The sequence below is a fragment of the Kribbella jejuensis genome (assembly GCF_006715085.1).
Lineage (GTDB): Bacteria > Actinomycetota > Actinomycetes > Propionibacteriales > Kribbellaceae > Kribbella > Kribbella jejuensis.
In genome coordinates, this window is sequence record NZ_VFMM01000002.1 from 1,237,700 (window position 1) to 1,348,040 (window position 110,341).

Consider the following 110,341-nt stretch of genomic DNA (forward strand, 5'->3'; position numbering starts at 1 on the left):
TGAACTGCGAGTCGCTGCCGCCGAGGCCGACCTTTGCGGAGACCGCGTGGTTGTAGAGCACGGCTTCGGCGATGAAGCGGATCATCCGCTGCTGGATCTCGCCGGCGAGCTCTTCTCGGGAACTGGTCATGGCTACCTCAGCATAGGGCTTGCATTTCTCTCGGATTTCCAAGATACTCGAATCACCGAGATACTTGAAGGGACGAGAGATCATGAAGGTGCTGGTAATCGGCGGCGGAACGGGTGGGCTGGCATTGGCGCACGGCCTGAAGCGCGCCGGAATCGAGGTGACGGTGTTCGAACGCGACGCACTGCGGACCGAGGGTCTGCACGGCTACCGCGTCGGCATCGACCCGGACGGCAGCCGCGCCCTGAGCGCGTTACTGCCGAAGGAGCTGTACGACACGTTCGTCGCGACCAAGGCCCGCGACCCGAAGTACTTCAACATGCTCACCGAGGACCTGAAGGAGGTCCTCTCGATGGAGATCCCGCAGTCCACGGATCCGGTCGAGAGCGAGAAGTCGATCAGCCGGATGACGCTGCGGCAGGTCCTGCTGACCGGGCTCGAGGACGTGGTCGAGTTCGGCAAGGTGTTCACCCGCTTCGAGCAGTACGACGACCACGTGACGGCGTACTTCGCCGACGGGACCGAGGCCACCGGGGACCTGCTGGTCGCCGCGGACGGCTCGGGCTCCCGGGTACGGCGTCAGTACCTGCCGCAGGCGAAGACCGAGGAGACCGGGATCGTGGCGATCGCCGGCAAGCTGCCGATCACCGACGAGAGCGCGAAGCTGGTGTCGCCGAAGGTGTTCGAGGGCATCTCGATGATCAACGCGCCGCGCGGGCTGTTCTGCATCATCCACGTGATGGAGTTCCAGTGGGACCGCGACGGCCGGGTGAAGAACGGCATCGGCGGCAACACCGAGGAGCTGATCCGGCGCTGGCCGGGGTTGCAGTTCGACAACACCCGCGACTACATCAACTGGGGCCTGTCGGCGACCCGCGACAAGCTGCCGCCGAACATCATGGACCTGCGCGGCGAGGAGCTCGTCCGTACGGCCCTCGAGCTCACGCCGGACTGGCATCCGAATCTGCGCCGGCTGTTCGAGCTGACCGATCCGGGCACGTGCTTCCCGGTGAACATCTGGACGTCGGTCCCGCTCGAGCCCTGGCCGAGTACGAACGTCACGCTGATCGGCGACGCGATCCACACCATGACGCCGGGCCGGGGCGTCGGCGCGAACACCGCGCTCCGGGACGCCGTGAACCTGTGCCGTGAGCTCATCGAAGTCCGGGACGGCCGCAAGGATCTGGTCGCGGGAGTGCATGCGTACGAAGCGAAGATGATCGAGTACGGCTTCGACGCGGTGATCAAGTCGCGGGCCCAGATGACCTCAGACGACCCGATGCACAAGCCGGTGGTCGGCCGGATGATCCTGGCCGGGATGCGGACGGGGATGCGCGCGGTCAACCACCTGCCACCGGTCAAGCGGCGGATGCGCGACAAGATGATGGCCTACCGCGGCGCCGACCGGGACGAGCTCGCGCTGGAGATCACCCCGGCCCGCGCCACCAGCTGACTCAGCGCTGGCCGATGTGCTCCGAGACGGCGTCGAAGACGCGGCCGACGGCGGCGAAGTCCTCCGGGCTGGACAGATCGACCAGGTTCTCCCGGACGCCCTCCACGTGGTATGGCGCGGCCTGCTCGAGCAGGGCGAAGCCGGCGTCGGTCAGCTCGGCCCAGACACCGCGCTTGTCGCTCGTGCACGACGTACGGCGGACCAGGTCGGCGGCCTCCAGGCGGCCGACGGTGTGCGTCAGCCGTGACCGGCTCTGGTGCAAGCGGTCGGCCAGGTCGGCCATCCGGAGCCGCCGGTCGGGCGCCTCGGACAGCCGGACGAGGATCTCGTAGTCGTTGATCCCCAGGCCGAACTGGCGAAGGTCGTCGTCGAGCTTCGCCATCAGGCGTGCGGTCCCCAGCAGGTACGCACGCCACGCCACCTGCTGCTCGGCGTTCAGCCACCGAGTCCCCGTGTCCATCTCAGTCTCCATCGTCACGTGAACAGTGTACCGGGAATGTAGTTGACTTTTAAACCGTTACTGCCTACTGTCGTAGTCATCGGTTGAAGTTTTAACTATAGACCAGGCTGCGTCGCCCCCGACCAGTTCGAACACTTTTCCCGAGAGGACCCCATGAGCGACACCACCACCGGCACCCCGACCAGCAGCATCCCCGGCCTGGTCGCCGGCACGTACGCCCTCGACACCGCGCACAGCGAGGTCGGCTTCACCGTCCGGCACCTGATGACCAAGGTCCGCGGGACCTTCCAGGAGTTCAGCGGCGAGATCGTCGTGAAGGACACCATCGAGGACTCCGCCACCTCCGTCGAGATCGAGCTCGCCTCGGTGCACACCCGCAGCGAGCAGCGCGACGGGCACCTGCGATCCGGCGACTTCTTCGACGCCGAGAACAGCCCGAAGATGACGTTCGTCAGCACCGCCATCAAGCCCGAGGGCGACGACTACGTGCTGGCCGGCGAGCTGACCATCAAGAACGTCACCAAGCCGATCGAGCTCGCGGTCGAGTTCCTCGGTGTCGACCAGAACGCGTACGGCCAGACCATCATCGGTTTCGAGGCCTCCGCGTCGATCAGCCGCAAGGAGTGGGGCATCGACTTCAACGTTCCGCTCGAGGGTGGCAAGCTGCTGATCGGTGACAAGGTGGACATTCACCTGGACATCCAGGCAGCTCTTCAGGCCTGATCTCCGCAGTATCCGAGCAGCATCCGAAAGGCCCCGCACCAGCTGGTGCGGGGCCTTCGCTATGCCTGGACCATGCGCTCGGCGAGGTCGGCGTACAGCTTGCCGAGGGCGGCGGGGTCGCCGCGGTGTGGTGTGTACCAGCGGGCCACGTCGATCGAGAGGGACAGTACGGCGAGCGTCGTACCGGGAAGGTCTGTGACGGCGAAGGATCCGTCGGCGACACCGTCGGCGAGGACCTGCTCGATCTGTGCCGAGATGGCCCGGCGGATCGTCGCGACCTCGGCCATGTGTTCGGGGGACAGCGCGGCCAGTTCGTACTGCACCACGCGGGCGATCGTGTGGTGCTCGGCGTGCCAGGCGGTGAACGCGGCGACGAGCGAGCGCAGACGATCGGCAGGAGTGGAACCGGTGTCGGCGGAGCGCAGGACCTCGAGGGCGGCGTTGTGGCCGTACAGGCTGATCTCGAAGAGCAGGCGCTCCTTGGACGGGTAGTGCACGTACAGGGCGGCGGGGCTCATGCCGGCGCGGGAGGCGATGTCGCGGGTCGTCGTGGCCTGGTACCCGCGCTCGGCGAACGCGTCGACGGCGCCCGTCAGCAGCCGGCGGGCGGCGGCCGGTTGGACGTGCTCCCAGACCATCGGGTCGGTGACTGCGGACACGTTGACACCTTGCACCAAACGCGTGAAGCTAAGCAAGCGCTTAGCCACTCGTCTCACACCTTGGGGAGGCCTAGATGGAGCGCGTCATCTTCAACGAGGACCACCAGGCATTCCGTGCCAGCGCGAAGGAGTACTGCGACCGCTCGCTGGTGCCGCGGATGGAGCAGTTCCTCGAAGAGAAGACGATCGACCGTGCCGTCTGGCTGGAGGCCGGAAAGCAGGGCTTCCTCGGGCTCGACGTGCCGGAGGAGTACGGCGGCTCGAGCGTCGGCGACTACCGGTTCAACGCGGTCTTCGCCGAGGAGGTCTCGAAGGTCTCCGCGTCGCTGTCGAGTTGCTTCGGCATCCACTACGACTGCGCCGCGCCCTACTTCGTGGACCTCGGCACCGAGGAGCAGAAGCAGCGTTGGCTGCCGAAGTTTTGCTCCGGCGAGTACGTCGCCGCGATCGGGATGACCGAGCCGTCCGGCGGGTCGGACCTGGCCGCGCTGAAGACGAGCGCGAAGCGGGCCGACGGCGGCTGGGTGCTGAACGGGTCGAAGACCTTCATCACCAACGGCGACATGGCCGACCTGGTGATCGTCGCGGCCCGGACCGATCCGTCCAAGGGTGCGAAGGGCATCACGCTGTTCGTGGTCGAGGAGGGGATGGACGGCTTCGCCCGCGGCCGCAAGCTGGACAAGGTCGGCCAGACCGAGTCCGGTACGTCCGAACTCTTTTTCGAGGACGTTTTCGTTGCCGATGACAACGTCCTGGGCGAGGTGGATCGCGGCTTCATCCACATGATGGAGCGGTTGGCGCAGGAGCGGATCGGGGCCGCGGTGTCGAACATCGCGCACGCCAGCCAGATCCTGGCCGAGACGATCGACTACGTGAAGCAGCGGAAGGCGTTCGGCCAGCCGGTCGGTTCGTTCCAGTACAACAAGTTCCTGGTCGCCGAGCTGGTCACCAAGGCCGAGGTGACCCAGGCGTACGTCGACAACGCGATCGTCGCGCACGACGAGGACCGGCTGTCCGCGGTCGACGCCGCGAAGACCAAGTGGTGGAGCGCGCACGTGCAGAACGAGATCCTGGACGCGTGTGTCCAGCTGCACGGCGGCTACGGCTACATGAACGAGTACCGGGTGGCCCGCGCCTGGCGCGACGCCCGGGTGACGAAGATCTGGGCCGGTTCGAACGAGATCATGAAGGAACTCATCGGCCGCGATCTGGGGCTGTAGAAAGGGAAAACGAGATGCCTGAAGCAGTCATCGTGTCGACGGCCCGTTCGCCGATCGGCCGCGCGTACAAGGGATCGCTGACCTCGATCCGGCCGGACGATCTCGCCGTCCAGATGATCAAGGCGGCCGTCGACAAGGCCGGGCTGACCGGGGACCAGATCGAGGACCTGGCGCTCGGCTGCGCGGAGCCGCACGACGAGCACGGCGGGAACATGGCCCGCCGGGTAGCGGTGCAGCTCGGCTGGGACAACACGCCGGCGACCACCGTGAACCGGTTCTGCGCGTCGTCGACGCAGACCGCGCGGATGGCGTACCACGCGATCAAGTCCGGTGAGGGCGACATCTTCGTCAGCGCCGGCGTCGAGTGCGTCTCGCGGTACAAGAACTTCGGGTCCGCGGGCGTCGGTGACCCGAGCTCGTTCAACCCGGTCTTCACCGACGCGGTCGCGCGGACCGAGAAGTACGCCGAGACCAACGACACCTGGCACGACCCGCGCGAGGACGGGCTGATCCCGGACATCTACATCGCGATGGGCCAGACCGCCGAGAACGTCGCGACGCTGCGCGGCATCAGCCGCGAGGAGCAGGACGTGTTCGGAGTCCGCTCGCAGAACCTGGCCGAGAAGGCGATCGGCAACGGGTTCTTCGAGCGCGAGATCGTGCCGGTGACGCTGCCGGACGGGACCGTCGTGAGCAAGGACGACGGCCCGCGCCCGGGCACGACACTGGAGGGCGTCAGCGGCCTGAAGCCGGTGTTCCGCCCGGACGGGACCGTGACGGCCGGCAACTGCTGCCCGTTGAACGACGGTGCCGCGGCGGTCGTGATCATGAGCGACACGAAGGCGCGGGAGCTCGGCCTGACTCCGCTGGCGCGGATCGTGTCGACGGGTGTCAGCGGACTCTCGCCGGAGATCATGGGCCTCGGTCCGGTCGAGGCGTCGAAGCAGGCGCTGGCCCGGGCCGGGATGAGCATCAACGACATCGACCTGGTCGAGATCAACGAGGCGTTCGCGGTCCAGGTGATCGGTTCGGCGCGCGAACTCGGCATCGACGAGGACAAGCTGAACGTGCACGGCGGCGCGATCGCACTTGGGCACCCGTTCGGGTCCACCGGTGCGCGGATCATGACCACGCTGGTCAACGGCCTGCAGTTCGAGGACAAGCAGTTCGGGCTCGAGACGATGTGTGTCGGCGGCGGGCAGGGGATGGCCATCGTGCTCGAGCGCCTCAGCTGATGACGCTGGAGAACCGGACGGCGATCGTCACCGGAGCCTCTCGTGGGATCGGGCTGGCGGTCGCCCAGCGCCTGGTCGCCGACGGCGCGCGCGTCGTCATCACCGGGCGGACGCAGGAGACCCTCGACGAGGCCGTGAAGACCTTGGGCGGTCGTGAGCACGCGCTGGCGATCGCGGGCAACGCTGCGGACGCGTCGCATCGTGGGGCGGCCGTCGCGGCTGCGGTAGCGACGTACGGGTCGGTGGACCTGTTGGTGAACAACACCGGCATCAACCCGATCTACGGGAAGTTGCTGGACGTCGACGCCGGAGTGGCGAGCAAGATGGTCGACACCAATGTGCTCGCAGCGATCGCCTGGGTGAAGGCCTGCCGGGATGCGTGGATGCGGGAGCACGGCGGTGCCGTGGTGAACCTGTCGTCGGTGGCCGGTCTGGCGCCGTCGCCCGGCATCGGGTGGTACGGCGCGACCAAGGCCATGCTCTCGCGGGTCACCCAGGAGCTGGCGGTCGAGCTGGCTCCGGAGATCCGGGTGAACGCCGTGGCTCCGGCTGTGGTCAAGACCAAGTTCGCCGGAGCCCTCTACGAAGGGCGTGAGGACAAGGTCGCCGCGACGTACCCCTTGGGTCGTCTGGGCCGGCCGGAGGACGTCGCTTCGCTGGTGTGGTTCCTGTTGTCCGACGAAGCGTCGTGGATCACCGGCCAGACCATCACGATCGACGGCGGCCTCACGCTGAACGGCGGCATCGCCTAAGGCATCGGCCGAGGCCGGCTGACGTCGCCGACCTCCTCTCACGGAGTCGGTTCAGAGATATATAAGACATCTTCTGTCTCATATTGTTGCCGTCATGCGAGCGGACCGGTTGTTGCAGATCATCCTGTTGCTGCAGCGGCACGAGCGGCTGTCGGCGCGGGAGTTGGCGGAGCGGCTGGAGGTGTCGACGCGGACGGTCATGCGCGACATGGAGGCGCTGTCCGCGGCCGGCGTACCGGTGTACTCCGAGCGCGGGCGCAACGGGGGCTGTGTGCTGCTCCCTGGTTACCGTGCCGACGTCAGTGAACTCACGCCGCGCGAGGCGCAGGCCCTGTTCGCGTGGTCGGGGCGGGCCGCGCTGTCGGACGAGCTTGGGCTGCAGGACGCACTGCACTCCGCCATGGGCAAGCTGTCCGCCACACTGCCCGTGGAGCTCCAGGGGGAGGCCGACGCGTTGTCCGGCTCCATCGTGGTCGACAGACGGCGCTGGTTCGCGGAGACCGAAGACACCGGTGCTCTGCCGGTACTACGCCAAGCGGTCGTCACCCGCCGCCGGGTGCGGCTGCGGTACGCCTCAGCACGTGAGGGCGTGCAGCAGCGCACGGTCGATCCATGGGGTCTCGTGGAGCAGGCCGGGCGCTGGTACCTCGTCGCGGCGCATCGTGGTGCGGCGCGGATGTACCGGGTGTCCCGCGTCCAGGAGGTCGACCTGCTCGAGGAGACCGCGGACCGGCCGGAAGGACTGGACGTGCGTGCGGAGTGGGAGCGGTTGCGGTCCGGGCTGGAGCAGCACGCGCCGGTCGGCGTCGACGTACTGGTGCGAGTCCGGCCGGACAAGACTGAGCTGATCCGGCGGATCGCGTCGCCGATGCTGGCGAAGGGCGAGGTGGCCCGGGAGGTGCCGTCCGACGACGAGTGGCCGCACCTGCGGTTGCACTTCCGGGTCCGGGAGGCCGCGTGCGGCGTACTGCTCGGGTTCGCCGGTGATCTGGAGGTGCTGGATCCGCCGGACCTGCGGCTCCGGATGCTGGAGCTCGCGCAGGCCGCGCTGGCGACCTACGGCTGACGGGTCGCGACGAACGTCTGCCGGAGGATGACGTTGCCGTCGGCATCGATGTCCTCGTTGCGCCAGTTGAACCCGTCGACCGTGATCCCGGTGAATTCCCAGCGGGTGCTCGCGGTCTGCGACTCCAGCGTGATCGTGTCCCCGCTCGCCCGCGCGACGAACGGCATCACGAACGCCGCCTTCGGCCCCATCCAGGTCGAGCGGAACGCCTGCAGTTCGGGATCGTAGATCCGGATCGACAGTCCCCACTCGCCGTCGCCGTCGGTGGCGCGCGCGACCCGGCTCGGCGTGATCCAGACGTCGGCGACCGCCCGGCCGTCGAGTGCCCAGGCGAAGTGCCACTCCCCCTGGGTACGGCGGGTGACGGCGCCGGTCTCGTCGTACCAGGCGACGTCGAGGTCCCAGCTGCCGATCAGCGGGGCGAACGGGCGGAAGGCGTCGGCGTACTCCGCGCGCGGACGGGTGGACACCATCAGGTCGGCGAGAACTCGAGCGGCCGACGCGCCGTCGTTGAGCTGCATGGTCCCCAGGCTAGGACAGCGCAGGTGCGGACGCCCCGCCGCCGGTGACCCCGTCGCGTGCAACCACGATGGCACTTCCGGCGGTCGGGGCATTCAGTCCGACAGCACCGCGTCACTCTAATACGAGTTCGGCGCACAGCCGAATCACGAGACCGGCAAGATCCTGTCTCTTAATGCGTGGCGGCTTCCGGGCCCGCTGGTTAGGGTCCGGGACATGACGACGAGGGCGGTGGTACGGCTGGCCGTCGCGGCCGATGCCGGGGCGGTGGCGGCGGTACGGCGGGCGGTCTACCCGTACAAGGCGATGTCGGCGGCCGCGGTGGCGCACATGATCACCGTGCAGTCGCCGGGGGAGCGGTTCCTTCCGCTGGTCGCGCTCCGCGACGGCGAGGTCGTCGCCTGGGGATCGGCCGGCCTGAACGTCTGGACCAGTGAACCCGGGCAGGCCGAGGCCATCGTGTACGTGCATCCGGAGCATCGCCGCCAGGGCATCGGCGGCGCGCTCGCCGAGCGGCTGCACCAGCACTTGAGTGAGGTCGGCGCGGTTCGGGTGCGGACGTTCGTACACCCCGACGGTCTGAAGTTCGCCCACAAGCTCGGGTACGACGGGACGCGGCAGATGCACTTCTCCGGCCTCGACCTGACCAAGGAACTGCCCGAGCAGCCGCCGACGCCCGATGGGATCAAGCTGGTCAGCTTCGCCGACCTCGACCCGCGGACGGCGTACACCGCGGACACGGTCGCGTCGCTGGACGAGCCGAGTGACTCGCCGCTGGACGCCGTTGAGTACGACATGTGGCTCGAGGAGATCTGGAACGGCCCGTCGATGGACAAGTCGCTCAGCGTCGGCGCGATGGCCGGCGACGAACTGGTCGCTTTCACCGTGGTCGAGACCGCCACCGACCGGATGTGGTCGGGCATGACCGGCACGATCCCGGGCTACCGGGGCCGAGGCCTCGCCAAGCTGGTGAAGTCGGTCGCACTCCGCCGAGCGGCGGCGGCCGGGATCACCGCGGCGTACACCTCGAACGACGACGAGAACGGCCCGATGCTTGCCGTCAACAACTGGCTCGGCTACCAACGCGTCCAAACCGAACTCGGCCTACTCCGAACGCTGGACAGCGACGCGTGACGACTTCGAGGGGTTCGGACGACAGTCGATGTGACGGGTTCGCGGTTGGTGCTTGGGCGGTCTGAGACGGAGCTGTAATCGGGTTACTTCTGGTATGCACCTGAAAGCGCGTTAGATTCCGGGGTACTTGATTGGAGTGCCCAAGGAGTTTCGGATGGAGATCAGGGCGGCGGGTCCGGGAGATGTCGAGCAGGCGTTGGCGCTGCACGACGAACTCGTTCCGTACCTGGTGATCACCCGGGGCGGGCTGGTCCGCAGGCTGGACAAGCCGTCCGAGCCCGGGCGAGCCACCTTTGCCGCGCTGGTCGACGGGGAACTGGTGGGCTGGGCAACGACCGGGCTGATCGGCGGGTCGGATCCGCTGGACGGCGAGCTGCGCGTGCTCGTCCGGCCGGAGTACCGGCGGCGCGGCATCGGGACGCAGTTGCTGGAGGCAACGCACGCGAACCTGTGCGACGCGGGCGCGAAGAGCGCACGGGTGTTCGCGGACCCGGCCGCGGTCGGGTGGGCGTCGCGGTTCGGGTACCGGCAGACACGGCAGGTGCACTACGCGGGCATCGACCCGCGGAAGGCACCGGAGCAGCCCGAGCCGCCGAGCGCCGTACGGCTTGTACCGCTCACCGACGTCGAGCCGGAGGCGCTGTACGCCGCCGATGTGGTTGCCCAGCGCACCAAACCGGGCGACGCGAAGATCTCGGCCCGGCCGTACGGCGAATGGCGCACCGCGGTCTGGGAGTCGGCCGACACGGTCCTCGACCTGAGCATGGCCGCGCTCTACCGGGACCAGATCGTGTCGTTCACGATGGGGCTCGGCGACCACACGATGATCTGGTCGAAGATGACCTCGACGCTTCCGGAGTACCGCGGCCGCGGTCTGGCGAAACTGGTGAAGTCCGCGGCCCTGCACCGCGCCGCGGACGCCGGCGTGCAAGGCGCGTACACCGCGAACTACGACGGCAACCTACCGATGCTCGCGGTCAACGAGTGGCTCGGCTATCACCGGATCGCCACGCACGCCGTCCTGATCTGCCCCCTCTAGGGGACGAGCAGTACGACGGTCTCGGCGACGCAGGCGGGCTTCGTCGAGTTCTCCAGTTCGATCACCCAGTTGAGCGACACCTGGACACCGGCCGGGGTCTCGACCGCGTTGGCGATCGAGGCGCCCGCGCGCACCCGGCTGCCGACCGGGACCGGCGCCGGGAAGCGGACCTTGTTCACGCCGTAGTTGAGCTTCGCGGTCACCCCGTCGACCTGGAACAGCTCGTCACCGAACCGCGCGATCAGGCTCAGCGTCAGGTAGCCGTGCGCGATCGTCCCGCCGTACGGGCCCTTGGCCGCGCGCTCGACGTCGACGTGGATCCACTGGTGGTCACCGGTCGCATCGGCGAACTGGTTCACCTGCTCCTGGGTGATCTCCAGCCACTCGGTCTCACCGAGCGTGCTGCCGACCGCATGCGCCACCTCGTCGACACCGTTGAAGCTTCGCGGCATGCCCGACTCCCTAGTTCCGCGGTCCGCCGGCGACGTACAGAACCTGGCCGGAGACGAACCCGGCCTCCTCGCTGCAGAAGAACGACGCGGCGGCGGCGATGTCCTCCGGCTTGCCGGTCCGCTGTACCGGGATGCTCGCGGCGGTGGCCTTCTTGAACTCCTCGAAGTCGACGCCGACCCGGGCCGCGGTGGCCGCCGTCATGTCGGTCTCGATGAAGCCCGGGGCGATCGCGTTCGCAGTGACGCCGAACTTGCCCAGCTCGATCGCCAGCGTCTTCGCCAGCCCCTGCAGGCCGGCCTTCGCGGAGGCGTAGTTCGCCTGGCCGCGGTTGCCGAGCGCCGAGGTCGACGAGAGGAAGACCATCCGGCCGTACCCGGCCTCGACCATGTGCGCCTGGCACGCCTTGGACATCAGGAAGCTGCCCTTGAGGTGCACCGACATGACGGTGTCCCAGTCGTCCTCGGACATCTTGAACAACAGGTTGTCGCGCAGCACACCGGCGTTGTTGACCAGGATCGTCGGCGCGCCGAGCTCGGCCACCACCCGCTCGACCGCGGCGCTGACCTGGTCGGACTTGCTGACGTCGGCACCGACGCCGATCGCCTTGCCGCCGGCCTCGGTGATCGCGTTCACGGTCGCCGCGCAGGCGCCCTCGTCGAGGTCGATGACGGCGACGGCGTTCCCGTCCGCGGCGAGCCGCTGCGCGACGGCCGCGCCGATTCCCCGGGCCGCACCCGTCACGATCGCCACCCGCTGCTGCGTCATTCACCGCTCCAATCGGTCAACTGGTCTGCAGAAGATGACATTACCCACGGTCTGTCACGCGGGAAGCACCCCGGATGACATGATCGCCGTGTGGATCATCACAACCGGTACGTCTACCACTGCCCGCTGCGCTGGGGTGACATGGACGCGCTCGGGCACGTGAACAACGGCCGGTACGTCGACTACCTGCAGGACGCGCGCGTCGACTTCCTGTTCCGGACCGCGAAGGAACTCGGCGCCGACACGCTGGAGACCGGGCTGCTCGTGGCCCGGCACGAGGTCCGGTACCGCGCGCCGCTGCACTTCCGCCCGGAACCGGTCCGGATCGAGCTGTGGATCTCCGAGATCCGGGCCGCGTCGTTCACCGTCGACTACGAGATCCTCGACGCCGAGCCGGAACGCCGTACCTATGTCGAGGCGAAGACCAAGCTGGTCCCGTTCGACTTCACGGCCAACCGCCTGCGCCGGATCACTCCGGAGGAGAAGGTCGCCCTCGAGAAGTTGGTAGGTCGCTGATGTTCACACACCCGGTGCTCGTCCGCTGGTCGGACATCGACTCCTACGACCACGTCAACAACGTGCGGTACTTCGACTACCTGCAGGAGGCGCGGATCGCGTTCCTCGCCCAGGTGATGGGCACGACCGGGGACTACTTCGCGCAGTACCCGTGTGTCCTGGTCAGCCAGACTGTGGACTACCTGCGGCCGATCCTGCTCCGGCACCCGCCGTACGACGTGGATGTGTGGATCGTCTCGGTCGGTACGTCGTCGTACACGCTCGGCTCCCGGATCGTCGACCGCAGCGGCGCGTCCGACGACGTCTACGCCAAGGCCGAGTCGGTCCTCGTCGCGGTGGACGGTACGACACACGAGAAGCGACCCCTCGGAGACACCGAAAAGGCAGCCCTCCTCAAGCACGTTGTCACGACTTGAGAGACTGGATCCGAGATGACCGAGCAGCAGAGTTTCTACGACGCCGTCGGTGGGGCGGACACCTTCCACCGGTTGGTGGCCGCGTTCTACCGCGGTGTCGCCGCCGACCCGGACCTTCGCCCGATGTACCCGGAGGAGGACCTCGGCCCGGCCGAGGTGCGTTTCCGGATGTTCCTGGAGCAGTACTGGGGCGGCCCGAAGACGTACTCCGAACAGCGCGGGCACCCGCGGCTGCGGATGCGGCACGCCCCGTTCGCGGTCACCCCGAGCCAACGGGACAGGTGGCTCGGCCACATGCGGGCCGCGCTCGACGAACTCGGCCTGACGCCCGAGCAGGACGAGCAGATCTGGACCTACATGGTGATGGCCGCGCACAGCATGGTGAACACCGACGAACCGAACTACCCCGGCATGATCGACATGTCCGGGCGCTGAACCACCGCTTAATCTTCCAGAAGGAGACAACACGAGCATGGCTACCATCCGTACGGCGAAGGCTCACTGGGAAGGCTCGCTGATGGAGGGCGCCGGCCAGGTCGCCCTGGAGTCCTCCGGTGTCGGTACGTACGACGTCACCTGGGCCTCCCGCGCGAACGACGCCAACGGCAAGACCAGCCCGGAAGAGCTGATCGCGGCCGCGCACTCCACCTGCTTCTCGATGGCGCTGTCGCACGCGCTGGCCCAGGGCGGTCACGCCCCGACGTCGATCGACACCCAGGCCGACGTCACCTTCCAGCCGGGTGAGGGCATCACCGGGATCAAGCTGTCCGTGAACGGCAACGTCCCGGGCCTGACCGCCGACGAGTTCGCCGAGTTCGCCGAGGGCGCGAAGAAGAACTGCCCGGTCTCGCAGGCGCTGTCCGCCGTCCCGATCACGCTGGACGTCACCTTCACCGCCTGAGATTCCAGAAGACAGTGCCCCGGCGAGGTCTCGCCGGGGCACTGGTCTGTCTCAGCCGTGGAACTGGGCGATCACCTTGGTGAAGTCGTACGGGTTCTGGGAGATCCCGCTGCACGAGTCGCCGTCACCGCCGCCGGAGCACGGGCGGTCCCGGTTCACCGACCAGAAGGTGAAGCGCGCCAGGTGGTGTTCCTGCGCGTACGTGAGCAGCGTCTTGAAGTCGGACAGCCGGACGGTCTCGCCGGCGTCGTCGGTCTTGCCGTTCATCGACGAGATGCCCATGTGCCGGTACGCCTCGTCGTCGGTGTAGCCGTACGCGCTCTTCAGCCGGGCCTTCAGGCCTTCCTCGGCCTTCTCGGTCAGCGTCGCCATATTCGTCGAACCGCCGCCGAAGTCGAACGGCATCAGCACCCAGCCGTCGTTGGCCAGCCCCGCGGCTGCGCCCTTGTTGATCAGGTCGACGCCCGACGCGTCCGGGCCGGTCTGGTCGGTGCCCATCGTGATGTACGCCTTGAGGCCGGGGTTCTTGCTCTTGACGGTCTTCAGCGCGCTGATCACCCGCTGCCGGGCGGTCGCGCTGTGGAACTCGGTGTCCTCGATGTCGATGTCGATCGCCTTCAGCTGATAGGCGTCGATCACCTTCTGGTACGCCGCGGCCAGTGCGGAGGCGGAGCTGCACTTCTCGCCGAGCTTGTTCCCGGACCAGCCGCCGAACGACGGGATCACGTCGCCGCCGGCGGCCCGGATGCTGTTGATCGCGGACTGGTCCGAACCACCGGTCAGCGCCCGGTCGCCGTCCCACTTCGGGTTGCAGCCGCCGTCGGACAGCACGAACGCCAGCGTGAACCACTTGTTCCCGGCGGCGTTCATCACGTCGGTCGGCTTCTGCGGATCACCCCAGCCGAGATACAGGTACGGCGCTGCGCCGATACTGGCCGTGTCCGCCTGCACCTGCGGACTGTGCGTCGTGCTGGCGTGTGCGACGGACGCGAAGCCGGTCGCCAGACACGCGGCGGTCACCGCGCTCACGAGGATCTTCATGACTCTCCTTGGATCGGGGGCGGTCAGAGTCTGCGAAATCAATAGGAAGGTTTCCTAATGATTCCGCTCGATCATGAACCCACCGATCGCGAGGCGTCAACAGCTGACTACTCGTCGGCCTTCGCTTCCTCTTCCTTCTCCGTCGCCGAGCCGACGCCGGAGGAGGAGTTGCTGTTCGGATCGCGGGTGGTCAGGTTGCCGACCCGGAGGACCTCGCCGTTGCGGACGTACCAGGTGGTGCCGTCCTCGCCGCGGAGCGTGGTGATCCGGAGGCCGACAGCGACCACGACGCCGGTCGCCTTCTCCATGTCGATCAGGTCGCCGACCCCGTACTGGTCCTCGAAGATCATGAACACGCCGGCCAGGAAGTCCTTCACCAGCGTCTGGGCGCCGAAGCCGAGCGCGACGCCGATGATGCTCGCGGACGCGATCACCGGGAGGATGTTGAACCCGAGCTCGGCGAGCACCATCACCACCAGGACGGCCGTCAGCACGATCGTGACCGCGCTGGTCAGCAGGCCGGCGATCGTCTCCGCGCGCTGCGTCCGGCGCTCGTTCGCGAGGGTGTTCTCGACGAACTCCTGCCCGCGCTTGGACTTGGCCAGTACGCCGGCTACCGCGCCGCTCCCGGTCCGGCGGGCGAACCGGCGGATGACCTTGTGCAGCAGCCAGCGGAGGACGAAGAAACCGATGATCAGACCGGCGATCCGGGCCGGGACGACCACGATCTGGTCGGTCACCTCCAGCTTGCCGTCGTTGCCCATCCGGAAGAAGGTGGGGAAGGCCTGTGGCAGCGAAAACAGGGGGTGACTGACTAGGGACACAAGGTAGCTGGTCAGAATAGGCATCTCGCCGCCTGATGTTAGTAGGGCTGACAAGGAGACGGAAAACATGTCGAGCCGGCTGGACGACGAGCTTTCGAGGCTCGTGAGCGCTGGTGTGCTGCGCCAGTACCAGGCCGACTCGATCCGGGATGCGGCCGATGCGGAGCTCGACGCGGCCCTCGCGGACCCCGGGCGGCGGTGGCAGCCTGCGGAGCCGTCCGGCGAGCCACGGGATGCCGGGCAGGCGCAACCGAAGGGTCCGCCCGCCGCGACGCACCCGAACGCGCTGGTCGAGGTGCTCGGGTACATCGGCGGGGCGCTGCTGCTCGGCGCGGTCGCGCTCCTGACCTTGGCGAACTGGGGCGAGATGGGCCGGGCCGCCCGGGTCAGCACCGGTACGACGGCCGCGGTCGTCCTGCTCGGCGTGGCCGTCCTGCTGGCGCTCGTCGGGCGTCGCCGGCAGCTGAGCGCCGCGCTCGCGTCGCTGGGCTGCTGCGTTGCCGGGTTCGCGACGTTCGTGGCGGTCGAGGGGGAGGCCGGCCGGGTCGCCGGGGTGATGGTCGCGCTCGCGCTCGCGGCCGGTGGACTGTGGTGGCTGAAGGAATCCTCGTTGCTGGTGGCAACTTTTGGGATCCTGGCTGTCGGTGTGTTGGTGATCACCTCCGACGTCCTCACTCCGGACAGCGGATCGGCCGCGAACAGCGCAGGGATCGCCGGGACCGGGTTCATCATCGTCGCGTTCGTCTTCGCGATGCTCGGCATGGTGCGCGATCAGGTGACGTCGTGGTCACTCGCCGGAGCCGCGATGTTCAGCTCGTCGATCTGCTGGCTGGTCCAGGAACGCGGCGAGATCATGGCACTCGCCGTCGGTACGGCGGGCCCGGCCGCGCTGCTCGTCGCCTACGGGCGCATCAAGCACTCGGCGTACGCCGTGGTCGGCTGCGCGATCCTCCTGGTGATCTGGCCGATCTCCCTGTACCAACTGACCGACAACCTGGGCGGCGTAGCGATCGGCCTGGTCGTAGCAAGCGGTGTCCTGCTCCTGGCCGTCCTCATGCTCAGCCGGCGGCGTTCGAACGAGTAACGCAACGCGCGCCGTTTGGCCGTACCTGCGGTTGATACGGCAGACTCGCTGGGGTGACAGCTCCTACTCCGGCCCTTGTCGAGCTTGCAGTCGCCCATGGCGTGGCCACGGAGTACTGGGACTGGCAAGGCGAGCATGTGATCGTCTCCAGTGAGGTTGTCTCCGATGTGCTCGCCGCTCTGGGCGTGGACGCCTCCACGCCCGAGAAGGCGGCTCTCGCTCTGGCGGAGCACCGGCAGACGCGCTGGCGTCGTACGTTGCCTCCTACCGTCGTGATGCGACAGGGGTGGACCCCGTGGTTCGCCGTGCACCTGCCACACGGGTCGACGGCCGAGGTGTGGGTCGACCTGGAGGACGGCGGGCAGCGGCGCGACCTCCCGCAGCAGGACCACTGGGTCGAGCCCGAGTGGGTCGACGGCGTCCAGGTGGGCGAGGCGACGTTCCAGCTGCCGGGGGACCTGCCGATCGGCTACCACCGGCTGTGCGCGCGGATCGGGAGCAGCCCGGAGATCTCGGTCAGCACGCTGATCGTCACGCCGAAGAAGCTCCACCCCGAGAAGCTGCACCGCACGTGGGGCTGGGTCCTGCAGCTGTACTCCGTACGCTCCCGTCGCTCCTGGGGTATCGGCGACCTGCACGACCTGGGCGACCTTGCCGCGTGGTCGGCACACGACCTGGGCGCCGGCTTCGTCCTGGTGAACCCCTTGCACGCGGCGGAGCTGGCCGGCCGGATGGAGCCCTCGCCGTACCTGCCGGCGTCGCGCCGCTTCGGGAACCCGATCTACCTGCGGATCGAGGACATCGACGAGTACGGCGACCTCGCGCCGATGGAGCGGGACCAGGTCCGGGCGTTGGCGCTGCAGGCGCGGGCGCTGAGCGAGGACGTGACCGCGATCGACCGGGACACGGTCTGGGCCGCGAAGCGGGAGGCGCTGCAGATCCTGTTCCGTGTCCATCCGTCGGTGGGGCGGATCGCGGAGTACGGCGCGTACTGCGACCGGGAGGGTCAGGGGCTGATCGACTTCGCCACCTGGGCCGCGATCGCCGACGTCCACGGGCCGGAGTGGAGCAAGTGGCCGGAGGAGCTGCAGGAGCCGGCGGCACCCGCGGTTGTTGCTTTCCGCAACGAGAATCCGGACGCGGTGGAGTTCCACTGCTGGCTGCAGTGGCAGCTGGACGAGCAGCTGGGCCGCACGCAGGCGCGGGCGAAAGCAGCCGGGATGTCGCTGGGCGTCGTCCACGATCTGGCGGTCGGGGTGCATCCCGATGGCGCCGACGCGTGGGCGCTGCAGGACGTGCTCGCGCGCAACATCCACGTGGGCGCTCCGCCGGACGCGTTCAACCAGCAGGGACAGGACTGGTCACAGCCGCCCTGGCGCCCGAACGCCCTGGCCGAGACCGGGTACGCGGCCTGGCGGGAGCTGGTGCGGGCCGTGATGCGGCACGGTGGCGGGCTGCGGATCGACCACATCCTCGGCATGTTCCGGCTGTGGTGGGTGACGTCTCCGGAGCGGCCTACTGAGGGCACGTACGTGCGGTACGACCATGAGGCGCTGGTCGGGATCCTCGTCCTGGAGGCGCAGCGCTCCGGGGTCACCGTGATCGGCGAGGACCTCGGGACTGTTGAGCCGTGGGTACGGGACTACCTCACCGAGCGGGGCGTTCTTGGTACGTCGGTGCTGTGGTTCGAGCGTGACGCCAACGGAAAGCCGCTGGCACCGGAGCGCTGGCGCGAGCTGTGCCTGGCGACCGTGACGACGCACGACCTCCCACCGACAGCTGGGTACCTCGCCGGCGACCATGTAGAGCTCCGGAACCGCCTGGGGCTGCTCACACGACCTGTGGCCGAGGAGCTCGCCGTCGACGAGGCAGACCGCGACGCGTGGCTGAACGCGCTCCGCGAGCGCCACCTGCTCAGCAACACCGACGGCGACGTCGAGCGCATCGTCGAGGCGTTGCACCGGTACGTCGCGCACACGCCCGCGAAGCTCGTCGGCGTCGCGCTGACGGACGCGGTCGGCGAGCGCCGTACGCAGAACCAGCCAGGGACCACCGACGAGTACCCGAACTGGCGCGTCCCGCTCGGTGGTCCGCACGGCGATCCCGTCCTCGTGGAGGACCTCCCGAACAACCTTCGCCTGCGCCGGCTGATCGGTGCGCTGAACATTTAGCGACCGACGTTTCGGCAATATCTTTCGTGGGAAGTTCATTCCTTGAAAAACCGCCCCGTTTTCGAGGAGTGTCCCCATGAAATCTTTGCTCCGTCGGATCCTTGTTCCGCTGGTCGCCGTCGCCGTCGGGCTGCTGCCCGGCGTGGTGGTGATCGAGCAGGCGTCCGCCCTGACCAAGCTGACGCAATCGCAGGCCGCCTCGATCTTCCGGGCCGCCGGCATCACCTGGTCGTCCAGTGGCAACTGCACCAACCGCAATGTGGCGACCTGCACGTCCTTCGAGCAGATCAACGACAGCACCGTCTACGGCGTACGCACGCTGAAGACCGCCAGCGGGTGCGCGATCAACATCACCGGTGGCACCGAGACCGGGCACGCCAGTGGGACGTACAGCCACTGGAACGGGTACAAGGTCGACATCTCCAAGTACACCTGTGTCGGGAACTACATCCACAACAACTTCGCCCGGATCGCCGACCGGGCCGACGGCTACCCGCAGTGGAGGTCCGGAGCCGGCAACATCTACGCCGACGAGGGTTCCCACTGGGACATCACTTACTACAACTGCGGCGGTTGCTGACAAGAGAAGAGCTGCCGCGCTTCGCGCGGGTTGTGGTGAGGGACTGCGGCGGTTGCTGATCCCGCTGTCTGCTGCTGGAGGGGCGGTGGCTCCTCCGGCAGCAGCGGGGTACTAGGCTTCGAGACGTGATTGCTGAATTGTCCGGGCACTCGTTGCTGGTGTTCGTCGGGATTCCGGTGCTGGTGATCGCGGTGGTGGCGTTGCTGACGTTCGCCTCCTCGATCGCGAACGGCCCGCGGTACCGTCCGGGACTGTCCTGGTGGGCACCGCCGGTCTGGATCAACGGGCCGACCGCCACCAAGCCCGACCCCGCGAACCTGCCCGAGCTCGAGCCCGCTCCGGCTGCCCCCGCGACCGCCGCCGGCGTCGCCCGCACGATCGGAGGCGCAAGTGCCAGCTGGTGACGCATTCACCCCCGACCAGCTCCACGACATCGAGCGCGCGGTCCGCAACGCCGAGGAGGCGTCCGGCCTGCACTTCTCGGTCTACGTCGGTGGCGCCGACTCCGAGACCCGCCCGTTCGCGATCGAGCTGCTGAACGAGCTCGACGACCCGGACAGCTCCGTCCTGGTGTACGTCGACCCGGCCGGCCGCCGGCTCGAGATCGTGACCGGCTCGCTGGCTCGCCGGCAGCTGTCGGACTCTTCCGCCGGGCTGGCCGCGCTGACCATGCAGACGTCGTTCGCGACCGGTGACCTGGCCGGTGGCCTGGTGACCGGCGTACAGCAGCTTGGTGCGCACGCGCACCAGCCACCGCTGCTGCACGCGAACAACGAGCCGCACAAGCTCTAACTGTGGCCGCACTGCAGCCGCGTCGCATCGACCTCGGCGACGTGGTACTCCGCCCGTTCGTCGCGTCCGACGAGGCTGCAGTGGCTGAGGCCCTGCAAGACCCCGGCATCCTGCGGTGGACGGCCGGGACCGCCGTACTCAGCTCACCTGCGGACCTGCGGGCCCGCAGGTGGCTGGAGCCACGGATCGACAGCTGGTCGCGTGGCAACGCTGTCTTCGCGGTAGCGGACAGCGACACCGACAACGTGATCGCCAGCGTCACGCTGCGGGACGTGCACCGCGTACCCGACCAGGCCGTCGCGGCCTATTGGGTGAGCCCAGCGGTGCGTGGCCGCCGGCTCGGTGCGCGGGTCCTGGATGCAGCTGCCCGCTGGGGCTTCGCGGCAGACGGTCTGCGCCTGCATCGCATCTCACTGGACCACTCGCTCGTCAACGAGGGCTCCTGCCACGTCGCCGTACGCGCCGGCTTCCAACTCGAAGGTGTGATGCGCGACTACTACGTCGAGCCGACAGGGCATCGGCACGACTCGCACCTGCACGCGCGGCTCGCGACTGACGCCGTACCTCAGCCGGCCGGTTCGTAGGTCGGGCAGGCACTCGAGTACGCCGCCTGCGTCCGCGGGTCCTGGCAAAGGTTGAGCATCTGCGCCGAGGACGTGCCAGGGCCGAGGTAGACCACCCACGTGCCGGTGACCGGGGTCAGTGAGCTGTCCGTGAGTCCCGGGTACTGCCCGTTGACGAACATCGCCTTCGCGGGGATGCCGGCTCGCGTGACCCTGCTCGCGGTGTCCCGGGCGCTCTGCTCGGCGTCGGCCGGGTACTTGTCCAGTACGGCGATCCACTGGCCGTGCTTGAACTTCGGCGAGGTCGGGCCGGTGTCCACCGGCGGCGGCGTGACCGGCTGAGCCTTGGTCGACGGCTGGGTCACGGTCGGCTTCGTCGTCGCCGCGACGGGTGGCTTGCGATCGCCCTTCGTGACGGTGCCGGTCGCGCTCTGCGCCGGCGCGGCGGCTCCGTTGTCGGTCCCGGAACCCATCCGCAGCCCGTCGGCCGCCGGCCCCTGGGGCGAACCCCGGGTCAGGATGTATCCGAAGACAGCAGCCAGCGCGAGCCCGGCCACGATGCCGGCGCTGACGGCACTGCGCGAACGCTGTTTCTTCCGCTTCCGGTGATCGGCGCGTGTCACAGCAGGGCCCCTCCCCAGATCGCCCCAGTCTGATACATCCGGTGCAGCTTAATCCGAACGGGCGTATAAGTGAGCCTCTTTCAGGTGGCAAGAATCTCTTTCCGGACAGGGAAATCGCGCACCGCACCTGTCTCCTCACGGTCCGCTGACCAGCGGTCGTTTGACTCTCACGCACCGAGTTCGTGTGCTTGCGGATCCGCAATGTCTTGACCTAGACAGCGCTCTAGTTGGTTGGCTGCGGTCATGCGTTATCTGACGATGGGATCCGACCCCGCGCGACAGCGCCGGGTGAGCACGATCGCCCTCGGGGCGATGCTGATGGGAACGGTGACGGACGAGCAGACCTCGTTCGCGGTCCTGGACCGGTACGTCGAGGCCGGCGGCACGTTCATTGACACGGCCAACAACTACGCGTTCTGGGTCAACGGCACACAAGGCGGCGAGTCCGAGCAGCTGCTCGGACGCTGGCTCAAGAGTCGCGGCGTGGGGGACGACCTCACGATCGCGACCAAGGTCGGTGGGCGACCGCCGCGACCGGCCAAGCAGCTGAGCGAGCACCTGGAGGGCCTGTCGCCGAAAGTGGTCAAGGATTCGTTGGCGCGGAGCCTCGACAACCTCGGCCGCGACCACGTCGACCTGTACTACGCCCACATCGACGACTACGCCACGCCGCTGGAGCAGCAGGTCGAGACGTTCGGGACGCTGGCGAACGACGGCACGGTCGGTCTGATCGGGCTGAGCAACTACTGGACCTGGCGGCTCGAGCGGTACCGGGCGCTGGCGGCCGAGGCAGGACTGCCGTCGTACGACGTCCTGCAGTACCACCACACGTACTTCCGGGCCCGGACCGATCTCGGTGGGCTCCGCTCGAAGGACGGCAGCATCGGTGTGGCCGACGGCAACCTGCTCAGCTACTTGCGGGCCGAGCCGGGCCTCACGCTGGTGGCGTACTCACCACTGATCAGTGGCGGGTACGTGCGCGCCGACAGGCTTGGCGACGAGTCCTACGATCACGCCGGTACGAGAGTTCGCAAGCTCGCGCTGGACGAGGTCGTGAAGGAGACGGGCGCCACGGCGAACCAGGTGGTGCTGTCGTGGCTGACGGGCGGCGACATCCCGACCGTGGCGCTCGTCGGTGCGTCCTCGGTCGCGCAGATCGAGGAAAACCTTGCTGCGGCCGATCTGGAACTCACAGCGGATCAGCGGCAACGCCTCGACGCAGCAGGTCACAACTAGGTCCCGGAGGGGATCCCGTCGTACCGGACCTTGGGACGCGTGTCGAGGGCGTCGTCGAGCCACGCGTCCACGTCGACGTCCGCCGACAGGATGTGGTTCACGTACGACGCCCGCTCGTGGCTGAGGACCTCCAGCTCCCAGACGCACGGTGCGGCGCCGATGGGGGCCGGGCGTAGGTCGCCGACCTCGATACCGCTGAAGATGCTCAGCCGGGACTGGAAGTCGCGGGCCCAGCTCTGCACGACCAGGTAGATACCGTCGTCACCCAGGTGCAGTACGACGACACCGAGACCGACCGAGCCCATCGCGTCGTCGAAGTCGAGCTGCCGGGTGGCAGTGCCGCGCGCGATGTCGACCATCTCGTCGTCCCACTGCCGCCCGCGCGCCGTGATGATGTACGGCTTCACCAAGCGGTGTGGGTATCGCCAGGGCATCAGGGGAGTGACGGGCCGGGGTCGGTACGCCTCTGCGAGTCCGGTCAGCGCAACAGCTGCCGCACCAGCCAAGGCGGGATCTGAGGCGGGCACCGGTCCAGTCTTACCCCACGTCGAGGTTCAAAAGCGAGAGGGCCGGTCTCACGGTGAGACCGGCCCTGTCAGGGAACGTCAGCTGGCGATATCCGTCGCCTGCGCAGCGATAGCACGCGTGAGATCGGCCTGCGCCTCGGTGACGTAGCGGAGCGTCGGGGCGTCCACGGACCCGGACTCCGCAGCCAGCCAGCCGGTCAGCGCGTCCAGCGCCGCCTGGTCGGCCAGGTGCCGCGGCGAGAGGTAGACGAGCACGTTCTCGCCCATGGACGAGCCCAGCCGCGTGTACACGTCCTTGGCCGCGTTCAGGTACTTGTCGACGTACGGCCGCAGCAGGTCCTCCTGACCCGGCTGCTGGAAGCCGAGGATGGTCCGGAACTGGGTCTCGTTCGGGGTGTCCTCGGACTCCACCGCGATCCGCCAGGCCTCTTCCTTGGCCTCGGCGGTCGGCCGCGCGGCCCGGGCCTGGGCGGCCCGCTCCTGGCCGGTGATCGTGGTGTCGCGGGTGAGCTCGTCGTCGATCTCGTCCGCGCCGATCCGGCCGAGCCGTGCCAGCGCCACGATCAGCGTCCAGCGCAGGTCGGTGTCGACGACCAGACCCTCGGGAAGGTCGCGTCCTTCCAGCCAGCCGGCGAGCCGCTCGGCACCGGCGTCGGAGAACACCGCCGAGCTGTAGGCCCGGACGAACGCGAGCTGGTGGTCGCTGCCCGCCTCGGAGTCCGCGACCAGAGCGGCCAGCGCCTCCTCGAACTGCGCGCGCAGGGCGGGCCGGTTCTGCGGGGCGGCGTACTGGTTGATCGCGCTGCTCGCCTGGTTGAGCAGCGAGCGGACGCCGGTCAGGTCGGTCTCGGCCCGGATGCCGCGCAGCACGATGCCGACGTACTGGCTGGCCGGCATCTCCGCGTCCCGGGTCATGTCCCAGGCCGAACCCCAGGCAAGGGCCCTGGGCAACGATTCGGTGAGCTGGTCGATCGACTCCACCAGCGTCGCCCGGGACCGCTCGTCCAGCCGGATCTTCGCGTAGGTGAGGTCGTCGTCGTTCAGCAGCACCAGGTCCGGCTGGGTCGCGCCGGTCAGCTCCGGGAGTTCGGTGCGCGGGCCGTCGATGTCCACCTCGAAGCGCTCGGTGCGGACCAGGCCGGCGTCGGTCCGGCGGTAGAGCCCGACGGCGAGGCGGTGCGGACGCAGTACCGGGAACTTCTCCGCCGCGGTCTGCTCGATCGCGAACGAGGTGAACGCACCCTCGTCGTCGACCGCGAAGTCGGCGCGCAGCGTGTTCACGCCGGCGGTCCGCAGCCAGCGCTCGGTCCAGTCGTCGAGGTCGCGGCCGGACGCCTTCTCCAGCGGCTTCAGCAGGTCGGCGAGCTCGGTGTTGGAGAACGCGTGGTCCTTGAAGTACTCCTTCAGCGCGGTGACGAAGGTTTCCTCACCGACGAACGCGACGAGCTGACGCAGGGTCGAGGCGCCCTTGGCGTAGGTGATGCCGTCGAAGTTCACCTCGACCGCGTGGAAGTCGATCATGTCCGCGGCGATCGGGTGCGTCGACGGCAGCTGGTCCTGGCGGTACGCCCAGTTCTTCCGGGCGTTGCAGAACGTCGTCCATGCGTCGCTGTACTTCGTCGTGGCAACCACCTGCGCCCAGTGACTGGCCCACTCGGCGAAGGACTCGTTCAGCCACAGGTCGTCCCACCAGGTCATCGTGACCAGGTCGCCGAACCACATGTGCGCGAGCTCGTGCAGCACGGTGTTCGCACGGGCTTCCAGCTCCGCGTGGGTGGTCCGGCTGCGGAACAGGTACTCGTCGCGGAGCGTCACGCAGCCCGCGTTCTCCATCGCGCCCATGTTGTACTCCGGCACGAAGGCCTGGTCGTACTTGTGGAACGGGTACGGCGTACCGAACGCTTCCTCGAACAGCGCGAAGCCCTGCTTGGTGACCTCGAACAGGTCGTCCACGTCGAGCGCGTCCTTCAGCGACGGACGGCACAGCAGCGACAGCGGGTAAGTCCCGTGCGGGCCCTCGTACACGTCGGTCACCACGTGGTACGGACCGGCGACCACCGCGGTGATGTACGTCGAGATGCGCTCGGTCGGCGGGAACTCCCACCGGGCCAGCTCCTCGCCGTTCTCGCCCTGGTACGGCGTCGGCTCCGGAGTCGGTGCGTTCGAGATCACGACCCAGCGGGCCGGTGCCGAGACGGTGAACGTGAAGGGGGCCTTCAGATCAGGCTGCTCGAACGTCGCGAACACCCGGCGGGCGTCCGGCACCTCGAACTGGGTGTAGAGGTAGGTCTCCTTGTCGGCCGGGTCGACCGAGCGGTGCAGCCCTTCACCGGTCCGCGAGTACAGGCAGTCCGCGACCACCCGCAGCTCGTTGCGCTCGGCCAACCCGTCGAGCTGGATCCGGGCGCCGTCGTAGACCACGTCCGGGTCCAGGGCGGCACCGTTCAGCGTCACCTCGCGGACCTTGTCCGCGATCAGGTCGGCGAAGGTGCTCGCGCCGGCCTCGGCGGCGAACGTGATGGTGGTCACCGACGGGTAGGTCGGGGCACCGGTCGGGGCGTTGGCCAGGTCGAGCTCGATCGCGTAGCTGACGTCGCTGACCACGCCCGCACGGGAACGCGCCTCGTCGCGCGTCAGGTTGGTTCCAGGCATGTCCGCATCCTATGCACCTGGCTCTCAGGTTCGCCGAGGGTTTCCCCCCGACATTGGGTATTGGATACCAAGACGGTATCTGGGTTGTTTCAACTTTGTATGATGAGGAATATGACCGCTTCCGCTGATTTCTGGTTCGACCCGGCCTGCCCCTGGGCCTGGATGACGTCTCGCTGGATGCTCGAGGTCGAGCAGGTCCGCGACGTGAAGACCACATGGCACGTGATGAGCCTTGCTGTGCTGAACGACGGCCGCGACGAGCTCCCTGAGAAGTACCGCAGCTTCCTGAGCAATGCGTGGGGCCCGGTGCGGGTGCTGATCGCGGCCGAGCAGGAGCACGGCAACGAGGTGCTGCTGCCGCTGTACACCGCGCTCGGCAAGCGGATCCACGTCGAGGGCCGGGGGATCGGCGACGGCAAGGGCGACGTGATCACCGAGGCGCTGGCCGAGGTCGGCCTGCCCGCGTCGCTGATCGAGGCGGCCGACACCGACCGGTACGACGATGCGCTGAAGAAGTCGCACCACGCCGGCATGGACCAGGTCGGCATGGAGGTCGGTACTCCGGTGATCTCGGTCGAGGGCACCGCGTTCTTCGGCCCAGTAGTCACGCCGGCGCCGAAGGGTGAGGCGGCCGGCAAGCTGTGGGACGGCGTTCGCCTGGTCGCCGGCACCGAGGGCTTCTTCGAGATCAAGCGCACCCGGGACCGCGGCCCGATCTTCGACTGACCCTCCAGGACTTGATCTGGGGCCGTCGGCCGGTGAAAGTTACTCACTCAGAAGTTCGTCCAGTAGTGAGTAGGTTCCAGATGAGTGTGACCGCCGGCATCGCAGTGTTCGATCGCGAGACGGGCCAGTTCGTTCATCAGCAGGACGCGGACCACAGGTTCCGGTCCGCGTCGGTGGTGAAGCTGCTGATCGCATTGGACTTCCTCTGGGACCGCGGTCCGGAGTACGACGTACCGGACGAGGACCGGGCGCGGCTCGAGGTGATGCTGCGCAGCAGTGACGACGACGCGGCCAGCTACTACTGGGACCAACGTGACGGTGCGGCGCTGGTGGAGCGCATGGTTGGGCGGCTCGGGCTGACGCATACATCCGGGCCGCCTGCCACCCACCCCGGCTTCTGGGGGTACGTCGCCATCACCGCCGCCGACACGGTCCGCATCTACCGCTACCTGCTGGAGGAGGCTCCACCGCCGATCCGTGAGTTCGTGATGGGCCACCTGCACCAGGCGACCCGGTACGGCACCGACGGCTTCGACCAGTACTTCGGGATCCCGTCGGTGTTCGCCCCGGACTTCAGCATCAAGCAGGGGTGGTCCGGCTTCCACGGCTCCAGCGGCTACGGGTCCGACAAGGCCAAGCCCGAGTCGGTGGTGGACCTGGTAAGCGAGGCTCTCCACACCACAGGCACCGTCGGCGCGGGCGATCGGACGATCGTTGCCGTTTACACGCTGCACTCGTGCGGAACGCCGTACGAGCAGGCGTATGCCGCTGTGACGCAGCTGACCGCGGGGCTGACTGTGCCGGGCGGCGTGCGCGCAGCGGTGAGCTGACAAGTAGATTGCCTGCCATGCGAGTGCATATCGGCTCCGACCATGCCGGCTTCGAACTGAAGAACCACCTGGTGCAGCACCTGACGGCTGCCGGGCACGACGTCACGGACCACGGTCCGGCGGTGTACGACGCCGTGGACGACTACCCGCCGTACTGTCTGCGGACCGGGCAGGCCGTCGTCGACGACCCGGGCAGTCTGGGCGTCGTCATCGGCGGCTCGGGCAACGGCGAGCAGATCGCCGCGAACAAGGTGAAGGGGGTCCGGGCGGCACTCGCCTGGAACACCGACACCGCACGGCTCAGCCGCGAGCACAACAACGCCAACGTGATCAGCATCGGTGCGCGCATGCACAGCGAGGAGGAGGCCAGTGGATTCGTCGACACGTTCCTGGCGACCGACTACTCCGGTGAGGAGCGGCACAGCCGGCGGATCGACATGCTGACCGCCTACGAGTCCACCGGCGAACTGCCGCCGCTCTCCTGATCGCCCTCTTCGTCCGGTGTTGGCGGGGGCAGGACGGGCCGGCGGTTGACCGGCTGTCTGGGGCGGGAGACGTCCCGGGCGCGCATGCTCCGGCCGGTGCCGACCACGGCCGGCGTGGGCGTCGGCGCCTTGCCCCCTCTGGTACCACCTGTCGTCCCCATATGAGGAATCATGCCTGAAGGTCACACCCTGCACCGGCTGGCGAACGACGTCTGGGACGCGTTCGGCGGCCGTTCCGTCCGGGCGTCGAGCCCGCAGGGCCGGTTCGTCGACGGCGCCGCCCTGCTCGACGGTCACGTCCTGCGGCAGACCGAGGCCCACGGCAAGCACTTCCTCGCCGACTTCGAGGGCGCCGGCTGGCTGCACATCCACCTCGGCCTGATCGGCAAGATGGACATCAAGCCGGCGCCGGTCCCCGAGCCGGTCGGCGCGGTCCGGGTCCGCCTGCAGAACGACACGGCGTACGCCGATCTGCGGGGCGCCACGGTCTGCGAGGTGATCACCGACGAGGAGCGTGCGACGTTGCTCGGCCGGCTCGGCCCGGACCCGTTGCGCGACGACGCCGACCCGGAGCTCGCCTGGAAGCGGATCCACCGCAGCAAGCTGCCGATCGGGCAGTTGCTGATGAACCAGGACGTACTGAGCGGGGTCGGCAACGTGTACCGCGCGGAGGTGCTGTTCCGGGCGAAACTCAACCCGATGACGCCCGGCAACGTGGTGAAGAAGCGCGAGTGGCAGGGGATGTGGGACGACCTGCTCGAGCTGATGAAGTACGGCGTCGAGACCGGCCGGATCGACACCGTCGCCGACGACCACACGCCCGAGGCGATGGGCCGCGACCCGCGCCAGGACGACCATGGGGGCGAGGTGTACGTGTACAGGCGCCACGGGCAACGGTGTTACGTCTGCCAGTCGGTGATCCGCACGAAGATCCTCGCAGGCCGTAACTTGTTCTGGTGCCCCAAATGCCAGCGGACCGGTCTCACCCGCAAGAGCTGACAGTTCTCGATTGTGTTTCGGATTGATGCGCGGACCGATCGGTACCGTTATCTTCTTCACACCATGACGAAGAGCGGCGGTCTTGCACCGGTACGACGCATCGGCCGCCGGGTCGAGGCGCTGGCTCGTCGTGCCCGTCGTTCGCACCGGGTCGCGTTCGTAGCGCTGATGCTTGTGCAGCTGGTGATCTCGATCGCCGGCCTGATCTGGCCGACGTTCGTACCGGCGTCGTTCCTGGTCGTGCCGCTGGTCGTCGGGGGCATGCTGCTGCGGTTCGGCGAGCTGGTCGCGCTGACCGCGATCACCACGACGTTCGGCGCGTACGTCGTACTGTCCCGCGGGTTCACGATGCAACGGATCGGGTTCGTGCTGGTGATCCTGGTGGTCGGCTGGATCATGATCACCAGCGCCAAGGTGCGCAGCCGGCTCGGCGTACCGGGCACCCGGGGCGAGTCGATGCTGATGGAGTTGCGCGACACCCTGACCGCGCAGGGAGCGGTGCCGAAGCTCCCGCCGGGCTGGCTGGTGGAGTCCTGGATCCAGTCCGCCGGAGCGTCCACGTTCTCCGGGGACTTCGTCGTCTCGACGGTGTACGACGACGTGCTCGAGGTCGCGCTGGTCGATGTCTCCGGCAAGGGTATCGACGCCGGGACCCGCGCGTTGCTGCTGTCCGGTGCGTTCGGCGGCCTGCTCGGCGTCGTGCCGGTGGACGAGTTCCTGCCGTCCGCGAACCGCTACATCCGGCGACAGGAGTGGGACGACGACTTCGCGACGGTCGTGCACGTCGTCCTCGACCTCACGACCGGCGAGTTCGACGTACGCACGGCCGGGCATCCGCCGGCGATCCAGTTCGACGCCTGGTCGGGGCGCTGGCAGACCAGGGATGCCGACGGGCCGTTGCTCGGGCTGGTCGAGTCGCCCGAGTTCGCGGTGAACCACGGGCAGCTGAAGCTCGGCGATGCGCTGTTCCTGTACAGCGACGGGATGGTGGAGACGCCGCGGCAGGACATCGGCCGTGGTACGGACCGGCTCGCCGGGCACGCCGAGCGGCTGGTGGGGCACGGGTTCCAGGGCGCGGCGCGGGAGCTGGTCGAGACCGCGGGCGGCGCCGGGGACGACGCGGCGATCGTCATCATCCACCGCAAAGCGCATGCCTGAGGCAAGCAAGTCTCTCGTTGTCATCCTCGCCGTTTGTTGACTTGGGCAACGACAGGGTCATACTGCAGAAGAGATGCCCGCCCGCACTCTGACCTGTGGTTGACCACGGCGAGACAGGGGAACGGGGATGGTTCGCAAGGGGGTACGTGCTCAGGCCGCCGGAATCGCGGCGGCTGCTGGAGCGCTCACAGTTCTGGTCGGTGCCGGTGTACTGCTCCTGCAGTCCGGCCCAGCCGGGGGTACGGCGGTCGCACCGCTCGCGGCGATGGCCGCGCCGCCCGGGAACAACGGCACGATCAAGATCGACGGGGTCGAGCTCGGTGACCATCCGCCGAACAACGAGCCGCACCAGGGGTGCACGTTCAAGGTCCAGTTCTACAACTACGAACAAGGGCCGTACTTCGCGACCGTGCAATTCGCCGACCAGCCGCCGACCGGGAACGCCGGGGTGCAGGTGGTCTCGGGTGACCAGAATCCCTTCATCGGTGGGGATCCGGCCGGTGGTGGTACCGACCTGGACGCGGAGGTGATCTACACGCTGAAGTTCAGCGGACCGCCGCAGCCGCAGCAGGGTTACCACGTGAAGGTGACGATCCACGCCGACGGCTCGATCGGCAACGACACCAAGTCGAAGGTCTTCTGGGTCGAGGGCTGCGACGCCACCCCACCGCCGACCACACCTCCCACCACCCCTCCCACGACGCCTCCCACGACGCCTCCCACGACGCCTCCCACGACGCCGCCAACGACGCCTCCCACGACGCCGCCGACCACGCCGCCAACGACGCCGCCAACGACGCCTCCCACGACGCCGCCGACCACGCCTCCCACGACGCCGCCGACCACACCTCCCACGACGCCGCCAACGACGCCACCGACGACGCCGCCGACCACGCCGCCTACGACGCCACCTACTACTCCGGCGACGACACCGGCGACGACTCCGCCGACTACTCCGTCGACGACGCCGGTGGTGCCGCCGACGAGTGTGCCGTCGTCCACGCATCCGACGAGCGCGCCGACGCACCACCGGACCACGACGACCGGGGTACCGACGGCCGTCGAGGCCGGTCTGTCCGGCCCGCCGACGCGAGCGGTCGCTGCCACGACGGACAACGGGCCGAGCGCAACGGGCGGCATCCTGATGACGCTCGGCGGCATGCTGCTGGCCGGCGGATCGATCGCGACCCTGCGCCGCCACGGACGCCATTCGCGCTGACGAACTTGTCCGCGGCAACAAAACGGCTCACGCACCGGAGAGGTCACCACACCCCCCGGTGCGTGAGCATTTCCCGCTAGCTGTGGACAACCGAGGATCCATGGGGTCAATCGTTACCGAACCGCCTTGACTGCTGTAACGGAACCGAAATACTTCTCCTGGACCTCTCTAACCCCCTGCTTTGTTCGAGGACGGACATGACCCATACGGGCATCCGCTCCCGTGCCGCCGGCCTGTTCGCCGGCGCCGGAGCGCTCGCACTGCTCTTAGGCGCAACGACCCTGCTCGTCGCGCCCTCTGCCAACGCGGACCAGACAGCCGCAACAAAGGACCCGAAGGGCAACAACGGCACGATCAAGATCGAGGACGCGGTACTGCAGGACAAGGAGCCGGACAACAACCCGCACCAGGGCTGCACGTTCAGCGTCGAGTTCTACGGCTACGACAAGGGCGACAACTACGCGACCGTCACCTTCGCGGATCAGGCTCCGACGAAGGACGGCGGCGTGCAGGTGGTTTCCGGCAAGCAAAAGGTGTTCATCGGCGAGGATGCGGCCGGTGGCGGCACCGACCTGGACGCGCGTGAGGTGTACACGCTGAAGTTCACGGGCCAGCCGCACCCGAAGCAGGGCTATCACGTGAAGCTCACAGTGCACGCGGACGGCTCGATCGGAAATGACACCAAACACAAGGTGTTCTGGGTGAAGGGCTGCGACGCACCGAAGCCGACCCCGACGCCCACCTGCCCGCCGACCAAGACCCCGCCGACCACGCCACCGCCCACCACCGCGCCGCCCACGACGACGGCTCCGCCTACCACGACGGCTCCGCCCACCACAACGGCTCCGCCGAGCACCACGTCACCGCCGGAGACCACCACGACCGCTCCGCCCGCGACGACCAAGGCGCCGGAGACAACGGCACCGCCTGCAACCACGACTGTTCCCGGTACGTCGGCCGGCCCGTCCGACACGCCGTCCGCGCCGGCAGGTGCTGTACCGTCCGAGACCCCGATCGGTGGTGTGCCGACCGAGGTCGACGCCGGGTTCGGTGGACCCGCGAACGGCAATTCGGTTGCCGGTAGCAACAGTCTGTTCGGGCTCGTGGGCGCGCTGCTGCTCGCGGCCGGTGGTGCGATGCTCGCCGGTGGTGGGTTCGTCGCGCTCCGCCGACGTGGAAAGCACAGCGTCTAGCAGTGAGTTCTGCCCGTCGACGCGGCCGTCCCGCTCCACTGCGGTGGAGCGGGGTGGTCGCCGTCGTCGGTGCCGGCGTACTGGCTGCCGGTGCGTACCTGCAGTTCGACGGTGACGACCATGCGGGCGCGACGACCACGCCGTCCCCGTCGGTGGCCGCGGTGTCACCACGACCGGTCGTGGTGACGTCTGACAAACCGCTGCCTAAGTCAACGAGTCGTACGCCGGTGAACACGCGCCCCGGCCGCCCGACCGCAATCACCATCCCGCAGCTGAACGTGAGCGCCCCGGTCGTCTCGATCAAAGCCGTGGACGCCGCACTCACCCCGCCGTCGGACCCGACGATGGTCGGCTGGTGGTCGGGTGGCGCGCAGCCCGGGGCGAAGCGTGGCTCGGCCGTCATCACCGGGCACACCGTGCACACCGGTGGCGGCGCCTTCGACGACCTCGGCCGGCTCGTGCCGGGTTCGGTCGTTCAGGTCACGACGGTCCGGGGGCCGTTGCGGTACCGGGTCGCGACGGTCGCGACGTACCGGAAGGCGACTCTCGCGAAGCGGGCCGCGCAGGTGTTCGACCAGGGTGTTCGCGGTCGGCTGGTGCTCGTCACGTGTGAGGACTGGAACGGTTCGGTGTACCTCAGCAACGTGGTCGTGATCGCCCTGCCGATGGCGTAGCCTGCTCCGTCGTGACGATCGATGGGCTGGGCGACACCTTCGGCGCGGAGCGGGCCGTGCCGGACGTCTCGTTCGACGAGCTGGTCGCGATGATGCCCGAGACGCTGCGGGAGGTCTTCCCGCCGTACCGCTGGCAACTGGCGAAGCTGTGGGAACTCGACCTGAAGGTGGAGCCGGTCGAGATCGCCGACCTGGAGTGGATGTTCGACCTGCCGCTCTGGCGGCTGGACGGCGACCGCTTCAAGGTCACCCCGCACCAGGTCGCCGAGACCCCGATGAACTTCCGCGCCCACTATCAGCGGGTGATGGACTCCGACCTCGACTTCCCGATCAACCTGGTCGCCTACCGCGGCCGCCTGGTGGTCCTCGACGGCATGCACCGCCTCCTCAAGGCCCACTTCCTCCGCCGCCGCTGGATAGAAGCCACCATCGCCACCGCCACCCAACTAAAGTCCTGCGCAATCTGACACCTCAGAGCACGAACAATCGGAGCTTGAACCCGATCGACTCGGCGAGGTGGTTCAGATCGCCGGGATCGCTGGTGACCACCGCGGCTTGGTGCTGTACGGCGGTCGCGACCACGATTGCGTCGACCACATCCGACGTACCTGCGGACGCACAGATCGAGCCCGCGGCCCGTCCGATGCGCTCGTCGTCGGGGAGGATCACGCAGCCCTTGAGTGTCCGGGAGATGGAGTGTTGTGGGCCGCCACGCCATGCTTGGGCGAGGATCACCACGGGCACGACCGGTCTGATGTGTGATGCTGTCAGATCGTCGTGCAAGGCGATGAAGTCTTTGTTGCGCCGCTCAGCCGCGAGTAGGGCGCCCGTGTCGTAGACGACTGTGTGCACTATCCGGCCGTCTGCCACTCGTCGTCGCTGAGCAAACCGACTTCGCGCATGAACTCCCGCGCGCGTCGCCGAGACTCTTCCGGGATCGGTCCGTTCTCACGCTCGTACTCTTCGACCATCTCGCGAGCCGCGGCCCGGCCGGCGGCGTATCGGGCCGCCGCCTCGGCCTTGTCGACGGCGGCCTGAGCCAGCCAGGTCGATACCGGGACGCCTTCCTCGGCGGCGGCTGCCTTGATCAACTCCTCGACCTCGGGTGGCACCGAGATGGAGAGCTTGCGTGCCGTCATGTCGGACAGGATAGCAGGCGGTAGGAATGTGTTCCTACCGGTTTGTGGTGCGGATGGTGTCGTGTCACCGATTAGTATTGGTGACATGACAGCGAAGCATGATGAGGATTATGTGCCGAGCGCCGAGGGCTGGGTGCGGGAGCAGGTCGACAAGGTGACCGAGGCCGGGACCACGGACGCGGTCAGCATCCAGGGCATGAAGGTGGTGCTGCTGACGATGCGTGGTGCCAAGTCCGGGAAGATCCGCAAGGTGCCGGTGATGCGCGTCGAGCACGACGGGAAGTACGCCGCGTTCGCGTCGCTCGGTGGGGCGCCGAAGCACCCGGTCTGGTACTACAACCTCCAGGCCGACCCGAAGGTGACGCTGCAGGACGGCGAGACCGTCGGTGAGTACGTCGCCCGCGAGGTCGACGGCGCCGAGTACGACGAGTGGTGGGCCCGCGGCGTCGACGCGTATCCGCCGTACGCCGAGTACCAGACCAAGACCACCCGCAAGATCCCGGTCTTCGTCCTGGAGCCCACGAACTGAGAGGTCCCGCGGGACCTCTGGTCCTTGCAAAGATCTGGCTCCACCTGACGGTCGGTGACGAAGGCGGGCCCAGGCTTGTGAGACGCTGGCGACGGCCGGGTTCACCGTGACCCGGCCCGGCGCTCTGCGTCGGGAGAGTTCTGGGAGTTGTCCTGACCACACACGACGCGGTGCGGGAACCGTTCGTCGGGTCGACGCGGCTGCGTCTGGCCGGACTTGCACTGCATGCCTATACCGCGAGCGGAACGGTGCTCGCGCTGCTGATCGTGATTGCCGCCATCGACGGCGATGCCGTCCGGGCGCTCTGGCTCGGGCTGGCGGCCCTGGTGATCGACGGCACCGACGGGATGCTCGCGCGCCGGCTGCGGGTGAAGGAGACCATCCCGTGGTTCGACGGCGCGATGCTCGACAACATCGTCGACTACCTGACGTACGCCTTCGCGCCGATCGTGCTGCTCTGGACCGGCGGCTACCTGCCGTCCGGGACCTGGGGCGCGGTGCTCGGCGCGTTGCCGTTGCTCGCGTCCAGCTACCAGTTCTGCCGGGTCGACGCGAAGACCGAGGACCACTTCTTCCTCGGCTTCCCGAGCTACTGGAACGTGGTCGCGTTCTACATCATCGTGCTCGGCCTGAGCCCGGTCGCGACCGGCGTACTGCTGGTGGTGTTCTCGGTGCTCGTCTTCATCCCGGTGAAGTACGTGTATCCGTCGCGGACCAAGGCGTTCCGCTCGCTGAACCTGCTCACCACCGCGATCTGGCTGGCGTCGTACGCCGTACTCCTGGCGCAGATGCCGCACCCGAACGCGATCGTCGTGGCGATCTCGCTGGCCTACCTCGTGTACTACGCGGGCCTCAGCCTGTATCTGACCTGGCGCCGTAGGGTCGCGTAGTGATCCTGGGTCTCGGCGCGGCACTCGGTGCCGCGGTGCTGTTCGGTGTGGGCGCGATCGCGCAGGCTGTGGGTTCGCGGAAGGTGCCGACCGAGTCGGAGCTGGATCCGCGGCGGCTCGGCGGGTTCGTGGCGAAGCTGCTCAAGCAGCCCGCGTTCCTCGGCGCGCTGGCGTTGAACCTGGCGGGTTTCGGCCTGCACTTCGTCGCGTTGCGGCTGCTCCCGCTGTACCTCGCGCAGGCGGGGATCGCGGTCAGCCTGGTCGTCACCGCGTTGCTCGCGACCCGGTTGATGTCGGACCGGCTGAGCGCGCTCGAGTGGTCCGCGGTGTTCGGTGTGGTCGTCGGGCTCGGTCTGCTCGCGGTCGCGTCCGGTGATGCGGGCGCCGGCGCCCAGCATCACGGGCTGACCGTCGGCATCATCGTCGGCCTCGTCACGATCGCAGTACTCGGTGGACTCGCCAGCCGATCGCAGCACGGCGCCTCGACGGCCCTCCTCGGCCTGCTGGCCGGCCTCGGGTACGCCGGTGTCGCGATCTCGGCCCGCCTGCTCCAGGACGGGTCGTTGAGCGAGCTGTTCCACAGCCCGACCCTGTACACGCTGCCGATCAGCGGCGCGCTCGCGTTCATTCTGTACTCGTTGGCGTTGCAGCGCGGTTCGGTGACGCTGGCGACGACGCCGATGATCGCGCTGCAGACCATCACCCCGGCGGCCGTCGGCGTCTTCATCCTGGGCGACGCCGTACGCGCGGGCTGGTGGCCGGCCGCGATCGCGGGCTTCGCGCTGTCGGCAACTGGTTCGGTGATCCTCGTCCGCTTCGAATCGGTCAAGCACGAAGAGACCGTCTGAGCAGGCACGCTAGCGCGACGGCCACTTCCAGGGTGGCTCGTCGAGTGGGCCTTGGCCGGTGATGCCGGTGGCGCCCTGCTCCTTGATCAGTTCGATCGTCTGGAGCTCGGGGGAGAGCGCCGCGAGCGCGCTGATGAACGGACGTGAGTGCGAGACGACGATCACCTGCGTCTCCTTGGCGGCCGTGACGACCAGGTTGGCCAGTGCCGGCAGCAGGTCGGGGTGCAGGCTGGTCTCGGGCTCGTTGAGCACGAGGAGCTCGGGTGGTCGCGGCGTGAGCAGCGCGGCGACCCACAACAGGTACCGGAGCGTGCCATCGGACAGCTCGGCACCGGAGAGCGGACGCAGCAACCCGTGCTGACGAAACGCGATCTCGAAGCGCCCCGCAGTGTTGACCACCTCGATCCGACTGCTTGGGAACGCCAGCTCGATCGCATCGTCCAGCGCCCCGCGTGGCCCCAGCTCACGGATCGTCTGCAACGCGGCAGCGACGTCGGCACCGTCCGGAGCGAGTACGGCGGTTCGCGTACCGACCTGCACCAGCCGGGCCGGAGCCGTGGCGTCCGTACGGAAGTGGTCGTAGAACCGCCAGCCCCGCAATCGTTCCCGTACGACCATGAGCTCCGGCGCGCGCTCCGGGTCCGCGAACTCGCTCAGCATGCTGTCGAACGGCTGCAGCTTGTGCCCCGCGCGCTGCCACTCACCACTCGCAGAACGGATCCGCACCTCGCTGTTGGTGCGTTCCACCAGCAGCGCCGCCGGCCGCAGGAACGGCCCCGCCCACAGGGCCTCCCGCTTGATCTCCGGATCCAGATCGAACTCCGACCCGTTCGGGATCGGCAGACCGAGATCCATCAGATAGCCGTAGTCGTCCCCGGCGAACCCCATCCGCAACGTCACCGGCCCAGTGCGCCGCGTCCCTTGCGTCGGCCGGTCCTTCCGCACGTGCTCGGGGCCGGCCCACAGCGTCGACTGCAGACCGCCTTCACGGGCGAGCGCCGCGACAGCACCGTTGCGCGACGCGTCAGCCAGCAGGCGCAGCGCCCGGTAGAGGCTGGACTTCCCGCTGCCGTTCGGCCCGGTCACCACGTTCAGCCGACGCAACGGCATGACGATTCGCCGCAATGACCGGTAGTTCTCCACCGCGAGCGTCGTCAGCATGCGACCAAGCTACCGACGCCTTCCGACAAACCCATGTCACAGCCGGCGGAGCTGTCTCGTCTCGGGGGTAAACGACGAGGAGTGATGATGATGCGGGTGTTTGTGGCGGGTGGGAGTGGTGTCCTCGGGCGGCGGCTGGTGCCGCAGCTTGTGGCGCGGGGTCACCACGTGACTGCTACGACAACCAGTGCGGCGAAGCTGGGTCTGTTGAAGGAGGCTGGTGCTGACGGTGTCGTGATGGACGGGCTGGACGGTGCTGCTGTCGGTGAGGCCGTGGCGTTGGCAAAGCCGGACGTGATCGTGCACCAGATGACTGCGATCTCGATGGCGCACGCGGGCAAGCCGGACATCAAGCACCCGGACAAGTGGTTCGCCAAGACCAATCGGCTTCGTACGGAGGGCACAGACCACCTGCTGGCCGCGGCCGAGGCTGTCGGCGTGCCGCACTTCGTTGCGCAGGGCTACGCCAGCTGGAACGGGGTTCGCGAGGGCGGCTGGGTCAAAACCGAAGAGGACCCACTGGACCTCCTGGAAGGCACTGCGGCGTACGTCGGGCTCAAGGCGCTCAGCCGGATCGAGGACCTCGTACTGAAGACAGGTGGTGCTGTCATGCGGTACGGCGCCTTCTACGGGCCAGGAGCCATCGACGACCAGGTGGAGCTCCTCCGTAAACGCCAGTACCCGTTGGTGGGGAAGGGGACTGGCTACAGTTCGTGGGTGCACTTGGACGATGCTGCGAGCGCTACCGTGCTGGCTGTCGAGCAGAAGGTCACAGGCGTGTTCAACATCGTCGACGACGACCCGGCGCCGGCCAGCGAGTGGCTGCCCTACCTGGCGGAGTGTGCGGGCGCCAAGCGGCCGATGCGCGTCCCGGTGTGGCTGGCGCGACGGCTGGCCGGGGATCAGGCAGTGGTGATGATGACCGAGGGCCGTGGCTTCTCCAACGCCAAGGCGAAGCGTGAGCTCGGCTGGCAGCTCAAGTACCCGTCGTGGCGGCAGGGCTTCAAGGCCGAGCTGTCCTGATGCCTACTCGCGACCAGGAGTTCGAGCAGTTGCGTCCGCTGTTGTCCTCGATCGCCTACCGCATCCTCGGTAGTGTCAGCGAGGCAGAGGACGCCGTGCAGGAGACGTGGGTCCGGTACGCCGCCTCACCGACACAACCCGCGTCCGTGAAGGCATTCCTGTCTGCGGTCGTCACCCGCATCTCCATCGACGTACTGCGTTCCGCGCGGCGCAGACGGGAGGAGTACGTCGGCCCGTGGTTCCCGGAGCCGTTGTTGTCGGACCCGTACGAGGACCCGGAACGCGCGGCCGAGCTGGCGGACTCCGTGTCGATGGCGGCGCTCCTCCTGCTCGAGCGGCTGTCTCCACTGGAGCGGGCGGCCTTCGTCTTGCGGGAGGTGTTCGGATTCGGCTTCGCCGAGGTGGCGGCGGCGGTCGGGCGGTCGGAGACTGCGTGCCGGCAGCTCGTGGTGCGGGCGCGGCGGCACATGGAGACCGGGCGGACCAGGTTCGTGGCCGATCAGCGGGAGCGGGAAGAGCTGGCGGTCCGGTTCTTCGAGGCGTTCAAAGAAGGGGCCATCGGCAACTTGATGGAATTCCTGGCGGCCGATGTGCAGCTGGTCGGGGACGCCGGCGGCAAGGCGCCGCAGTGGGGCCGGGGCGTGGTCACCGGCGCCGGCAACGTGGCGCGGATGCTGGCTGCGCTGGCCGTACCGTTCGCGCGGATCGGCGGTGTGGTCGAGCCGCACGAGGTGAACGGGCAGCCGGGCGCGATCTTCCGGGACCGCGACGGCCGGGTGGTGAACACCTGGACGCTGGACATCGCCGACGGGCAGATCCAGGCGATCCGCGCGGTGGTCAACCCGGACAAACTCCGGCATGTCGGCCCGGTCGCCGACGCCTGGGCCGTCGTCCGGGACACCGGCGCCGCCCGCCGCTCCTGAGCCTCGCCGGGGACACGGGCGCCGCCCGCCACTCCTGAGCCTGGGCGGGGACATGAGAAGGGGGCGCAGCAACTGGCTGCGCCCCCTCGTCAGGATGCTGTCAGGCCAGGGACTCTTCCCAGGCCTGGTGTAGGCCGGCGTAGTGGCCGTCGACTGTGATCAGGTGGTCGGGCGAGCCGTCCTCGATGATCCGGCCGTGTTCGAGCACGAGCACGCGGTCGGCTGTCTCGACCGTGGACAGCCGGTGCGCGATCACGATCGCGGTCCGGTCGGCGAGGATCGTCCTCAGCGCCCGCTGGATCAGCCGCTCGCTGGGGATGTCCAGGCTGGACGTGGCCTCGTCCAGGATCAGGACGGCCGGGTCCGCCAGGAACGCCCGCGCGAACGCGACCAGCTGCCGCTGACCGGCCGACAACCGGGACCCGCGCTTCTCGACCGCGGTCTCGTAACCGTTCGGCAGGGCCATGATGAAGTCGTGCGCGCCGATCACCTTGGCGGCCTCGACGACCTCCTCCATCGTCGCGTCCGGCTTGCCGAACCTGATGTTGTCCGCGACCGAGCCGGTGAACAGGAAGTTCTCCTGGGTCACCATCACGACCCGCTCGCGCAGGTCGTCCTCGGACAGGTCGCGGAGGTCCACGCCGTCGAGCAGCAGGTGCCCGCCGGTCGGGTCGTAGAACCTGGCCACGAGTTTCGCGATCGTGGTCTTGCCCGCTCCCGTCGTACCGACCAGGGCGAGCGTCTGGCCCGCCGGTACGTCGAGCTGCAGCCCGGGCAGCACCGGTACGCCGTCGACGTACTCGAACCGGACGTTCCGCAGTTCCAGGTGACCGCGCGCCGGACCGGGCAAGGCCTTTTGGATCGGCTCCGGTACGTCCGGGGTCTCGTTCAGGACGCCGGACAGCTTCTCCAGCGCCGCCGACGCGGACAGGAACGTGTTGTAGAACTGCGTGATGTCCTGCAGCGGCTCGAAGAACTGCCGCAGGTACAGCAGGAACGCGGTCAGTACGCCGACCGTTACGTGCCCGTGGTAGGCCTGGTAACCGCCGTACGCCAGGATCGCGACGATCGTGATGTTGCCGACGCCCTTGATCGCCGGCATGAAGATCGCGTTCAGCTGGAACGACTCGAGGTTCGCCTTCCGGTAGCGGTCGTTGACGCCGTGGAAGATCTCCTCGTTCCGCGGCTCCCGGCGGAACGCCTGCACCGCGCGGATCCCGGTCATCGACTCGACGAAGTGCACGATGACGAGTACGACGGCCTCACGCGTCTGCCGGTAGACGATCGCGGACCGCTTCCGGAACCACGCCGTCAGGATCAGCAGCGCCGGGAACGACAGCAGCGCGAGCAGACCGAGCTTGACGTCCAGCGTGAGCAGGATGATCGACGTACCGACCAAGGTCAGCACAGCTGTCACGAGGCTGTCGAAACCGCTCGCCAGCATTTCGTCGATGACCTGTACGTCGGAGGTCAGCCGGGAGATCACCCGCCCCGACGTGAACTTGTCGTGGAACGCCGGGCTGAGCCGCTGGAAGTGGTCGAACACCCGCTTCCGCAGCCCGAGCAGGATGGTCTGCCCGAGGCGCCCGGAGCGCATCAGGAAGACCTGTCGCGCCCACGCCTGCAGCAGCGCCGACGCCAGTACCACGATGACGATGGTGATCAGCTGCTTCGAGCCCTCACCCGCCAGGATCGGCGGGATGCCCTTGTCGATGCCCAGGTGGACCAGGTACGGCACGGCGAGCCGGGCGGCGTTCTCGACGATCACGATCACCACCAGCAGCCAGATGAGCTTCTGGTACGGCCGGAGCAGTTCCCCGAGCAGCTTGCGGGAGTCCTCCTTCAGCCGGATCGTCGTGGCGCGGGAGATTTCCCGGTCGGGGTCCTCCTCGAACAACCCCCGCCACTTCTGCTCCTCCGGCAGTGCGTCCTTCACATCAGTGGGAGGAGGTGTCTGCTGCTGGGTCGTCGTCATGCGTGCACCTCCTCTTCCTCCGCTGCCAGCAGGTGGCGGTACGCCGGTACCGTCGCCAGCAGCTCCTGATGGGTTCCTACGTGGGTGACCGTGCCGTTCTGCAGCAGCGCCACCTTGTCGGCCAGCATCACCGTCGACGCGCGGTGCGCGACCACGATGCCGGTGGTGTCGGCGAGCACGTTCCGCAGCGCCTCCTCGACCAGGGCCTCGGTGTGTACGTCGAGCGCGGACAGGGTGTCGTCCAGCACGAGTACTGCGGGCTTGGCGAGCACTGCGCGCGCCAGGGCCAGCCGCTGGCGTTGGCCGCCCGACAGCGACATGCCCTGCTCACCGACCCGGGTGTCCAGGCCCCACGGGAGGTCGTTGGCGAACTGCGCCTGGGCTACCTCCAGCGCCTCCTGTACCTCTGCCTCAGAGGCGTCGGGCCTGCCGAGAGTGAGGTTCTCCCGCACACTCATGGAGAACAGCGTCGGGTCGTCGAACGCGGACGCGACCGCGGTCCGCAGTGACACCAGGGACAGGTCCCGGATGTCGTGCCCGTCGATGGTGATCCGTCCGGCGGTCACGTCGTACAGCCGGGGGACCAGTGCGGTCAGCGTCGTCTTCCCGGACCCGGTGGCGCCGACCAGGGCCAGCGTCGTACCGGGGGTGAGGTCCAGGTTGATGTCGTGCAGGACCTCGGTCGAGTCGTCGGAGAACCGGAAGCCCACGTGCTCGAAGCGCAGGTGCCCGCGGGGATTCGTGAGCTCGTCCGGGCCGGACTTGATCACCGAGTAGGTGTCCAGGATCTCGCTGATCCGGTCCGCCGCGGTCATCGCCTCCTGCGCCATCGCCAGGATCGCGCCGAGCGAGGTGACCGGCCAGACCAGCGACAGCATCAGCGTGATGAACGCGACCAGGGTGCCGAGCGTGATCGCCTCCCGGCCGACGGCGAGCGCGCCGAGCAACAGCACGATCACCAGGGTCAGGTTCGGGATCACGCCGAGGAAGCTCCAGAACCGGGACGCCAGCCGGACCTTCTCGACCTCGGTGTCGTACAGCGTGGTCGCCTCGTCGTCGAACTGCGCCTGCACGTACGGCCGGCGCCCGAACGCCTTGATCACCCGGAAGCCGAGAGCGGACTCTTCGATCCGGGTGGCCAGGTCGCCCTGCTGGTCCTGCACCTTGCGGGAGATCCGCAGGTACTTCTTCTCGAACTTCAGCGACACCATCACGATCGGTACGGCGGCCACGAGGACGACCAGACCGAGCGGCCAGTACAGCTGCAGCAGCAGGATCGTGACCACGATCAGCTGCAGGATGTTCATCACCAGGAACAGCAGGCCGAAGCCCATGAACCGCCGGATCGTGGACAGGTCGGTGGTCACCCGGGAGAGCAACTGGCCGCTCTGCCAGCGGGTGTGGAACTCCATCGGCAGCGACTGCAGCCGGACATACAGGTCGTGCCGGAGTGTGGCCTCGAGGTCGCTGACGGTCCGGGACTGCGCCCAGCGGCGCATCCAGACCAGGATGACCTCGGAGATGCTGAGCCCGAGGGCCAGCAGCGCCAGCGGAACCAGCATGCTCAGCTCGTGGCGGGTGACCGGACCGTCGATGATGGCCCTGGTGACCAACGGGACGGTGAGGCTGACGCCGACGCCCAGCATGGCGGTGGTGAACATCACCGACAGTCGCCAGCGGTGGGGCTTCAAATAGGGACGCAGCCGCCAGAGATTGCGGCTACGTTCGGGGGTACGGGTGGAGGGGGGAGCGATCGACGGCGCTTGGACGGCGTTGACAGCGTGCTCTGAGGGCATCTGGACGGGCGCACTTCCCATCTACTTCGGTTTGACTGGGTTTCGGCGACCAGAAAACGGCGCATTTTCCAGTATCGCCCAGTAGGTAAGCGCTTGTCCTGCCAATTCCATTCCCGGTGAATGATTCGCAATAGGCCGTTCCGGGCTCAGGCGGCAGCGGCCCGGCGACCTATCACGGATCGCAATCAGTCCTGCGCGAACGATCGCGCGACTGCCGGCAGGTCGCGCAGTCCACGGAGCGGGGAGAGGACCGCGATCAGCAGACCGCAGAGCATGCCGGCGGTGACGATCAGCAGGGTGGGGCGGATGCCGAGCGCAGTCGCGAGCGCTCCGGAGACCACGGCGCCGACAGTCTGACCGCCAATGACCAGGGTGCGCCAGGAGGCGGTCACCTGCCCTACGAGGCCCTCCGATGCGAGCGCCTGACGCAGGGTGCGCTGCGGAACGCCGAACAGCGACATGCCGAGCCCTGCGAAGACACTGCCGAGAAGGATGACCGGCACTGAGCCGGTGAACAGCGCGACGCCGTTGAGTGACGCCAGGAATGTGCCGCTCAGATAACAACGGCCGAGACCGACCCTGTTGCACCAGCCGGTGGCGACGAAGGTGCCGGCCACCGCGGCGGCTCCGGAGACCGTGAGGTTCAGTCCGACGAACGCTGCCGGCAGGTGCAGTTCGCGGATCAGGAACAGTACGACGAGCGGTCCCAGCATCGCTCCGGCCATGGCCGCAATTGCCGCGGACACGACGAGCGGCCGGAGCATCCCGTGCCCGAACAGCACGCGCAGGCCGGCGGACACTCGTACCTCGGACCGCGGCCGTGCCGGTGGACGCTCCGGCTCGCGGATGAGGTACGCGGTCACGGTTGAGACGACGTACGACGCGGCGTCGATCAGGATCGCGAAGGGTGCCGGGAGCACCTGGACCAGTACACCGGCTGCCGAAGGTCCCAATGTCCCCGCAAGGTTGAAGTTGAGCAGGGCCGCGCTGTTGGCCCGCATGAGATCTTCACGCGGCACCAGCGCCGGAATCATCGTCTGGGACGCGGTGTCGGACAGCAGGGCCATCAGACCGGTCAATACGGCGACCACGTACAACTGCTCGATCCGCAGCCACCTCAGGGCCGCTGCGGCAGGTACCGAGCCGAGAAGAACGAGCGCTCCGATGTCAGTGCAGATCAGCACGCGCCGCAGCGACCACCTGTCGACCCAGACCCCCGCGTGCAGCCCGAACACCAGATGCGGCGCGATAGCCAACGCGGACAACGCCCCCATCTCCAGCGCGGACGCGTGCAACGTCACGACAGCCACCAACGGCAAGGCAACGCGAGTGACCGCACTCCCCGTCGCGGACACCAACTGCCCGATCCAGAGCTTCCGGAACTCACCCCGCACAACCCAGGCCACAAAACGAACCTGTCATGCAGGAGAGTCACCGAACTACAGGAGTTCGCCCTGAGCAGAGGAGTTCACTCCACGCGAAACACGGGACCTCTTGCGGTGAAGGGGAGTGAAGCACCGCGCGGAATCAGCCACGCGTGCTCGCGCCGTACCCGCACCACATCGCACTGACCGTCCGTGATCAGCAGGATCGGACCGTCCGACGGGAAGTCGTCCGCCCGCTCCAGCAGATCCACCCCGGGCTGCAGGACGGTCCCACCGCGGCCGCGGACCTGCATCCGGCCGACGATGTCGTCGACCGGACATAGCCCGCGTCGTACGCCGCGGCGTCAGGTGGACGTGGACCAGCCGGTTGACCAGTGCGCTCGCCATCGGGCGGGCGAGCGCGTTGTCGGTGACGCGGTTGCCGGCACCGATCACCACGGACCCTTCGGGGCAGCTCGTACTCGCCGATGCGGCGATCCAGGATCAGCGAGTAGAAAGCCTTCTGGACCTCGGCCGAGGAGGCGTTCAGCTCGTCGAGGAACAAGCAGTACGGCTCGTCGCGGGCGATGACCACGGGCGGCGCGAACCTGCTGCGGCCGTCCACGATCTGGGCCGCGGTGTGTCACCTGGTTTTGGGGAGGTGCTTCCGTTACCGGTGGTTACTGGTTAGCCTTTCGAGCGTTTCGGAGTGCTGGGGGGTCTCGTGTTTCGTGCCAGGGCAGTTGCCGTGGGTTCTGTCGTGTTGCTGTGCCTGAGTGCGGTGCAGGCGCGTGCTGCGGATCCGGTCGAGGTCGGGGTGCTGGTTCCTGGGCATGCGGGGGCGGATGTCGGGTTGTCCGGTGCGCGGGTGGTGGTGTCGGACCCGGCCACGCACGCGGTGTACGAGACCAGCAACAACGGGACGAGTTGGACGGCGTCAGGCGGTACCAGCAGCGGTAAGGCGTTGCAGGTGGAGGGGGCGGCGCTGCTGACGTTCGACGGGAGTACTGCCAAGGTCGGTGGGCTCACATTCCCGGCTACGGACGACGTGGTGCTCGGCAAGGGCGGGCTGCTCGTTGCCCACCGTGCGCCGAGTTCTACAACGGCCGAGGTGTACGACGTTGCCACCAAGACCAAGCTCGCCGACGTCGCGCCGCCGTTCGCGCTGTCGGGCAAGACGCTGTGGAAGGTCACCGAGCCGGGGCATCTTGACGGCAAGGACCTCAGCACCGGTGTCGTGAAGACCGTCCTCGTCGCCGGTGCATGCAGCGTCGGTGCAGGAGCTGTCAACGGGCGCTGGGCGGTGCTGAGCGGCTGTAACCAGGTCGTCGACGTGAACGGTCCGCAGCCGCCGCGGAACCTGACTGTGTCCGCGGACGCCCAGCTGGGCAATGGGTTCGTCGTACAGGCGTCCGGCTCGAACCTCGTGGTCACCGACCTGAACGACCCTGCGCTCGGCCGGCACACGTACGGGCCGGTGCGTGACACCAGCTTCCGGGCAGATGGCTCTGGGCTTGCCAAGCTCGTCTACGCCGACCCCGCGAACGCGGTACGAGTCGCCACGCTCAGCTGGCTCACCCCGGATCCGCAGCCTCACCCGGACACAGTGGCGCCCGTACTGACCACCGCGTCTGCTGGCGAACGCGTACGCGACAACACCGGTCTGTCGTTCGAGTGGACGTACGTCGACCCGCAGGACCCGAACTCACCGGCCAGCGGTGTGAAGAGCTACGACCTGCGCTACCAGCAGCGGGTCAACCGCAGCTCGCCGTACGGTTCCTGGATTCAACCGGACGCGTGGCAGGGCCTCACGACGACCGGTGCGAGTCTCACGGCTCCCATCGGTACCGACACGTGCTGGCAGGTTCGCGCCCGCGACTACGCCGGCAACCTGAGCGCCTGGAGTACGTCGTACTGCAGTGAGGTCGACGGTACGGCGCCGTCGCTGGTCACGTGGCGCATCGGCGACCGTGTCCAGCTGAGCGGGACCGCGACGGTGCGGTGGGCGTACAAGGACGACACCGAGGTCGCGTCGTACGACGTGGTCTACAAGACGGCCGCACCGGGTGTCGCGTTCGGGAAATGGATCTACCCGGCCGCTTGGCAGAACACGCGGATCACGTCGATCACCTGGTCGCCGAGGCTCGGCTGGGACGAGTGCTTCATGGTCCGGGCCCGCGACTACCTCGGCAACCTGTCCGCGTGGACGGCGCCGATCTGCTCGGTAGCTCCCGAGGACGACCGCGCTCTGACGTCCGCCGGCACGGTCACCCGCAGCACGAGCTCACTGGCCTTCCAGGGCACCACCACGATCCTCAAGGCCAACGGTGCCTACCTGACCAAGGCCACTGAGGCAGGACTGCGCATCGCGCTCGTGGCCATCAAGGGTCCCGGCCAGGGACGCGTGGACATCTACCACGCGAACATCAAGATCGGCACAGTCTCGCTGGCAGCGACGACCACCAGCCGTGTCGTCACCTACCTCCCCACCACGGTGTTCCGCACCGGAGCGGTCAAGATCGTCTCCACCTCGACAGCCCCGGCAACCATCGACGGCATCGCCTTTCTCCGCGCGCCCTGAGCCCGGCAGAGAATTTCGGTACCTGTCGGTCCCGATCGCGGTTTGGTTACGGCGGACGGGGGGAAGACAGACGGAGTACTGAAAAGACTCGGGGACTGGACTGGGAGGGAACCCTTGTCACTGCAGTATCCGTCGGCCGGAAACGGCGACGACCAGCAGTTCGTGATGCCCGCGGGTGGGCCGTGCTTTCCGACCGAGGAGCGGCCGCGGCGAGCCGGATAGCGAACCGCGATGGACGCCTATGCCCTACAACGCAGCTGGGATCGGGTGACGAAGCACGGGGAACAGGTACCGCTGTACTTCTACTCCCACATCTTCGTGTCCCATCCCGAAGTGCGGGCGATGTTCCCGCTCTCGATGTCGAACCAGCGTGACAAGTTCGTCAGCGCACTCGGCCGGATCGTCAGCCACGCCGACCAGATCGACAAGGACGCGGCCTTCGTCCAGCACCTCGGCCGTGATCACCGCAAGTACGCCGTCGTCGCCGAGCACTACAACGCCGTCGGCGCCTCGCTCTGCGCGACCCTGAAGCACTTCCTCGGGCCCGAGTGGGACGAGCAGCTCGCCGCCGAATGGACCGCGGCGTACCAGGTGATCGCACGGATGATGGTCGAGGCCGCGGAGAACTCCCAGGAGTCCACCCCGGACTGGTGGGACGCCGACGTGCTCTCGGTCGAGCGGCGGACGATGGACCTGACGCTGCTGACGGTCAGGCCCCGGCGCGCGTTCCAGTTCCAGCCCGGCCAGTCGGTCTCCATGGAGATCCCGCAACGGCCACGGCTGTGGCGGTACTTCAGCCCGGCCAACGCCCCGCGCGCGGATGGCTCGATCGATCTGCACGTCCAGCAGATCGACGGTGGCCAGGTGAGCCCGAGCGTGGTGCGGAAACTCCAGCCCGGCGACGAGGTCAAGCTCGGTGCTCCGGTCGGTGAACGGCTGACCCGTCGGCACAACGATCCACGGGACCTGCTGATGGTCGCGGGCGGTACCGGCCTCGCCCCACTGCTCGCCGTACTCGAGCAGATCGACCACGAGTGGGCACGGTCGCACACGGCTCCACACGTGCACCTGCTGCACGGCGTACGGATGCCGTGGCATCTCTACGAGCGCCCCCGGTTGCGGGAGCTGGCGCAGACCAGGCCCTGGTTCGACTACACCGAGGTCGTCTCGGCTGACGGGTCGTACCCCGGGACGCGCGGCAAGGTCGGAACGGTCGCGGCCAGACAGGACCTGTCCGGACGGACGGCGATGGTGTGCGGCGGGCCGCAGATGGTCGCGCACACCCTGGAGCGCCTAGCCGCCGCGGGCCTGCCCACCGAGCACATCAAGTACGAGAACTTCTACTACGCGGCCGCGGACGACCACACGGCCAACCCAGCCTTTACGCGGCCACTTACTGCGCCGTTTACCAGGTCAGGAGACCTCAAGTGACCCATACCAGCCGCCGCCACGGCTCCCGGCAGCACCAGACACCCGACCAGATCCGCAGCGAGGTGTTCCGGCGCCGGATGCGCGGCCTCGATCCGAACAAGGTGTTCTCCTACCTCGATGTACTCGCCGACCAGGTGCAGGACACGGCCGAGGACCTCAGCACGAGCCGCGCCGAGAACGAGCGCCTCCAGGACGAGCTGCGGCGGACGCGATCCGAGCTGCAGCGGGTGCAGGCCGAACTGGACGAGTACGAGCAGGCCGGCGACCGGGTGAACGACCAGATCGTCCAGCTGTTCAGTGAGGCCCAGTTGGTGGCCGAGGAGATGGTCCAGGACGTCAGCCGGGACGCCCGGGAGCGGATCGGCCAGGCACGGGCGCACGAGCGCCGGATCGTCGAGGAGGCGATGGACACCGCGGGCCAGCAGGTCCGTTCGTACGCGCAGTCCGCGCAGCTGCGGATGCAGTCGATCGTGGACTCGTTCGGCACCGAGATCGAGCGGCTCGGGAACGAGGCCTCGCCCGGTGACCCCGGCTCGGCCGCCCGGCACCAGAAGGACGCGTGGTTCGACGACATGAGCGACTGGCAGCTCCGGCTGCGGAACGAGCGGGGTCCGGAGTCTCCGGGCCTGGCGTGAGTGGGTCATGGTCTACAGCGAAGGGCGTTGCCCTGCCCATACGAACCTCACACCAGCTCCCAAGGCCCGGCGCGCGCCGGCCGTACCGTTCGCGGTCCTCGGACTGACCTTGCCCGGTGCCGCGGTCGGGCTGCTCGGCTTCGGCCGGGACGTGCCCGGCGGGGTCCCGGCCGCCGTACCGATCGCGCTCGGCCTGGTAATGCTCGTCGTGGCCGCTGGAATCTGCGCGCACCGTCTGGTCGCGGTGCGTGCCGGTGAACAGCTGTTCCACCTCAGCGGTCGCCGTGGTTCGCCACGGCCGAGTCGGCGTACGGCGGTACGGCGTCCGCCGCGGGTGGCGGCGCCCCGACGTCTGGTCGACCCACCGGTGCCTCCACGCGTGGACACGGGGACGGTCCGGGCTGCGGCGAAGGAGTTCCTGGAGCTCTTCCACGGTGAGAACCCGGAGGCCGGGCCGCTCGGGCCACGGCTCGCCGCGGTGATGCGAGAGATCGACGCGACCGGGACGTACTGGCACACCCCTGAGGAGCTCGCGTTCGGTGCGCGGGTCGCCTGGCGGAACAACAAGCGCTGCATCGGCAGGCTGTACTGGCGCAGTCTGCAGGTGCGCGATCTCCGTGGAGTGTCCGGCGCCGGGGAGGTGGCCGCGCATTGCTTCGAGCATCTGTCCGCGGCGTACAACGGCGGGAAGATCCGGCCGATCATCACGGTGTTCGCGCCGGACACACCGTCGCGTCCCGGGCCGCGGATCTGGAACGAGCAGTTGATCCGGTACGCCGGGTACGAGCAGCCGGGCGGGCGTCCGCTCGGGGATCCGCGGTACTGCGGGTTCACCAGCAACCTGATCCAGCGGGGCTGGCGGCCGCCGGAGCAGCGTGGCGCGTTCGACGTACTGCCCCTGGTCGTGGAGACCGTCGAGGACGGCCCGCAGCTGTTCCAGTTGCCGAGCCATGTGGTGCACGAGGTCGAGCTGCAACACCCGGAGCTGCCGTGGTTCGCGGACCTCGACCTGCGGTGGCACGCGGTACCGGTGATCAGCAACAACCGGCTGGTGATCGGCGGGGTCTCGTATCCGGCGGCACCGTTCAACGGGTGGTACATGGGCACCGAGATCGGCGCCCGCAACCTGGCCGACACCGACCGGTACGACCTGGTACCCGAGGTCGCGCAGCGGATGGGTCTCGACACCTCACACGAGACCACCCTCTGGCGCGACCAGGCCCTGGTCGAGATCAACCGAGCGGTCCTGCACTCGTTCAACCTGAACGGCGTCACCGTCACCGACCACCACACCGAGTCCCGGAGATTCCTCCTCCACGTCGAAAAGGAAGAACGCGCCGGCCGAACCTGCCCCGCCGACTGGAGCTGGATCGTCCCACCCCTCTCCTCCTCCCAAACCCCCGTCTTCCACCGCTACTACAACACCGAAACCAAAACCCCCACCTTCACCACAGACCCCGAAGCCACCACCAGAGCCCTCCAAGCCCACCCCCCAGCCTTCCCCTAACCACCCCATCCTCCGTCTGCCGGCCACGGGTGCACTGGCCTCCGGCTGCCCAGCCACTCCGACGGTCGGGACGTTTGCTGGGGCCGGGGCCGGGGCCGGGGGCGTGTGGGCGTGGGGGTGGAGTTGCCGCCGGCAGCTGGCCCTGACCCCAAGCGGCGGAGCTGGCTGCCAGACGCGACCCAGGAGGTGAGCGCAGCGAAGGTGGCTGCGGGGTGCCGGGCGTGGGCTCAGCGGGTGAGTTGACCGGCGGACCTGAGCCAGGAACCGAGCGCAGCGAAGGTGGCTGCGGGGTGCCGGGCGTGAGTTCAGCGGGTGAGCTGGCCGGCGAACCTGAGCCAGGAACCGAGCGCAGCGAAGGTGGCTGCGGGGTGCCGGGCGTGAGTTCAGCGGGTGAGTTGACCGGCGAACGTGAGCCGGGAGCCGAGCGGAGCGAAGGCGTGGGGGGTGCGGGTGGCGGAGCCCCCGCCCGCGCCGAGCGAAGCGACGGCGCAGGAAAGAGGAGGGCGAGGCCGGCCTGCGCTGTTCGCAGGCAAGCCTCGCCACTCGCCCGAGCGGGTGACGAGAATCGAACTCGCGTAGCTAGTTTGGAAGACTAGGGCTCTACCATTGAGCTACACCCGCGGGTTGCTCGGACATGATTCCACATCAGGGGTGGTGGACTCAAAACGGTATTGGTGGGGCCCCGGTGGCGCGAGCACTGGTTCGGGTCGACTAGACTCGTGCGGTCACTGCGGGGCGTAGCGTAGTGGCTAGCGCGCCTGCTTTGGGAGCAGGAGACCGCAGGTTCGAGTCCTGTCGCCCCGACAAACCCGTGCAGTACCGGCTGTGGCGTCGGCTGTCCGGCGTCGCACCATGTCACCGAATCAAGGAGAACCGCCACCGTGAAGAGCACCGTCGAGTCCTTGAGCCCGACCAAGGTCAAGCTCATCGTCGAGGTGCCGTTCGAGGAGCTCAAGCCGAGCCTCGACGCGGCGTACAAGAGCATCGGCCAGCAGATCGTGGTGCCGGGCTTCCGCAAGGGCAAGATCCCGCCGCAGGTGATCGACCAGCGCGTCGGTCGCGGCCCGGTGCTCGAGGAGGCGATCAACGACGCGCTCCCGAAGCTGTACTCGCAGGCGGTCAGTGACAACCAGGTGAAGGCCATCGGCCGCCCCGAGGTCGACGTGACCGAGTTCAACGACAAGGAGAGCCTGCAGTTCTCCGCCGAGGTCGAGGTCCGTCCGGAGATCACGCTGCCGGACCTGGAGGGCCTGGAGGCCTCGGTCGAGGACATCGCGATCTCCGACGACGAGGTCGACGAGCAGATCGAGTCGCTGCGCCAGCGGTTCGGCTCGCTGAACCCGGTCGAGCGCCCCACCGCGGACAAGGACTTCATCACGATCGACCTGTCCGCCAGCAAGGACGGCGAGAAGGTCGAGGAGGCGCAGGCCACCGGCCTGTCGTACCAGGTCGGCTCCGGCCAGCTGCTGGACGGCTTGGACGAGGCTGTCATCGGCCTGAGCGCCGGCGAGAAGAAGACCTTCGTCACCCAGCTCGTCGGCGGCTCGCTCAAGGGCGAGGACGTCGACGTCGAGGTGACGGTGACCGCGGTCAAGGAGCAGGAGCTCCCGGCCTTCGACGACGAGTTCGCGCAGACGGCGTCGGAGTTCGACACCGCCGAGGAGCTGAAGGCCGACGTCCGGACCCGGCTGGAGCGCGGCAAGCGGCTCGAGCAGGCCGGCGAGGCCCGCGACGCCGTGCTGGAGAAGATCCTGACCCTGGTCGACGTGCCGGTCCCGGAGGGCCTGCTGACCGACGAGCTGGCCGCCCGCAAGGAGAACCTGGAGCAGCAGCTCGGGTACTCCGGGATGACCATGGAGCAGTTCCTCGAGGGTGAGGAGCAGACCCAGGAAGAGTTCGACGAGGACCTGAAGAAGCGCTCCGAGGACGCGATCAAGGCGCAGTTCGTGCTGGACCTGGTGGCCGAGCAGCAGGAGCTGAGCGTCAACGACCAGGAGCTGACCGAGCACATCGTCCGGCACGCGCAGCGTTCCGGCGTCAGCCCGGACCAGTTCGCCCAGCACGCGGTCGAGAACAACCTGGTCCCGAGCCTGGTGTCCGAGGTCGTCCGCGGCAAGGCGCTGGCGTACCTGGTGGAGAACGCCAAGGTCACCGACGCCTCCGGCAACACGGTCGAGCTGAAGACCCTGCAGCCGGACGGCACGTACGCCGACCCGGAGGCCGCCGAGGCCGGGACCACCGACGCCGCCGGCCAGAGCGCCGACGAGCCGGAGCCCGCGAAGGCCTGAGCAAGCCCACCGGAACGGCCCGGGAACCCCACACGGGGTTCCCGGGCCGTTCTGCATCTTCCCGGTTTCGCGCACAGCAGACGAACGGTGCGCCGTGAGCGAACACCTCCGGCCCCGCCTTAGGTCTGTCGCCACGGACCAGTAATGTCGGGTTCGTGAACGAGACATTTGCAGCCAGCCCCACCGCCGCGGGCGGCAACGGATCCGGCGGACAAGACGACGACATCTACCGCGAGCTGCGGAAAAACCGGATCATCTTCCTGGGGTCCGAGGTTCGCGACGACAACTCGAACGCGATCATCGCGCAGATGCTCTTGCTGAACGCCCAGGACCCGAGCGCGGACATCTGGCTGTACATCAACTCCCCGGGCGGCTCGGTCGACTCGGGGATGGCGATCTACGACACCATGCAGTGGATCTCCAACGACGTCGCCACCGTCGGGATGGGCCTGGCCGCCTCGATGGGCCAGTTCCTGCTCTGCGCCGGCGCGAAGGGCAAGCGCTACTCGCTGCCGCACGCGCGGATCATGATGCACCAGCCGTCCGGCGGTATGGGCGGTACGGCCTCCGACATCAAGATCCAGGCCGAGCAGTCGCTGCACCTCAAGGCGCTGCTGTTCCGGCTGATCTCCGAGCACACCGGTCAGCCGCTCGAGCAGGTCGAGAACGACGCCGACCGGGACCGCTGGTTCACCGCCGACCAGGCGAAGGAGTACGGCTTCATCGACCACGTGGTCACCAGCGCCGCCCAGCTGAGCCAGGGCAGCCCGAACTCCTGATCTCCCACTCCGTCAGTTAAGGACGCACCATGAACTACTTCATCCCGCAGTGGGAGGAGCGCACGTCGTACGGCATGCGCCGGATCGACCCCTACACCAAGCTGTTCGAGGACCGGATCATCTTCCTCGGCACGCCGATCACCGACGAGATCGCGAACGCGGTGATGGCGCAGCTGCTGTGCCTGCAGTCGATGGACTCCGACCGCGACATCAGCATCTACATCAACTCCCCGGGCGGCTCGTTCACCGCGCTGACCGCGATCTACGACACCGTCCGCTACATCAAGCCGGACGTGCAGACGGTCTGTCTCGGCCAGGCGGCGTCCGCGGCGGCGGTGCTGCTCGCGGCGGGTACGCCGGGCAAGCGGCTCGCGCTGCCGAACAGCCGGATCATCATCCACCAGCCCGCCACCGAGGGCACCTACGGCCAGTCCTCCGACATCGAGATCCAGGCGAACGAGATCCTCCGCCTGCGCTCGCTGCTGGAGACGATGATCGCCGAGGCCAGCGGCAAGTCCCGCGAGGAGGTGTCCCGCGACATCGAGCGGGACAAGTTCCTGACCGCCGAGCAGGCCATCGAGTACGGCCTGATCGACGACGTCCTGCAGACCCTCAAGACCCCGGTCCCGGCCGGCGTCTGAACGAGTTCGAAACCGGTCCCGCCGGTCGGGGTTGTGTCCCCGGCCGGCTGTCAAGGGCCTGACGCGTTCGCCACCGGCGTAGTCACAACCCGGTGGCGGGCGCGGTTTTTCAGCCCGTGACGGGGTACCGTCGAAATCGGTCCGACTGCGCATAGAAGGGATCTGTCCCGGTGGCACGCATTGGTGACGGCGGCGACCTGCTCAAGTGCTCGTTCTGCGGAAAGAGTCAGAAGCAGGTCAAGAAGCTCATCGCCGGTCCCGGCGTCTACATCTGCGACGAATGCATCGATCTCTGCAACGAGATCATCGAGGAGGAGCTGAACGAGGGCTCCGAGGTCGGACTCACCGAGCTGCCGAAGCCGCGCGAGATCTACGACTTCCTCAATGCGTACGTCGTCGGTCAGGACGTGGCCAAGAAGGCGCTCGCGGTAGCGGTCTACAACCACTACAAGCGGGTCCGCGACGGCCAGGGCGCCTCCAGCGCCGGCCGGCACGCGAAGGACGAGGCCGTCGAGCTGGCCAAGTCGAACATTCTGCTGATCGGCCCGACGGGCTGCGGCAAGACGTACCTCGCGCAGACCCTGGCCCGGATGCTGAACGTCCCGTTCGCGATCGCGGACGCGACCGCGCTGACCGAGGCCGGGTACGTCGGTGAGGACGTCGAGAACATCCTGCTGAAGCTGATCCAGGCGGCCGACTACGACGTCAAGAAGGCCGAGACCGGGATCATCTACATCGACGAGGTCGACAAGATCGCCCGCAAGAGCGAGAACCCGTCGATCACCCGGGACGTGTCCGGCGAGGGCGTGCAGCAGGCGCTGCTGAAGATCCTCGAGGGGACGACCGCGAGCGTGCCGCCGCAGGGTGGCCGTAAGCACCCGCACCAGGAGTTCATCCAGATCGACACGACCAACGTGCTGTTCATCGTCGGCGGCGCGTTCGCCGGGCTGGACCACATGGTCGAGCAGCGGGTCGGCAAGAAGACGCTCGGCTTCAACACCAGCCGCGAGCCGGAGAAGCCCAAGGAACTCGGCGGGTACGCCGATGTGATGCCGGAGGACCTGCTCAAGTTCGGGCTGATCCCGGAGTTCATCGGCCGGCTCCCGGTGATCACGACGGTGTCGCCGCTGGATCGCGAGGCACTGATCAAGATCCTGTCGGAGCCGAAGAACGCGCTCGTCAAGCAGTACCGGCGGCTGTTCGAGATCGACAACGTCGAGCTGGAGTTCAGCGACGACGCGGTCGAGGCGATCGCCGACCAGGCCCTACTCCGTGGCACCGGCGCCCGCGGCCTGCGGGCGATCATGGAAGAGGTCCTCCTCAACGTGATGTACGAGGTGCCCAGCCGTGAGGATGTCGCGAAGGTCGTCGTCACCGGCAAGGTCGTCCTGGAGAACGTCAACCCGACGCTGATCCCCCGCGACCAGCTGGACCGCACCAAGCGCCGCGACAAGAGCGCCTGACACCGCTCGTCAGCAGTCACCAGAACGAGGCCGGGTCCGCCGAGAGGCGGGTTCCCGGCCTCCTTCTCGTGGTGGACGCGACGGGAGGAGCTGCCCGCCTACCTTCGGCGCATGACGCCCAGAACAATTCTCCGAAGACTGTCCGCCGCCGGCGCGGCGGTGATCCTGCTGGCGCCGATGACGCCGATGACGCTCGCCCACGCGAGTTCCGTCGTACCGAAGATCGCGTGGGGGAGTTGCGGGACCGATCCGAAGCTGAAGCCGTTCCAGTGCGCGTCGGTCGAAGTGCCGACGGACTACGACCACCCGAACGGTCCGACCACCACGATCGTGCTGACCCGGCTGCCGGCCACGGATCCCGCGCACAGGATCGGCACGCTGTTCACGAACCCCGGCGGTCCTGGCGGTCCCGGCGTGGACTTCATCCAGCAGGCCGGTCAGCAGATCTACACGCCTGAGGTACGGGCGCGGTTCGACATCCTCGGGTTCGACCCGCGCGGTGTCGGGCACTCGGATCCGGCCACTTGCTACCCGACCGCGGCCGACGAGGCGAAGGCGCTCGCAAACGTCCCGCCGTTCCCGGTCGGACCGAAGGAGGAGCGTCGTTTCATCGTCGACGCCGCGAAGCTCGCGGCCCACTGCCGGACGACCTCGCCCGACCGGCTCGCGCACTTCTCGACCGCGAACGTCGCGCGTGACATGGACCTGCTCCGGCAGGCGGTCGGCGACGCCAAGCTCTCGTACGTCGGTTATTCGTACGGGACGTACCTCGGCGCGACGTACGCGAAGCTGTTCCCGAACAAGGTCCGGGCGCTCGTACTGGACGGCACGCTCAGCCCCGAGTGGTACTCCGGCTCGAACGGCGACAAGGCGCCCGTCGGCGTCCGGCTCAAGCAGGGCGACGGCGCGTACGACACGTACGAGCAGTTCCTTGCCCAGTGCAAGAAGGCCGGAGCGAACTGTGTGCTGAACCAGCTCGGCGACCCGAAGACCGTCGTCGAGAGCACGCTCGAGCGGCTGAAGACGCAGCCCATCGACGTACCGCTGCCCGACGGCTCTACGCTCAAGGTGACGTACGCCGTCGCGGTGGCGATCACGTTCTCGAACCTGTACGACCCGGCCGGATTCCCTGCCCTGGCAGAGATGTGGGCACAGCTCGCGGGCACGAACCGGGCCAAGGCAGCCAAGAGCGCACCCCAGGCACTGGTCGAGTGGAACCGTCGCAAGGAGGACTACACCTCGGTCGGCAGCGTCCTGCAACCGTGCGTCGAGGCGAAGCAGTCCGGTCGTCCGCTGGCGTACCCGGCGTACGCCGCCGCGGCGGACAAGCGTGCGCCGCACTTCGGGGCGTACCGGGCGTGGGTCGGCATCCAGTGCGAGTTCCTCGGCATCCGCGACCGCGACGCGTTCCTCGGACCGTGGCCGAACAAGGTGAAGGAACCGGTTCTCGTCTTCGGTACCCGGCACGACCCGGCCACCCCGTACGAGGCGACCAGGCCGTACGCCGACCTGTACCCGGACGCCCGCATGGTCACGGTCGAGGGCTGGGGTCACACGACGATCGGCAAGAGCACCTGCGCCGACGCGATGATCACCAGCTACCTGACCGACCTGAAGGCTCCGGAAGACGGTGCGACCTGCAGCCAGGACCGCAAGCCGTTCGACCCCACACCCGGGGCGCGCGTGGGCGACGTCCTGCGGGCCTGGTCAGGCGGTCGCTAGCCCTTGAGAGCGGCAGCGATCGTGTCGGCGATCGGCGTGGTCGGACGGCCGATCAGCGTGCTGAGGTCGTTGCCGTGCCGCGCCAGCCGGCCGCGCTCGATCGCGTCGTCGACGCCGACGAACAGCTGCGCGACCGGCTCCGGGAACCCCGCGCCGATCAGCACCTGGGCGTGGTCCGCGGGCGAAAGGTTGTGGTAGGCAACGTCCTTCCCGGACTGCTTCGCCAGCTCGGCGGCGTAGTCCGTCAGCGTCCAGTCGGTGTCGCCGTTCAGCTCGTACGCCTTGTTCTCGTGCCCGTCCCCGAACAGTACGACGGCTGCCGCCGCGGCGTAGTCGCGGCGCGGCGCGGACGCGATCCGTCCGTCGCCGGCGCTGCCGACCACGCCGTTGGCCAGCTGGACCGGGATCTGGTCGGTGTAGACCTCGCTGTACCAACCGTTGCGCAGGAACGTGTACGGCAGGCCGGAGTCGAGGATCGCCTGCTCGGTGGCGAGGTGGTCCGCGGCCAGGTCGAAATCGGCCGCCGGTCCGCCGAGCACGCTGGTGTACACGAGCCGGGCCACTCCGGCCTCGCGAGCGGCGGCGATCACCGCGCGGTGCTGCTCGCGGCGGTTCGGCTCCAGCCCCGAGATCAGCAGGACCGTGTCGCCCGCTCCGAAGACCTTCGCCAGTGCGCCCTCGTCGTTGTAGTCGGCGATCCGCACCTCGACGCCGCGATCGGCGAGCGGCGCAGCCTTCTCGGCGTTCCGTGCGACCGCGACGACCTGGTCCGCGGGGACCCGCTGCAGCAGCTCGTCGATGACGAGAGTGCCCAGGTGACCGGTTGCGGCCGTGACGACGATGCTCATCAAGTACTCCTTCAAGTCGATGTCTGTCATCGACAGTAGGCAGCCGCAGCGAGTGGATCTATGTCCATGAAGCGCTGATTTATGTCCGATCGTCTTGATCGCCGCGCGTATGATGCCAGGTATGGATGTACTCGCCGATGTCGTCGACGCGATGCGGACCGGTCCCGCCAACTCCGGGCGTACCGACGTCCGCGGTCCGTGGGGCCTCCGGTTCGCGCACTCGTTCGGCGCGACCTTCCACCTGGTCCTGCAGGGTACGGCGTGGTTGCTGCCGCCGGACGGCGACCCGATCCAGCTCGGCCCGGGCGACGCGGTGCTGCTGCCGCGCGGTACCGACCACGCGCTCGCCGACCACCCGGACTCGCCGCTCGTCGACTTCGACCCGGCGGTTGAGGAACCCGTGCAGGGCCAGGGCGCGCGGGCGTTGCTGTTGTGCGGCACGTACCGGCTCGACCGCGAGCGTCCGCACCCGGTGCTGACCAGGCTCCCGGACGTGGTCGTCGTACCCGCGAATCCCGGCCGGCACCGTTCGTTGCATACGGCAATCAGCATCCTGGGCGAGGAGCTCGATGCGCAGCGGCCCGGCGCGGCGGCCGTCGTACCGGCGTTGGTGGATGCGTTGCTGGTGCTGATCCTGCGGGCGTGGATGGAGGACAACGACTGCCCTACCGATCGTGGTTGGTCGCGGGCGTTGACCGATCCGTCCGTCGTCCAGGCGCTCGAGCTGATCCACGAGAAGCCCGGTGCCGCGTGGACGGTCGCCGAGCTGGCGTCCGGCGTCGGGTTGTCCAGGGCCGCGTTCGCCCGCCGGTTCACCGAGGCGGTCGGGGAGCCGCCGTTGACGTACCTGTCCCGCTGGCGGATGACGACCGCGGCGCGGTTGCTCCGCGACCACGACCGCCCGCTCGCGACGGTCGCCAAGGAGATCGGCTACACGTCGGAGTTCGCGTTCGCGAAGGCGTTCAAGCGTGACTTCGGCGTACCACCGGGGACCTACCGCAAGCAGCTCACTCCGGTCTGAGGGTTGCGACCAGCTCGCCACGGCTGCGGACGCCGACCTTCGCGAACGCGGATTTCAGGTGGTCCTGGATGGTGTGCGGCGAGATCGACAACCGGTCCGCGATCGCGGTCGTGCTGTGCCCGGCGATGACCTCCAAGCAGATCTCGCGTTCGCGCGTGGTGAGTCCGTAGGCAGCGAGCAGCATTCCCAGCAGGTGCTTGCCTGATGCCGGCTCGATCGTCACGACGACGTCGTTGTCCAGGTCGCCGATCAACCGGCTGCCCTGCATGAGGATCCAGCCACCCGACGGCGTCTGCAGCCGGGCCTGGAAGGTCCCGGACGAAGCGGCCCGGGTCCCGGTGACGACCGCCTTGAGCAGTACGTCGAACCGCTGCCCGAGCTCGTCCTGCCAGGTCCGCGCGGCCGCGGTGATCGCCCGCAGCGTGCCGGTCGGACCGGTGACGACGATCGACGGACCGGCCCCGCCGCGGTACCCGTGCGCGTCGGTGCGGACCGCGACCCGGGTGGCCGCGCCGATCACGGGTGCCACCGACCCCAGGAACTCGAGCTCGCGATCGCTGAAGTCCGGCCCGCTGCGGACGAATCCGGCCGCGCCCCAGCAGTCGCCGTCGACTACGAACGTCGTCCGCACCTCGTGCTCGATCCCGAGCGGCCGCCACACCTCGTGCAGCCGGCGGTGCCCGGCCACCTCGCGGTAGGGCAGGTCCGACAACCGGGCGACTTGGTGCGAGGTCCGGGCCAGCTCGGCGAACGAGTTCGGCACGGTTCCGGCGTACTCCGTCTCCGCCAGCCGTGGCTCGTACTCCGCGGGGATGCGGGCCGCACCGCTGGTCATCGAGCTGATCACCAGCGTGCCGGGATCGATACCGGCCCAGCAGGTCAGCTCGCTGCCGACCACCTGCTCGACCACCTCGATCGCGGCCGCGTGCAGTTCGGCGACGCCCATCCCCGAGGTCGCCAGTGCCGCGATGTCCCGGCGCGCGGCCCGCGCCCGGCCCTCCCACATAGGCTCAGTATGCGCCGCCGGGTCGTTGCCGCCTATCCCGGAAATGTGGGGATTCCGGCCGCGCCACAAGCCTCGTGTGCCGGGATGGTTGCTCGCCCCCCCGCCCTCCTACCGTCCCGGCTATGACCGAATCAGTGCATCTGAGCAGCGCGGGCACCGGCGTCGAGTACGCCGCCCCGGACGCGACCGTGACCGTGAAGATCGGCGCCGAACACACCGGTGGGCAGTACGAGGTGTTCGAGATCGACGCGCCGCGCGCCGACGCGGCACCCCCGCACCGGGAGTCGTGGAGCAAGGCGTTCTACGTCCTGCAGGGCCGGATCCTCGTGCAGGCGGAGGATCAGGGTTACGACCTCGGCCCCGGCGCCGCGATCAGCATCCCGGCCGGAACGCTGAACACCTTCTCGGTGCTCACCCCGTCGGCCAAGTTCCTGACCATCAGCCAGACCGGGCGGATGGGCGCGTTCTTCGCCGACCTCGCCGAGGCCGACCCCACCGACTACGTGGCGCTGGGGGAAGTGTCCGCGCGCCACGGTGTGACCCTGCCATGAGTACGGCGGCGCAGGTCCTGGCGGTCGTCATCGCGGTGATGCTGGCGGGTGTCTGGTTGATGGAGTCGTTCTTCTACCGGCATCCGCGGCTGTATCCACTGTTTCTGCTCGAACGCCGTGACTTCGACGCGGTGAAGCTGTGGATCGTCAACCTCGGCTTCTACAACTTCACCACCGCAGTCGCGCTGGCCCTCGGTGTGGTGCTCGCGCAGTCGGGGCACGTCCCGCAGGGCGAGGCGCTGGTCGCGTTCACTGCCGGACAGCACGTGTTCCTCGCGCTCGTGCTGCTCGCGACGGAGCGACGGCTCTGGCTCAACACACTCATGGAAGGTGTGCCGACTGCTCTCTTGCTGTTCCTTGTCCTGCTGTAGGAAATTTACCGATTCTGCGCAATCATGGGCACGAATGCACCGCACACACTCAAGGTCCCCTAACGGTCACTCGCAGTTCGGCCGATCAGGGGGCCTACCGCCCTGAGTACCCGTGAAGGTGAGGCCCATGAGCCCAATCAGTCGCAGGACCCTTGTCTTCGGCGGACTCGCCGCGGCCGGGGCCGGCGCCCTCCCCGCCACCCGGCCAGCCATCCGCCCAGCCACCGCCCAGACCTCGGTGATCACCGCCACCGCCGCCGTCCCGTACCCGTTCCAGCTCGGCATCGCCTCGGGCGAGCCGGATGCGAACAGCGTCGTACTGTGGACGCGCCTGGCCCCCAGCCCGCTCAACGCCGACGGCCAAGGCGGAATGGCCAACGCCGACGTGCCGGTCGACTGGCAGGTGTCGACCACCGACACCTTCAGCACGCTGGTCGCCTCGGGCACGGTCACAGCGTCGTACGCCGCTGCCCACTCGGTGCATGTCATCGCGGGCGGGCTGAACCCGGACTCCGACTACTACTACCGCTTCCGTGCCCAGGGCTTCATCTCACCCGTCGGCCGGACCCGCACCGCGCCCGCGATCGGTACCAACGGCCGCAACCTGCTGATGGCGTTCACCTCCTGCTCGCACTACGAGGAGGGCTACTTCACGGTGTACCGGCGGATGGCCGAGGACAACCCGGGCCTGATCCTGCACGTCGGCGACTACATCTACGAGTACGGCGCCACCAGCGGCCGGCCGCGTCTGTACGCCGGTACCACGGAGATCGTCACGCTCGCGGACTACCGGCGGCGCTACGCGCAGCACAAGACCGACCCGGACCTGCAGGCGGCACATGCCGCGGCGCCGTGGATCGTCGTACCGGACGACCACGAGGTGGAGAACAACTACGCCAACATGGTCAGGGCGGACAGCACGCCTAGTCTCACCACGGCACAGTGGACGGCTCGCCGTACCGCGGCGTACCAGGCGTACTACGAGAACATGCCGTTGCGGCCGGCGCAGGCGAACAACGGGAACAGCATCCCGCTCTACCGCCGGTTGCGGTGGGGGAGCCTGGCGGTCTTCCACATGCTCGACACCCGGCAGTACCGCGACGACCAGGCCTGTGGCGACGGCTGGAAGGTCTGCTCGGACGCCGATCTGGCTTCTCGCAGCCTGCCTGGCAACGCGCAGGAGACCTGGCTGCTCGACGGTTTCAACCAGCACCTGGCGACCTGGGACATCATCGGCCAGCAGGTGTTCTTCGCCCGGCGGTTCAACTCGACCGGCGCGAGCATGGACTCCTGGGACGGGTACCGCGCCTCCCGCGCGCGGATCCAGCAGGGCTGGGTCGACCGCGGGACCCGCAATCCGGTCGTACTCACCGGTGACGTGCACCGCGCGTGGGCCAGTGATCTGAAGGCCGACTACAACAACGCGAGCTCGGCGACCATCGGCAGCGAACTGGTCAGCAGTTCGGTGACGTCGGGTGGTGACGGCGACGGGGCCACGACGATTCCCGACGTCGGTACGAACCCGTGGCTGAAGTTCTACAACAACCGTCGTGGCTATGTCCGGACCACGATCAGCCCGACCCAGCTGCAGGCGGACTTCCGTGCGGTCGCGAAGGTGACCGAGCACGGCGCGGCGGCCACGACCGTGAAGTCGTTCGTGATCGAAGACGGCCGTCCCGGCCTGCAGGCGGTGTGACGACCGATGAAGAAGACTCTTGCAACCGCGGCCTTCGCAGTGGCCTCGCTTGTTGCCGCCACCGGCACTGCGTCTGCGCACCTCGCCACACCGACCTGGACGACGGCGAACAGTGTGTCCACGGGCGACCAGGACAACGCATCCGTGGCAACCAACCGGAACGGGTACGTCGCCGTGGTCTGGGAGGACGACCGCGACACCGACAACGCGACCGACAACGTTCACAGCGAGATCTACCTGCGGCTGTTCCTCAACGGCACGGCGCTTTACGAGACCAAGCTGTCCGCCGGCGGCGACAGCGGTGTGACCACGTGGCGGCACCTGCATCCGGACGTCGGCCTTGACGACAAGGGCAACGCCGTCGTGGTCTGGCAGGACGACCCGGACGGCAACGGGTTCTACAACATCCCGTACCGCGTCGTGAACACAGCAGGCACCGTGACAGCGTCCGGCAACGCCAACAGCAGCGCCACGGGACAGCAGATCAACCCCCGCGTCGCTGTAGACCCGGATGGGGCACCTTCTGGTGGCGCAGTTGCGTTCACGGTCGTATGGGAGGACATCCAGACCGGCGCACAGGCCACCGTGAAGGCTGCCGGCTTCACCGGACCGACCACACGCGCCTGGGAGGTGACCGCTTCCCAGACGACAGGACAGCACCACAACCCGGACGTAGCCGTGTCGGCGTCGGGTGACGCCGTTGTCGTCTGGGACGAGGACGGCGACGCCAACGCGTACTACAACATCGGGCTGATCCGGCTGGCACGCACCAACGGTGCAGCAACGCTCTCACGACGTACGGCAAACTCTGAAGGCGGCGGCCAGCAGACGCACGCATCGGTGGCAGCCAACTTCAACGGCGACTTCGCCGTCGCCTGGGAGTCCGACCACACCGGTACTCCGGCGGTCTGGACCCGCTCGTTCACGTCAACCGGCACTGCGCGCTACGCCGACACCGAGGTAGCTGCGGGCGGCACCGCACCGTCCACCGGCATCGACGACCAAGCGCAGTCCGTCGTCGGCTGGACCGTTCAAGGCGCCGACCCTGATGTCTGGGTGCGCGGCTTCGGTACGGACGGCACCGACACGGGCCGCCTGTCGTCGCAGAAGCTCAGCTCGGTCACCACGGGCCGGCAAGAGCAGATGGTTGTCGCGGTCTCGCCGTACGCCGAAGTAGCCGTCGCCTACACCGACGACAACGACGGCAACACGTACGACCAGGTCATGCTCGGTACAGGAATCTCCAACAACAGTTGGTGAATCAGTGCGTCGTCGGGGACACCGTACTGAGCACGGTGTCCCCGGTGTCGACCACCTCGAGACGAACGATGTCCTTCAGCGGTATCGACGTACTGGCCGGGACCTGGGCACGGTAGTTGCCGTTGGCGGCCCACCAACCGGCTGTCTGCGTGCTGCCGTCGCGGCTGTGTACGACGAGCATGCAGTGCTCGTCCGGCTTCAGGTCCGTGAGCTGGAGCTGGATGTCGGTACCCCAGCCACGACTCACCAGCTTGGCCGTGGTGTCGATACCTCCGACCCCGTCCCTGGCTGTCCAGGTGGCAGAGGCCGGTGCGGTCACCAGACCCCAGCTGACGACACCAGTGATCGTGGCAGCCGACGCTGCCGCCAGAACCCAGCGCTTGCGCGGCCGCTTCTTCTTGGTGAGCTGCAGCGGCGCAGGCTCCGGCTGGTCGATCTCGATGTCCTCCACCGGTACCGCATGCAGCAGCCCGGGTAGGTGCGCGAACTGCAGCAGCATCTCGCGGCATGCCGAGCAGGTAGCCAGGTGCTCCTCGACCTCATGCCGTTCCGACGCCTCCAGCGCACCGAGCACGTAGGCGCCGATCGATGTCGTCTCCGGACACGTCATGAGCCGGTCACCCCTCGTTCCTCCAGCGCCGCGCGCAGAGCGTGCAGCGCGTAGTAGCTGCGCGACTTCACCGTTCCCGGTGGTACACCGAGGACGGCGGCCGCCTCGTTCACGGTGCGCCGCCGGTAGAACAGCTCGACGATCACCTGCCGGTGGTCCTTGCTCAGTCCGCGCAGTACGTCGATCACCTGCCACACCTGCAGCACCCGGTCGATGTCGTCCCCGAGCGCGGCGAACTCGCGTCCCTCGATCGGTACCTCGGTCACCCGGGCGCCCTGTTTACGGCGGCCCGAGATCACCAGGTTGCGCGCGACCGTGAACAGCCAGCGGCCGGCCCGGTCCGGGTCGAGGTCGCCCGCATGCGCCCAGGCGCGGGCCATCGTCTCCTGCACGATGTTCTCGGCGTACTGGCGGTCGCCCACCGAGCGCAGTACGTACCCGAACAACGACCGCCGGTACCTGTCGTACAGCGCGCGGATCACCGTGTCGTCATCCACACCTGTCAACTACGCGGGACAGCCGCGAACGGTTCAATCTGAACCGGCCGGCCGGATCCCACGTATCTGCCCAACGAGAGGAGATCCCGATGAAAACCACAATCTTGTTGCTAGGTGCAACCATAGCGGCGGCCGGCACGCTGACCGCGTGCGGCGGCAGCAACAGCAGTTCCACCCCGGCCGCCGGCGGCGGCGCGGCCGCCGCGGTCTCGGTCAAGGATGTCAGCGGAGTCGGCAAGGCCCTTGTCGATGCCTCGGGCAAGACGCTGTACTTCACCGACCAGGAGGCCGGCGGCATGCTCAAGTGCATGTCCGGCTGCCTGGACATCTGGGTGCCCGCGACCGGGACCGCCGCCGACGCGAAGGCGGTCAGCGGCCTCGGCACGATGAAGCGCTCCGACACCGGTGCCGAGCAGCTCACCTTCCAGGGCAAGCCGCTCTACACCTTCAAACTCGACAACAACGGCCAGGCCAAGGGCAACAACGTCACCGACAACTTCTCCGGCATGAGCTTCACCTGGCACGCCGCCACCACGTCGGGCGCCGCCCCTTCGACGGCTCCGTCACAGTCCTCGGGTGGCGGCGGCTACGGCAACGGTTACTGATCCAGCAGCACCCGGACGTCCCACGGACCCAGCTCCAGCTTGCCGTTGACCGGCTGGTCCGCGAGAACGTCGTGGGCTGGATCCGGCAGGTTCACGCCGACGCTGTTCCACGACCAGTTGTGCACGAACCGGATCCGCCGGCCGTCCGCGGCGGTCGCGGAGCTGACGGTCACGCTCGCCGGCAGGTCGCTCGGCGGCGCGGGTTTGATCCACCGGAACAGCGCGGCCGCGAGCGCCGGGTTCGGCACGGTGCCGACGTACGTGATCCGGCCCGCGCTGTGCGCCCGGGTGGTGACGGCCGGCCACCTCCCGAAGTGCGGGTGGTCGTAGCCCACGAGTACGTCGGCGCCGTCGACGACCAGCCCGTCGGCCCAGCGGGTGGCCGCGGCGTCAGCGGTGAGGTCCAGGCCGACGCCGCGTACCGGGAGGTCCCGGCTGAGGTTGCTGAACTCGTCGTACCGGACGCCTGCCGCGGCGGCGAGTCCGCCGGGCTGGACGTCGGTCCGCACGCGCGCTTCTTCATCCGCATACCCGGTCCGCGGGCCGATGACGAGGTGCCCGCCGGCCTCGGCGTACGCGACCAACTGATCCAGCAAGTCCTGGTCCGCCAGATAGAGCGCTGGTACGACGAGAACCGGGTGGTCGGTCACCGAAGGAGTGAACTGGCTCGCGTGCAGGATGCGGACCTGCAGACCGGCGTCGAAAGCCCCACGGTAGAAGGGATCGAAGAACCCGTGGTACGAGCGCTCGTCCGGACCGCCGTTCGCGCGCTCGAGAGCAGGGTACTTCTGCATGAGCCACTTGCTGGGCAGCGAGTACAGCATCGTGACGTCGCTGTCCGGGGTAAGACCTGCCACCAGCGAGCCGGCGGCCTCGAACTCAGCGCCGAGTTGCGCGATCTCCCCGTACGTACGGCCCGGCAGACCGCTGTGCGGGAGGACCCCGCCCCAGTAGGTTTCCGCACCGAAGTGCAGCGTGTGCCAGTGCCAGTACTCGATCATCTGGGCACCCCGTGACACCAGGGCCCACGCCGCCTGCCGCCACTGGCCGTCGTACGCCGGACGGTTGTTCCACGGGAAGCCGATCGACTGCGCGTTGGTCTCGGTGACGAGGAACGGGCTCTGCTTCGACGAGTACATGCGATCGGCACTGAGGTACAGCGCCCACGTGCCGTTGGTCGTCCAGCCCTGCTGTGGCGCATCGGTCTGTGGGTGTTCCAGTCCGTCCTGCATCGAGTAGTACGCATTGCCGGACGTCACGTCGAGACGCCGTACCAGCTCGTCGTCCGCGACCGCGGGACGCTCGTACGCGATGCAGGTGGTAACGAACTGGTCCGGGCGGGCGTATTCGCGGACGATGTCGGCCTGCCAGCCGATGAACTCGGTCGTCTGGTCCGCCTGGAACTGGCGCCACGCCACGTCGTACTGCGGCTGGACGTTGCCGTCCGGCGTCCACAGGTCGGCCCAGTCCGAGAGCCGGTGCGACCAGTAGACCAGGCCCCAGGCATCGTTCAGCGTCTGCACATCGCCGTACTTGTGCCGCAGACTGTCGACGAAGCGTTGGAAAACGCCGTGGTTGTGCAGCAGTTCGTTGCCCGGCTCGTTGTCCACCTGGAAGCCGATCACCGCGGGGTGGCCGGCGTACCGCTCGGCGATCTTGCGGATCACCCGCTCGGCGTGGAACCTGAACCCGGGATGGGTGAAGTCGACCTCCTGCCGTGCGCCCCAGCCGATCCGTTGCCCGGTCTGCCGCTCGCCGGTGATCTCCGGGTACAGGCGCGCCAGCCACGGCGGTACGGCGTACGTCGGGGTGCCGAGGACGACCGCGATACCGCGTGCGTGCGCGCCGTCGAGGACGGGTTGCAGCCAGTCGAGGTCGAAGCGGCCGTTCTCCGGCTCCCAGGTCGACCAGACCGACTCGCCCACCCGGATCACCGAGAAATGGGCGGCCGCCATCAGGTCGAGATCTTGCTCCAGCCGGTCGTGCGGCTGGTATTCGTGATAGTACGCAGCTCCGAAGAGCACACGCTCCGGCACGCGTTTCTCCAATGATAGAAGGGGTTTGTCAGGCCTTGACTCCGCCGGACGCCAGCCCGGACTGCCAGTAGCGCTGCAGCAACAGGAAGGCGGCGATCAGCGGGACGACGGACAGCAAGGAGCCGGTGATGACGAGGGACAGCACGGCGCCGGTTGTACCGCCGCCGGCGCCGGCCTGCGATGACCAGGCGGCCAGACCGACCGTGACCGGGTACAGATCGGGGTTGTTGAGCATGATCAGCGGCAGGAAGTAGTTGTTCCACGTCGCCACCAGCGTGAAGAGCAGTACCGTCACCACGCCAGGAGCCAGCAGTCGCAGGGCCACCTGGAAGAAGATCCGGAACTCGCTCGCCCCGTCGATCCGGGCCGCCTCGATGATCCCGTCCGGAACGGCGTCCTGTGCGTAGATCCGCATCAGGTACAGGCCGAACGGGCTCACCAGCGACGGCAGGATGATCGCCAACGGCGTGTTCACCAGCCCGGCCTTGCTGAACAACAGGTACGTCGGGATAGCGAGCGCGGTCGTCGGCACCATGATCGCGCCGAGCACCAGCCCGAACATCGCCGAGTTGCCGCGGAACCGGTACTTCGCGAAGCCGTAGCCACCGAGCGCGCACAGGAACGCCGCGCCGCCGGCACTGACCACCGAGTAGAAGACCGTGTTGCCCATCCAGCGCGCGAACACGCCACCGTTGTTCGTCAGCGTGTCGTGGACGTTCGAGAAGAACGAGAAGTCGTGCGCGAACCACAGCCCGAAGCTCGAGAACAGGTCACCGACGTTCTTCGTCGACGCGATCACCAGCCAGAACAACGGCAGCAGGAAGTAGATCACGAGCACGACCATGCACACGGTCAAGACGTTGCTGCGACGATCCGTCATGACCTGCTCCTTCGCGTGGTGACGAACAGAACGGCGTACGACGCGACGACGATGACCGCGCCGAGCAGGAACGAGACGGCCGCGGCGTAGTTCACCTCCTGGCCGGTGAACGCCAGCGAATACGCGTACAGGTTCGGGGTGTAGCCGCTGTCGATGACGCTCGGCGCGAGCCGTTGCATCAGCTGCGGTTCGTTGAACAGCTGGAAGCTGCCGATGACCGAGAAGATCACGCACACCAGGAGCGCCGGTCGCAGGGCAGGAATCTTGATGCTCCATGCGGTTCGGATGGCGCCCGCGCCGTCGACCGCGGCCGCTTCGTACAGGTCGTGCGGGACCGCGCGCAGAGCGGCGTACAGGATGATCATGTTGTAGCCGGTGAACTCCCAGGTGACGACGTTCGCCAGCGATCCGAGCATCCAGCTGGACGTGAGGAACTTCGGCGCGGGCAGGCCGAGGTCGCCGGCCAGCTGCGAGAACGGGCCGAAATCACGGCCGTACAGGTAGCCCCACATCAGTGCGGCGACCACGCTCGGTACGGCGTACGGCAGGAAGATGCCCAACCGGAACGCCTTGGCCGCGCGCAGCAGGCCGCTGTCGATGGCGAGCGCCGCCACCAAAGCGATCACGAGCATGACCGGCACCTGGATCACGAAGAACAACGCGACCCGGCCGACCCCGTCGAGCAGCCGCGGATCGGTCAGCGCACGGGTGTAGTTGCCGAGCCCGGCGAAGACCGTGCCGCCGATCAACCGCTCCTGGAACAGGCTGAGGTACGCCGCGTACGCGAGTGGCAGCACCAGCATCGCGACGAACACCACCATGAAGGGCGCAACGAAGGCGTAGCCGGTGGAGGCGTGGCCGACGCCACGCCGCTGCCGACGGGCCTCCCGGCGGCTCGGGGCCGATGCCTCGAGCCGCTGATCGGTTGTGACACTCATTGGTTGACCTTGAAGCCCTGGTTCTGCGCGTACTTCGTGATCCGGTCCTGCCACTGGTCGAGCGCCGCGTTGGTGTCGCTCTTGTTGGCGAACGACTTCCCGACGGTCTCGTTCCAGTCGTTGACGGCCTGGTCGAGGAACGGCGGCCACTGGAACTTGGTGTCGACCGTGTCGCTGATCCCCGCGAACAGCTTGTTCACCGGCTGGCCGCCGTAGAACGGCAGCGGCTGATCCACGTACGAACTGTCGGCCAGCAGGGCCTTCGTGACCGGGAACAGGAACTGCTGGGTCGCGAACATCTTCGTGGACGCGGGGTCGGTGTTGATGAACTCGGCCAGCTTCGCGGCGGCGATCGGGTTCTTCGTCCCCTGCACCACGGCCGTCGTCGAGCCACCCCAGTTGCCGGACGCGTTCTGGCCGGCTTGCCATTGCGGGAGCGGAGCCGCCCGCCACTTGCCGGCGGTCGCCTTCGCACTACCTGCCAGGAAGACCGGACCCCACGCGGCCGTCAGCCAGGTGGCGTACTTGCCCCGGTTCAGCGCCTGGTACCACGCGTCGTTGAAGTCGGCGTCGGCCGAGACGACACCGTCCTTGATCAGCCCACCCCAGTAGGTCGCGAGCTTCTTGGAGCCGTCGCCGTTCAGGTTGACCTTGACCGAGTCGGTGCTGGGCGTCTCGAACGGCTTGACCCCGGCCTGCCACAACAGCCCGAACCAGACGCCGGCCTGGCTCTGCGCGAGGTTCGTCATCGACACGTTCGGGTCGGCGGCGTGCAGCTTGCGCGCGGCGGCGGCGAACTCGTCCCACGTCTTCGGTACGGCGATGCCGTACTTGTCGAAGATGTCCTTGCGGTACAGCATCCCCATCGGGCCGCTGTCCTGCGGTACCGCCCATACCTGGCCGCCGGAGCCGACGACCTGCTGCCAGGTCCACGGCACGAACTTGTCCTTCAGCGCCTCCGCGCCGTACGGACGCAGGTCCATCAGGCTCTTGGTCAGCGCGAACGTCGGGATGTACTGGAACTCGATCTGGACCGCGTCCGGGAAGCCTGTGCCGGCCTTCAGTGCGGTGCGGAGCTTGGTGTACTGCGGGGTGCCCTGGCCGGCGTTCACGACCTTCACCTTGATCGCCGGGTACTTCTTCTCGAAGAGGTTCACCTCCTGCTGGATGTTCGGCACCCAGGTCCAGAAGGTGAGTTCGGTCGGCGTGGACATCGCCTTGTCGATATCGGACTGGCTCACGGTCTGTGCCGTGCTCGCGCCACCGGACGCCGACCCACCGCCGCCGCCACCACAGGCAGCGAGAACGAGAGCAGCGGCCAGGACGAGTGCGGTGCCGGCGGACGTGCGCCGGCGGATTCGGTTGATGAACATTGCGAAACAACTCCTCGAATGGCAAGGCGGTGCCCAGGCACCGACCTCGACAAAGGCGTGCCCGGCCAGGGGAACGGCGTCAGGACGCCGTGCTTGGTGGTGCTGCGGTCGACTGACGGACGACGAGCCGGAGCGGTGGCGGCTCCGGAAGGGGAGAGTGGCCGCCGGCCGGCGACTCGATCTCCGTGACCAGATTGGCGATCCCGCGCGCGACGTGGACGTCGAAGTCCTGCGGGATCGTGGTGAGTGGTGGTGTCAGGTAGGCCGCCGTCGGGATGTCGTCGAAGCCGACGATGCTGACGTCGCCGGGGACGGAGCGGCCGGCCTCGGTCAGGGCCCGCAGTACACCGATGGCCATGTCGTCATTGGCGACGAAGACCGCGGTGACATCGGGGTTCGCGGCCAGTTCCCGGCCGGCTTCGTAGCCGGAGGCAGGGAGCCAATCGCCTTCCAGTACAGGCGGTTCGGGCACGCCGGCGTTCTCCAGGGCCTGCCGCCAGCCTGCCAGCCGGTCGCGTGCCGCCCACCATCGCTGCGGGCCGGCGACGTGCCAGACGGTACGGTGCCCGAGGCCGAGGAGGTGCTCGGTCGCGGACCGGCCGGCGGTGATGTTGTCGCCGCCGGTGTCGATGCTCGGATTGGCGCTCAGTCCGGGGAACCGGCCGAAGCTGAGCACCGGGACGTCGACGTCGATCCGCACGCCGTCGCCCTCGTCGATCGGTTCGGACAGGATGATGCCGTCCACACCCTGTTCGAGCAGGTGCTCGACCACATCGGCGATCGTGTCGCCTTCGAGCGTGTTCACGATGCTGACCGAGTAGCCGGTCGTCCGGAGGGTCTGCTCGATCGCGACCAGTTGGGTCGACGGGCCGAACAGCGCCGTACCGAGACAGACCACGCCGATCCGTTTGGTCTTGCCCGAGTTGAGTGCGCGGGCAGCGTCGTTGCGGCGGTACCCGAGTTGGCGTACGGCGGCCTGGACCCGGAGCCGGACCTCTTCCTTCACGTACGGCTCGCCGTTCAGCACCCGGGACACGGTCTTCTGCGAGACGCCCGCGAGCCGCGCGACATCGGTGCTGCTCGGTTTGGTCTCGCTCATCCGTCCTCCGCTCTGACTGCGTAGTCAGAATGTGTCTACGTAGTCAGAGAGTCAATGGGTGGAGACCCAACTGTGACCTGGGGCACAGATCTGCAGCCCTGGTTCAGCGCTGCTTCAGCGCTGGTAAAGGCCGGTCAGGCGGCCGCTGGCGATGGCGTTCTTGTTGATCGCCTGTAGTGCCGCACCGAGCTTGGCGCCGGCCGCGAGACCTGTCGGCGCGGACAACGCGTAGACCGTGAAGCGGTAGTGGTGCGTGCCGCTCGGCGGGCACGGCCCGAAGTACGACGCCTTACCGGCCGAGTTGCTCGCCTGCTTCCCGCCGGGCGGTGGTGCGCCTTCTTCGAGCGACGTGACCTTCGGATCGAGATCGAGCACGATCCAGTGCGTGAAGGTCCCACTCGGCGCATCCGGATCGTCCACGACGATCGCGAGCGCCTTCGCGGCCGCCGGCGTCCCGCGCCAGGCCAACGGAGGCGACGTACCGGCACCGTCGCACGTGTACTTCCGCGGAATCGCCCCACCCTCACGAAACGCCGTACTGGTCACTTCGATGCTCGCAGGCGCAGTCACGCCAGGCTCCTTCCCGGGTTCGCCGCCACTGCAGGCGGTCGTCGCGAGAAGAACGGTCAGCCACAGCAGTAGCCGCAGTCGCACGGTTCCCACCCTACGTCCGCCGATGCGTGAGGGGCTGCTTGACAAATTAACTGAGTGCGCTCATTATTGAGTCAACTCAGACAAGGCCAACAGAAGGAATTCGTCATGCGGGCGTTCGTCGTCGATCAGTACAAGCAGCCGCTGCGGCAGGCGGACGTGCCCGAGCCCGTGGTCGGGAACCGTGACGTGCTGGTAGAAGTCCGGGCGGCCGGAGTGAACATGCTCGACGAGAAGATCCGGGCCGGGGAGTTCAAACGGGTGCTGCCGTACGAACTGCCGCAGATTCTCGGCAACGACGTCGCCGGAACGGTCATCGGCGTCGGCGCGAAAGTGCAGGAATTCAGGGTCGGCGACGAGGTGTACGGACGGCCCGGCAAGGACCGCATCGGGACGTTCGCGGAGCGGATCGCGGTGGCCGAGGACGACCTGGCGCTCAAGCCTGTGTCGATCAATGCCGTGGAAGCGGCCTCGTTACCGCTGGTTGCGCTGACTGCGTGGCAGGCGCTCGTCGAGCGGGGCAATGTGCAGCCGGGGCAGCGGGTCCTTGTCCACGCCGGCGCGGGCGGAGTCGGGACAGTAGCGATCCAGCTCGCGAAGCACCTCGGCGCGACGGTCGCCACCACGGTTAGCGGGGGCAACGCGGACTTCGTGCGCAGCCTGGGGGCGGACATCGTCGTCGACTACCGCAGTCAGGACTTCGAACAGATCCTCGACGGGTACGACCTGGTGCTGGACAGCCTCGGCGGAAAGAACCTCGAGAAGTCACTGCGGGTGCTGCGCCCCGGGGGCAAGGCCATCGGGATCGCAGGTCCGCCTGACGCGGCGTTCGCCCGCGAGCTCGGCGCGAATCCAGTGCTCCGATTGGTGATGTCCGCCCTGAGCAGCCGCATCCGCCGCCAGGCCCGGCGCCTCGGCGTGACCTACGAGTTCCTGTTCATGCGAGCCAGCGGTGACCAGTTGCGCCAGATCACTGCCCTCGTCGACAGCGGCTCCCTGCGGCCCGTCGTCGGACAGGTCTTCGATTTCGACCAGACAGCGGAGGCCGTGCAGGCGCTGGGCAAAGGCGGCTTCCGCGGCAAGGCCGTCATCAGCAGGCCCTGACCGACACCACTCATCAAACACCAACCAGGAAGCAGGACAGACACCATGAATGCGAACGACAACGTCATCATCGCCTACAAAGACGCGCCCGCCCGCACCGTCGACGCCGGCGGCGTCACCTACGCGTACCGCGAACTGGGACCGAAGGGTGACATCCCGGTCGTCTTCTTCGTCCACCTCGCCGGGACCCTCGACAACTGGGACCCGCGCATCATCGATCCGATCGCCAAGGGCCGTCACGTGATCGCTTTCGACAACCGCGGTGTCGGCGCCTCCACCGGCCGGGTGCCCGACAGCGTCGAGGCGATGGCCGACGACGCTTATGCCTTCATCACCGCGCTCGGCTACGGCAAGGTCGACATCTTCAGCTTCTCGCTCGGCGGCATGATCGCTCAGGCCCTCGTGGTCAAGCACCCCGACCTGGTCCGCAAGCTCGTCCTCACCGGCACCGGGCCGAAGGGCGGCAAAGACATGGACAAGGTCGCCCGGACTACCTACTGGGACATCGTGCGCGCCACCCTGACCCGGTCCGACCCCAAGGAATTCCTGTTCTTCAACCGCAACGCCACCGGCAGGCCCGCGGCGCGTGCCTTCGTCAACCGGCTCGAGGAACGCACCACCGACCGCGACGCAGAGATCAAGGTCAAGGCGTTCCAGACGCAACTGAAGGCGATCAAGAAGTGGGGCCGCGGCACGCCCGACGACCTGTCGAAGATCACCCAGCCCACCCTGATCGCCAACGGCGACAACGACCGCATGGTGCCCTCGATCCTCTCCGACGACCTGCACCGGCGGATCAAGAACAGCGAACTGATCATCTACCCCGACTCCGGCCACGGCGGCATCTTCCAGTACCACGACAAGTTCGCCCCCGCCGCCGTCGACTTCCTCACCCGATAAACCTCCCGGAGGCTGCGCTTGTCGCCATGGAAGAATGAGCGCCGGCACAGTCCGCCGCACAGCAGGAGCCCACAGCAGACAAGGACGGCATCAATGCCCCTCGCCTCCCAGCCGGCCGGACGGCGCGAGCGGAACAAGCAGCAGAAACTGGACCGCATCACCGCCGCCGCCCGGGAACTCTTCGCCGACCGCGGCGTCGACGAGGTCACTACTCAGGAGATCGCCGACAAGGCCGACATCGGTGCGGGCACGCTGTTCCTCTACGCCAAGAGCAAGGGAGAGCTCCTGCTGCTGGTGCAGAACTCCACGTACGCCGATGCGCTCGCTCAGGGCAGGTCCGCGGCCGAGAGCATCCCCGACGTACTCGATGCGGTGATGGCGATAGTCCGCCCGGTCGTGGAATGCAACCGCAAACAGGTCGACAACGGGCGGACCTACCTGCGCGAGATCGTCTTCGGCGACCCCGAGGAACCCCACCACCGCGAGGCGCTTCTGCTGACTGTGCAGACCGAAGAAGCGATCGCCGACGTTCTGCAGCGCGACGAGCGCATCACTGCGGACGACGCCGGGGCCCTCGCCCACGTCGTCTCCGCGGTCATGTTCATCAGCATGGCTGCGACGATCAACGCCACCAGGCCCGTCGACGACATCCTCCAGGAAATCGAACGCCAACTCTGCGCCGTGCTCCCACGCTGATGCCGTCGCCGGCGAGGTTGCCGGCGTGGTGCGGCCGTCGCACGCTCGCGAGCATCGTCCGGATCAGGGTTCAGCGTTGCTCGACCAGCCGGATCACCGGAAGTTCCCGATCGGTCTTCTGCTGGTACTCCGCGAACCGTGGCGCCGTCGCGACGATTTGTTGCCACGCCTCGTCACGCTCCGCGCCGTGCAACTGCTCGGCCCGTACGTCGACCGTCCCGCCGTCGACGTCGATGCGGACCTGATCAGGGTTCGCGGCGAGGTTGTAGTACCAGTCCGGGTTCCCCTGGCCGCCCCAGGCGGACGCGATGATCAGGCGGCTGCCGTCGGGCGCCGGGATCCAGCTGACCGGGGTCTGCCTCTCGGTGCCGGACTTGCGGCCGATGGTCCGCAGCACGAGCATGTCGAATCCTCCGACCTTGCCGCGACGAGAGCGCCGCAGCAGCAGCTTGACCAGGCCGTTCATCCACTGCAGCGCCCGTCCCCTGGGCTGCCAGGCCCCGTGAGTGCCGGCCTGGGTGTCGAAGCTCATCCGGACTCCACTTCGGTGTGCACTGTGCGGTTGGTGCTGATCTGGTCGCCGTGCCCGAAGGGTTTGCCCTCGAGGTTGAAGCTCCAGGAGATCGTCGGCGTGATTCGCAGGTACGTACCTGGGCCGAACCGGCCCTGGCGCTCGACGAGCTCGGCCTCGCCGTAGATCCGAAGGTAGCGGGGCACCCACGGATCGGTCGACGGCAGGTCGTCGAGGATCACCGCGACCTTGGTGTTGCCGGCCTGGACATTGCGGAACTTCCGCGTCTTTGCTGGGTCGAAGCCGCCGATGAACAGGTGGCTTCCGTCGTACTCGAAGCCGACCGGGACGGCGTCGGGTTGGCCGTCGGTGCCGACCGTCGCGATCCGGGCGATCCGCTGGGTGCGCAGGTACTCGAGCTCCTCGTCGCTGAATGACATCGGTCCTCCTCGATGGTTAATGGCGTTAACTGTACGCGGAATTAACCATACATGCCATGTACCGTAGTTCCGTGAGTGAGACATGGGCCGAGCAGCTGGACACCGGGACCGGGCTGATCCAGCTGATGACGCTCGTCCAGGGGATCTACGCGAACGTGTCCGAGCGCCACGAGCTGACGCCGGTGCAGGCCAAGCTGTTGTGTGTACTGATCGGCGGACCGCGCGGGATGGCCGAGCTGGCGCAGCTGTTCGGCGTCGAGAAGGCCGCGCTGACGGGGCTCATGGACCGGATCGAGAAGCGCGGACTGGCCGTGCGTTCCGCCGTACCGGGGGACCGGCGGGCGGTCCAGGTGACGCTGACCGAGGAGGGGCGGCGGGCGGCGTCCGCGTTCCATCGCGAGATGGGCGAGGTGCTGAGCCGGCTGATCGACCCGATCCCGGAGGGGGACCGCGAGCAGTTCCGCAGCACGGTCCAGGGCATCATCATGAGGTGCCGCACGTCACCGTCCGGCGGATGAGCAGGCCGGGGCTGCGGACAGCGTTTGCCTTTACGATCGAGGGCGTGTCCAGTCCGTTGAGTTCCTGAGATGTCGGCCGTCATCGGTGCCTTCGCGGCGCTGGTCGCAGTGGCCGTTCTCGGGTACGTCGTGGGGCTCTTCGGTGTACTGCGCTCCGAGGACGAACTGGTCCTCTCGCGGCTGGCGTTCTTCGTGGCGACGCCCGCGCTGCTGTTCACCACCGTCGCGCGGGCCGAACTGAAGTCGATCTTCTCGGTGGTACTGGTCACCAACCTGGTCAGTCTGTTCGTGGTGCAGGCGGTGTTCCTGCTGGTCGCGGCGGTGATCTGGCGGCGCAGCCGGTCGCAGGCGACGATCGGCGTACTCGCCTCGTCGTACGTGAACGCCGGCAACCTCGGCGTACCGGTCGCCGCCTACGTGCTCGGCAACGGGGCGCTGGTCGCGCCGATCGTGCTGTTCCAGGTGCTGATCATGGCGCCGATCGCGTTCGCCGTACTGGACGGCGACCGCCAGGGGAGCGGCCGCCGCGTCTCGGTGAAGACGATCGTGACTCGCCCACTCCGCAACCCGCTCACGGTCGCCTCGCTCCTGGGCTTGCTTGTGTCGCTTCTCGGCGTACGTCTGCCCGCCCCGGTCATGCGCCCGATCGACCTGATCGCCGCGGCCGCCGTACCGGTCGCGCTGATCGCCTACGGCCTGAGTCTGAGCGCCGGCACCAAGGACTCGATCACCCTGCGCCGAGACGTCGTACTGGCCGTAGCCCTGAAAACCTTCGCCCAACCGCTGCTCGCCTACACGATCGCCCGCTGGCTCCTGGACCTCCACGGCCCCGCCTTACTGGCCCCCACCCTCCTGGCAGCCCTACCAACGGCCCAAAACGTCTACGTCTACGCCGTCCACTACAGATCCAGCCGAACCCTGGCCCGCAGCGCCGTCCTCCTCAGCACCCTCCTGTCCATCCCCATCATGATCCTGATCGCAGGCCTCCTGACCTGACTTCAGCGCAGGAGACAGCCAAAAATGAACGTGCCAAATTTGGTTGTCTTCTGGCTGCTAGTGCATGGCTTTGTAGGCTTCTTCGGCTACGGGGGCTACTTGGTCGACGTTGACGCCTTCGTTGGCGGACTGGGCGATGACGGTGAGGGTGTTGGAGCCGCGGTAGCACTGGGTGGGGAGGTTGCCGGCGGTTTCGATGCAGGTGGTGGAGCCGATCTTCTTCACCTTGTCGGCGGTGGCACCGGAATCGGCGATGACCTTGTCGATGTCGACGCGGCCGCGGAGCGCTATCAGGACGTAGAACCGGTCACCGTCGAGGCTGCCGTACGCCTCGACCATCACCTTCTTGCCGTCGTTGATCCGGCTCAGCGCCTCGCGGGTCTGGTCGAGTTGCGCGCGGCTGCGGATCTCCGGGTCGGTGATCCGGTCCAGCCCCGCGAGCTTCGCCGGCGGCGTGATCGACCGCTCGGCGTTCAGCCGGCTCAGCGGGCCCAGACCCCACGCGTAACCGGCCACTGCCAGCAGCGCCAGCACCACGAGGGCCCCACCCACGGTCACCCAAGGCGCCCAGGACCGCCGCCCCTTCTTCCCGTCAGCACCCGCCTCGGTCTTCACAGAACCACCGTCCGCGACGGCCCCCTCGGCCTTCACCGAGCCGCCGGCGTCCTGCCTGCCTGCAGCTGTCTTGGGGTCGGCCGGCACAGGAGCGAGTTCGGTGGTGTCGTCGGCGGGGGTCGGGGTTCTGGGGGTCGGCGGGTTGGTGGGGTCGGTCATCGGGGTGGCTCCTCGGACGTGCGGGTCGCGGGGTGCGGTTGGTCTGATGGTTCCACATCCGGACAAACCGACCCCGCAGGGTAGTCGAATGCAGAAGGTGCCCGTCTCCCGAGCGAACGGGGGACGGGCACCTGGTGGGTGCGGTCAGAGGGTTGCGACGACCTTGACAGCATCGGAGTCGTCCGTGTTCCAGACGATCTCGCCGGTGATCCGGCCGGCGGCGCGCAGGTCGGGTTCGGCTCGTTCGGCCAGGGCGAGGCGGGCGGCGGGGCCGGTGACCTCGACCTTCGAGACCTCGGTCTTCATCGACACCTGCGCCTCGGACTTCGCGCCACGGATCCCCGCGAGGACCTCGGACACCGCGTCGAGCACCTCGGCCGGCTGCTCCGCCACCGCGAGGTCAGCCTCGGGTGTCGGCCAGGACGACAGGTGGATCGAACCCTCCTGCCACCACGACCAGACCTCCTCGGTCGCGAACGGCAGGTACGGCGCGAGCAACCGCAACTGGACCGACAACGCCACCGCCAGCGCAGCCTTCGCCGAGGCAGCAAGTGCGTCGCCCTGGCCGCCGTACGCGCGCTCCTTCACCAGCTCGACGTAGTCGTCGCAGAACGTCCAGAAGAACCGCTCCGCGACCTCCAGTGCACCGGTGTAGTCGTACCGGTCGAAGGCGGCGGTGGCGTCCACGACGACCGATCGCAGCCGCTGCAGCATCGCCAGGTCGATCGGCTCGGTGACCGCAGCCGGGTCGGCGGCGACGACCGCCGACGGGTCCTCCTCGGTCGCGCCGAACGAGAGCACGAACTTCGACGCGTTCAGGACCTTGATCGCGAGCCGCCGGCCGACCTTCATCTGCGACTCGTCGAACGGCGAGTCCAGACCCGGGCGCGCCATCGCCGCGCGCCAGCGAACGGCGTCGGAGCCGAACTTCTCCAGGATCTCCGACGGCACGACCGCGTTGCCCTTGGACTTCGACATCTTCTTCCGGTCCGGGTCGACGACGAACCCGGAGATCATCGACCGTGCCCACGGCAGCGTGCCGTTCTCGAAGTGCGCGCGGACGACGCGGGAGAACAGCCAGGTCCGGATGATCTCGTGTGCGTGCGTGTTCAGGTCCATCGGGAAGGTACGGCGGAACAGGTCGTCGTCGCGCTCCCACCCGCAGACGATGTGCGGCGTCAGCGACGACGTCGCCCAGGTGTCCATCACGTCCGGGTCGGCCTCGAAACCGCCCGGCTTGCCGCGCTGGGACTCGTCGTACCCACGGGGGGCCTGCGAGGTCGGGTCGATCGGCAGCTCGGCCTCGGACGGCATCAGCGGGTGCTCGTAGTCGGGCTCGCCGTCGGCGTTCAGCGGATACCAGACCGGGAACGGGACGCCGAAGTACCGCTGGCGGGAGATCAGCCAGTCGCCGTTCAGCCCCTCGACCCAGTTGAGGTACCGGTGGCGCATGTGCTCGGGGACCCAGGCGAGCTCGTTGCCGCGCTCGATGAACTCCTGCTTGAGCGCAGCGTCCCGGCCGCCGTTGGTGATGTACCACTGCCGGGTGGAGACGATCTCGAGCGGCTTGTCGCCGTTCTCGTAGAAGTTCGCCATCCGCTCGGTCTTCTTCGGCTCGCCGTCCAGCTCGCCGCTCTCGCGCAGCTTCTGGACGATCAGTTCGCGCGCGCTGAAGACGGTCTTGCCGGCGAGCTCGGCGTACAGGTCGGAACCCTCGAGCCACGCCGGGGTCTCGCGGAGCAGCCGGCCGTCGCGGCCGATCACCGTACGGACCGGGAGCTGCAGCTCGCGCCACCACTGGATGTCCGTCTGGTCGCCGAACGTGCAGCACATCGCGATGCCGGCGCCCTTGTCCATCTCGGCGGCCTCGTGCGCGAGGACCGGGACCTCGACACCGAACAGCGGCGACTTCACCGTCGTCCCGAAGAGGTGCTTGTACCGCTCGTCGTCGGGGTGCGCGATCAGCGCGACACACGCCGGGATCAGCTCCGGACGGGTGGTCTCGATGTAGATCGGCCCGTCGGCGCCGTGGAACGCGACCCGGTGATAGGCGCCCGGATACGGCCGGGCTTCCATCTCGGCCTGCGCGACCGCGGTCTGGAACGTGACGTCCCAGACCGTCGGCGCCTCGGCCAGATACGCCTCGCCGCGGGCGAAGTTGCGCAGGAAGGCGCGCTGCGACGTACGCCGGGAGTCCTCGGAGATCGTGGTGTACAGGTAGGACCAGTCGACGCTCAGGCCGACCTGGCGCCACATCGCCTCGAACGCACGCTCGTCGATGTGCGTGAGCTCACCGCACAGGTCGACGAAGTTCTGCCGGGAAATCGGGACCTGCTTCTTCGGGTCCGGCTTCTCCGGCGGGGTGAAGTCCGGGTCGTAGGGCAGCGACGGGTCGCACTTGACGCCGTAGTAGTTCTGCACCCGGCGTTCGGTCGGCAGGCCGTTGTCGTCCCAGCCGATCGGGTAGAAGACCTTCTTGCCGCGCATCCGCTGGTACCGCGCGACCAGGTCGGTGTGGGTGTAGCTGAAGATGTGCCCGACGTGCAGCGACCCGGAGACCGTCGGCGGCGGCGTGTCGATGGAATACACATCGGCACGCTCGGCGGTGCGGTCGAAGGCGTAGGTCTGCTGCTCCTTCCATACCGCAGCCCACTTCTCCTCGAGGCCGTCGAGGCTGGGCTTGTCTGGAACACGGGACGTCTGGCTCATGCGCACAATGTTAGTGGTTGTCAAGGGGTGCTCCGACCGCTTTATCCACAGCCCCACCTAGACTTGGCGTTCTGATGAGTGACCTCTCCTTCGCCGAGGTATCGGCACGGCTCCAGGCGCGCTGGCCGGAGCACAAGATCGAGCCCACCCTGGAGCGCGTCCGGCGGCTCGTCGAGCTGCTCGGCGACCCCCAGAAGGCCTATCCGGTGGTGCATCTGACCGGCACCAACGGCAAGACGTCGACCGCGCGGATGATCGACACCCTGCTGCGCGAGTCGGGTCTCCGCACCGGCCGTTTCACCAGCCCGCACCTGGAAAAAGTGACCGAGCGGATCACGCTGGACGGCGAACCGGTCAGCGAACAGCGCTTCGTCGAGGCGTACGAGGAGATCGCGCCGTACCTCGACGTCGTTGATGCCGAGCAGGAGAACCCGCTGACGTTCTTCGAGGCGATGGTCGGGATGGCGTTCGCGATCTTCGCCGACGCCCCGGTCGACGTGGCGGTGATCGAGGTCGGCCTCGGCGGCACCTGGGACGCCACCAACGTCGCCGACGGCACGGTCTCGGTGATCACGCCGATCGCGGTCGACCACGCGCACCTGCTCGGTGCGGATCCGGTCACGATCGCCGGCGAGAAGTCCGGCATCATCAAGCCCGGCGGCACGGTCGTGATGGCCCAGCAGAGCCTCGACGTCTTCGAAGTACTGCTCCGCAAGGCCGCCGAGGTCGGCGCCCAGGTCGCCCGCGAGGGGATCGAGTTCGGCGTCGTCAGCCGGACGCTCGCGGTCGGCGGCCAGGTCGTGTCGATCAAGGGCCTCGGAGCGGAGTACGACGAACTCTTCGTCCCGCTGCACGGTGAGTACCAGGCGCACAACGCCGCGGTCGCGGTCGCCGCCGTCGAGGCGCTGCTCGGCGCGAGCCCCGAGACCGAGGGCCGGGTCACCACCGAGCTGCTGCAGGCCGGCTTCGAGCAGGTCACCAGCCCGGGCCGGCTGGAGGTCGTCCGGCAGAGCCCGACGATCGTGGTGGACGCCGCGCACAACCCGCACGGCGCCGAGGCCACCGCGGCCGCGGTGTCGGAGGCGTTCCAGTTCCAGCCGCTGATCGGCGTCCTCGGCTGCATGAAGGACAAGGACGTGTACGGCGTCCTCGAGGCGTACGAGCCGATCATGGAGACCGTGGTCTGCACCCGGAACAGCTTCGTCGAGCGCTCGATGCCCGCCGAGGAACTGGGCGAGCTCGCCGCGGAGGTCTTCGGTGAGGAACGGGTACTCGTCCGCCCGCACCTGATCGACGCGATCGACGACGCGATCCGGCTCGCCGAGGAAGGCGCGGTCGCGCTCGGCAGTGGCGGCGTACTGATCACCGGCTCGGTGATCACCGCCGGCGAGGCGCGGGCACTGCTCGTGCGGAAACCGAAGGACGACAAGCGATGAGGTCGCTCGCCTCGATCGTGCTCGCGTTCGAGTCCGTCGTCCTCGCCCTCGTCACCCCGGTGATGATCTCGATCGCGGGCGTCCGCCCCGCAGTCGCGGTCCCGATCTGCCTCGGTCTTTTCGTACTGGCGCTGCTCTCGGCCGGATTGCTCCGCTTCCAGGCGGGCTACGTGCTCGGTTCGCTCGTCCAGGTCGGCGCCGTCGGCCTCGGCTTCGTCGTACCGGTGATGTTCGTCCTCGGCCTGGCCTTCGCCGCCTTCTGGGTCGCGGCGATCGTCCTAGGCCGCCGCATCGAGGAGGCCAAACGAACACACCAACAGCTAGGCTCTGCCGCCCCGACTACTTCGAGAGAGAGTTGACAGATGTCGCAGCGCACCCTGGTCCTGCTCAAGCCCGACACGGTCCGCCGCGGCCTGGTCGGCGAGGTGCTGGGCCGGTTCGAGGCCAAGGGCCTCACGATCGTCGCGATGGACCTGCGCACGATCGACGCCGAACTGGCCGACCAGCACTACGCCGAGCACGTCGAGAAGGCCTTCTACCCGCCGCTGCGCGACTTCGTCACCAGCGGCCCGCTGGTCGCGCTCGTCCTCGAGGGCGACGAGGCGATCGAGGTCGTCCGGGCCCTGAACGGCGCCACCGACGGCCGCAAGGCCGCCCCGGGCACGATCCGCGGCGACCTCTCGCTGTCCAACCGCGAGAACCTCGTGCACGGCTCGGATTCGGAGGAGTCGGCCGCCCGCGAGATCAAGATCTGGTTCCCCGATCTGCCCTGACCTCCTCGGGGTCCCTTCGCCGAAAGGCCGATGCGGACTGCAGGTGAAGAGACCGATACGATACGTGCCTGGGCGGACGGGTCGTGTCGGTCCACAGGCCGGGCGCGGGAGCGCTTAGCCTGGTCGGGGACCGAGTGGGAGGTGCCGCGGTGGCGAACAGCATGCTCGGCCGCGACATGGCGGTCGATCTCGGAACGGCGAACACCCTGGTGTACGTGCGTGGCCGCGGCGTCGTGCTGAACGAGCCGTCGGTGGTCGCGACCCGGACGGACGAGCCGCAGGAAGCGGTCGCGTTCGGGCACGAGGCGAAGAAGATGATCGGCCGGACGCCCGGCAACATCACCGCGATCCGGCCGTTGAAGGACGGCGTGATCGCCGACTTCGACGCCGCCGAGCAGATGCTGCGGTACTTCATCCAGCGCGTGCACCGCCGGCGGTACTTCGCCAAGCCGCGGATCGTGGTCTGCGTGCCGTCCGGCATCACCGCGGTGGAGCAGCGCGCGGTCCGCGACGCCGGATACATGGCCGGCGCCCGCAAGGTCTACATCATCGAGGAACCGATGGCCGCCGCGCTCGGCTCGAACCTCGAGGTCCGCGACGCCACCGGCAACATGGTGGTCGACATCGGCGGCGGCACCACCGAGGTCGCGGTGATCTCGTTCGGCGGCATCGTCACCAGCCAGTCGATCCGGGTGGCCGGCGACGCGATCGACAAGGCGATCGTGAACCACTGCAAGAAGGAGTTCTCGCTGCTGCTCGGCGAGGCGACGTCGGAGCAGATCAAGATGACGATCGGGTCGGCGTTCCCGACCACCGACGGCCCGGACAGCGAGATCCGCGGCCGGGACATGGTCTCCGGGCTGCCGCGGACCGTGAAGGTGTCCTCGTCGAACATCCGGCAGGCGATCGAGGAGCCGATCACCGCGATCGTCGACGCGGTCAAGGCGACTCTGGACAAGACCCCGCCGGAGCTGGCCGGCGACATCGTCGACCGCGGCATCGTGCTGACCGGCGGCGGCGCGCTGCTGAAGGGCATGGACGAGCGGCTGCGGCACGAGACCGGCATCCCGATCCACGTCGCGGAGAACCCGCTGGACGCCGTCGTGCTCGGCGCCGGCAAGTGCGTGGACAACATCGAGACCCTCAACCGCATCCTGGTCACCGACAACCGGCGCTGAGGTACCGACCGAATGCTCAAAGATCTCGGTGGCCCGTCCAAGAGCACCTCCACCCGGAGTGCTTTCCGTTCGGCGGGCGAGACACCGCTGCGATCGGCCGGTACGCCGCGCGACGTGCGCCGCCGCCGATCCGTGCTGGCGCTGGTGATCCTGGCCTGTCTCACGCTGATCGTGCTGGATGCTCGCCGCTCGGCCGGTTCACCGGTCGAGCCGTTGCGCGAGGGCGCGGCCGCCGTGTTCGGTCCGCTCGAGTCGACCGCGACGTCGGCCCGGGTGCCTGTGGACAACCTCCGCGACCGCTTCGCGGAAATGGATAGGTTGAAAGCAGAGAACGAAAAACTGAAGAAGGAAAACGAGGACCTGACCCGGCAGCTGAACACCACCGACTACACCCGCAACCGCGCGCAGGAGCTGGACGACCTGCTCAAGGTCGCACCGGCGTACACGATGACGCCGGCCCGGGTGATCGGTATCGGCAGCGCGCAGACGTTCAGCCACACGGTGACGATCGACGCCGGGACGGCCGACGGTGTGCGTCCCGACATGACCGTGCTGAACGGGATCGGTTTGGTCGGCCGGGTGGTGCGAGCCACCCAGGGGACCGCGACCGTGCTGCTGATCGGCGACCGCAACTCGACCGTCGGCGGCCGGCTGAACTCGACGATGGCGCTCGGTTTCGTCTCCGGACGCGGCGACGTGGCCGGCACCCTCGACTACAAGCTCGTCGACCCGAAGGCACGGCCCAAGGTCGGCGACAAGATCGTCACCTGGGGCTCCAGCAACAACGCACCGTACGTACCGGGCGTCCCGATCGGCGTCGTCACCTCGGTGACGCCGAACGAGGGCGCCCTCGGATCCACCGCAACCATCAAGCCGTATGTCGATCCGACCCGGATCGACACCGTAGGCGTGGTGACCGGGCCGCCCGCCCGGCCGCCGCGCCAGCAGATCACCGGAAAGGGGAGCTGAGTTGATCGCGCTGCGCATCGGGCTGGCTGCCCTGTTCCTGATGGTCGCCGTGACGCTACAGACGTCGGTGCTGACGCACATCGCGGTCGCCGGCGTGACGTGCGACCTGACGCTGATCGTGGTGATCGCGCTGGCGCTGTCCCGCGGGCCGGAGTGGGGTGCGATCGCCGGATTCGTCGGCGGTCTGCTGATGGACGTCGTCCCGCCGGCCGATCACACGGCCGGGCGGTGGGCGCTGTCGATGGCCGTCGCGGGGTACGTCGCCGGTCTGATCCGCCGCGAGCGCACGTCCACGGGCCCGGTCGGTCCGCTCGGTGTCGCGTTGACTGTCGTGCTGGGCACGGCGATCTCCTTCTTCCTGTACTCCGCGACCGGCTCGTTGCTGCACGACCCGTCGGTCGACTGGAGCGAGTTCGGCGTGCGCCTCGGCATCTCCGCCGGGTACGACGTGGTCGGCGCGATCGTGGTGATCCCGCTGGTCATGTGGATCATGAGCCGCGTGAAGCCGGCCCGCGAACGCCGCCGGGTCGCCCCATGAGCTGGGACGGTTTCGAGGCGCCGCTCAAGGCCCGGTTGCGGTTGATCGTGATCGGGGTGCTGGTTTTCTCCTTGCTGTGCACGTTGTTCGGCCGGCTCTGGTACATGCAGGTGATGTCCAGCGCCGACTACTCGCAGGCCGCGAACCAGCAGCACATCCGTCAGGTCCTGATCCCGGCCCCGCGCGGCACGATCGTCGACTCGCAGGGCCGCACGCTGGTCGGCAACCGGGTCTCGTTGATGATCACCGTCGACCGTTCCGTGCTCGCCAAACTCCCCGAGAGCCAGCAGAACGTCGTCATCGCCCGCCTCGCGAAGGTTCTCGGTCAGACGCCGAAGGACCTGAAGGCCTGGACGATGTTGTGCGGTGAGCCCGGCGCCTCCAAACCACCCGCCTGCTGGAACGGCACGCCGTACCAGCCGATCCCGGTTGCCAAGGACGTCAGCGAGCAAGTTGCGATCGACGTGATGGAACGCCGGGAGGACTTCCCGGGCATCTCCGCCGACTCCCAGACCCTGCGGGCGTACCCGGAGCCGTTCAAGGTGAACGCCGCGCACATCCTCGGGTACCTGTCGCCGATCACCACCGAAGAGCTCGAGGAGATGGACAAGGCGGGACAGGACTCGGTCCCGCACCGCTCCGACCTGGTCGGCCGGGCCGGCGTCGAGCGGTCGTACGACAAGCTCCTGCGCGGCACTCCCGGTGAGAAGGACGTCATCGTCGACGCCGTCGGCTACACCACCGGTATCCAGAAGCAGACCGCGCCGATCCCGGGCGCCACGCTGGTCACCACGATCGACGCGCGGATCCAGGCGTCGGTCGAGGCCCAGTTGAAGAACGCGATCATGACCGCGCGCAAGCAGACCGACCCGGTGACCCACCGCAAGTACGTCGCGGACTCCGGCGCCGCGGTGGTGATGGACACCAAGACCGGGCGGATCGTCTCGATGGCGAGCTACCCGACGTACGACCCCGGTGTGTGGGTGGGCGGCATCAGCCAGCGTGAGCTCGACGCGTTGTACTCGGCGAAGTCCGGGACGCCGCTGGTGTCGCGTGCTCTGCAGGCGCAGCTGGCGCCGGGATCGACGTTCAAACCGATCACCACCTCGGCCGCACTCGGCGCCGGCTACAGCACCAAGACCCGGCTCGACTGCTCGTCGTACTTCGAGGTCGGCAACCGCAGGTTCAAGAACTACGAGTCCGCGTCGTACGGGATGATCGGCTTCGACCAGGCGCTGGCGCTGTCCTGCGACACCTTCTTCTACCGGATCGCGTACGCGCTCTGGCTGCGGGAAGGCGGGAACTCGAGCGATATCACCACCCACGACCCGCTGGTCGAGATGGCGCAGAAGTTCGGCCTCGGCAAACCGACCGGCGTCGACCTGCCCGGTGAGGCGAGCGGCCGGATCGCGGACCGCAAGTGGAAGAAGACGTACTACGACTCGATGAAGGACTACTACTGCAAGATCGCCGCGAATCCGCCCGCCGGGACGTCGGCGTTCCTGAAGCAGTTCTCCCGCGAGTTCTGCGTCGACGGGTACAAGTACCGCGCCGGTGACGCGGTGAACTTCGCGATCGGCCAGGGCGACACGACGGTCACCCCGCTGCAGCTCGCGACGGTCTACTCCGCCCTGTCGAACGGCGGCACGCTCTTCGAGCCGCGCGTCGTGCAGTCCTGGATCGGCGCCAACGGCAAGGCCCACGAGATCAAGCCGGTGGTGAAGGCCAAGCTCCCGGTGTCACCCGGCAACCTGAAGTACATCGACACCGCGCTGAAGCAGACCACCATCTCGGGTACGGCGGCCTGGAAGTTCCAGGGCTTCCCGCTGGACAAGATCCCGGTCCGCGCCAAGACCGGTACGGCCGAGGTCTACGGCAAGCAGACCACCTCGTGGCTCGCGTCGTACACCGATCGGTACGCAGTGGTGATGATGATCAGCCAGGCCGGTACCGGGTCGGGTGCCGGTGGTGACGCGGTCCGCAAGATCTACGAGACGCTGTACAACATCAAGCCCGCGCCGCCTGCCCAGGGAAAGGCGGCGCACTGATGGCATTGCTGACTCCGATCCGGACCCGGCCGCGGATGGACCGCCGGTCGACGGTGTGGCACGTCGACTGGGTGCTCGTGTTCGCCGTGGTCGCACTGTCGTTCCTCGGCGCGATGCTGATCTGGTCCGCGACCCACAACAAGACGTCGCTGACCGGCGGGAAGCCGGACGCGTTCCTGATCCGGCACTCGCTGAACTTCGCGATCGGCCTGGTGCTCGCGGTCGGCGCCGCGGTCACCGACCACCGCCGGGTCCGGATCCTCGCCCCGGTGCTGTACGCCGCTTCGATCGTCGGACTGATCCTGGTCCTGGTGCCCGGTGTCGGCTCGACCATCAACGGGTCGCGGTCCTGGATCCAGTTGCCGTTCATGTCGATCCAGCCGAGTGAATTCGCCAAGCTCGCGGTGATCGTCGGCATGGCGCTGCTGATCGCGGAGAAGAGCGAGACCGACCGGCACGAGGACGCCCGGACGATCGACGTCGCGCAGGCGGTCGCGGTCGCCGCCGTACCGGTGATCCTGGTGATGCTGCAGCCGGACCTCGGCACGGTGATGGTGCTCGGGTCGATCGTGTTCGGGATCATCGCGGTGTCCGGCGTACCGAAACGCTGGATGCTCGGGCTGCTCACCGCGGGCGTGGTGGTCGCGGCGATCGCGATCAGTACGCACATCCTGAAGCGCTACCAGCTCGACCGCTTCATCGCGTTCGCGAACCCGTCCTCGGATCCGCAGGGCATCGGGTACAACGTGAATCAGGCGCGGATCGCGATCGGCAACGGTGGTGTCTTCGGGCAGGGCCTGTTCCACGGCGGCCAGACGCAGAACGGATTCGTCCCCGAGCAGCACACCGACTTCGTCTTCACGGTCGCGGGGGAGGAACTCGGACTGATCGGCGCCGGCGCGATCATCGTGCTGTTCGCGATCATCCTGTTCCGCGGGCTGCGGATCGCGATCAACGCACGGGACGCGTTCGGCCGGCTGGTGGCGACCGGGATCGTCTGCTGGTTCGCGTTCCAGGCGTTCGAGAACATCGGCATGACGCTCGGGATCATGCCGGTCACGGGTCTGCCGCTGCCGTTCGTGTCGTACGGCGGTTCCTCGATGTTCGCCTGCCTGCTCGCGGTCGGCCTGTTGGAGAACATCCACCTCCGCTCGCACCGCTACTGACCATCCCGACCTGACCCGTCAGGTACGCTGCTGGCTGCTCGGCCCCCTGCCCAGAGCCCCGGAAGGCCCATGAACAGGTACGTTGCGCTCGCCGCCGCCCTCGCGCTGTCGCTGACCGCTTGCGGTGGTGAGGACAAGAAAGCGGCGGCTCCGCCCACCGCGACGACTCCCAGTACGACGCCGTCCGCCTCCGACACGCCCGTCACCCGGACGACCGCGGAGCTGACCGGTGCGCTGCTCGTGCTCGCGGACGTGCCGAGCGGGTTCTCCATCGACCACGAGGAGGACGACGGTTCGAAGCCGTTCTCCGCGCCGACGAGTCGCTGCAAGCCCCTGGTCAAGTACCTGAACGCCACCAAGGCACCCGGGGCGAAGGCGAGCGTGACCCGCACGTTCACCGGCGGCCAGGAGGGCCCGTACATCGACTACGGCCTCGACTCGCTGGGGACGGCCGCCGCGGTCAGCGACCTGCGCGACGCCTACGCCGACGCCGTTGACTCGTGCAGCAAGGTGATCCTGAAGACCGCGGGCTCCGGCAACACCTCGATGAAGGTCGAGAAGATCACCGCCCCGGCGTACGGCACCAAGCCCTTCGCCTTCCAGCTCACCGGCGTCAGCGGCCCGAAGCGCGGTCTCGAGTACGCCGGCCTCGTCACCGGCGTCGGCGACGTGATCCTGTCGGTCGGTGTACTCGCCGGCCAAGGTGGCGAGTTGGAGCCGGCCACCGAAGCCGCGGTCACCAAGGCCCGGCAGACGCTGAAAGTCTCGTGACCGGCGTCACAGCAGGCGTTGTCACGCCGGAGTAGCCGCGTTCCGTCGTGTCGGTATGGAAGAGCGGATGAACTTCAGCAAGGTCTCGCCGGCCGGCTTCCGGGCCGTTTACGGCGTGGAGAACTACGTGCAGGGCGTCCTGGACCACACGCTGCTGCACCTGATCAAGGTGCGGGCGTCGATGCTCAACGGCTGCGCCTTCTGCCTGGACATGCACACGACCGACGCGTTGAAGGACGGCGAGACCAGCCAGCGCCTGTTCGGGCTGGCGGCCTGGCGCGAGTCGCCGTTCTACGACGAACGGGAACGTGCCGCGCTCGCGTTGACCGACGCGGTCACGGTCCTCGAGCGCACCGGCGTACCGGACGAGGTATGGGACGCGGTCGTCGAGCGGTTCGGTGAAGAGGGGGCCGCGAACGTGCTGCTCGCGATTGGCACCATCAACCTGTGGACCCGTCTCAACGTAGCAACCCGCAGGCAGCCGGACCTGGCCGGTTGATCCTGCAGGAGTACGAGTCGGCGCGCGGCATGCTCGCCGGGCTCGCGTACAGGTTGCTCGGCAGCTGGCACGACGCGGAGGACGTGCTGCAGGAGGCGTACGTACGGTGGTCCGCCGCCGATCGCGCCGACGTGGCCGAGCCGCGCCGGTACCTGACGCGGGTGGTGACGCGGCTGTCGATCGACGTACTGCGGACCCGGTCCGCGCGCCGCGAGAGCTACGTCGGCGAGTGGCTGCCCGAACCGGTCCCCGTCGACGCGTTCGAGCTGGACGACGTGTCGATGGCGCTCCTGCACCTGATGGAGCGCCTCACCCCGCCGCAGCGGGCGGTCTACGTCCTGCGGACCGCGTTCACCCTGCCGTACGACGAGATCGCGGAGATCCTCGACCGTACGCCGGAAGACTGCCGGCAACTGTTCCGCCGCGCGCAGCACGCGCTGGACGAGGACCGCCCGCGGTACCGTCCGTCCACGGCCGAGCAGCGGCAACTCCTGGTGAACTTCGTCGCCGCGGCCCGCGATGGCGATCTGCCGCGGCTGGAGTCGATGCTGAAGGAGTCGGTCACCTCCTGGACCGACTCCAACGGTGGCCGCCGCGCCGCGCGCAAGCCCGTCACCGGGCGGCAGAAGGTGGCGCACTTCTTCGCCCACATCTATGCCCACCCGGACCTGACCGTCACACCGATCGAGCTGGCCACCGGTCCGGCGCTGAAAGTAGTTGTCCGAGGCAACCACCATGTGCTGGTCCTGGACACCGACGGCGAGCTGATCACCGGCATCCGGGTGCAGGCGAACCCGGCGAAGCTGTCAGCGGTAGAGGGGTAGCGCTCCGGTCAGCGAGTCCACCGACGCGCGCGGGCCGTACAGGGCGATGCCCAGGTACTGGATGTCCTCGGGCTTCGTGCCGGCGAGCGTTGTGGACATCTGCTCGTACGTCCGGGCCTGCTGCGCGACCTGGTGCATGTCGTGGATCGTGATGTCGTCGCGGGCGGCGGCCTGGGCGCGGAGCGTGGTCAGGTCGTCGGCGCGCAGGATCGGGATCGGGTACGCGCACATCCCGGTGTGCGGCGTACCGGCGGCGTCCGTGGTCTCGGGGCCGACCGCGCCGTCGTGGTGGCTGCCGAGGCCGACGCCGAGCAGCGCGGCGGTGTTCAGGGCGACGCCGATGGGGGCTTCGGCCGCGATGATCACGACCATCTTGTTCGTCAGCACGGTGGTCAAGGTAGTGCGGTGCGCGGCTCGGCGGTCGGTCGGCCGAACATCGTTCGGTGAAGCTGTCAAAATAGTGGTCATGGACGAACTTGATACGGCGCTGCTGCGGATGCTGCAGAACGACGCCCGCCGGACGAACCGGGAGATGGCCGCCGAGCTCGGGATCGCGCCGTCGACCTGCCTGGAGCGGATCCGCGGACTGCGCGAGCGCGGGGTGATCAGCGGGTACCACGCGGCCGTCGACCTGCACGCCATCGATCGCTCCACGCAGGCGATCATCTCGATCAAGCTCCGGCCGCAGGCGATGGCGGTGGCGACGGCGTTCCAGTCGTACGTGATGGACCTGCCGCAGACTCTGGACATGTTCATGGTCTCCGGCGGCACCGACTTCCTCGCCCACGTCGCGGTCAAGGACACCCAGGCCCTCCGCGACCTGGTGCTTGCGCTCGCCAAGAGGCAAGAAATCGCCGACATCCGCAGCTCGGTCGTGTTCGAACACCACCGCCGTACCACAATCATGCCGCTCTAAGACACTGTCTGTTTCCGCGCGGCTACACCGGGGTAGAAGCAGTTCCGGGCGTGAGGCGCGGGGACCTGACCTGCCCAGCTCATTCACCGAGCGGAGCGGGAGGTCGACCTATGGGCCGACGAAGGAAGATCGCGGGAGTCACGGCGCTGGCCGTGGTGCTGGCGGGGTTCGGAGCCGCGGCGGCGGGGACGAGTGACACCTGTGGGATGGCGCAGGCGCCGTCCCTCGGGCAGAAGGCGCAGGCCGGCTGGGAACGCGTCGAACGGCAGTTCTCGGACGAGGAAGGCGAGACGGAGACCGCGGGGATGCCGGCCATCTGTGCCGCGCACTTCGAGCTGGCCGAGCGGGCCGGCGCCGGTGCGACCGGACCGGCGGACTACCTGACGGCGAAGTTCTCGTCCGGCAAGGACATCGGCCTCGACCAGGTCCGGCAGGCACGGGACCAGGCGGCGAAGATCCCGGACGATGCCGGCAAGAAGGCGTGGTCGTACGTCGGCCCGTCGAACATCGGCGGCCGGATCGTCGGCCTGGTTGTCGACCCGACGCAGCCGGACACCGTCTACATCGCGGCCTCCGGTGGCGGCGTCTGGCGGAGTACGGACGCGTCCAAGACGTTCACCCCTGTCTGGCCGGCCGATCAGAACCAGACCATGGGCGCGCTCGAACGCGGGCCGGACGGCACCCTCTGGGCCGGTACCGGTGAGGCGAACCCGCCCGGCGGCGGCCTGACGTTCTTCGGCGACGGCATCTACTCGTCCGCCGACGGCGGCAAGACCTGGCACAACCGAGGCCTTCGCGGCAGCGCGGCCATCGGCCGGATCGCGGTCGACCCGAAGAACCCCCGGCGGATCTTCGCCGCGGCCTCGGGCTCGCCGTACAGGCCGGTCGCCCAGCGCGGCCTCTACCGCAGCGAGGACGGCGGCCACACGTGGCAGCAGGTGCTCGCACCGCCGAACGACACCACCGGTGCGGTCGATGTCGTCATCGACCCGGACAACCCGCAGCGGATGCTCGCGGCGCTCTGGGACCACCACCGGACCGCGGCGGTCCGGACGTACGGCGGCGTCGGCTCAGGCTTGTTCCGCAGCGACGACGGCGGTACGACGTGGACCCGGCTCGAGAACGTCTCCAAGCTCTCCGACGGCGACGCGAGCGGCCTGACCAGCGACCCGAGCCTCGGCCGGATCGGGATCGGCGTGGCCCCGAGCCACCCGGACCGCGTGTACGTGATCACCGGTACGCAGTACGGCGCCGACAAGGGCTTCTACGTCTCCGACGACTTCGGTACGACGTTCAGCGCGGGCGGGAAAGCCGGCGGCCGGAGCGGGTACGAGTGGTGGTTCGCGAAGATCTGGGTCGACCCGGCGAACCCGGACCATTTGTTCAGCGCGGACCTGAACATGCGCTCGTCGTCGGACGGCGGCCAGACCTGGACCTCGCGGTCCGGCCTGCACGCCGACCAGCACGCGCTCGCCTACGACCCGAACGTCCCGGGCCGGCTGTACGTCGGCAACGACGGCGGCGTCTACCGCTCGGACCAGAACGGCGCGACCAAGACGTTCGTGCACTCCGAGGTGGAACCGTTCAATCAGTCGTACCACCTCGCGGTCGCGCAGGACGACCCGAACCGGCTGGCCACCGGGCTGCAGGACAACGGCAGCGTACGGTCCTGGACCGCGGCCACCCCGCCGGGCGACCTGACCCAGTTCAACGCCTTCGGCGGCGGTGACGGGCACTGGGTGCTGATCGATCCGAAGGACCACAACACCTATTACGAATGCCTGCAGCAGGGCACGTGTCATGGTCACCAGGACGTCAACGGCACGGAGACCAGCTGGAACTTCGGGACCCGGCACAGCACAAGGATCACCACCGACGCGCCGATGGCGTTCGACCCGAACGACCCGTCGATCGTCTACTTCGGCGGCAACGTGCTGGACCGGTCGACCGATCGTGCGCGGACCTTCACCGCGATCTCGCCGACCGGTGACGCGGACCTGGCCGGTGGGCCGCCGACGCAGGAATCGGACCCGGTGTACGCGAACAGCTACCACACGATCAGCGCGATCGGCGTGGCCGGCGATTCGAAGACGCTGTACGTCGGCACCGACAACGGACTGCTGTGGCGCAGCGACGACCTCGGCGCGCACTGGACCAAGCTGACCGGGGTGCCGGAACGCTGGGTCAACGCCGTAGTGGTCGATCCGCGGCAGCCGGAGCACGTCTGGGTGGCGCTGTCGGGGTTCCGGGAGGGGTCGGCGGCCGCGTCGGTCTTCGAGACCCGCGACGGCGGAGCCACCTGGACCGATGCCAGCAGCAACCTTCCGAACGCACCGGTGGAGATGCTGACCTACGATCCGGTGCGCAGCCGCCTGTACGCTGCCACCGACTTCGGGGCGTTCACGATGCGCGCCGGGCAGAAGCACTGGACGCGGATCGCGCGCGGTCTGCCGCAGACGTCGATCCTCGACATCAAAGTGAGTGGTGACGGCAGTACCGTCTACGCGGCCACGTTCGGCCGCAGTATCTGGAAGGCACCCGCTCCGAAGTAGCTGAACGGGCGCGTCGGTCCGGCTGACGCGCCCGCTCTATTGCTGGAGCTTCACAGGAAGAGGTCGGCGAAGCGGCGCAGTTCGCCGATGTCCAGCCCGTTCTCGAAACCGACGACGAGCTCCTGCACGCCGGCGTCCTGGTAGGCGGCGATCCGGTCCCGGATCGTCGATTCGGTCCCGATCAGCCCGTACGACGCGAGGTCGCCAGGGAAGGCGAACTCGGCACCGGGCGGGACCTGGGCCCGCGCCTCGGCGTCCGAGGACCGCAGGATGTACGACGTGGTCGCCGTCCGCCGGATGTCGTCGTACGGGCGGCCGACGTCGGCGCAGTGCTTGCGCAGTACGTCGTACTTGTGCCGGAGCACGTCGGGTGAGTCGATGATGTTCGATGCGTCGGCCCAGCGCGCGACGGTCAGCAGCGTCTTCTGCTCGCCGGCTCCGGCGACCAGGATCGGGATCCGTGGTTGCTGGATGCCTTTCGGCTGGTTGATCCCGCCGGCGGCGCGGTAGTACTCACCGGCGAAGTCGACCGACTCCTCGGTCCAGAACCGGCGGATCAGCTGCACGGCCTGGTCCAGGCGCCGCAAGCGGTCGCCCGCCGTACCGAAGTCGTAGCCGTACCCGAGGTAGTCCGGCTCGTACCACCCGGCCCCGATCCCGAAGATCAGCCGGCCGTTGCTGACGACGTCGATCGTGGACGCGATCTTGGCCTGCAGCGCCGGGTTCCGGTAGCTGTTCGACGTCACCAACGGGCCGAGCCGGACCCGGTCCGTGGCGGTCGCGAGCGTGGTGATCAGCGTCCAGGCCTCGAACAGCGGCGCCTGCGACGGCGGGATCGGATGCAGGTGGTCGGGCACGTAGACGGCATGGAACCCGAGCTCGTCGGCGGCCTGCGCCACCGCAACCACCCGGCGGAGCGCGTCGGTCGGTTCGAGCCCGGCCAGCTCGCCCCCGAACCCGGACGGCAGAAACACACTGAAACTGGTCATGCACTACCGACCACCCGGACGGGCAAAAGGAATCGCTGCGTCCGTACAGTGGGAAATATGCGACTGAGCTACGAGGAGGCCGGTCCCGCCGACGCGCCGGTGGTTCTGCTCGGCGCGTCGCTCGGGGCGACGCAAGCCATGTGGGCGCCACAGCTCGACGTCCTGGCGCAGCGGTTCCGGGTGGTGGCGTTCGACCATCGCGGACACGGGAAGTCCGAGGTTCCGGACGGTCCGTACACGATCGACGAGCTGGGCGGCGACGTCGTCGAGTTGCTGGACAAACTCGAGGTGCGGCAGGCGTCGTACGTCGGAATCTCGCTGGGTGGAGCGGTGGGCCTGTGGCTCGCCGAGAACGCCGCCGAGCGATTCCACCGGTTCGCCCTGATCTGCCCACCGTCGAACCCGGCGGAGAGCGCTCAGACGTGGACCGACCGCGCCGCTCAGGTGCGAGCCGAGGGCACCCAGGCCATCGTCGACGCCACCCTGGGCCGCTGGTTCCGGCCGGAATTCACCGACACGGCCCTGATCCGCCAGATGCTGCTCGACTGCCCCGACGAGGGCTACGCCGCCAGCTGCGAGGCTCTCAGCACCACCAATCTCCTACCGTCGCTGGGCAACATCACGGCTCCGGTCCTGCTCATCACCACGGACTCCGACACCTCGGTCCCGCCGGAAACGGTCGTTCCCCTGGCCGCCGAAATTCCCGGCGCGCACCTGGAGATCATCGAGGGCGCCGCCCACCTCGTCAGCTACTCCCACCCGGACGTCGTCAACCCGCTGCTGCTCGCTCACCTCGGCTGATTCCGGCGCCGCAGGGGTGCGGCGTTAGGCTGGTAGCCGCTCTGCACCGCTGACTGGAAGTGTTTATGACTGTCGAATCGCTGTTCCCGCGCCTGGAGGCGTTGCTGCCGTCTGTGCAGAAGCCGATCCAGTACGTCGGGGGTGAACTGAACTCGGTCAGCAAGGAGTGGGACGACGTCAGCGTGCGCTGGGCGCTGATGTACCCGGACGCGTACGAGGTCGGCCTGCCCAACCAGGGCGTGCAGATCCTGTACGAGGTGCTGAACGAGCGGGACCACATCCTCGCCGAACGGACGTACTCGGTCTGGCCGGACATGGAGAAGGTGATGCGGGACCACGGGATCCCGCAGTTCACGCTCGACTCGCACCGGCCGGTGCGGGCCTTCGACGTGTTCGGGCTGTCGTTCTCGACCGAGCTCGGGTACACGAACATGCTGACCGCGCTGGACCTTGCCGGGATTCCGCTGCACGCAGTCGACCGGACCGACGAGGACCCGATCGTGCTCGCCGGCGGGCATGCCGCCTTCAACCCGGAGCCGATCGCCGACTTCCTCGACGCCGCGGTGATGGGTGACGGCGAGGAGATCGTGCTGGCGATCTCCGAGGTGATCCGGGAGTGGAAGGCCGAGGGCCGCCCGGGTGGCCGCGACGAGGTGCTGCTGCGGCTGGCCAAGTCCGGCGGCGTGTACATCCCGAAGTTCTTCACTGTCGACTACCTCGCCGACGGCCGGATCCAGCGCGTCACCCCGAACCGCCCCGGCGTACCGTTCCGGACCGCGAAGCACACGGTCATGGACCTCGACGCGTGGCCGTACCCGAAGAAGCCGCTGGTCCCGCTGGCCGAGACCGTGCACGAGCGGTACTCGGTGGAGATCTTCCGTGGCTGCACTCGCGGCTGCCGGTTCTGCCAGGCGGGCATGATCACCCGCCCAGTGCGCGAACGCAGCATCACCACGATCGGCAACATGGTCGAGAACGGCCTGCAGCAGTCCGGGTTCGAGGAGGTCGGCCTGCTCAGCCTGTCGAGCGCCGACCACAGCGAGATCGCCGACGTCGCGAAGGGCCTCGGCGACCGGTACGAGGGCAGCAACGTCTCGCTGTCGTTGCCGTCGACAAGGGTCGACGCGTTCAACATCACGCTGGCCAACGAGTTCTCCCGCAACGGCCGGCGCAGCGGTCTGACGTTCGCGCCCGAGGGCGGGTCGGACCGGATGCGCAAGGTGATCAACAAGATGGTCACCGAGGAGGACCTGATCCGTACGGTCGCGGCGGCGTACAGCCACGGCTGGCGGCAGGTGAAGCTGTACTTCATGTGCGGTCTGCCGACCGAGACCGACGAGGACGTGCTGGCGATCGCGGACCTGGCGAAGAAGGTGATCGCGACCGGGCGGGAGGCGTCCGGCCGGCGCGACATCCGCTGCACGGTGTCGATCGGCGGGTTCGTACCGAAGCCGCACACGCCGTTCCAGTGGGCCGCGCAGCTCGGCGCCGAGGAGACCGACGCGCGGCTGGCCAAGCTCGGCGCGGCGATCCGCGCGGACAAGAACTACGCGAAGGCGATCGGTTTCCGGTACCACGACGGCAAGCCCGGCATCATCGAGGGCCTGCTGTCCCGCGGCGACCGCCGCGTCGGCCGGGTGATCGAGTCGGTCTGGCGCGACGGCGGCCGGTTCGACGGCTGGAGCGAGCACTTCTCGTACGAGCGCTGGGTCGAGTGCACCGAGAAGGCGCTGGCCGACGAGCCGGTCGACCTCGCCTGGTACACCACCCGCGAACGCGAGTACGCCGAAGTTCTCCCCTGGGATCACCTGGACTCCGGCCTCGACCGCGACTGGCTCTGGGAGGACTGGCAGGACTCGCTGGAGGAAGACGGCGCCATCGAGGTGGAAGACTGCCGCTGGACCCCCTGCTTCGACTGCGGCGTGTGTCCTCAGATGGGCACGGAGATCCAGATCGGCCCGACCGGCAAGAAGCTGCTTCCGCTCTCGGTCGTCTAGCCTCCTGGGCGGGCTGAGAGCAACAGTTCGGTGAGCGAGAGGTCGTCAGCGCTGCTGAGAACCAGGTCGGCGTTGGCGACGGCTCCGAGGGCGACGTAGGGGTTCGGTACGGCGACTGCGTACAGGCCTTCTGCTTGCGCCGCCGCGACGCCGTGCGGGGTGTCTTCGACGGCGACGGCGAACTGTACGTCCAGGCGCCGTAGAGCGAGCTCGTAGATCGCCGGGTCCGGTTTGTGGGTCGCGACGTCGTCGCCGGTGACGATCTGGTCGAAGAGGCCGACTGCGCCGACGCGGTCCAGGTGGCCGACGACCCACGAGCGGTCCGAGCTGCTCGCGATCCCGACCTTGAGGCCGAACTCGCGGGCGGACCGGATCCAGTCGCGGATCCCGGGGCGGAAGTCGAGGTCGGCGTGCAACCGGTCGCGGTGGGCGATCCGGCGGGCGTGGCTCGCGGTGCGGTCGAAGCCGGCGCCGACGGCCGCGGCGAGGACGTCGTACCGGTCCTCGGTGACGTTGCCGCCGTGGCCCGGCCAGAAGTTCTCCAGGTCGAGTTCGAGGCCGTGGTGCGCCCATTCGGCCTGCCAGCTCTCGACCATCGTGGTCTCGGTGTCCATCAGCAGACCGTCGAAGTCGAACACGATGGCCTCGACCTCGACCGGTACGAGCCGGGTCGCGAGCCGGTGCAGTTGGCTGCGGGTCAGCCCGAGCCAGGACAGGTACCCGCGGACGCCGCCGAGGGAGTCTAGGTGGTCGAGCGAGCCGAGGATCGTCTCCGGGCGGGTCCGGGAGAACTCCGGCCCGTCCTGCAGGCCGAGGTGGACCTCGCTGATCGCGTAGTCGGCCGCGATCCGCGACCGCGGTACGCCGGCCAGTTCGAGCAGGATCGCGATCGTCAGGCCGGTCCGGTCCTTGCCCGCCTTGCAGTGGATGACGACGGGCCGGTCCGCGGGCGCGTCCGCGATCGCGGCGAAGATCTCGCGGATGTGCTTCGCGTTCCGCGTCAGGCTGTTGCGGTAGACGTCGAGCAGCCGCGGCTCGGCCTCCGGATCGCGCAGCCGCTCGGCCTCCGGGTCGATCCAGGGGATCCGCCGGTACGCCGGGAGGCCGTCGAGCGGATGCGGCTCCTTGAGCTCCCAGTCGGAGCGCAGGTCGAGTACGAGGCCCGCGTCGAGTGCACGCAATTCGTCGGAGACGGCGTCGAACGCGTCGGTGCGCACCAGGGCACCCGCGCGCGTCGGTACGCCGTACCGGGTCGGAAGTCCGCCGACGTCACGCGCATTCGGGCTCCACATGGCTGTCAGCTTAACCGCGTCCAGTGACCTCCATGTTCTCGAGCAGGTCAGGCCTCGACGGGCGGGTCCGGGTTGTCCGAGAGCCAGCTGTCCGGGGAGGCGATGTGGTCGGCGGACATGTACTCGATGATCTCGACGGCGTCGGCGACGTACTGTACGAGACCGGTCCAGCCGGTGGAGCCGTTCTCGCGAGCGAGCAGCCAGCCCTGGCGCCAGCCCGTTGCCGTCAACACCATCACGTGTCCGGGCAGCGAGAAGTCGCGCAGCGTCCAGTCCACTCGGGCGTCCAGCTTCCGGTCGGGTGGCCCAGCGCTCACAGCGGTAACCCACTCCGGAGACGGAGCTCGTCGCGAATCACCGGTGGCACGGGCAGCCGATACCCCTCGAGTGCTCGGGCGTAGGCGCGCAGCGACGACGCGAGACGGTAGGCGTCGGGGCGGAAGGGGTCGTCCCACCGCAACCGGCCGCGGGCTTGCCGATCTGCCACCCTGGCGGAGGTCACCGCCGCGAACAGCCGGGAGAGATCGTGGTTGACCACAGAGCGACCGGAGGGGCCGCTGGGGACGAACTGAGTCAGGACGGGCATCGGGCATCGCCTCAAAGGGCTGCGGGGGTTCCCGACATGCCAGCTGGAATGCCATCGCTCCGGAGTGGTTCCAGCCTACCCGCTGGGTCGTGGAACCGTGCATCGTCGGAAAGGTCTGGCCGGCCTGGTCAGTCAGCGGTCGACTCCCCGGGGCGGTCCGGGGAACTCGATGCGCGGGCGAGGCGGCCACCCTCGGATTCCCAGGTGTCGTGTTGTGGCGAGGACTGGTCGACGCCGTGTGCTCGCATGCCCTCGACGAGGCTCTGTAACCGGAGCTGGTTGTCCGCGCCGGCGGCTCGAGCCATCGATAGTTCAGCGATGTCATGAGGGGTATTCGGAGGAATGGTGAGGAGTTCGACGCGCAGGCCGCTGGTTCCGCACAGTGCGACGAGCAGGTCGGTCGGCCGGCTCGTGCGGTAGCTCAGTCGCACGACACGGCCGGCCACCGCCAGACGGATCGGCTGGGTGTCCCAGGCGGTGGCATCCAGGAGCATTCGGCCGACTCGGCCTGCCGGCGACCTGTTGATGGCCACGATCAGGCCGGGCAGTTCCGCGACCGGATCAGCTGAGCGAGGCCACCACGCGCCGTCGAGGAGCGGCGTGCCGACGTTCGTGGGGAGCAGCCTGAGCCGCGGCGTCGACGGTTTGGTGAGCGAGACGACCACCCCTGGATCCGTGCGCAGAGCTGCCATGACATACATCCCAAGGCGTCGCCGGCGTGGCCGGCACCTCGCGGTGGGATGTCGTCGTCCCGGATCCCTCCAGCCTACGCCTGTCCGAGCAAGCCCACGGCATTCATCGTGGAAGCCCCGTGGGTTGGGGAGGATCTCGTCCCGAAGCGGGCGTGAAATCCTCCTCGCGCCGGCGCCGGCGCAGGGGCCGAGGGCCGGCGTCAGGGTTGCCAGTCGATTTCCAAGCGGTCCGGGAAGGTGTTGACGACCTGGCCGGTCTTGCCCGAGGGCAAGGCCAGGCGGCCGGTGGTCTCCCACCGGCCGGGCGGCCCCGGGGCAGGGGCGTCGCCGCGGCCGATGGCGTAGTCGACCAAGGTGCCGTCGGGGCGGAACTCCACGGCCCGCCGGCCGCGGGCCGGCGGGAACGGGTAGTCGTCGCGGCGGTAGACGCTGATCCCGTCGTGGTCCTCCTCGAAGGAATGCGTCCAGTGGCCGGTCGGTGGACTGGTCAGATGCCCACCCCCTGTCCGATCGCGGCCGGCGACTCCGGGATCGTCACCTTGAAGTCGCTGATCACGCCGCCGAGCGCCTCGTACCCGGTGACCGACGGTCCCCAGGCCGATCCGTCCCACCACTTGTGGTACAGCTGCTTGTCGGTACCGGTGACGAACACGTCCAGCCGGTTGGTGTCCCAGGAGACCACGCGCGGTTCGTCGGTGCAGATCCCGCCCATGTACTCGTACCCGGTCAGCGACGGTCCCCACGCGGAGCCGTCCCACCACTTGTGGTAGAGCGCCGAGTCCGTCCCGAGCAGGAATACGTCCAGCCGGTCCGAGCCCCACGAGACCACGGTCGGCGCGGTCGTGCAGATGCCGCCCATGTACTCCCAGCCGTTCCACGCGGAGCCGTCCCACCACTTGTGGTACAGCGCCGAGTCGGTGCCGATCACGAACATGTCGAGCCGGTTGGGGCCCCAGGCAACGACCCGTGGTGGCGAGGCACAGACACCACCGAGGTACTCGTACCCGTTCCACGACGAGCCGTCCCACCACTTGTGGTAGACCGCGTTGTCCGTACCGAGCACGAAGGCGTCCAACCGATCGGGGCCCCAGGCAACGACCTCGGGCGGACTCATGCAGATCCCGCCCAGGTACTCGTACCCGTTCCAGGACGAGCCGTCCCACCACTTGTGGTACAGGGCCCGATCGGTGCCGAGGACGAAGGCGTCCAGCCGGTCCGGACCCCAGGTCGCCAGCCGCGGCGGACTCATACAGATGCCGCCGAGGTACTCGTACCCGTTCCAGGAGGCTCCGTCCCACCACTTGTGGTAGAGCGCGCGGTCGGTTCCGAGCACGAACGCGTCCAGCCGGTTCGGCGCCCAGGACGCCACCTCGGGCGCGCTCATGCAGATCCCGCCCTGGTACTCGTAACCGGCGACGGACGGTCCCCAGGCCGATCCGTCCCACCACTTGTGATACATCGCGAGGTCGGTGCCGAGCACGAAAGCGTCCAGCCGGTTCGCGCCCCACGACACCACCGAGCCGGCCGGCTCCGGCGTCGCTCGCGCGGTGTCGAAGACCGGCAGGTCCTTGCGTACGGTGTCGATCGTCGCCTGCATCCGCGTCACCTGGTCGTTGGTGAACATGACCATGCCGCGGTCGTCGGTGTAGTCCATGTAGTCGTAGAACAGGTCACCGTTCGGCCCGTTGCTGCAGGTCACGTGCGGGAACGTCGGTACGCCGAAGTTCGGGCCGGCCGCGTTCGGGGTGTCGGCGCACTCGTCGCTGCCGCTGCAGCCGCTGCCGTCGTCGCCCCAGATGTGCAGCAGGTTGAAGAAGTGCCCGACCTCGTGCGTCGTCGTCCGGCCGAGGTCGAACGGTGCCGCCGCCGTACCGTTCGTACCGAAGCCACTGTGCAGGATCACGACGCCGTCGGTGGCCGCCGGTCCGCCCGGGAACTGCGCGTACCCGAGCAGGCCGCCGCCGAGCTGGCAGACCCAGATGTTCAGGTACTTGTTCGTCGGCCACGGATCGATTCCGCCGGTCGCGGTGGCCTTCACCTTGTCGTCGGTGGTGAACGTCGCGACGCTGGTCTGCGTCCGGGTGACGCCGTTCGTCGGGTTCCCGTTCGGGTCCTGGGTGGCCAGGAAGAACTCGACCTGCGCGTCCGCGATCAGCCCGCTGAACACGCCCGGCACGATGCTGGTGTCGGGGTTGGTGGCGCGGTAGTCGCGGTTCAGTACGTCGATCTGGCTGTCGATCTGGGCCTGCGAGATGTTCTGCGCGCTGGTGTTCCAGACCACGTGGACGACGACCGGAATGCGCGCGATCCCGGTGAAACGTTCCTGGCGGGAGACGTAGTCGATCGTCGCGGTCTCGAGCGCGGACCGGGCCGCGGCGTACTCAGGTGACGTCGACAGCAGCCGCCGGTGCACGTCCATCACGCCGCACTGCCGGCGGCTCGGGGTCTCCGCCCGCCCGTCGCCGGTCGCGCCGCTCATACCGGCACCACCCGCCGTACCACCGCCGCTCATGCCGGCCCCGGCGGGCGACCCGCCGCCGCTCATCCCCAGGCCGCTCGGGGTACCACCGCTCATGTTCGCGGCCGGCGATCCGCCGCCCGCCATGTCAGCAGCCGGCGATCCGCCGCTGCTCATGTCCGTGCCGGCCGCTGGTGCAGCGGTCATCGGCATGCCGTTCGCCGTGGGCTGTCCGTTCGCGGCGTGCGCGTTCGATTCCGGGGCCTCGCCCGGCATCCGGTCCTCGTCGCGGTGCTTGTCCGCGCGCCCGTTGGCCTTCCTCGGCATTTCTCCCCCTTCCGCGGGGGCACCCGAGCAGGACGGCGTACGCCGGACCGAGAAGCTCACCCCCAGCGCACACCTCGACCGAAGACGGCCCGGCCGTCTTCCCCCACCGAGCAGTCGGCCCCCAAGTCACTGCTCTGGTTTCAGAATCCGCCCGTCACGGCATGTGCACAAGCTCTCGTGCACGGGTAGTCAAGTTCGCCGGAACCCCTTGTGGGGTTGGGGATTTTCAATCAGGTGTGTTGCCCGGCGACCGGTCGTTCGGCGTGCTCGAAGAGCGCCTCGCCGGTGTGCTGTACGGCGGCGGCCGGCAGCGCGAAGAGGGCGAACGCCGCGATGGCGGCCGCGATCACCAGCGGCCGGTGGCGTGGCGGGGGAGCGAGCAGTGCGCGGACCCTGGTCTCCAGGTCGCCGCCGGTCGCCCCGACGACCGCCTCGGGATGTACGAAGCGGGTCTGCAGCTGCGCAACTCGTACGAGCGTCGTCGCGACCAGGCGGCGGTCGCCGACGGCCCGCGCCGCGTCCTCGTCGGCCCAGCGTTCGACGGCGGTCGCGGCCGCTCGGGCGGCGGGTCGCAGTACCGGATTGACGGCCGCGGTCAGACCTGCGGCGAGGTTCCACCAGGCATGGTGGTGCTGGAGATGGGACTTCTCGTGGGCCAGTAGTACGGCGCGTTGGCGCGGGTCGAGTGCGCGGAGCAGACCGCTCGTGACGATCACCCGGCCCGCGGGTTGCGGCGTACTGAAGGCGTCCGGGCGCTCGTCGTCGAGTACGACGAGATCGCCGACCGCAGTGAGTCCGCGGCAGGCGCGGTGTACCTCGACGAGTGCACGCATCTGGCGCAGGCCGGTGACAAGCACCGAGAGCAGGGCGAGCAGTACGAGGCAACCGGCGATCGCGGCCGGCCAGGCGGGCACCGGGCTGTCGCTGTGCAGTGCGGCCGGGGACCACGCGCCCTGGGCCGCGACGAACGGGAACTGCCCGATCCAGGTGAAGGCGAGCACGGCGAGGATGAACACACCGCTGGCCGCGGACAGCACGTTGCCGGCGATGACCAGCTTGGTCGCGACCGACGGCGCCATCCAGCGGGCGGCGGCCGGCGCGATCAGCGCGTAGCCGACGATCGCGATCAGCCCGAGGATCGCGGCGGTCGTCATTCGTCGTCCTGGAGGAGGTCGACGAGGAGTTGGGATTCCTCGGCGGACAGGCCGCGGGCGAAGCGGGTGAGGACGGCGGCGCGGTCGCCGCGGGCGTCCAGCAGGCGGTGCAGCTGGTGTGCGGCGACCTCGGCCGAGTCGACGACCGCGGTGTACGCGTACGAGCGGCCGACCCGCTGCCGGGTCGCCAGGCCCTTCGCGGCCATCCGGCCGAGCACCGTCATCACGGTCGTGTACGCGAGTTCGCCGCCGAGCGCGTCCCGGACGTCGGACGTGGTCATCGCGCCCCCGTCGGCGGCGAGCGCGGCGAACACCTGCTGCTCGAGATCCCCCCGGCCCCGGCTCATGACAGGCCTCCTCCTGACTACTACGAAGAACGTAGTAGCATCAATCTACTACTCGGATTGTAGTAGACGGGGGCGCATGATGAATCGCTGGTTGTTCGATCAGTTCAACGCGTTCGCACGGGCCACGCCGTGGCTGCACGGTCCGGCTGAGGCGTACGCGCAGTACGGCGTTGTGCTGTTCGGCGTACTGCTGGTCGCGGGGTGGTGGATCGCGCGGCGTTCCGGCCGGGTGGTGGGGGTGGCTGCGGCGATCAGCGCCGCGGGTGCGACGCTGTTGGCCGTGGCCATCAACCAACCGATCGTGCACGCGGTCCACGAGGCGCGCCCGTACACGACGCTGCCGGGCATCCTGGTGCTCGCGAACCGCAGTACCGACCCGTCGTTCCCGTCCGACCACGCGACGATGGCCGGTGCGGTCGCGGCCGGGCTGTGGATCGTGAACCGGCGGCTCGGGATCGTCGCGGCCGCCGCCGCGGTGCTGATGGCGCTGACCCGGGTGTACATCGCCGCGCACTACCCGGGCGACGTCCTCGCCGGGCTGCTACTCGGCGCGATTGTTGCCGTCGGCACCTGGTTGCTGGTGCGGCGGGTGCTGACCTGGTGCGTGGACGCGATCGCCGGTACGCGGCTGCGGGTGGTTCTGCTGTCATGAAGGGACTGACGGGCTGGTTGCTCGGGCTGCACGGGATCGCCGTGTACGGGATGGTCGGGCTGCTGGTGTTCGCCGAGGACGCGCTGTTCGTGGGGTTCGTGCTGCCGGGGGAGACTGCAGCCGTACTCGGAGGTGTGACCGCGGCGGTCGGGCATACGGCGTTGCCACTGATCCTTGTGGTGGTGATCGGCGCGGCGATCCTCGGCGACACGGTCGGGTACGAGGTCGGCCGGTTCTTCGGGCCGCGGATTCTTGAGAGCCGGTTGGTCGCGCGGCGCAAGGACAAGCTCGAGTCCGCGCGCAAGCAGCTTGCCGAGCGGGGTGGTACGGCGGTGTTCCTCGGGCGGTTCGTGGCGTTCTTCCGGGCCACGATGCCTGCGCTGGCGGGGATGTCGGGGATGCGGTACCTGAAGTTCCTGGCGTTCAATGCGGCCGGGGGGATCGTGTGGGGGACCGCGGTCGTGCTGCTCGGGTACCTGGCGGGCAACTCGTACGCCCGCGTCGAAAAGACCTTCGGCCGGGCCGCCGCGCTGGTCGTGCTGGGCATCGTGGTGGTCGCGATCGTGGTGTGGCGGGTACGGAAGCATCGCAAGGAGCGTGTCTCGTGACTCGCAAGATGGCGGCGTGGCTCGTGCTGACGGTCGGCGCCTTGGGCGTACTGCTCGCCTGGGTCTTCCCCGACGCGATCGAACACCGCGGCCAGATCCACACGGTCGGCACCGAGGTCGTCCTCTGCGCCGGCGAACACCACCTGTCCACCCGCTCCCAGGCCCTACACCACCTGGCCGACTGCGCCGGCGACAACACCGAAGTCCGCCGCGAACTCCGCGACGAACTCTCCGCCGTCTTCCTCATCGGCCTAACCATCGCCGGCACCTGGTACCTCGCCCGCCATACGTAGGATGCCGCATGCGCATCCCCTTCACCGCCCGCGGCCACAACGGCACGATCACGGTCGAGGTCTCCCCGAACGACCCTGCCGTCTCCGGCCACGCGCTCGTCGTACCTGATCTGGAGTTGGACGCGTTCCGCGGGTTCCCGATGTGCACGGCGTCGGTGTCGTTCGCCGGCCAGGGGATCAACGCGATCTTCGGTTGGATCCAGGTGGTCGACAACGGTGGATCGGTGTCGGTGGACCTGCTACCGAACCTGGATCCGACCGATCCGTTCTACGTCTACGGGTACCTGCCGACGTTCTTCGACGCACCGGCGAACCCGGACCATACCGACGGCGTGTGGCGGGCGACCACATTCCTGGTGATGGTGCCCGACGTGATTCGCTCACGCGTGGTCGAACCGCTAGCCGCCTTCACCTGGGGCTACGAGCTGCACGCCGGCCAACCTCGCTTCCTGAAGGTCGTCGCACTTGACGGCTGGGCCGGACACCACGACGTACTCGCGTCAACCCACCCAACATGGACGTTCCGCTAATCCGTCCCCAAGACAATCCCGAGCCCCGCGACCCGCGCCTTCCCAATCGCTGCCTCAAGCAACCGACCCGGATAACCCTCTCTGGGAACAAGCAATGGTGACCGGAGATAGGCAATAGCCTGTCCCCAGACCCCAGGAGGTGTGCCCGCTGACGCAACACCACTTCGGCGTGTACGCACGAATCCGCACCGCCGACCGCATCCTCCTGGTCCGCAAAACCCGCGGCCCGTACGCCCGCCGATGAGCAGTAGCCGCACGGGCTCAGTGGTGGGGGCGGAGGGCTCGGTTGGCGGCGGGTTCGGCTATTTGGGCTCGGAATTCGTTGGCGGGGTAGACGCCCAGGATGCGGACCTCGACCGAGAAGAACGCCAGCTCCTCGAGGGCCAGGGCTACGTTCGGGTCTTCGGGGTGGCCTTCGATGTCGGCGTAGAACTGGGTGGCGAAGAACATGCCGCCGAGCTGGTACGACTCCAGCTTCGTCATGTTCACGCCGTTCGTCGCGAATCCTCCGAGCGCCTTGTACAGCGCGGCCGACACGTTCCGGACGCGGTACACGAACGACGTGATCACCGGGCCGGCGTCGACCGGCGGTACTTCGGGCTCCCGGGACAGCACCAGGAACCGGGTCGTGTTGTGGTGCTCGTCCTCGACATCCGACGCCAGCGTCTCCAGCCCGTACAACTCCGCAGCCGCTCGCGGCGACAGTGAGGCAACGGTCGGATCACCCAGCTCGGAGACCTCCCGCGCCGCCCCGGCGGTGTCGTCCGCGACAACCGTCGACCATCCGTGCTCGCGGATGATCTTCCGGCACTGCCCGAGCGCGTGCACATGGCTGCGCACGGTCCGGATCCGGTCCAGCGACGTACCCGGAACGCCGAGCAGCTGGAAGTGGATCGGGAGGAAGTACTCGCCGACGATGTGCAGCCCGGACTCCGGCAGCAGGTGGTGGATGTCCGCGACCCGCCCGGCGATCGAGTTGTCGACCGGGATCATCGCCAGCCCGGCACGTCCGCTGCTGACCGCCTCGAGGGCGTCCTCGAACGTCGTACACGGCAACTGCTCGCGCTCGGGGTACATCTCGGTGCACGCCATCGCCGAATTCGCGCCTGGCTCACCCTGATAAGCGATCGGACCTTCCACGATCTCCCAGCGTAGACCTATCCCGTCTCAGCACCCGGATCAGGTGTCCGTCTTACGGACCTTCTCCGGCGCGCCGGTGACCGCGCGCCCCTCCAGCGCCTTGGCCTTGGTGGCGTACATGTCGATGTACTCCTGGCCGGACAGCTCCATGATCTTGTACATGATCTCGTCGGTGACGGCCCGCAGGATCAGCCGGTCGCCCTCCATCCCCTCGTACCGGGAGAAGTCCAGCGGCTCGCCGAACTTCACCGTCGGCGAGGCGAACGAGGCGACGATCTTCCCGGGCGGGGCGACCACGTCGGTGCCGATCACGCCGCACGGGATCACCGGCACCTTCGCCTCCAGCGCGAGCCGCGCGACGCCGGTCCGGCCCTTGTACAGCCGGCCGTCGTGCGAGCGGGTGCCCTCGGGGTAGATCCCGAACAGCTCGCCGCGCTCCAGCACCTTCATCCCGGCCCGCATCGCGCCCTCGGACGCCGACCCGCCGGAGCGGTCGATCGGGACCTGCCCGGTGCCCTTGAAGAACCCGCGCTGGAACCGGCCCTTGATCCCGGCCCCGGTGAAGTAGTCGGACTTCGCCACGAACGTCACCCGGCGGCGCAGCACCAGCGGCATGAAGATCCAGTCCGAGTACGAGAGGTGGTTGCTCGCGATGATCGCGGGCCCGGTCTCCGGGACGTTCTCGGCGCCGATCACGTTCGGCCGGAAGATCCGCTTCACCGGCGGCCCGACCACCACGTTCTTCAGCACCCAGTAGATGCCCTTGCCGTCGCCGTCCCCGGCATCCACGACCGGGTCCGGCCGCTCGGACCGCGGCGCCCGCGCCGGTTCCGTCATCGGTGTCCTTTCCTCACACAGTTCCCCCCGACCCCTCATGATGCCGCACGTCGGCGTACTTCGGCGTACTTCGGGGCCAGCTCGGCCGAGGGAAGCTCCTGACGCGCCTGGTCGTACCTTCGTCAGACGCTCACGGCGGCGTCGCCATCGGCGCGAACCCATCGGCCACCAGCGCAGCGGCAGCGTCGGCGTCACCTGCCAGAACCCGGCTGCGTGCCGCCTGATAGGGACAGCCGGCCGCCTCCTGGGCATCCGCGGTCGCGAGCAGCGTGGACCGGTCGTCGTCAAGGAGTGCGCGGGCGCGCTCGGCGATCGCGGCCGCGACGGGATTGCCGCGGACCACGGTCAGCGCCTCGGCGACGAGCCCG

At 68.3% G+C, this 110,341-nt stretch carries 115 protein-coding genes, 2 tRNA genes and 1 pseudogene (2 of these 118 cut by a window edge); 74 read left to right on the forward strand and 44 right to left on the reverse strand.

Annotated features, from left to right (window positions below):
* On the reverse strand, positions 1–130 hold the 5' portion of the coding sequence (locus tag FB475_RS25965; protein WP_238332412.1) for a MarR family winged helix-turn-helix transcriptional regulator. Its footprint begins 317 nt before the window's first position; 130 of the gene's 447 nt are visible here — the first part of the coding sequence; the start codon lies at positions 128–130; its stop codon lies off the left edge, out of view.
* An 82-nt stretch (positions 131–212) separates the two neighbouring features.
* On the opposite strand from FB475_RS25965, the gene FB475_RS25970 reads away from it, so the two are divergent.
* Positions 213–1,580 (forward strand): FAD-dependent oxidoreductase, encoded by a 1,368-nt coding sequence (locus FB475_RS25970; protein WP_141859155.1) that lies wholly within the window; start codon positions 213–215, stop codon positions 1,578–1,580.
* Between the two features lies 1 nt (position 1,581).
* On the opposite strand, the gene FB475_RS25975 is transcribed toward FB475_RS25970, so the two are convergent.
* Entirely contained in the window at positions 1,582–2,040 is a 459-nt protein-coding gene (locus FB475_RS25975) for a MarR family winged helix-turn-helix transcriptional regulator (protein ID WP_141859797.1), read from the reverse strand.
* A gap of 153 nt (positions 2,041–2,193) precedes the next feature.
* Between FB475_RS25975 and FB475_RS25980 the strand changes: the two genes are divergently transcribed.
* Positions 2,194–2,763, forward strand: coding sequence for a YceI family protein (locus tag FB475_RS25980; RefSeq protein WP_141859156.1), 570 nt, complete (start codon positions 2,194–2,196; stop codon positions 2,761–2,763).
* 59 nt (positions 2,764–2,822) lie between these two features.
* Here the strand turns inward: FB475_RS25980 and FB475_RS25985 are convergent, their stop codons facing one another.
* Entirely contained in the window at positions 2,823–3,422 is a 600-nt protein-coding gene (locus tag FB475_RS25985; RefSeq protein ID WP_202878509.1) for a TetR/AcrR family transcriptional regulator, read from the reverse strand.
* Positions 3,423–3,496: 74 nt separating this feature from the next.
* On the opposite strand from FB475_RS25985, the gene FB475_RS25990 reads away from it, so the two are divergent.
* The 4 genes from FB475_RS25990 (at position 3,497) to FB475_RS26005 (ending at position 7,695) form a co-directional block, all read left to right on the forward strand.
* Positions 3,497–4,642, forward strand: a complete 1,146-nt coding sequence (locus FB475_RS25990; RefSeq protein WP_141859157.1) for an acyl-CoA dehydrogenase family protein — start codon at positions 3,497–3,499, stop codon at positions 4,640–4,642.
* A 14-nt stretch (positions 4,643–4,656) separates the two neighbouring features.
* Complete coding sequence (locus FB475_RS25995; RefSeq protein WP_141859158.1) at positions 4,657–5,877, forward strand: acetyl-CoA C-acetyltransferase; 1,221 nt, start codon at positions 4,657–4,659, stop codon at positions 5,875–5,877.
* On the forward strand, positions 5,877–6,629 hold the full coding sequence (locus FB475_RS26000; protein WP_141859159.1) for an SDR family oxidoreductase: 753 nt from the start codon (positions 5,877–5,879) through the stop codon (positions 6,627–6,629). The genes FB475_RS25995 and FB475_RS26000 overlap by 1 nt, the downstream gene beginning before the upstream one ends.
* A gap of 94 nt (positions 6,630–6,723) precedes the next feature.
* Entirely contained in the window at positions 6,724–7,695 is a 972-nt protein-coding gene (locus FB475_RS26005; RefSeq protein WP_141859160.1) for a helix-turn-helix transcriptional regulator, read from the forward strand.
* Here the strand turns inward: FB475_RS26005 and FB475_RS26010 are convergent.
* Positions 7,686–8,216 carry a hypothetical protein gene (locus tag FB475_RS26010; RefSeq protein WP_141859161.1) on the reverse strand — a complete coding sequence of 177 codons (531 nt, stop codon included), beginning with the start codon at positions 8,214–8,216 and terminating at the stop codon, positions 7,686–7,688. The two genes, FB475_RS26005 and FB475_RS26010, sit on opposite strands and share 10 nt — an antisense overlap.
* Before the next feature lie 214 nt (positions 8,217–8,430).
* Here FB475_RS26010 and FB475_RS26015 point away from each other — a divergent pair, with 214 nt between their 5' ends.
* Positions 8,431–9,348, forward strand: coding sequence for a GNAT family N-acetyltransferase (locus tag FB475_RS26015; RefSeq protein ID WP_141859162.1), 918 nt, complete (start codon positions 8,431–8,433; stop codon positions 9,346–9,348).
* A 154-nt stretch (positions 9,349–9,502) separates the two neighbouring features.
* Entirely contained in the window at positions 9,503–10,387 is an 885-nt protein-coding gene (locus FB475_RS26020; protein WP_141859163.1) for a GNAT family N-acetyltransferase, read from the forward strand.
* Here the strand turns inward: FB475_RS26020 and FB475_RS26025 are convergent.
* The gene (locus FB475_RS26025; RefSeq protein ID WP_141859164.1) at positions 10,384–10,839 is read right to left on the reverse strand and encodes a MaoC family dehydratase; all 456 of its coding nucleotides are present in this window, start codon (positions 10,837–10,839) and stop codon (positions 10,384–10,386) included. The two genes, FB475_RS26020 and FB475_RS26025, sit on opposite strands and share 4 nt — an antisense overlap.
* Before the next feature lie 10 nt (positions 10,840–10,849).
* Positions 10,850–11,605: an SDR family oxidoreductase gene (locus tag FB475_RS26030; RefSeq protein WP_141859165.1), complete on the reverse strand. Its 756-nt coding sequence runs from the start codon at positions 11,603–11,605 to the stop codon at positions 10,850–10,852.
* 90 nt (positions 11,606–11,695) lie between these two features.
* Here FB475_RS26030 and FB475_RS26035 point away from each other — a divergent pair, with 90 nt between their 5' ends.
* From FB475_RS26035 to FB475_RS26050, 4 genes are read left to right on the forward strand one after another with little or no spacing between them, the layout of a single operon-like run.
* Positions 11,696–12,121, forward strand: a complete 426-nt coding sequence (locus FB475_RS26035; protein WP_238332413.1) for an acyl-CoA thioesterase — start codon at positions 11,696–11,698, stop codon at positions 12,119–12,121.
* A complete protein-coding gene (locus FB475_RS26040) occupies positions 12,121–12,537 on the forward strand; it encodes an acyl-CoA thioesterase (RefSeq protein WP_238332414.1) in 417 nt (138 codons plus the stop codon). The genes FB475_RS26035 and FB475_RS26040 overlap by 1 nt, the downstream gene beginning before the upstream one ends.
* Before the next feature lie 15 nt (positions 12,538–12,552).
* Positions 12,553–12,972, forward strand: a complete 420-nt coding sequence (locus FB475_RS26045) for a globin (protein WP_141859166.1) — start codon at positions 12,553–12,555, stop codon at positions 12,970–12,972.
* Between the two features lie 37 nt (positions 12,973–13,009).
* Complete coding sequence (locus FB475_RS26050; RefSeq protein ID WP_141859167.1) at positions 13,010–13,438, forward strand: OsmC family protein; 429 nt, start codon at positions 13,010–13,012, stop codon at positions 13,436–13,438.
* Positions 13,439–13,489: 51 nt separating this feature from the next.
* On the opposite strand, the gene FB475_RS26055 is transcribed toward FB475_RS26050, so the two are convergent.
* Together FB475_RS26055 and FB475_RS26060 are read right to left on the reverse strand one after the other, a co-directional pair.
* A complete protein-coding gene (locus tag FB475_RS26055; RefSeq protein ID WP_141859168.1) occupies positions 13,490–14,479 on the reverse strand; it encodes a chitinase in 990 nt (329 codons plus the stop codon).
* 107 nt (positions 14,480–14,586) lie between these two features.
* Positions 14,587–15,243: a mechanosensitive ion channel family protein gene (locus FB475_RS26060; RefSeq protein WP_238332415.1), complete on the reverse strand. Its 657-nt coding sequence runs from the start codon at positions 15,241–15,243 to the stop codon at positions 14,587–14,589.
* Positions 15,244–15,370: 127 nt separating this feature from the next.
* Here FB475_RS26060 and FB475_RS26065 point away from each other — a divergent pair, with 127 nt between their 5' ends.
* The 6 genes from FB475_RS26065 (at position 15,371) to FB475_RS26090 (ending at position 20,514) form a co-directional block, all read left to right on the forward strand.
* Complete coding sequence (locus FB475_RS26065) at positions 15,371–16,387, forward strand: hypothetical protein (protein WP_141859170.1); 1,017 nt, start codon at positions 15,371–15,373, stop codon at positions 16,385–16,387.
* 53 nt (positions 16,388–16,440) lie between these two features.
* Positions 16,441–18,558: a 4-alpha-glucanotransferase gene (malQ, locus tag FB475_RS26070; RefSeq protein WP_141859171.1), complete on the forward strand. Its 2,118-nt coding sequence runs from the start codon at positions 16,441–16,443 to the stop codon at positions 18,556–18,558.
* 76 nt (positions 18,559–18,634) lie between these two features.
* Complete coding sequence (locus tag FB475_RS26075; protein ID WP_141859172.1) at positions 18,635–19,138, forward strand: hypothetical protein; 504 nt, start codon at positions 18,635–18,637, stop codon at positions 19,136–19,138.
* 125 nt (positions 19,139–19,263) lie between these two features.
* Positions 19,264–19,542: an aa3-type cytochrome oxidase subunit CtaJ gene (ctaJ, locus tag FB475_RS26080; protein ID WP_141859173.1), complete on the forward strand. Its 279-nt coding sequence runs from the start codon at positions 19,264–19,266 to the stop codon at positions 19,540–19,542.
* Positions 19,529–19,930, forward strand: coding sequence for a DUF5130 family protein (locus FB475_RS26085; protein WP_238332416.1), 402 nt, complete (start codon positions 19,529–19,531; stop codon positions 19,928–19,930). Before ctaJ ends, FB475_RS26085 begins: the two co-directional genes overlap by 14 nt.
* Before the next feature lie 2 nt (positions 19,931–19,932).
* Positions 19,933–20,514, forward strand: coding sequence for a GNAT family N-acetyltransferase (locus FB475_RS26090; RefSeq protein ID WP_141859175.1), 582 nt, complete (start codon positions 19,933–19,935; stop codon positions 20,512–20,514).
* Here FB475_RS26090 and FB475_RS26095 read toward each other — a convergent pair.
* The gene (locus FB475_RS26095) at positions 20,496–21,116 is read right to left on the reverse strand and encodes a hypothetical protein (protein WP_141859176.1); all 621 of its coding nucleotides are present in this window, start codon (positions 21,114–21,116) and stop codon (positions 20,496–20,498) included. The two genes, FB475_RS26090 and FB475_RS26095, sit on opposite strands and share 19 nt — an antisense overlap.
* 243 nt (positions 21,117–21,359) lie before the next feature.
* On the opposite strand from FB475_RS26095, the gene FB475_RS26100 reads away from it, so the two are divergent.
* Positions 21,360–22,352: an aldo/keto reductase gene (locus FB475_RS26100; protein WP_141859177.1), complete on the forward strand. Its 993-nt coding sequence runs from the start codon at positions 21,360–21,362 to the stop codon at positions 22,350–22,352.
* On the opposite strand, the gene FB475_RS26105 is transcribed toward FB475_RS26100, so the two are convergent.
* Together FB475_RS26105 and pepN are read right to left on the reverse strand one after the other, a co-directional pair.
* Positions 22,349–22,786 (reverse strand): hypothetical protein, encoded by a 438-nt coding sequence (locus FB475_RS26105; RefSeq protein ID WP_238332417.1) that lies wholly within the window; start codon positions 22,784–22,786, stop codon positions 22,349–22,351. The two genes, FB475_RS26100 and FB475_RS26105, sit on opposite strands and share 4 nt — an antisense overlap.
* 171 nt (positions 22,787–22,957) lie before the next feature.
* Positions 22,958–25,531 carry an aminopeptidase N gene (gene pepN / locus FB475_RS26110; protein WP_141859179.1) on the reverse strand — a complete coding sequence of 858 codons (2,574 nt, stop codon included), beginning with the start codon at positions 25,529–25,531 and terminating at the stop codon, positions 22,958–22,960.
* A gap of 111 nt (positions 25,532–25,642) precedes the next feature.
* Here pepN and FB475_RS26115 point away from each other — a divergent pair, with 111 nt between their 5' ends.
* The 9 genes from FB475_RS26115 to FB475_RS26155 all read left to right on the forward strand — a co-directional run bounded on the left by FB475_RS26115 (position 25,643) and on the right by FB475_RS26155 (position 33,282).
* The gene (locus FB475_RS26115; RefSeq protein ID WP_141859180.1) at positions 25,643–26,257 is read left to right on the forward strand and encodes a mycothiol-dependent nitroreductase Rv2466c family protein; all 615 of its coding nucleotides are present in this window, start codon (positions 25,643–25,645) and stop codon (positions 26,255–26,257) included.
* An 80-nt stretch (positions 26,258–26,337) separates the two neighbouring features.
* Positions 26,338–27,087, forward strand: a complete 750-nt coding sequence (locus FB475_RS26120; RefSeq protein WP_238332418.1) for a serine hydrolase — start codon at positions 26,338–26,340, stop codon at positions 27,085–27,087.
* Positions 27,088–27,104: 17 nt separating this feature from the next.
* Positions 27,105–27,572: a ribose-5-phosphate isomerase gene (locus FB475_RS26125; RefSeq protein WP_141859181.1), complete on the forward strand. Its 468-nt coding sequence runs from the start codon at positions 27,105–27,107 to the stop codon at positions 27,570–27,572.
* Positions 27,573–27,743: 171 nt separating this feature from the next.
* Positions 27,744–28,571 (forward strand): Fpg/Nei family DNA glycosylase, encoded by an 828-nt coding sequence (locus FB475_RS26130; RefSeq protein ID WP_141859182.1) that lies wholly within the window; start codon positions 27,744–27,746, stop codon positions 28,569–28,571.
* A gap of 63 nt (positions 28,572–28,634) precedes the next feature.
* Positions 28,635–29,729, forward strand: a complete 1,095-nt coding sequence (locus FB475_RS26135) for a PP2C family protein-serine/threonine phosphatase (RefSeq protein ID WP_141859183.1) — start codon at positions 28,635–28,637, stop codon at positions 29,727–29,729.
* A 127-nt stretch (positions 29,730–29,856) separates the two neighbouring features.
* Positions 29,857–30,948 carry a hypothetical protein gene (locus FB475_RS26140; RefSeq protein WP_141859184.1) on the forward strand — a complete coding sequence of 364 codons (1,092 nt, stop codon included), beginning with the start codon at positions 29,857–29,859 and terminating at the stop codon, positions 30,946–30,948.
* A gap of 197 nt (positions 30,949–31,145) precedes the next feature.
* Positions 31,146–32,141 carry a hypothetical protein gene (locus tag FB475_RS36950; RefSeq protein ID WP_185759437.1) on the forward strand — a complete coding sequence of 332 codons (996 nt, stop codon included), beginning with the start codon at positions 31,146–31,148 and terminating at the stop codon, positions 32,139–32,141.
* 2 nt (positions 32,142–32,143) lie between these two features.
* Entirely contained in the window at positions 32,144–32,815 is a 672-nt protein-coding gene (locus FB475_RS26150) for a class F sortase (RefSeq protein WP_238332419.1), read from the forward strand.
* A gap of 11 nt (positions 32,816–32,826) precedes the next feature.
* A complete protein-coding gene (locus tag FB475_RS26155) occupies positions 32,827–33,282 on the forward strand; it encodes a hypothetical protein (protein ID WP_238332420.1) in 456 nt (151 codons plus the stop codon).
* Between the two features lie 4 nt (positions 33,283–33,286).
* Here FB475_RS26155 and FB475_RS26160 read toward each other — a convergent pair whose 3' ends face one another.
* Both FB475_RS26160 and FB475_RS26165 read right to left on the reverse strand, forming a co-directional pair.
* On the reverse strand, positions 33,287–33,667 hold the full coding sequence (locus tag FB475_RS26160) for a PIN domain-containing protein (protein WP_141859185.1): 381 nt from the start codon (positions 33,665–33,667) through the stop codon (positions 33,287–33,289).
* Positions 33,667–33,954, reverse strand: coding sequence for a hypothetical protein (locus FB475_RS26165; RefSeq protein ID WP_141859186.1), 288 nt, complete (start codon positions 33,952–33,954; stop codon positions 33,667–33,669). The genes FB475_RS26160 and FB475_RS26165 overlap by 1 nt, the downstream gene beginning before the upstream one ends.
* A gap of 85 nt (positions 33,955–34,039) precedes the next feature.
* Between FB475_RS26165 and FB475_RS26170 the strand changes: the two genes are divergently transcribed.
* The 3 genes from FB475_RS26170 to FB475_RS26180 all read left to right on the forward strand — a co-directional run bounded on the left by FB475_RS26170 (position 34,040) and on the right by FB475_RS26180 (position 36,221).
* Positions 34,040–34,483, forward strand: a complete 444-nt coding sequence (locus FB475_RS26170; RefSeq protein ID WP_141859187.1) for a nitroreductase family deazaflavin-dependent oxidoreductase — start codon at positions 34,040–34,042, stop codon at positions 34,481–34,483.
* A gap of 170 nt (positions 34,484–34,653) precedes the next feature.
* Entirely contained in the window at positions 34,654–35,373 is a 720-nt protein-coding gene (locus tag FB475_RS26175; protein ID WP_141859188.1) for a CDP-alcohol phosphatidyltransferase family protein, read from the forward strand.
* Complete coding sequence (locus tag FB475_RS26180; RefSeq protein WP_141859189.1) at positions 35,373–36,221, forward strand: DMT family protein; 849 nt, start codon at positions 35,373–35,375, stop codon at positions 36,219–36,221. Before FB475_RS26175 ends, FB475_RS26180 begins: the two co-directional genes overlap by 1 nt.
* Positions 36,222–36,230: 9 nt before the next feature.
* Here FB475_RS26180 and FB475_RS26185 read toward each other — a convergent pair whose 3' ends face one another.
* A complete protein-coding gene (locus tag FB475_RS26185) occupies positions 36,231–37,382 on the reverse strand; it encodes an AAA family ATPase (protein ID WP_141859190.1) in 1,152 nt (383 codons plus the stop codon).
* 90 nt (positions 37,383–37,472) lie between these two features.
* Between FB475_RS26185 and FB475_RS26190 the strand changes: the two genes are divergently transcribed.
* Positions 37,473–38,405, forward strand: coding sequence for an NAD-dependent epimerase/dehydratase family protein (locus FB475_RS26190; protein ID WP_141859191.1), 933 nt, complete (start codon positions 37,473–37,475; stop codon positions 38,403–38,405).
* Positions 38,405–39,328 carry an RNA polymerase sigma-70 factor gene (locus FB475_RS26195; RefSeq protein WP_141859192.1) on the forward strand — a complete coding sequence of 308 codons (924 nt, stop codon included), beginning with the start codon at positions 38,405–38,407 and terminating at the stop codon, positions 39,326–39,328. The genes FB475_RS26190 and FB475_RS26195 overlap by 1 nt, the downstream gene beginning before the upstream one ends.
* A 100-nt stretch (positions 39,329–39,428) precedes the next feature.
* Here FB475_RS26195 and FB475_RS26200 read toward each other — a convergent pair whose 3' ends face one another.
* The 4 genes from FB475_RS26200 to FB475_RS37815 form a co-directional block, all read right to left on the reverse strand.
* The gene (locus FB475_RS26200; protein ID WP_141859193.1) at positions 39,429–41,303 is read right to left on the reverse strand and encodes an ABC transporter ATP-binding protein; all 1,875 of its coding nucleotides are present in this window, start codon (positions 41,301–41,303) and stop codon (positions 39,429–39,431) included.
* The gene (locus FB475_RS26205) at positions 41,300–42,964 is read right to left on the reverse strand and encodes an ABC transporter ATP-binding protein (protein WP_238332421.1); all 1,665 of its coding nucleotides are present in this window, start codon (positions 42,962–42,964) and stop codon (positions 41,300–41,302) included. Before FB475_RS26205 ends, FB475_RS26200 begins: the two co-directional genes overlap by 4 nt.
* A gap of 320 nt (positions 42,965–43,284) precedes the next feature.
* On the reverse strand, positions 43,285–44,505 hold the full coding sequence (locus FB475_RS26210; RefSeq protein WP_141859195.1) for an MFS transporter: 1,221 nt from the start codon (positions 44,503–44,505) through the stop codon (positions 43,285–43,287).
* A 62-nt stretch (positions 44,506–44,567) separates the two neighbouring features.
* Positions 44,568–44,777 (reverse strand): hypothetical protein, encoded by a 210-nt coding sequence (locus FB475_RS37815; RefSeq protein WP_238332422.1) that lies wholly within the window; start codon positions 44,775–44,777, stop codon positions 44,568–44,570.
* Positions 44,778–45,211: 434 nt separating this feature from the next.
* Here FB475_RS37815 and FB475_RS26225 point away from each other — a divergent pair, with 434 nt between their 5' ends.
* The 4 genes from FB475_RS26225 (at position 45,212) to FB475_RS26240 (ending at position 50,617) form a co-directional block, all read left to right on the forward strand.
* The gene (locus FB475_RS26225; RefSeq protein WP_141859196.1) at positions 45,212–47,044 is read left to right on the forward strand and encodes a phage tail protein; all 1,833 of its coding nucleotides are present in this window, start codon (positions 45,212–45,214) and stop codon (positions 47,042–47,044) included.
* Positions 47,045–47,311: 267 nt separating this feature from the next.
* Complete coding sequence (locus tag FB475_RS26230; RefSeq protein ID WP_238332423.1) at positions 47,312–48,475, forward strand: globin domain-containing protein; 1,164 nt, start codon at positions 47,312–47,314, stop codon at positions 48,473–48,475.
* Entirely contained in the window at positions 48,472–49,110 is a 639-nt protein-coding gene (locus tag FB475_RS26235) for a DivIVA domain-containing protein (RefSeq protein WP_141859198.1), read from the forward strand. Before FB475_RS26230 ends, FB475_RS26235 begins: the two co-directional genes overlap by 4 nt.
* A gap of 7 nt (positions 49,111–49,117) precedes the next feature.
* Complete coding sequence (locus FB475_RS26240; RefSeq protein ID WP_238332424.1) at positions 49,118–50,617, forward strand: nitric oxide synthase oxygenase; 1,500 nt, start codon at positions 49,118–49,120, stop codon at positions 50,615–50,617.
* 550 nt (positions 50,618–51,167) lie between these two features.
* Here the strand turns inward: FB475_RS26240 and FB475_RS26245 are convergent.
* Positions 51,168–51,238, reverse strand: a tRNA-Gly gene (locus FB475_RS26245).
* A gap of 110 nt (positions 51,239–51,348) precedes the next feature.
* Between FB475_RS26245 and FB475_RS26250 the strand changes: the two genes are divergently transcribed.
* From FB475_RS26250 to FB475_RS26275, 6 genes are all read left to right on the forward strand, one after another.
* Positions 51,349–51,421: transfer RNA gene (locus FB475_RS26250), tRNA-Pro, on the forward strand.
* A 77-nt stretch (positions 51,422–51,498) separates the two neighbouring features.
* Complete coding sequence (gene tig, locus FB475_RS26255) at positions 51,499–52,905, forward strand: trigger factor (protein ID WP_141859199.1); 1,407 nt, start codon at positions 51,499–51,501, stop codon at positions 52,903–52,905.
* Between the two features lie 155 nt (positions 52,906–53,060).
* On the forward strand, positions 53,061–53,684 hold the full coding sequence (locus tag FB475_RS26260; RefSeq protein ID WP_141859200.1) for a ClpP family protease: 624 nt from the start codon (positions 53,061–53,063) through the stop codon (positions 53,682–53,684).
* 29 nt (positions 53,685–53,713) lie between these two features.
* Positions 53,714–54,325: an ATP-dependent Clp protease proteolytic subunit gene (locus tag FB475_RS26265; RefSeq protein ID WP_141859201.1), complete on the forward strand. Its 612-nt coding sequence runs from the start codon at positions 53,714–53,716 to the stop codon at positions 54,323–54,325.
* Between the two features lie 170 nt (positions 54,326–54,495).
* Positions 54,496–55,788, forward strand: a complete 1,293-nt coding sequence (gene clpX / locus FB475_RS26270) for an ATP-dependent Clp protease ATP-binding subunit ClpX (RefSeq protein ID WP_141859202.1) — start codon at positions 54,496–54,498, stop codon at positions 55,786–55,788.
* Between the two features lie 111 nt (positions 55,789–55,899).
* Entirely contained in the window at positions 55,900–57,510 is a 1,611-nt protein-coding gene (locus FB475_RS26275; RefSeq protein WP_141859203.1) for an alpha/beta hydrolase, read from the forward strand.
* Here FB475_RS26275 and FB475_RS26280 read toward each other — a convergent pair.
* On the reverse strand, positions 57,507–58,358 hold the full coding sequence (locus tag FB475_RS26280) for an SDR family oxidoreductase (protein WP_141859204.1): 852 nt from the start codon (positions 58,356–58,358) through the stop codon (positions 57,507–57,509). The genes FB475_RS26275 and FB475_RS26280 overlap by 4 nt on opposite strands.
* 121 nt (positions 58,359–58,479) lie before the next feature.
* Between FB475_RS26280 and FB475_RS38445 the strand changes: the two are divergent.
* Both FB475_RS38445 and FB475_RS38450 read left to right on the forward strand, forming a co-directional pair.
* Positions 58,480–58,998 (forward strand): annotated as a pseudogene (locus FB475_RS38445) (cupin domain-containing protein); the annotation flags it as partial.
* A gap of 6 nt (positions 58,999–59,004) precedes the next feature.
* Positions 59,005–59,379 carry a helix-turn-helix domain-containing protein gene (locus tag FB475_RS38450; RefSeq protein WP_420359231.1) on the forward strand — a complete coding sequence of 125 codons (375 nt, stop codon included), beginning with the start codon at positions 59,005–59,007 and terminating at the stop codon, positions 59,377–59,379.
* Here the strand turns inward: FB475_RS38450 and FB475_RS26290 are convergent.
* Entirely contained in the window at positions 59,366–60,385 is a 1,020-nt protein-coding gene (locus tag FB475_RS26290; RefSeq protein WP_141859206.1) for a helix-turn-helix transcriptional regulator, read from the reverse strand. The two genes, FB475_RS38450 and FB475_RS26290, sit on opposite strands and share 14 nt — an antisense overlap.
* A gap of 122 nt (positions 60,386–60,507) precedes the next feature.
* On the opposite strand from FB475_RS26290, the gene FB475_RS26295 reads away from it, so the two are divergent.
* The 4 genes from FB475_RS26295 to FB475_RS26310 all read left to right on the forward strand — a co-directional run bounded on the left by FB475_RS26295 (position 60,508) and on the right by FB475_RS26310 (position 64,263).
* Complete coding sequence (locus FB475_RS26295; protein ID WP_141859207.1) at positions 60,508–60,936, forward strand: cupin domain-containing protein; 429 nt, start codon at positions 60,508–60,510, stop codon at positions 60,934–60,936.
* Complete coding sequence (locus tag FB475_RS26300) at positions 60,933–61,307, forward strand: DUF1304 family protein (RefSeq protein WP_141859208.1); 375 nt, start codon at positions 60,933–60,935, stop codon at positions 61,305–61,307. Before FB475_RS26295 ends, FB475_RS26300 begins: the two co-directional genes overlap by 4 nt.
* Positions 61,308–61,434: 127 nt before the next feature.
* Positions 61,435–63,003: an alkaline phosphatase D family protein gene (locus FB475_RS26305; RefSeq protein ID WP_141859209.1), complete on the forward strand. Its 1,569-nt coding sequence runs from the start codon at positions 61,435–61,437 to the stop codon at positions 63,001–63,003.
* A 6-nt stretch (positions 63,004–63,009) separates the two neighbouring features.
* Positions 63,010–64,263: a hypothetical protein gene (locus FB475_RS26310; RefSeq protein WP_141859210.1), complete on the forward strand. Its 1,254-nt coding sequence runs from the start codon at positions 63,010–63,012 to the stop codon at positions 64,261–64,263.
* A gap of 1 nt (position 64,264) precedes the next feature.
* Here the strand turns inward: FB475_RS26310 and FB475_RS26315 are convergent, their stop codons facing one another.
* A complete protein-coding gene (locus tag FB475_RS26315) occupies positions 64,265–64,873 on the reverse strand; it encodes an anti-sigma factor family protein (RefSeq protein ID WP_141859211.1) in 609 nt (202 codons plus the stop codon).
* Positions 64,870–65,370 carry a sigma-70 family RNA polymerase sigma factor gene (locus FB475_RS26320; protein ID WP_141859212.1) on the reverse strand — a complete coding sequence of 167 codons (501 nt, stop codon included), beginning with the start codon at positions 65,368–65,370 and terminating at the stop codon, positions 64,870–64,872. The genes FB475_RS26315 and FB475_RS26320 overlap by 4 nt, the downstream gene beginning before the upstream one ends.
* Positions 65,371–65,459: 89 nt before the next feature.
* Here FB475_RS26320 and FB475_RS26325 point away from each other — a divergent pair, with 89 nt between their 5' ends.
* Positions 65,460–65,975 (forward strand): COG4315 family predicted lipoprotein, encoded by a 516-nt coding sequence (locus FB475_RS26325; protein WP_141859213.1) that lies wholly within the window; start codon positions 65,460–65,462, stop codon positions 65,973–65,975.
* Here FB475_RS26325 and FB475_RS26330 read toward each other — a convergent pair.
* The 6 genes from FB475_RS26330 to FB475_RS26355 all read right to left on the reverse strand — a co-directional run bounded on the left by FB475_RS26330 (position 65,969) and on the right by FB475_RS26355 (position 72,871).
* Positions 65,969–68,011, reverse strand: coding sequence for a beta-galactosidase (locus tag FB475_RS26330; protein ID WP_141859214.1), 2,043 nt, complete (start codon positions 68,009–68,011; stop codon positions 65,969–65,971). The two genes, FB475_RS26325 and FB475_RS26330, sit on opposite strands and share 7 nt — an antisense overlap.
* Before the next feature lie 28 nt (positions 68,012–68,039).
* Positions 68,040–68,891 (reverse strand): carbohydrate ABC transporter permease, encoded by an 852-nt coding sequence (locus tag FB475_RS26335; protein ID WP_202878510.1) that lies wholly within the window; start codon positions 68,889–68,891, stop codon positions 68,040–68,042.
* Positions 68,888–69,829, reverse strand: a complete 942-nt coding sequence (locus FB475_RS26340) for a carbohydrate ABC transporter permease (protein ID WP_141859215.1) — start codon at positions 69,827–69,829, stop codon at positions 68,888–68,890. The genes FB475_RS26335 and FB475_RS26340 overlap by 4 nt, the downstream gene beginning before the upstream one ends.
* Positions 69,826–71,202, reverse strand: coding sequence for an extracellular solute-binding protein (locus FB475_RS26345; RefSeq protein WP_141859216.1), 1,377 nt, complete (start codon positions 71,200–71,202; stop codon positions 69,826–69,828). Before FB475_RS26345 ends, FB475_RS26340 begins: the two co-directional genes overlap by 4 nt.
* A 79-nt stretch (positions 71,203–71,281) precedes the next feature.
* A complete protein-coding gene (locus FB475_RS26350; RefSeq protein ID WP_141859217.1) occupies positions 71,282–72,301 on the reverse strand; it encodes a LacI family DNA-binding transcriptional regulator in 1,020 nt (339 codons plus the stop codon).
* A 114-nt stretch (positions 72,302–72,415) separates the two neighbouring features.
* Complete coding sequence (locus FB475_RS26355; protein WP_185759439.1) at positions 72,416–72,871, reverse strand: YbhB/YbcL family Raf kinase inhibitor-like protein; 456 nt, start codon at positions 72,869–72,871, stop codon at positions 72,416–72,418.
* A gap of 189 nt (positions 72,872–73,060) precedes the next feature.
* Between FB475_RS26355 and FB475_RS26360 the strand changes: the two genes are divergently transcribed.
* From FB475_RS26360 to FB475_RS26370, 3 genes are all read left to right on the forward strand, one after another.
* Positions 73,061–74,056 (forward strand): NADP-dependent oxidoreductase, encoded by a 996-nt coding sequence (locus FB475_RS26360; RefSeq protein ID WP_141859219.1) that lies wholly within the window; start codon positions 73,061–73,063, stop codon positions 74,054–74,056.
* 45 nt (positions 74,057–74,101) lie between these two features.
* Positions 74,102–74,956 (forward strand): alpha/beta fold hydrolase, encoded by an 855-nt coding sequence (locus tag FB475_RS26365; RefSeq protein ID WP_141859221.1) that lies wholly within the window; start codon positions 74,102–74,104, stop codon positions 74,954–74,956.
* 93 nt (positions 74,957–75,049) lie between these two features.
* Positions 75,050–75,652, forward strand: a complete 603-nt coding sequence (locus FB475_RS26370; RefSeq protein ID WP_141859222.1) for a TetR/AcrR family transcriptional regulator — start codon at positions 75,050–75,052, stop codon at positions 75,650–75,652.
* A gap of 70 nt (positions 75,653–75,722) precedes the next feature.
* On the opposite strand, the gene FB475_RS26375 is transcribed toward FB475_RS26370, so the two are convergent.
* Together FB475_RS26375 and FB475_RS26380 are read right to left on the reverse strand one after the other, a co-directional pair.
* The gene (locus FB475_RS26375; RefSeq protein ID WP_141859223.1) at positions 75,723–76,184 is read right to left on the reverse strand and encodes a nitroreductase family deazaflavin-dependent oxidoreductase; all 462 of its coding nucleotides are present in this window, start codon (positions 76,182–76,184) and stop codon (positions 75,723–75,725) included.
* Entirely contained in the window at positions 76,181–76,603 is a 423-nt protein-coding gene (locus FB475_RS26380; protein WP_141859224.1) for a PPOX class F420-dependent oxidoreductase, read from the reverse strand. The genes FB475_RS26375 and FB475_RS26380 overlap by 4 nt, the downstream gene beginning before the upstream one ends.
* 71 nt (positions 76,604–76,674) lie before the next feature.
* Here FB475_RS26380 and FB475_RS26385 point away from each other — a divergent pair, with 71 nt between their 5' ends.
* Positions 76,675–77,121, forward strand: coding sequence for a MarR family winged helix-turn-helix transcriptional regulator (locus FB475_RS26385; RefSeq protein WP_185759440.1), 447 nt, complete (start codon positions 76,675–76,677; stop codon positions 77,119–77,121).
* Positions 77,122–77,190: 69 nt separating this feature from the next.
* Positions 77,191–78,117, forward strand: coding sequence for an AEC family transporter (locus FB475_RS26390; protein ID WP_141859226.1), 927 nt, complete (start codon positions 77,191–77,193; stop codon positions 78,115–78,117).
* A gap of 57 nt (positions 78,118–78,174) precedes the next feature.
* Here the strand turns inward: FB475_RS26390 and FB475_RS26395 are convergent, their stop codons facing one another.
* Positions 78,175–78,891, reverse strand: coding sequence for a hypothetical protein (locus tag FB475_RS26395; protein ID WP_238332425.1), 717 nt, complete (start codon positions 78,889–78,891; stop codon positions 78,175–78,177).
* Positions 78,892–79,035: 144 nt separating this feature from the next.
* A complete protein-coding gene (valS, locus tag FB475_RS26400; protein WP_141859227.1) occupies positions 79,036–81,600 on the reverse strand; it encodes a valine--tRNA ligase in 2,565 nt (854 codons plus the stop codon).
* Positions 81,601–81,674: 74 nt separating this feature from the next.
* Here valS and FB475_RS26405 point away from each other — a divergent pair, with 74 nt between their 5' ends.
* From FB475_RS26405 to FB475_RS26455, 11 genes are all read left to right on the forward strand, one after another.
* On the forward strand, positions 81,675–83,036 hold the full coding sequence (locus FB475_RS26405) for a bifunctional folylpolyglutamate synthase/dihydrofolate synthase (protein WP_141859228.1): 1,362 nt from the start codon (positions 81,675–81,677) through the stop codon (positions 83,034–83,036).
* Positions 83,033–83,395: a DUF4233 domain-containing protein gene (locus FB475_RS26410; protein WP_141859229.1), complete on the forward strand. Its 363-nt coding sequence runs from the start codon at positions 83,033–83,035 to the stop codon at positions 83,393–83,395. The genes FB475_RS26405 and FB475_RS26410 overlap by 4 nt, the downstream gene beginning before the upstream one ends.
* A gap of 3 nt (positions 83,396–83,398) precedes the next feature.
* Entirely contained in the window at positions 83,399–83,809 is a 411-nt protein-coding gene (gene ndk, locus FB475_RS26415) for a nucleoside-diphosphate kinase (protein ID WP_141859230.1), read from the forward strand.
* A gap of 149 nt (positions 83,810–83,958) precedes the next feature.
* Positions 83,959–84,987, forward strand: coding sequence for a rod shape-determining protein (locus FB475_RS26420; protein ID WP_272952098.1), 1,029 nt, complete (start codon positions 83,959–83,961; stop codon positions 84,985–84,987).
* Positions 84,988–84,999: 12 nt separating this feature from the next.
* Complete coding sequence (gene mreC / locus FB475_RS26425) at positions 85,000–85,956, forward strand: rod shape-determining protein MreC (RefSeq protein ID WP_141859231.1); 957 nt, start codon at positions 85,000–85,002, stop codon at positions 85,954–85,956.
* 1 nt (position 85,957) lies between these two features.
* On the forward strand, positions 85,958–86,494 hold the full coding sequence (gene mreD / locus FB475_RS26430) for a rod shape-determining protein MreD (RefSeq protein WP_141859232.1): 537 nt from the start codon (positions 85,958–85,960) through the stop codon (positions 86,492–86,494).
* On the forward strand, positions 86,491–88,542 hold the full coding sequence (gene mrdA / locus FB475_RS26435; RefSeq protein WP_141859233.1) for a penicillin-binding protein 2: 2,052 nt from the start codon (positions 86,491–86,493) through the stop codon (positions 88,540–88,542). Before mreD ends, mrdA begins: the two co-directional genes overlap by 4 nt.
* On the forward strand, positions 88,542–89,708 hold the full coding sequence (gene rodA, locus FB475_RS26440) for a rod shape-determining protein RodA (protein ID WP_141859234.1): 1,167 nt from the start codon (positions 88,542–88,544) through the stop codon (positions 89,706–89,708). The genes mrdA and rodA overlap by 1 nt, the downstream gene beginning before the upstream one ends.
* 69 nt (positions 89,709–89,777) lie before the next feature.
* Positions 89,778–90,479 carry a hypothetical protein gene (locus FB475_RS26445; RefSeq protein WP_141859235.1) on the forward strand — a complete coding sequence of 234 codons (702 nt, stop codon included), beginning with the start codon at positions 89,778–89,780 and terminating at the stop codon, positions 90,477–90,479.
* A gap of 67 nt (positions 90,480–90,546) precedes the next feature.
* Positions 90,547–90,978, forward strand: coding sequence for a carboxymuconolactone decarboxylase family protein (locus FB475_RS26450; RefSeq protein WP_141859236.1), 432 nt, complete (start codon positions 90,547–90,549; stop codon positions 90,976–90,978).
* Positions 90,927–91,802, forward strand: a complete 876-nt coding sequence (locus FB475_RS26455) for a sigma-70 family RNA polymerase sigma factor (RefSeq protein ID WP_202878511.1) — start codon at positions 90,927–90,929, stop codon at positions 91,800–91,802. The genes FB475_RS26450 and FB475_RS26455 overlap by 52 nt, the downstream gene beginning before the upstream one ends.
* On the opposite strand, the gene FB475_RS26460 is transcribed toward FB475_RS26455, so the two are convergent.
* Positions 91,785–92,189: a DUF2000 domain-containing protein gene (locus tag FB475_RS26460; RefSeq protein ID WP_185759441.1), complete on the reverse strand. Its 405-nt coding sequence runs from the start codon at positions 92,187–92,189 to the stop codon at positions 91,785–91,787. The two genes, FB475_RS26455 and FB475_RS26460, sit on opposite strands and share 18 nt — an antisense overlap.
* A 79-nt stretch (positions 92,190–92,268) precedes the next feature.
* Here FB475_RS26460 and FB475_RS26465 point away from each other — a divergent pair, with 79 nt between their 5' ends.
* Together FB475_RS26465 and FB475_RS26475 are read left to right on the forward strand one after the other, a co-directional pair.
* The gene (locus FB475_RS26465) at positions 92,269–92,718 is read left to right on the forward strand and encodes an Lrp/AsnC family transcriptional regulator (protein WP_141859238.1); all 450 of its coding nucleotides are present in this window, start codon (positions 92,269–92,271) and stop codon (positions 92,716–92,718) included.
* Between the two features lie 110 nt (positions 92,719–92,828).
* Positions 92,829–95,270 (forward strand): WD40/YVTN/BNR-like repeat-containing protein, encoded by a 2,442-nt coding sequence (locus tag FB475_RS26475; RefSeq protein ID WP_185759442.1) that lies wholly within the window; start codon positions 92,829–92,831, stop codon positions 95,268–95,270.
* Between the two features lie 50 nt (positions 95,271–95,320).
* Here the strand turns inward: FB475_RS26475 and FB475_RS26480 are convergent, their stop codons facing one another.
* On the reverse strand, positions 95,321–96,259 hold the full coding sequence (locus FB475_RS26480) for a TIGR03560 family F420-dependent LLM class oxidoreductase (RefSeq protein ID WP_141859241.1): 939 nt from the start codon (positions 96,257–96,259) through the stop codon (positions 95,321–95,323).
* A gap of 57 nt (positions 96,260–96,316) precedes the next feature.
* On the opposite strand from FB475_RS26480, the gene FB475_RS26485 reads away from it, so the two are divergent.
* Complete coding sequence (locus FB475_RS26485) at positions 96,317–97,060, forward strand: alpha/beta fold hydrolase (protein WP_141859242.1); 744 nt, start codon at positions 96,317–96,319, stop codon at positions 97,058–97,060.
* Between the two features lie 65 nt (positions 97,061–97,125).
* Positions 97,126–99,057: a TIGR03960 family B12-binding radical SAM protein gene (locus FB475_RS26490; protein ID WP_141859243.1), complete on the forward strand. Its 1,932-nt coding sequence runs from the start codon at positions 97,126–97,128 to the stop codon at positions 99,055–99,057.
* On the opposite strand, the gene FB475_RS26495 is transcribed toward FB475_RS26490, so the two are convergent.
* The 6 genes from FB475_RS26495 to FB475_RS26520 all read right to left on the reverse strand — a co-directional run bounded on the left by FB475_RS26495 (position 99,054) and on the right by FB475_RS26520 (position 105,913).
* Entirely contained in the window at positions 99,054–100,349 is a 1,296-nt protein-coding gene (locus tag FB475_RS26495) for an HAD-IA family hydrolase (RefSeq protein WP_141859244.1), read from the reverse strand. The genes FB475_RS26490 and FB475_RS26495 overlap by 4 nt on opposite strands.
* A gap of 47 nt (positions 100,350–100,396) precedes the next feature.
* Positions 100,397–100,666, reverse strand: coding sequence for a hypothetical protein (locus tag FB475_RS26500; protein ID WP_238332426.1), 270 nt, complete (start codon positions 100,664–100,666; stop codon positions 100,397–100,399).
* A 397-nt stretch (positions 100,667–101,063) separates the two neighbouring features.
* Positions 101,064–101,627 carry a DUF5994 family protein gene (locus tag FB475_RS26505; protein ID WP_141859245.1) on the reverse strand — a complete coding sequence of 188 codons (564 nt, stop codon included), beginning with the start codon at positions 101,625–101,627 and terminating at the stop codon, positions 101,064–101,066.
* A gap of 487 nt (positions 101,628–102,114) precedes the next feature.
* Positions 102,115–104,412: a DUF8189 domain-containing protein gene (locus FB475_RS26510; RefSeq protein WP_272952099.1), complete on the reverse strand. Its 2,298-nt coding sequence runs from the start codon at positions 104,410–104,412 to the stop codon at positions 102,115–102,117.
* A gap of 230 nt (positions 104,413–104,642) precedes the next feature.
* The gene (locus FB475_RS26515; RefSeq protein WP_141859246.1) at positions 104,643–105,566 is read right to left on the reverse strand and encodes a M56 family metallopeptidase; all 924 of its coding nucleotides are present in this window, start codon (positions 105,564–105,566) and stop codon (positions 104,643–104,645) included.
* The gene (locus FB475_RS26520; protein WP_141859247.1) at positions 105,563–105,913 is read right to left on the reverse strand and encodes a BlaI/MecI/CopY family transcriptional regulator; all 351 of its coding nucleotides are present in this window, start codon (positions 105,911–105,913) and stop codon (positions 105,563–105,565) included. The genes FB475_RS26515 and FB475_RS26520 overlap by 4 nt, the downstream gene beginning before the upstream one ends.
* 76 nt (positions 105,914–105,989) lie before the next feature.
* Between FB475_RS26520 and FB475_RS26525 the strand changes: the two genes are divergently transcribed.
* The 4 genes from FB475_RS26525 to FB475_RS26540 are packed head-to-tail and all read left to right on the forward strand — an operon-like array spanning position 105,990 to position 107,996.
* On the forward strand, positions 105,990–106,565 hold the full coding sequence (locus tag FB475_RS26525; RefSeq protein WP_202878512.1) for a phosphatase PAP2 family protein: 576 nt from the start codon (positions 105,990–105,992) through the stop codon (positions 106,563–106,565).
* Positions 106,562–107,173 carry a DedA family protein gene (locus FB475_RS26530; protein WP_141859248.1) on the forward strand — a complete coding sequence of 204 codons (612 nt, stop codon included), beginning with the start codon at positions 106,562–106,564 and terminating at the stop codon, positions 107,171–107,173. Before FB475_RS26525 ends, FB475_RS26530 begins: the two co-directional genes overlap by 4 nt.
* Positions 107,170–107,466 carry a hypothetical protein gene (locus tag FB475_RS26535; protein WP_141859249.1) on the forward strand — a complete coding sequence of 99 codons (297 nt, stop codon included), beginning with the start codon at positions 107,170–107,172 and terminating at the stop codon, positions 107,464–107,466. The genes FB475_RS26530 and FB475_RS26535 overlap by 4 nt, the downstream gene beginning before the upstream one ends.
* Before the next feature lie 8 nt (positions 107,467–107,474).
* On the forward strand, positions 107,475–107,996 hold the full coding sequence (locus FB475_RS26540; protein WP_141859250.1) for a hypothetical protein: 522 nt from the start codon (positions 107,475–107,477) through the stop codon (positions 107,994–107,996).
* Positions 107,997–108,257: 261 nt separating this feature from the next.
* On the opposite strand, the gene FB475_RS26545 is transcribed toward FB475_RS26540, so the two are convergent.
* The 3 genes from FB475_RS26545 to FB475_RS26555 all read right to left on the reverse strand — a co-directional run.
* Entirely contained in the window at positions 108,258–109,136 is an 879-nt protein-coding gene (locus FB475_RS26545) for a prephenate dehydratase (protein WP_141859251.1), read from the reverse strand.
* Positions 109,137–109,175: 39 nt separating this feature from the next.
* Positions 109,176–109,973: a lysophospholipid acyltransferase family protein gene (locus FB475_RS26550; protein WP_141859252.1), complete on the reverse strand. Its 798-nt coding sequence runs from the start codon at positions 109,971–109,973 to the stop codon at positions 109,176–109,178.
* A 130-nt stretch (positions 109,974–110,103) separates the two neighbouring features.
* On the reverse strand, positions 110,104–110,341 hold the 3' end of the coding sequence (locus FB475_RS26555) for an ATP-binding protein (protein WP_202878513.1). It continues 2,465 nt past the right edge of the window; the window shows 238 of its 2,703 coding nt (coding positions 2,466–2,703); its start codon lies off the right edge, out of view; the stop codon is at positions 110,104–110,106.

What these genes read in the sequence shown, in the direction of transcription:
- FB475_RS25970 (WP_141859155.1), top strand. Translation starts at nt 213, where the DNA reads ATGAAGGTGCTGGTAATCGGCGGCGGAACGGGTGGGCTGGCATTGGCG.
- FB475_RS25975 (WP_141859797.1), bottom strand. Translation starts at nt 2,040, where the DNA reads ATGGACACGGGGACTCGGTGGCTGAACGCCGAGCAGCAGGTGGCGTGG.
- FB475_RS25980 (WP_141859156.1), top strand. Translation starts at nt 2,194, where the DNA reads ATGAGCGACACCACCACCGGCACCCCGACCAGCAGCATCCCCGGCCTG.
- FB475_RS25990 (WP_141859157.1), top strand. Translation starts at nt 3,497, where the DNA reads ATGGAGCGCGTCATCTTCAACGAGGACCACCAGGCATTCCGTGCCAGC.
- FB475_RS25995 (WP_141859158.1), top strand. Translation starts at nt 4,657, where the DNA reads ATGCCTGAAGCAGTCATCGTGTCGACGGCCCGTTCGCCGATCGGCCGC.
- FB475_RS26000 (WP_141859159.1), top strand. Translation starts at nt 5,877, where the DNA reads ATGACGCTGGAGAACCGGACGGCGATCGTCACCGGAGCCTCTCGTGGG.
- FB475_RS26005 (WP_141859160.1), top strand. Translation starts at nt 6,724, where the DNA reads ATGCGAGCGGACCGGTTGTTGCAGATCATCCTGTTGCTGCAGCGGCAC.
- FB475_RS26010 (WP_141859161.1), bottom strand. Translation starts at nt 8,216, where the DNA reads ATGCAGCTCAACGACGGCGCGTCGGCCGCTCGAGTTCTCGCCGACCTG.
- FB475_RS26015 (WP_141859162.1), top strand. Translation starts at nt 8,431, where the DNA reads ATGACGACGAGGGCGGTGGTACGGCTGGCCGTCGCGGCCGATGCCGGG.
- FB475_RS26020 (WP_141859163.1), top strand. Translation starts at nt 9,503, where the DNA reads ATGGAGATCAGGGCGGCGGGTCCGGGAGATGTCGAGCAGGCGTTGGCG.
- FB475_RS26025 (WP_141859164.1), bottom strand. Translation starts at nt 10,839, where the DNA reads ATGCCGCGAAGCTTCAACGGTGTCGACGAGGTGGCGCATGCGGTCGGC.
- FB475_RS26030 (WP_141859165.1), bottom strand. Translation starts at nt 11,605, where the DNA reads ATGACGCAGCAGCGGGTGGCGATCGTGACGGGTGCGGCCCGGGGAATC.
- FB475_RS26040 (WP_238332414.1), top strand. Translation starts at nt 12,121, where the DNA reads ATGTTCACACACCCGGTGCTCGTCCGCTGGTCGGACATCGACTCCTAC.
- FB475_RS26045 (WP_141859166.1), top strand. Translation starts at nt 12,553, where the DNA reads ATGACCGAGCAGCAGAGTTTCTACGACGCCGTCGGTGGGGCGGACACC.
- FB475_RS26050 (WP_141859167.1), top strand. Translation starts at nt 13,010, where the DNA reads ATGGCTACCATCCGTACGGCGAAGGCTCACTGGGAAGGCTCGCTGATG.
- FB475_RS26055 (WP_141859168.1), bottom strand. Translation starts at nt 14,479, where the DNA reads ATGAAGATCCTCGTGAGCGCGGTGACCGCCGCGTGTCTGGCGACCGGC.
- FB475_RS26060 (WP_238332415.1), bottom strand. Translation starts at nt 15,243, where the DNA reads ATGGGCAACGACGGCAAGCTGGAGGTGACCGACCAGATCGTGGTCGTC.
- FB475_RS26065 (WP_141859170.1), top strand. Translation starts at nt 15,371, where the DNA reads ATGTCGAGCCGGCTGGACGACGAGCTTTCGAGGCTCGTGAGCGCTGGT.
- FB475_RS26075 (WP_141859172.1), top strand. Translation starts at nt 18,635, where the DNA reads ATGAAATCTTTGCTCCGTCGGATCCTTGTTCCGCTGGTCGCCGTCGCC.
- FB475_RS26100 (WP_141859177.1), top strand. Translation starts at nt 21,360, where the DNA reads ATGCGTTATCTGACGATGGGATCCGACCCCGCGCGACAGCGCCGGGTG.
- FB475_RS26105 (WP_238332417.1), bottom strand. Translation starts at nt 22,786, where the DNA reads ATGCCCTGGCGATACCCACACCGCTTGGTGAAGCCGTACATCATCACG.
- pepN (WP_141859179.1), bottom strand. Translation starts at nt 25,531, where the DNA reads ATGCCTGGAACCAACCTGACGCGCGACGAGGCGCGTTCCCGTGCGGGC.
- FB475_RS26115 (WP_141859180.1), top strand. Translation starts at nt 25,643, where the DNA reads ATGACCGCTTCCGCTGATTTCTGGTTCGACCCGGCCTGCCCCTGGGCC.
- FB475_RS26120 (WP_238332418.1), top strand. Translation starts at nt 26,338, where the DNA reads ATGAGTGTGACCGCCGGCATCGCAGTGTTCGATCGCGAGACGGGCCAG.
- FB475_RS26125 (WP_141859181.1), top strand. Translation starts at nt 27,105, where the DNA reads ATGCGAGTGCATATCGGCTCCGACCATGCCGGCTTCGAACTGAAGAAC.
- FB475_RS26130 (WP_141859182.1), top strand. Translation starts at nt 27,744, where the DNA reads ATGCCTGAAGGTCACACCCTGCACCGGCTGGCGAACGACGTCTGGGAC.
- FB475_RS26135 (WP_141859183.1), top strand. Translation starts at nt 28,635, where the DNA reads ATGACGAAGAGCGGCGGTCTTGCACCGGTACGACGCATCGGCCGCCGG.
- FB475_RS26140 (WP_141859184.1), top strand. Translation starts at nt 29,857, where the DNA reads ATGGTTCGCAAGGGGGTACGTGCTCAGGCCGCCGGAATCGCGGCGGCT.
- FB475_RS36950 (WP_185759437.1), top strand. Translation starts at nt 31,146, where the DNA reads ATGACCCATACGGGCATCCGCTCCCGTGCCGCCGGCCTGTTCGCCGGC.
- FB475_RS26165 (WP_141859186.1), bottom strand. Translation starts at nt 33,954, where the DNA reads ATGACGGCACGCAAGCTCTCCATCTCGGTGCCACCCGAGGTCGAGGAG.
- FB475_RS26170 (WP_141859187.1), top strand. Translation starts at nt 34,040, where the DNA reads ATGACAGCGAAGCATGATGAGGATTATGTGCCGAGCGCCGAGGGCTGG.
- FB475_RS26185 (WP_141859190.1), bottom strand. Translation starts at nt 37,382, where the DNA reads ATGCTGACGACGCTCGCGGTGGAGAACTACCGGTCATTGCGGCGAATC.
- FB475_RS26190 (WP_141859191.1), top strand. Translation starts at nt 37,473, where the DNA reads ATGCGGGTGTTTGTGGCGGGTGGGAGTGGTGTCCTCGGGCGGCGGCTG.
- FB475_RS26195 (WP_141859192.1), top strand. Translation starts at nt 38,405, where the DNA reads ATGCCTACTCGCGACCAGGAGTTCGAGCAGTTGCGTCCGCTGTTGTCC.
- FB475_RS26200 (WP_141859193.1), bottom strand. Translation starts at nt 41,303, where the DNA reads ATGACGACGACCCAGCAGCAGACACCTCCTCCCACTGATGTGAAGGAC.
- FB475_RS26205 (WP_238332421.1), bottom strand. Translation starts at nt 42,964, where the DNA reads ATGTTCACCACCGCCATGCTGGGCGTCGGCGTCAGCCTCACCGTCCCG.
- FB475_RS37815 (WP_238332422.1), bottom strand. Translation starts at nt 44,777, where the DNA reads ATGCAGGTCCGCGGCCGCGGTGGGACCGTCCTGCAGCCCGGGGTGGAT.
- FB475_RS26240 (WP_238332424.1), top strand. Translation starts at nt 49,118, where the DNA reads ATGGTCTACAGCGAAGGGCGTTGCCCTGCCCATACGAACCTCACACCA.
- FB475_RS26265 (WP_141859201.1), top strand. Translation starts at nt 53,714, where the DNA reads ATGAACTACTTCATCCCGCAGTGGGAGGAGCGCACGTCGTACGGCATG.
- FB475_RS26275 (WP_141859203.1), top strand. Translation starts at nt 55,900, where the DNA reads ATGACGCCCAGAACAATTCTCCGAAGACTGTCCGCCGCCGGCGCGGCG.
- FB475_RS26280 (WP_141859204.1), bottom strand. Translation starts at nt 58,358, where the DNA reads ATGAGCATCGTCGTCACGGCCGCAACCGGTCACCTGGGCACTCTCGTC.
- FB475_RS38450 (WP_420359231.1), top strand. Translation starts at nt 59,005, where the DNA reads ATGGAGGACAACGACTGCCCTACCGATCGTGGTTGGTCGCGGGCGTTG.
- FB475_RS26290 (WP_141859206.1), bottom strand. Translation starts at nt 60,385, where the DNA reads ATGTGGGAGGGCCGGGCGCGGGCCGCGCGCCGGGACATCGCGGCACTG.
- FB475_RS26295 (WP_141859207.1), top strand. Translation starts at nt 60,508, where the DNA reads ATGACCGAATCAGTGCATCTGAGCAGCGCGGGCACCGGCGTCGAGTAC.
- FB475_RS26300 (WP_141859208.1), top strand. Translation starts at nt 60,933, where the DNA reads ATGAGTACGGCGGCGCAGGTCCTGGCGGTCGTCATCGCGGTGATGCTG.
- FB475_RS26305 (WP_141859209.1), top strand. Translation starts at nt 61,435, where the DNA reads ATGAGCCCAATCAGTCGCAGGACCCTTGTCTTCGGCGGACTCGCCGCG.
- FB475_RS26310 (WP_141859210.1), top strand. Translation starts at nt 63,010, where the DNA reads ATGAAGAAGACTCTTGCAACCGCGGCCTTCGCAGTGGCCTCGCTTGTT.
- FB475_RS26315 (WP_141859211.1), bottom strand. Translation starts at nt 64,873, where the DNA reads ATGACGTGTCCGGAGACGACATCGATCGGCGCCTACGTGCTCGGTGCG.
- FB475_RS26325 (WP_141859213.1), top strand. Translation starts at nt 65,460, where the DNA reads ATGAAAACCACAATCTTGTTGCTAGGTGCAACCATAGCGGCGGCCGGC.
- FB475_RS26335 (WP_202878510.1), bottom strand. Translation starts at nt 68,891, where the DNA reads ATGACGGATCGTCGCAGCAACGTCTTGACCGTGTGCATGGTCGTGCTC.
- FB475_RS26340 (WP_141859215.1), bottom strand. Translation starts at nt 69,829, where the DNA reads ATGAGTGTCACAACCGATCAGCGGCTCGAGGCATCGGCCCCGAGCCGC.
- FB475_RS26345 (WP_141859216.1), bottom strand. Translation starts at nt 71,202, where the DNA reads ATGTTCATCAACCGAATCCGCCGGCGCACGTCCGCCGGCACCGCACTC.
- FB475_RS26350 (WP_141859217.1), bottom strand. Translation starts at nt 72,301, where the DNA reads ATGAGCGAGACCAAACCGAGCAGCACCGATGTCGCGCGGCTCGCGGGC.
- FB475_RS26360 (WP_141859219.1), top strand. Translation starts at nt 73,061, where the DNA reads ATGCGGGCGTTCGTCGTCGATCAGTACAAGCAGCCGCTGCGGCAGGCG.
- FB475_RS26365 (WP_141859221.1), top strand. Translation starts at nt 74,102, where the DNA reads ATGAATGCGAACGACAACGTCATCATCGCCTACAAAGACGCGCCCGCC.
- FB475_RS26370 (WP_141859222.1), top strand. Translation starts at nt 75,050, where the DNA reads ATGCCCCTCGCCTCCCAGCCGGCCGGACGGCGCGAGCGGAACAAGCAG.
- FB475_RS26375 (WP_141859223.1), bottom strand. Translation starts at nt 76,184, where the DNA reads ATGAGCTTCGACACCCAGGCCGGCACTCACGGGGCCTGGCAGCCCAGG.
- FB475_RS26380 (WP_141859224.1), bottom strand. Translation starts at nt 76,603, where the DNA reads ATGTCATTCAGCGACGAGGAGCTCGAGTACCTGCGCACCCAGCGGATC.
- FB475_RS26390 (WP_141859226.1), top strand. Translation starts at nt 77,191, where the DNA reads ATGTCGGCCGTCATCGGTGCCTTCGCGGCGCTGGTCGCAGTGGCCGTT.
- FB475_RS26395 (WP_238332425.1), bottom strand. Translation starts at nt 78,891, where the DNA reads ATGACCGACCCCACCAACCCGCCGACCCCCAGAACCCCGACCCCCGCC.
- valS (WP_141859227.1), bottom strand. Translation starts at nt 81,600, where the DNA reads ATGAGCCAGACGTCCCGTGTTCCAGACAAGCCCAGCCTCGACGGCCTC.
- FB475_RS26405 (WP_141859228.1), top strand. Translation starts at nt 81,675, where the DNA reads ATGAGTGACCTCTCCTTCGCCGAGGTATCGGCACGGCTCCAGGCGCGC.
- FB475_RS26410 (WP_141859229.1), top strand. Translation starts at nt 83,033, where the DNA reads ATGAGGTCGCTCGCCTCGATCGTGCTCGCGTTCGAGTCCGTCGTCCTC.
- ndk (WP_141859230.1), top strand. Translation starts at nt 83,399, where the DNA reads ATGTCGCAGCGCACCCTGGTCCTGCTCAAGCCCGACACGGTCCGCCGC.
- mreC (WP_141859231.1), top strand. Translation starts at nt 85,000, where the DNA reads ATGCTCAAAGATCTCGGTGGCCCGTCCAAGAGCACCTCCACCCGGAGT.
- mrdA (WP_141859233.1), top strand. Translation starts at nt 86,491, where the DNA reads ATGAGCTGGGACGGTTTCGAGGCGCCGCTCAAGGCCCGGTTGCGGTTG.
- rodA (WP_141859234.1), top strand. Translation starts at nt 88,542, where the DNA reads ATGGCATTGCTGACTCCGATCCGGACCCGGCCGCGGATGGACCGCCGG.
- FB475_RS26445 (WP_141859235.1), top strand. Translation starts at nt 89,778, where the DNA reads ATGAACAGGTACGTTGCGCTCGCCGCCGCCCTCGCGCTGTCGCTGACC.
- FB475_RS26450 (WP_141859236.1), top strand. Translation starts at nt 90,547, where the DNA reads ATGAACTTCAGCAAGGTCTCGCCGGCCGGCTTCCGGGCCGTTTACGGC.
- FB475_RS26465 (WP_141859238.1), top strand. Translation starts at nt 92,269, where the DNA reads ATGGACGAACTTGATACGGCGCTGCTGCGGATGCTGCAGAACGACGCC.
- FB475_RS26475 (WP_185759442.1), top strand. Translation starts at nt 92,829, where the DNA reads ATGGGCCGACGAAGGAAGATCGCGGGAGTCACGGCGCTGGCCGTGGTG.
- FB475_RS26480 (WP_141859241.1), bottom strand. Translation starts at nt 96,259, where the DNA reads ATGACCAGTTTCAGTGTGTTTCTGCCGTCCGGGTTCGGGGGCGAGCTG.
- FB475_RS26485 (WP_141859242.1), top strand. Translation starts at nt 96,317, where the DNA reads ATGCGACTGAGCTACGAGGAGGCCGGTCCCGCCGACGCGCCGGTGGTT.
- FB475_RS26490 (WP_141859243.1), top strand. Translation starts at nt 97,126, where the DNA reads ATGACTGTCGAATCGCTGTTCCCGCGCCTGGAGGCGTTGCTGCCGTCT.
- FB475_RS26495 (WP_141859244.1), bottom strand. Translation starts at nt 100,349, where the DNA reads ATGTGGAGCCCGAATGCGCGTGACGTCGGCGGACTTCCGACCCGGTAC.
- FB475_RS26505 (WP_141859245.1), bottom strand. Translation starts at nt 101,627, where the DNA reads ATGGCAGCTCTGCGCACGGATCCAGGGGTGGTCGTCTCGCTCACCAAA.
- FB475_RS26510 (WP_272952099.1), bottom strand. Translation starts at nt 104,412, where the DNA reads ATGCCGAGGAAGGCCAACGGGCGCGCGGACAAGCACCGCGACGAGGAC.
- FB475_RS26515 (WP_141859246.1), bottom strand. Translation starts at nt 105,566, where the DNA reads ATGACGACCGCCGCGATCCTCGGGCTGATCGCGATCGTCGGCTACGCG.
- FB475_RS26520 (WP_141859247.1), bottom strand. Translation starts at nt 105,913, where the DNA reads ATGAGCCGGGGCCGGGGGGATCTCGAGCAGCAGGTGTTCGCCGCGCTC.
- FB475_RS26525 (WP_202878512.1), top strand. Translation starts at nt 105,990, where the DNA reads ATGATGAATCGCTGGTTGTTCGATCAGTTCAACGCGTTCGCACGGGCC.
- FB475_RS26530 (WP_141859248.1), top strand. Translation starts at nt 106,562, where the DNA reads ATGAAGGGACTGACGGGCTGGTTGCTCGGGCTGCACGGGATCGCCGTG.
- FB475_RS26540 (WP_141859250.1), top strand. Translation starts at nt 107,475, where the DNA reads ATGCGCATCCCCTTCACCGCCCGCGGCCACAACGGCACGATCACGGTC.
- FB475_RS26550 (WP_141859252.1), bottom strand. Translation starts at nt 109,973, where the DNA reads ATGACGGAACCGGCGCGGGCGCCGCGGTCCGAGCGGCCGGACCCGGTC.